Genomic DNA, 113,023 nt, shown 5'->3' on the forward strand with positions numbered 1-113,023 from the left:
CCGTGCTGCGCACCTCCAACATCCTGGTCGGCGCGCTCGGCGTGCTCGAGCGGCGCGCCGAGGCAACCACGGTGGCCGAACGGGCACTCGCGCTCGGCACCAGCGCGTTCGGCGCCAACGACGTCCGCCTCTCGGACACGCTGGCAGCACTCGGCGGACTGGCGCGCGACAAGGAGAACTACCAGGAGGCGGCCGGCTATTTCGAGCGCGTGCTCGCGAACTTGCGGGCCGCCAATGCGCCGCCTGTCGATCTCGCCAACGCGATGGACAATCTCGGCGACACCTATGGACGGCTTGGACGTTTCGATGACGGCGAGCGTCTGCTGAAGCAGGCGATCGATCTGCTCGATCGCAGCTACGGGCAGAACGCTCAGGCCGCGCCGAATTACGACGAGATCTTCAACAACCTCGGCAGCCTCTACAAGGATGCCGGCCGCTTCGCCGAGGCGGAAGCCGCGATGCGGCGATCACTGGCGATCGTGCGGGCGCGCAGTGGCGAGGATCACCCCAACACCGCGGCGACCATGGGCAACCTCGCGATCGTGCTCGAGCAGGAGGGGCGTTACACCGAGGCCGAAAAGCTCTACCAGCGCGTCCTGGAGGTCTATGAGAAGGTCTATGGCCCGAACCATCCGACCACGGCGATCGGCCTCTACAATCTCGCCGACGTCTATGTCGATCAGGGCAAGGTCGAGGCCGCGGTGGGATTGCAGCAGCGCGTGCTTGCGATCTACGAGAAGAGCGCCGGCGCCGACAGCCCCGATGTCGGGCGCGCCCTGAACAATCTCGCCAACAGCTATGCGAGCCTCGGGCGCTATGACGAGGCGATCGATCTGTTTCGGCGCGCGCTCGCGATCATGGAGCACAAGTTCGGTCAGGGCAGCGGGCCGACCGCAGTGGCGGCGGAGTCGCTGGGGCGCGGTCTGACCGATGCCGGACATCTCGACGAGGCCGCGCAATATCTCGGCCAGGCGCTCGAGATCAACCGGCGCATGCTCGGCGAGACCCATCCCGAGCTCATCAAGTCGCTTGGCAATCTCGGCTTTCTCGAGCTGAAGCGGGACCACGCGGTCGAAGCGCGACGCCTGTTCGATCAGGCGCTCCGGATCGCGCAGGACCGGTTGGGGCCGCGCCATCACGACACCGTCGCGGCCATCGTTCACCTCGGCAATCTCGACACGCATGAGGGAAAATGGGCCGATGCATTGGTGCGGTTGAGACAGGCATCGGCCGTGTTCAACACCGAGCGCAATCCGCAATTCACCCGCTTCGTCGAGCTTGATCCGCTCCTGATCGAGGCGATCTGGCGCGTCACGGACGGCCATCCGGACGATGCGGCGAAGGATGAGGCATTTGGCGCCCTCCAACGGGCCCACGAGACCAAGGCAGGCGCGGCGCTGGCGCAGATGGCGGCGCGATTTGGCGCCGGCAATGACGCCATCGCGGTGCTGCTGCGGCGCCAGCAGGACCTGAAGGCGAGCCTCGAGGCGCTCGACAAGCGTGTCACGACCGAGCTTGGCCAGCCTGAGGGCAAGCGCAACGATGCGCTGATCGGCAGCCTCCGCGCGGAATTGGCGCGGACGCAGAAATCCTATGACGACGTCACGGCGCAGCTCGAGCGCGGCTTCCCGGCCTATGCCGAATTGTCGAGCCCGCAGCCGCTGTCGATCGCGCAGGCGCGAGAGCTGTTGAAGCCGGACGAAGCGCTGGTGGCGTTCATCGCATGGTATAACGAGGTCTTCGCCGTCGCGGTGACGCGCGAGACGAGCGCGCTGCGGAAGATCGCGCTCAACAGCAAGCAGATCAGCGACCGGGTGGCGCATCTGCGGACCAGCCTTGCCAACCCGGAGACGCGCGCGACGTTCGATCTCGACGCTTCGTTTGATCTCTATAGTGCGCTGTTCGGTCCGATCAGCGCAGACATCGCCGGCAAGCCGAAGCTGCTGGTGGTCCCGGCCGATGCGCTGACCAGCCTGCCGTTCCACGTGCTGGTGACGAAGAAGCCCGATCCCGCATTGGCTGCCGATGAGCGCTACCGGCAGGCGGCCTGGCTGCTCAACGAGCGCGCGATCACGGTGCTGCCGTCGGTGCCCAGTCTGCGCGCATTGCGCCGCCTGGCCAGGGAATCGCATGCGACGAAGCCGTTCATCGGATTTGGCGATCCGGTGTTCCAGCGCACATCCCCGGACAAGCCGGCGGGCACCGGGCGCAACGTGCGGCCGTATCAGGACTACTATCAGGGCTCCACCGTCGATCTCGAACGCCTGCGCACAGGCCTGCCTGCGCTGCCGGAGACCGCGGGCGAGCTTCAGGCCGTGGCGCGTGCGCTCGGCGCTTCGCCGCAGGACGACGTCAAGCTCGGCCCGGCCGCCACGGTTACCAATGTCGGCACGCTGCCGCTGGATCAGTACCGCGTCGTCGATTTCGCTACCCACGGCCTTGTCGCCGGCGAGGTCAACGGCCTCAGTGAGCCTGCGCTGGTGCTGACACTGCCGGACCGGCCGACCAGCGAAGACGACGGCCTGCTCACCGCAAGCCGGATCGCCAAGCTCAAGCTCGACGCGGATTGGGCGGTGCTGTCCGCCTGCAACACGGCCGCCGGCGACAAACCCGGCGCGGAAGGCCTGTCGGGCCTCGCGCGCGCGTTCTTCTATGCCGGCGCGCGGGCGCTGCTGGTCTCGCACTGGCCGGTCGATTCCGATGCGGCCGTGCGGCTGACCACGGGCGCGTTCTCCGAGCTGACCGCGCATCCCGGCATCGGCCGCGCCGAAGCGCTGCGGCGGTCGATGAAAGCGCTGATCGCCGATCGCTCGTCGCCACGGAACGCCGATCCGGCCGTCTGGGCGCCGTTCGTGCTGGTCGGCGAGGGCGGTTGACGGCGGCCGAAGAAAGCCGAAACTGGCCCGCAAAAGAAGAAGTGGTTCCGGGAGGAATTTGAGATGCGGTTGATCCTCATCGCGACGATGGCGGTTCTCATGGTCGGACAGGCGGCAGCCAGGGACGTGTTGTCGGGCGCGAGCCTCTATGACGATGTGGCGCGCTACGCCTCCTTCGGCCTGCATCGCTTCGGCACGCCCGGCGATCGCGCCACCGCCGACTGGATCGCCACTGAGCTTGGCGCCGCCGGCTTCGCGATCAAATTCCAGCCCGTCGTGCTCGGCCGGCAATATGTTGTTGAGCGAGCGACCGCGGACGCCGCCGGCACGACGGTCGAGGCGACGCCGTTCTGGTGGCCGCCGGAGGACAAGGCCAGCTTCCAGCTGTCCGCGCCGCTTGCGCGCGATGGCGACGTCGCTGGCAAAATCCTCATGGTCGATCTGCCCTTTGATCGCGGCGCCTATCTCGGTCCCGGCCATCGCGCGGCGATCGCGGAAGCGGCAGCGAAGAAGCCGGCTGCGATTTTGCTGATGATCGGCAACCCCGCCGACGATCGTTTTGCCTACAACGTCACACAGGAGGATGCGCCCTGGCCGGTGCCGGTGATGGTGGTCGGCGCCAGGGCACGCGGCACATTCGAACGCGCGCTTGCCTCAGGCGCGCCGGCGACGTTCGACGTCGCCGGTCACTACGAGCGCAACGTCGCCGGCCGCAACGTCATCGCCGAGATCGGCGCCGGCCGCGCGCCGACCGTCGTCGTCTCCACGCCGATGACGGGCTGGTACAGCTGCGTCTGCGAGCGCGGCCCTGGCATCGCCAATTTCCTCGCGCTGGCGCGCACGGCGGCCGCGGAAAAATGGCCGGCGCATTTCGTCTTCATCGCCACCGCCGGTCACGAGATCGGGCATGGCGGCATGGAGCTGTTCTTGAAAGATGGCGCGCCGGCGCCAAAGGAGACGCTGGCCTGGATTCATTTCGGCTCGTCGAACGCCTGCTACGCCTTTGCGGAAGGCACCCGCACCGAGCGGCCCGAGCAGGAGCGCTATCTCGTGCTGAGCAAATCAGCCGTCAAGCTGACCGACGAGGCCTTTGCCAAGGTCGACGCAAAGCGACTGGTGACGGAGAAGCAGGCGGTCGGTGAGCTCCGCGACGTGCATGCGGCGGGCTACGCCAACTTCCTCGGCATGGCCGGCCGCCATCAAACTTTCCACACGCCGGCGGACGATCTCGGTGCGACTGGGCCCGAAATCCTCGAGCCGGTCGCCCGCGCCTTCGTCGATGCTGCGCGAAAGATCGTCGAACGCGGCGACGCCGCGTTCAGATAAGCATGATGGAGTTAAGTTCGATCGGCTGTCCAGGTGTCACCTCTCCCTTCGGGAGAGGTGTTCGGAGTTCTTGGCCGGCATCGATTTAACCTAACCAAAATTCCGCGTTTAGCCTCAGTTCTGATAGTAGTAATTGCGCGGCTGATAATACTGCCGGGGCTGCTGCTGATAGTAGCCCTGCTGGCCATAGCCCTGGTCGTAAGAGGGCTGCGGTTGCGGCAGCTGCTGGTAGACCTGCGTGCCATAGGGGCGGTTGATCGGGCGTGGTGCCGGATAGCGCGCGCCGGTGTCGCTGCCGTCGGCCGGATAGATGTAATTGTCGTCCTGCGGCATGTAGCGGCGGGCGGGCTGGACCGGCGGCGTCAGGTTCACGGGATCGCCAGTGGTGGCGTACTGCTCCTCGCCCGGCTGCTGCGCGCGGGCGACGGCATTGGCGTTGCGGCCGCGTGGATTGCGCGCGAGCGCCACCTGTGCCGAGCCGGTCAGCGTCACCGTGGTGTTGAGCACGCCCTGCTCCTGCACCAGCGCGTAGAGCGTCGAGGCATTCTGGCGCGACAGCCGCACGCAGCCATGCGACGCCGGCGTGCCGAGCCGGCCGACGGAGTCGGTGCCGTGGATGGCGTGCCCGACCTTGGTGAAGAAGATCGAGTGCGGCATCGGCGCATCGTCGAATTCCTTGGAGAAGTGATCCTCTTCCATGCGGAAGGCGCGGAACGAACCGGCCGGTGTCTCGCGCGAGGGGATGCCGGTCGAGACCGGCCAGTGATAGCGCGTGACGCCGTCGACCACGACGGTCATCTGCTGATTGTCCTTGTCGACGGTAATGTCGACCTTGGCCTGCGCGGTGCCCGCGCTCAAAAGCATCAAGGAGGTGAACGCAATGAAAAAGGAACGCATCTGACTTTTGGCCTCCGGCCTGTTCACGCTCAAGCATGATCCGGAAAAGTGTGGAGCGGTTTTCCGAAAAGATCAGGCTCAAGCAAGTACGCCGCGGCTCTCCGTCGCCCGGCTTGCACTATGCTCGCAATCCGGCTTTCGTTCCAGCGGCCTGCCGGCCCATCGTTAACGTGATGCCGGGCGTAAGCAAGGCCGCCTGCTGCCGCGCATGTCCCGGCGGCGCTGACATTTTCGCGAGCGGGGCGCCCGTTCACGCAGCCGACAATTCGACACAAAGGCGCAACCATTTGGCCGTCCCGGGCGTTGAGTGTTACCTGCCTCGACAGGCGGCTTTCGCCGCCGTTTACCCTTGGGACTGAAGATGAACAAAGCCCGTGTTACCGCCGCCGCCCTGTCGGCCGGCTTGCCCGTCCGCCTGCTGTTCGCAGCCGCCGCCATCCTTCTTGCCCTGGCTTGCGTGCCGCAACCTGGCCACGCCCAGGGCATCGTCCGCGGTGCCCAGGAAGGCTCGTACGAAGGCAACCGCATTGCCGGACCCGTAGGTGGCGCGGTCGGCGGCGTCGTCGGCGCCGGTGTCGGTGGCGCCGTTGGTGCCGTCGACGGCATCCTGGGCATTCCCTATCACGGCCACCGTCATTGCCGCGGCTATTACGACGGCTACCACCACTTCCGCTGCTACCGGTGAACCCGCCACCGAATTACGGTGACAGTGCTGGACTGCACCCCTGAAGTGAGACACGGCAATTCCCGTGACAGTGCAGTTGCCTCCCGTACTTGCCCGGAGGCTGGATATCAGCAGGGCTTCCGCGCGCCGCCTGCGGCGATTGGCGGTCGCCGCTTCCGAATGGCCACGATGGCATAATGCCACTGTTTTGCCCGACGAGTCAAAAGATGTTCGTAAAATTCGAAATTGGTGCGGGCCTTGGATCGCGCCCGGCTGACGGCATGTCTGGCCGCGAAAACCACCCCGCGCCGCAGATGCTGCGGTGCTTGCCTGTTTGCTTCTGATTTGCGCGACGCGGCAATGACTTGACGGAGCGGGCCCTGTGCCGGCCGGTAGCCGTGGTTCTACTGTGCATGGGGTTGTTTTTCATTTTTTTGCAGAGAGCCGTCCGTCGCCCGGATTTCGCTTCCGCCTTCGCTCTCTGAGCTACGGCGGACAAGTCGCTCCATCCGGGCGACGCTGTCCGTCAATTCTTTAGCCGATACCCCGTCTTGAAAATCCACCAGATCACGGCGAGGCAGATCACCAGGAACGCCAGCGTCATGCCGATGCTGACGGACACGCTGACATCGGCGATCTCGTAAAAGCTCCAGCGGAAGCCCGAGATCAGATAGACGACCGGATTGAGCAGCGCCACATTGCGCCAGGTCGGCGGCAGCATGTCGATCGAATAGAAGCTGCCGCCGAGGAAGGTCAGCGGCGTCACCACCAGCATCGGGATCATCTGGAGCTTCTCGAAACCATCGGCCCAGATGCCGATGATGAAGCCGAACAGGCTGAAGGTAAGAGCTGTCAGCACCAGGAAGGTCAGCATCCAGACCGGATGATGGATCTGGAGCGGCACGAACAGCCCAGCGGTGGCGAGAATGATCAGGCCGAGGACGATCGACTTGGTCGCGGCGGCGCCGACATAGCCGAGCACGATCTCGAAATAGGAAATCGGTGCCGACAGGATCTCGTAGATCGTGCCGGTGAATTTCGGGAAGTAGATGCCGAAGGACGCGTTGGCGATGCTCTGCGTCAGCACCGAGAGCATGATCAGGCCCGGCACGATGAAGGTGCCGTAGCTGACGCCCTCGACCTGGCTGATGCGCGACCCGATCGCGGCGCCAAACACCACGAAATAGAGCGAGGTCGAGACCACCGGCGAGACGATGCTTTGCAGCAGCGTGCGCCAGGTGCGCGCCATTTCGAACAGATAGATGGCGCGGATGGCGCGGTGGTTCATGACGTCCTCACGAGATCGACGAAGATGTCCTCGAGCGACGATTGCGTCGTGTCGAGATCGTTGAAGCGGATGCCGGCGTTGCGCAGGTCGCTGAGCAGGCTGGTGATGCCGGTGCGCTCGCCCTTGGTGTCGTAGTCGTAGATCAGTGTCGCGCCGCTGTCGCAGAGGTCGAGCTCGTAATGGCTGAGGCTCTCCGGCAGCGCGCCGAGCTTGCCCTGCAAGTGCAGCGTCAGCCGCTTCTTGCCGAGCTTCTGCATCAACGTCGCCTTGTCCTCGATCAGCACGATCTCGCCCTTGTTGATGACGCCGATGCGGTCGGCCATCTCCTCGGCTTCCTCGATGTAATGCGTGGTGAGGATGATGGTGACGCCGGACTGTTGAAGCGTGCGCACCACCTCCCACATGCCCTTGCGCAGTTCGACGTCGACGCCGGCGGTCGGCTCGTCCAGGAACAGGATCTGCGGCTCGTGCGACAGCGCCTTTGCGATCATCACGCGGCGCTTCATGCCGCCGGAGAGCGTGATGATCTTGCTGTCCTTCTTGTCCCAGAGCGAGAGATCCTTCAGCACCTTCTCGATATGGGCCGGGTTCTTCGGCTTGCCGAACAGGCCGCGGGAGAAGCTCACGGTGGCCCACACGCTCTCGAAGGCGTCGGTGTGCAATTCCTGCGGCACGAGGCCGATCAGCGAGCGCGCCTTGCGGTAGGAGGCCTGGATATCCTCCCCGCCGACCAGGACCTTGCCCTCGCTCGGGTTGGCGATGCCGCAGATGATCGAGATCAGCGTGGTCTTGCCGGCCCCGTTGGGGCCGAGCAGCGCAAAGATCTCGCCGCGCTGGATGTCGAGATTGACGTTCTTGAGCGCCTTGAAGCCGGACCCATAGGTCTTCGACAGATTGGCGACGGAGATGATGGAGGACATGGTGGCCGGTGGGGATGGGGAGGGGACGCGCAGGTGCCCGCGCCCTGGCGGGCGGGGACCGCGGAGCCCTGAAATAGGAACGCCCTTGCCCGGTCGCAATTGGCGAGAGAAAAATCGTCTCAAAACAGGCACTTCAGGGGCCAGTTCCGGGCAACTGTTGCGCGATGGTCACGGGTTGCGGCTAAGATTGTCGCTCACGCGGCTCTTTGTTGCGTCTGCGAGCAGGCCGTGGCTACGATTCCGGCCAATCGCGAAGCGTTTGTTCCCAGGGAAAAGATCGATGAGACCGAACGGCCGTCACACCGCCGGCGCCAGCCAATTGTCCACTCTCCGGGTTTGGGCGACCTGCCTGCTCCTGCTGTCAGCTGTCGCCATCAGCCCGGGCCCCGCCAAGGCGGCGCCGAGCCAAGCGGCCGCGACGACCCATGTCTACCTGCTGCGCGGCGTGCTCAACATCTTCTCGCTCGGGCTCGACACCATCGGCGCCCGGCTCGAGGCGCAGGGCATCCCGGTGACGGTCGCGAACTTCGTGTCCTGGTCCTCGCTCGCCGATGAAGCCGCGACCGCCTACAGGGCTGGCCGCCTCAAGACCATCATCCTGGTTGGCCATTCCTCTGGTGCGACCGCGCTGCCCGACATGATCGCCAAGCTCAACCAGCTCGGCGTTCCCGTGAAGCTCGCGATCGGCCTCGATTCCGTGTTCAAGACCAGGCTGTCGACCGGAGCCGAGCGCTACATCAACATCTATATCGGCGACGGGCCCGGGGAGCCGGTGCGGGCTGCCTCCGGTCTGCGCGGCAGGCTCGACAATGTCGACGTGCGCGGCAGCGGCGTCGGCCACATCACCATCGACAAGAATGAGGCGATCCAGCGCCGCGTCATCGCCGAGATCGACGCCGCGATCGCACGTTCGCGCGGTCCGGCACCGGTTGCCGAACCCGGCGCGCTGCGGCCTGCGCGCGCGGCGGCAGCGACCGCGCCGGGGCGCTGAGCCGTTCCGGTCTCCGTCTCGTTACGCGAGGAAGGCGCGAATGCTCTTCGCGATTTCCCGCGCATGCGTCTCCAGCGCGAAATGGCCGGTGTCGAAGAATTTGACCACGGCGTTCGGATTGTCGCGTTTGAACGCTTCGGCGCCCGGCGGGATGAAGAACGGATCGTTCTTGCCCCACACCGCGAGGAACGGCGGCTTGACTGATGAAGCATGGAGCAGGGCGAACGCGGATCGGCGTTTGGCCGGCGAGAGAGATGACCACGACTCGATCCTCGAGCCCGGCTTCTGGATGACGGCCCTGGTCGCATTTCTGCCGACAGTGGCGGGTTGCCTCTATCTCTTCCTGACCCAGGGCTGAGGCCTGCATCGCGATGCATTCACGATATGCGGTGACGTGGTCCGCGACCTTGACGCTGTTGCTCGCGGGATGCGCGTCGAATGTCAATCTTCCGCCCGTCTATCAGCCTTCGCGCCCGCCCAGCGCCAAGGCCGTGCAGGAAGGCGTCAAGAAGGGCGCCACCGAGGCCAAGCTGACCGGCGGCCTCGAAATATCTGTCGTGCGTCACACCGACCACGGACCGGGATCGTATTTCGTTTGCCTGAAGCAGACGGGCTCGACGGCGGCCGGACGGCCAGTCTATTCGGTCTTCTTCGACAATGATGACTACAAGGGAATCCAGAGTTCCGTGCTAACCGATGCGTGCGAAGCCGAACCATCGCTTCCGTTCAAATGAGGCCTCGATGCCCGTCGCCGGCCCGGTTCCGTGCCCCAAAATCCACCCAATCGGTGGTCACTAAGCCCGGCGGGGGAGGCCACTGCCTCCTGTGGTGGGACTGCGGGACTTGATGATTGATCCAAGGCGAGTTGTGGTGCTGGCAGCGGTCGTGCTGCTCGCCTTGATTTCCGGCATGGCTGCGGCTTCGCCCGCCAAGCCGAAGCCGGCGGCGGTCCCGGCGGTTGTGCCGCCACCTCCGCCGGCCGAGCCGCTGCCGCCACCGAAAATCTACCTGTTTCGTGGCGCGATGGGGCCGTTCTTCTCGACCGGCATGGACCGGCTCGGCGACAAGCTGACGGCGGCCGGTTTTTCGGCCGACGTCTACGAATTTACGATCTGCCGATGGATCGGCGATCGTGCCATCGCGAGCTACAAGGAGACGCCGGCGCCGATCGTATTGATCGGCCATTCCATGGGCGGGCTGTGCTCGGTCCTGATCTCCGAGATGGCGGCCAAGGAGAATGTCCCGATCAGCCTCGTCATCACCATCGATCCCGCGCATGCGACCGATGACGTGCCGCTCAATGTCGAGCGCTTCATCAACATCTTCCTCTCCGACAGCGTGCTCGGTGGCGGCAATGTGGTGGCGGTGCCGGGCTTCCGCGGCCATTATGCGAGCTATGACCTCAAGGAGAACTCGCGGGTTTCCCACATCAACATCGAGAAGTCCGACGACATCCATCGCCAGATTCTTGACATGGTGACGCAGTTGCCGCGCATTCAGCCGCAGGCCCAAGGCGATATCGTGCCGCTGCGCTATCTCGTGCCGGCGGACACGCTGGTCGAATTGTGGGATAGCGGCGTGCGGTTGTCGGTCCGCCGCGGCGACACCATGGCGAGCATCGCTGCCGCCAATCGCGTGCCGCTGTGGGCACTCGCGCAGAGCAACTCGCTGGCCGAGAACGCGACGCTCACTCCGGGCCAGTCCATCATCGTTCCGCGGCACCTGACACCGCCGGAGCCGGCCGCGGCCATGGCGACGCCGGCAACGCCGAGCCGGCGCTAGACTCTCGGGAGCAAGAGGCTTGGAATGCTCCGCCGACAGTACCCTTCCGAGTGCTGTCGGGCTTAGCCCGTCATCCGCGCATCTGCTGCCGAGGCAGCCGTCTTGGTGGTGAGTTCGCCAATGACGATCGCGCCGTGGCGGTTGCTCGGCTCGCCGGGCGATAGGGCGCGGACAGAAGCATCAGAAACAGTGCTCTTTCGGCAGCATATTTGGCTGCGGGTCGACCGTTTTCCAATCCGTCCATGACGAGGCGCCCTTCCGTCGTGCATAGACGCCAACGCCACGCCCTTCGGCCGCATTTCTTCAAGAACACTTCGAAAGTCGGGAATTCGTCGGGCATTAGATTGGCCTTGGCTGTATGCTACCGGCGGCGGAGTTGCGTTCCTGATCGTCCCGACTTGAGCTTGGAAGCTCAACGGGAACGTCGAGGCAGCGATGTTCTCCAACGCCGACCGTTCCTCCGCCAGCCGCCGCTCAATGAAATGCCGCTCGAACTCCGTCAGCTCGGTCTTGAGCAACCGGTGGTAACGGCTGATGTTGTTGCGGTGCGCACGCAACAGGGCCAGGTTTTCGTCCATCATCGTGATCATCCGTTTGAACAGTCGGTCTGCTAGGCTGCGAGCCCGGCACGTGAGGTCGATTTCAAGCGCGCAGGCTTGCCGCCGGGGGGTCCCTTCGGGTGGTGGTCCAACGTGGCGAGCGCGTCGAGAATCTCGTCGATGGTTACGATTCTGTTCGAACCGGGCAGTTCTCTGAGCGCCGGATTTGACGCAACGCTGGCCGCGTCCGAAGCCCAGGACGCGAGGATTGCACGCTTCTCGGCGATCGAAATCGTCGGATCCTGGACGACATCGCGGGGATGATCATAGACAGAGCCAGGATGCAATATCGCATTGAGGTCGATAACGTTGTCGGCATCGTGGATCATGAGAGGTCCTCCTTCTCCTTTCGTTAGAAGCCTCTGGATTGAGTTCGGGTCGCAGTCGCAGGCAGGTAGCTCCCGCCCGGGCACCGGGCGGGAAGCACTAGCCTCCGACAGGCGAGAATTTACGCGGCGGCTTTGCCTTCGAGCTGATGCACATTGCCGCTCAATGCGCCGTTGATGGCGATTCGCCGCGGCTTCATGGCCTCGGGGATTTCCCGGACCAGCTCAATCTTCAGCAGACCGTTCTCGAACGCGGCGCCCTTCACCTGAACATAGTCAGCGAGGTTGAATTGCCGCTTGAAGGGCCGTGCGGAAATGCCGTGATAGAGATATTCGCGTTCGGCCTTGTCCGCCTTGTTGCCCTCGACGATGACCGCATTCTGCTCGGCAGTCACCGAGATCTCGTCGGGTGAAAAGCCGGCAACGGCAAGCGAAATCTGATAACGATCCTCGCTGACGCGTTCGATGTTGTAGGGGGGATAGTTGTCCTCGCCAGCACGCTGCGCTGTTTCAGCGAGGTCAAAGAGGCGGTCGAAGCCAATGGTCGAGCGCCACAGGGGGGAGAAGTCGTAAGTGCGCATAGCCAGATCCTCCAAAGAGCAAAATGGATACAGCGACACCGGACACGACCGGTGCCCGTCTCAGCTGTCCCCAACCCTTCAGGCGTCGGGGACACCACCTCTCGGCGGCAGCAAAAAAATAAAAAAACACGGTTTTGGTTTCAAGAGGGGAGCCGAAAATTTTTTAGAGCCTGCCTGGCTTGGTCCAGGAGGGGACCGCCTCCTCGTCCCGCTTGAGAGGTGACTCGGCGCGCACCCGCCTATCACCATCTCAGCGCGAGCGATGCTCATCGGGTTCCCGTAGGAGCGGAGATGAGATGAACTACACGTTCGACCCGTGGATCGCGTCGATCACGGCGTCGGTTACTTCCTTCGTCGTCGCCTTGCCGCCCACATCGGGCGTCAGCACGCCGGCCGCGCAAACGCGTTCGACCGCCTTCATCAACCGCGCGGCGGCGTCCTTCTCGCCGAGATGCTCGAGCATCTGCACGCCGGTCCAGAACGTCGCCACCGGGTTCGCGATGCCCTTGCCGGTGATGTCGAAGGCCGACCCATGGATCGGCTCGAACATCGAGGGGAAGCGGCGCTGCGGATCGATGTTGCCGGTCGGCGCCACGCCGAGGCTTCCCGCGAGCACGCCGGCGAGATCGGAGAGGATGTCGGCGTGGAGGTTGGTCGCAACGATGGTGTCGAGGCTCTTTGGATGCAGCGTCATCCGCACCGTCATGGCGTCGACCAGCATCTTGTCCCAGGTGACGTCGGGGAATTCGGTCGCGACTTCGGCTGCGATCTCGTCCCACATCACCATGCCATGGCGCTGCGCGTTCGACTTGGTCACCACGGTCAGGAATTTGCGCGGGCGCGACTGCGCGAGCTGGAACGCATAGCGCATGATGCGCGTCACGCCGACGCGGGTGAACACGGCGACCTCGGTGCCGACCTCTTCCGGCAGGCCCCTGTGGGCGCGTCCGCCCATGCCGGCATATTCGCCTTCGGAATTCTCGCGCACGATCACCCAGTCGAGATCGCCGACGCCGACATTGCGCAGCGGCGAAGAGACACCCGGCAAGATCTTGGTCGGCCGCACGTTGGCGTATTGGTCAAAGCCTTGGCAGATCGGCAGGCGCAAGCCCCATAGCGTGATGTGGTCGGGCACGTCGGGCGCCCCGACCGCACCGAAATAGATCGCGTCGAACTTCTTCAGCTCAGAAAGGCCGTCCGCCGGCATCATCACGCCGTGCTTCTTGTAATAGTCCGAGCCCCAGTCGAAGGTCTTGATGGCAAAGGCGATGTCGCCGCTGCGCTTGGCGAGCGCCTCCAGCACGCGAACGCCGGCCGAGATCACCTCGGGGCCGATGCCGTCGGCTGGGATTGCTGCAATCGAATGGGTGCGCATGGGAAAGCTCCGTTTGAAAGTTCAGTGGGACTGCGGGACGGGTTCGACGGGCGCGGTCTGCGCCCGCGACAATAGCAGGGTCAAGACCGCGGAGAGAACGAGCAGGCCGCTGACGAAATAGAGCCCGCCGACAAAACTGCCGGTCTGGTCCTTGATCCAGCCGATCATGGCGGGACCGACGAAGCCGCCGAGATTGCCGATCGAATTGATGGTGGCGATGCCGGCCGCAGCCGCCGGGCCCGAGAGGAATAGCGTCGGCATGCTCCACAGCGGCGGTTTTGCCGAAGAGATGCCGATATTCACGAGCGTCAGTGCGACCAGCACCGCGACGACACCAGCTGCGAGGCCGGCATAGGCGAGCCCGGCCGCGGCGACCAGGCAGGCCCACACGACATGCCAGGTGCGCTCGCCGGTGCGGTCCGAGTGCCGCGCCCACAGCACCATGGCGACGACGGCCGCCGTTGCCGGCAACGCATTGAGGAAGCCGACCTGGAGCGTCGATAGTCCAAATTGCTTGATGATCTGCGGCGCCCAGACGCCGAGCGTGTAGAGACCGGCCGAGGTGCCGAAATAGATCAGCGACAGCGCGAGCACGCGCGGATCAGCGAGCCCGCGCCAGATGCTGTGGCTCGCGGTCGCGGCCTTGCTGGTGGTCTCGTCATTCATGGTCTCGACCAGCCAGCGGCGCTCGTCATCGGCGAGCCACTTTGCTTTCTCCGGCCGGTCGGTGAGGAACGCCAGCACCACGAAGCCTAGCAGCACGGCCGGCAGCGCTTCCAGCGCGAACAGCCACTGCCAGCCCTTGATGCCGGCGAGGCCGTCCATCTCCAGCAGCGCGCCTGAGACCGGAGAACCCAGCACGGTCGAGAGTGGGGCGGCTGCCATGAACAGCGCGGTCACGGCAGCGCGCTGGCGCGCCGGGAACCAGTAGGAGAGATAGAGGATGATGCCGGGAAAGAAGCCGGCTTCAGCGACACCAAGCAGGAAGCGCAGGATGTAGAAGCTGGTCGGCCCTTGCACGAACGCCATCGTGGCCGAGACGAGACCCCAACTGATCATCACCCGTGCGATCCAGATCCGCGCGCCGACCTTGTGCAGGATGATGTTGGAGGGCACCTCGAACAGGAAGTAGCCCCAGAAGAAGATGCCGGCGCCAAAACCGTAGACGGTCGGCGACAGGCCGATGTCCTTGTTCATCGTCAGCGAGGCGAAGCCGATATTGACGCGGTCGATGAAGGCCACGAAGTAGAGCAGCATGATGAAAGGAACGATGCGCCAGGTGATCTTGCGCAGCACGCGCGTCTGAATCTCGCTCGCCACTCTGCCCCCCCTGAAACCCAATTTTCGTTGTCTGGCGGCGAGCCTAGGCGGAGACGGGAGGCGGACTCAATTGGCGCTGGTTTATACAAAAAAATGATATAATCGTCGCGAGACGAGAGGATTTGCGAATGGAATTGCATCAACTTCGATGCTTCGTGGCGGCGGCCGAGCAGCTGCATTTCGGCCGTGCTGCGCAGCATCTCCAGATGCTGCCGTCCGCGCTCGGCCGCCAGATCAGGCTGCTGGAGGAGGATCTGGGAACGCGGCTGTTCGCGCGTACGACCCGCGCGGTGTCGCTGACCGACGACGGCACGACGCTGCTGCGCGATGCCCGCGCCATCCTCGCCAGGGTCGAGGCGGTCGAGAGCAACTTGCGCAACCGCTCCCGCGCAGGCGTCGCGCGACGGCTCCGGGTCGGTGCGATCGACAGCGCGGCGGCCGGCCTGTTGCCGCCGCTCTTGCGTGACTTCCGCGCAAAACATCCCGAGGTCGCGGTCCAGCTTCTTGAGGACAAGACCGTCCGGCTGCTGCCAAAAATCCTGACCGGCGCGCTTGATCTTGCCTTCGTCCGCCCGCCCGACCGGCCGGACAAGCGGCTCGAATTTCGCCCTCTGCTTCAGGAGACCGCGATCGTAGCCTTTCCGCAACGCCACGCACTCGCGGCGCGAAAATCCATCACGCTGGCCGATATCGCCGACGAGCCCATGCTGGTGCCGGATCGCCGCTCGCGACCGCACAGCCACGACCTCACGGTCAAACTGTTCGAGCAGGCTGGGCTGACGCCGCTCATCGTGCAGGTCGCCGACGAGAAGCAGACCATCATCCATCTGGTCGCAACCAAGCTCGGGGTTGCCATCGTGCCGCGCTGGACCACGCGGATGGCCGTCTCCGGCGTGCGCTTCGTGTCGCTCCGACTGAGGCAGAGCGGCCCGGTCGGCCGGTTGCCGCTGGCGGCGGCCTGGCTGCGCGGCTCGCGGGATCCCGCCCGCGATGCCATGCTGGCGGTGCTGGAGGCGCGCCTGCGCAGCTATGCGCGAGAGGCGTGAGGCGCTATGACATCGGCTTGGCAAGAAAGTGGGATGCGATGACTGCACAGAAAGCTTCGAACGATTTGAGGGTGGCCATCGCAGGACTGGGCTCGATCGGCAGCAAGATCGCGACCGCCCTGGATCAGGGCATCGAGGGGTTGGTACTCTCCGCCGTGGCCGTGCGCGATCCCGCCAAGCATCGGGCATTCCTCAACGGCCTGCGTCGTGCGCCACAGGTGTTGCCGATCGATCGGCTCGGCGACGCCGCCGATATCGTGGTCGAGTGCGCGCCGAGCAGCCAGCTGCGTGCGATCGTCGAGCCTGCGGTGAAACGCAGGAAGTCCGCGGTCGTCGTTAGCGTCGGCGGCCTGCTCGACAATTTTGATCTGGTCGATCTCGCCCGGGCCAATGGCGGCCGCATCATTGTGCCGACTGGCGCGCTGATCGGGCTCGACGCGGTCAATGCGGCTGCGGTCGGTACCATTCATTCGGTAAAGATGGTGACGCGCAAGCCGATCGACGGGCTGAAGGGTGCGCCGTTCATCGTTCAGAACAACATCGACATCGACAATCTGCGCGAACCGCTAAAACTGTTCGAGGGCAGCGCGCGTGAAGCGGCGAAGGGCTTTCCGGCGAACGTCAACGTCGCGGTCGCGCTGTCGCTGGCGGGCATCGGGCCCGATCGCACCCACATGCAGGTTTGGGCCGACCCGACCGTGACGCGCAACGTGCATCGCATCGAGGTCGAGGCGGATTCGGCACGATTCTCGATGGGCATCGAGAACATCCCATCCGAAAATCCCAAGACCGGGATCATCACCGCACTGTCCGTGATCGCGCTGCTTCGCAAGCAGCGCGCCACGCTGTGTGTGGGGACGTAACTCTTAGGCCCCCGTCACGCGCCAGATCACGTTGCCGACGTCGTCGGCCATCAGCAGCGACTTCTTGTCGGGGCCGATCACGACACCGACCGGGCGGCCGTAGGATTCCTTCTCGTCGGGTGCCAGGAAGCCCGACAGGATGTCGCGACCGGGGCCGGAGGGCTTGCCGTTCTCGAACGGGATGAACACCAGCTTGTAGCCGGAGAGCTTGCTGCGATTCCACGAGCCGTGCTGGCCGATCACCATGCCGTCTGGGAAGCCCGGCAGCGTGCCTGATGGCATCCAGCACAGGCCGAGCGAGGCGGTGTGGCCGCCGAGCGCGTAGTCCGGCGTCAGTGCCTTGGCGACCATCGCCGCATCCTGCGGCACGCGGTCGTCGACCGTCTTGCCCCAGTAGCAATAGGGCCAGCCATAGAAGCCGCCGTCGCGCACCGAGGTCAGATAATCCGGCGGAGTCTCGTCGCCGAGACCGTCACGCTCGTTGACGACGGTCCAGAGCACGTTCGTATTCGGCTCCCAGGCGAGGCCAACCGGATTGCGCAGGCCCGCACCAAAAATGCGATGCGTGCCGGCTGCGAGATCGAGCTCGTAGACGGCGGCGCGGCCTTCCTCGACCTCCATGCCCATTTCAGCGATGTTGCTGAGCGAGCCCACGCCGGCATAGAGCTTCTTGCCATCGGGGCTCGCGAGCAGGCTGCGCGTCCAATGGCCGCTCGGCTTGAACGTGGTGAGCCGCTTGCCCGGCGCGACGATATTGTCCGCGCCCGCGACATAGGGAAACGCCATCACGCCATCGGTGTTGCCGACATAGAAGGTGTCGCCGACCAGCGCCATGCCGAACGGCTGGTTCAGATTCTCCATGAACGCGCCGCGCACCTCGGCAACGCCGTCGCCGTCCTTGTCCCGCAACAGCGTGATGCGGTTGGCGGACACGCCGAGCGCCGCGGCGCGCCGCATGGTTGCCTGCATCGCATAGTGGAACACCGTGCGCGGGGGGCCGGCGACCTGCGTCGCTTCGGCGATCAGCACGTCGCCGTTGGGCAGCACCTCGATCCAGCGCGGATGGTCGAGGTTGGTCGCGAAGGCGTTGACCTTGAGCCCGGGCGCGACGGTCGGCTTCTGCCCTTCGCTCCAGCCGCGCGCCGTCGGCATTTTCAAGGTCGGGATCGCGCCTTGCGGCTTCGCCTCGGGAATAGACGGGGCTTCGCCCCAGGCAGGTGCGGGCTCGGTCCCCGACAGTTTTCGCCATTGCAGCGCGATGCCACCGAGGACCGCGACGAACTGCGCGAAGATGCTGGAAAAGGTCATGAGAAGCCCCTGTCGAACCCTGAAGCACAGTCTAATGCCGGATCACCCAAAACCCCGCGCGGGCTCAGGCCTGATCGTCGACCTCTCCAGATCCACGATGGATGTCGTCGTGCCTCGTTGCGCGCGCATCCAACTGGGTGGCGGTAAAAAGGTCAACCTGTGCAGGACTGGATCGGGACGTTTATGACGCAGATGGCAGCACGCTGAATTTGCATGGCAAGGATGCGACCGTGCGCGCGCAAGACTCTCGGTGTCGTCCCGGCGAAGGCCGGGACCCATACCGCGGGATCCATCGGTTTGCAGTCGGTCGGAGTACCGAACGACTATCTTCGCCAAACCACTCCCCGGGGTTATGGGTCCCGGCCTTCGCCGGGACGACACCGAGGGATGTGGCGACTCGTTACCTCACCGCGGCGACAGGAACGGAATGATCATCGGCACGCGGCGGCAATAGGCACCGTAGGCGTCTTCGCCGAGCTCCTTCGACAGGAACACCTCTTCCATCCGGCCTTTCTGCCACATGCCGAGCGAGATCAGGATCGCGCCGAGGATCGCGGTCACGGTGCCGACCGCGATGCCGGTGACGAGCATGCCGGCGATCAGGCCGGTGTAGATCGGATGGCGCACGATACCGTACGGGCCGGTGTCGATGACGCGGTGGTCTTCCTTGTGGGTGATGGTGTTGGACCAGAATTGTCCGAGATGCAGCCGGCCCCACCAGGTGAAGGAGATGCCGGCGAGCACGATCAGGGCTGCGATGTAGACACCGGTGTTGCCGAATACCCAGAGCGGCTTCTCGCCGAGCACTTCCGCGGTCCACGGCGTGAACAGGATGCCGCCGACCAGGATCGGCAGGCGATAGCGGGTCGAGTCCAGCGTCATCACCTGCTTCTGGGTGCGGCCCTGCCAGAACGAGGCACCGACCCAGCTGGCGAGCCAGGCGAGCCAGATCAAGGCGAGCAGTTGCGTCGGCCAGGTCGTGGTCCAGCCACCCCAGGCGACAGAGAGAAGCTTGCTGAAATCAAATGACATGCGGAAAGGTTCTTTGGGTTGGGGGAGCAGATCAGCTCGCGCGCGACGACAGCGCGTGATGCTCGATGGCGCCGGAGGCAGGCAGCCCGCCGCGGGCGAGCAGATGGGTGATGGTTTCGCGCAAGACCGGCTCGATCGGGCGCGGCGAATAACCGAGCTCGGTACGCGCCTTGCCGATCGAGAGGTCGCTTGCGGCCAGCGCAATGCGCACGCCCTCGGCGGTGCCGTTGGGCGGCCGCCGCGTGACGTGATCGGAGATGTACTCGAGCATGGTCGCCGACAACTCGGCGATCCTGCCCGGCACGACCACCGGAAACTGCCGGCGGCCGCTCATCGCGGACATCATGCGCAGGATCCGGCCGAGCGGCACGCAGTCGCCGCCCAGGATGTAGCGCTGGCCGATGCGGCCGCGCTCCATGGTCAGCACCAGGCCCATGGCGACGTCGCGGACATCGACGAGGTTGACCAGGAAGTTGAGATGCGGCTGCACCTTCTTCTGGAGGAAGTACCAGAGCATCGCGGTCGGCGGCGTCAGATTATGGTCGGCCGGACCGATCGGCATGGTCGGCGTGCCGATCACGAGCGGGAAGCCCGCGGCTGCGGCCTTTGCGGCGTGATGCTCGGCGAGCGACTTCGACCGCGTGTAGGCGCCAGGCATCGCATCGGCCGGCTGAAGCGCCTCTTCGGCGGCAGCGCCGTTGAGGTTCGAATAGGCGAACAGGATCGATTCCGTCGAGCAGTGCAGGAAGCGCGACACGCCGCGCGTCATCGCGGCGGCGAGAACGACCTCGGTACCGCGGAAATTGACGTCGTGGAAGGCGTGCTTGTTTGCGACCCACATCCCGGGCAGGCCGGCGAGGTGATAGACCTGATCGACCCCGGCGATCGCGGCATCGACTGCGGCGCAATCCAGCACCGACCCCTGCACAAACTCAACGTCTGTGTTGGCAGCGGCCGGCGGCCGGACATCGAGGACACGTACCCGCTGCCCACGGGCGCGGAGCGCTTCGACGAGATGCTGTCCGATGAAACCACTGCCACCGGTAACCAGTACGAGAGCCATGAAGAAGGTTTGCTGTTCCGCTTCTGGAAGCTATCGGGTTGAAAGGGAATTGGCCGGAAGAGGCGCGAGAATCGCGGCAAGGTCGCGACGAAAACCCAGTGCAATGTATAATTTTGCCATGACGAACATCGGTCCAAGCAGGAAATGCGTGGGATGGTCGACCATCGACGGCTGCCGCTCCTCAAACACCTTGTGGCCGACGATCTGCGACGCGACGCCAACTCCGATCAGCACCGCAAAAATCGACCACATCATGGCGATCGAGACCCGATTGCCGATTGCCGTTGCGACCGAAAGCAGCACGATCATGGCCGCGAGGATGCCGAGGCCGACCCCGGCGTCCAGCATCAGCCAGTAAACCAGCACCGGCAGGGCTAAAATCACCGCCAGGCTCACCTCGATCCCGAACACCGGGAAATGGACCAGCGTCAGCGGCAGCGTCGCACCGGTGAAGAGCAGAAGAATGCCGACCACATGCATCGCGCAGTTCCAGGGATCGCGGTGGTATTCGACATAATCGGCCAGTTGGCGTTGAAAATAGCCAGCCATCTTGGTCTCTTGCACACGGGGTCGGGGAAGGACGAATAGAGGCTATAGCACCGGATAGGGCAGTGCACAAACCGGCACGATTGTCGCGCAAAACCGCGCTGTCGCGCTGTGAGACAGGTCACAAAACGGTCAAGACTTCAAAGGGTTCCGCCACACGCTGAAGCGCGTGCGCTCAGTGTTTCTTGGCGGGTTTTTTCGCCGCAGGCCCGGCTGCGGCAGCGGGGCGCGCAGGCTCGTCCTCGGGCAATTTGGCAAAGGTCAGGATTTGCAACTGGCCGTTGACCGCCGAGGTCGGCTTGGCGCGGTCCAGGAACTGCTCCTCGCCAAGACCGATCGGCTGAAGCCGCTTGGTCGAGATCTTGAACGTGTTCACCAGCACGTCACGGATCGCGTCCGCCCGGCGCTGGCTCAGGATCGCGTTGGCTTCCCGCGTCTTCTGATTGGACTCGACATGGCCGACGATCAGGAAGGTGTAGGGCAGCAGCGAGGCATGAACCATTGCGTCCGCGATGCGGCCGACGGTCTGATAGGACTCCGGCTGGATGATCGGCGTGTCGGCGTCGAACTGGATCTGGGCGTTGAAGGCCGGCAGCTTGGCGAGGTCGGGCGCGATCAGCGGCCGGTTCACCGGACCCGGATCGTTCTTGATCCTGGCCTTGGCCCGCTCCATCACCTGCTGCTTCAACGCGGGGAGGTCAACCTCGGGCGCTTCCTCGAAATGATTGAGCTTGCCGACGATGTCGTCGCGGGTCGGCGCCGTCTGCGCGCCGGCGGCGCCCGCGAGCAGGGCCAGTCCCAGCGCGATGCCAATTCCAGCAGTGGTATGCTTGACGGCGCGCATCAGCGGTACCCCGCGTCGTCAACGGCCTTCAGGCAGTTGTTGCTGATGCCCTTGGGCGTCGAGATCAGGCAGGGGACCGACTTGCTGGTCTCCTTGGTCGAGCCGCCGCAGACCTTGACGATCTCGCGCTGGCAGGCGTTCGCCACGGTGACGCGCGCGGCGACGCGCTTCTGGATGGCGTCGAAGGCGGTCAAATAGTCGCTCTGGCATTGCTGTGACAGCACGTCCCGGTTGCGGGACAGGCATTCCTTCAGGCGGGTCGAGTCCGGATTGACGCCGCGGCAATTGGCGATGATTTCCGCACCGCAGCTTTTCGCCAGCATCCCGATCGACTCGCCAAAGCTCATCGTCTCCGCCGCCGCAAGCGACGGCATCCCCAATGCAAGCACGATCAGTGTGATGGAGCCCCGGACCATGGCTGCATCTGATACGGGGAAGTTCGCGGTGGTCAAGGGCTGTTCGGACCCGAACCGTCGAGAGTCCGACGAGTGCGGCGAACAGTCCTCACTCCTCGGCGTCGGCGCTGGGAGGAAATTCGATCAGGACGACCGTGTGGTTCCGGAGGCCGTCGGCAAATTCCGGGTCGGCCTTGAGCTGGTCCAATGTCCGCGGCGGAGGAAGCTCGCGGCCGTCCTCGGTCAGCTCCTTCGCATAGAATGCGATCGCCTCGGGCGCATTCTCCAGCGCCTCGTCGAAATCGTCGCCGCCGGAGACGCAGCCGGGCAGGTCGGGAAACCATAGGCCCACGGCATCGTCCGGGCCGGCATCCTCGATGATGGCGATGTAGTGAGGCATGGCGGGGCCGGTATCGCAGAGCTGATGTCGCAGGGCTGGTGTTCCCTGCGGTTGTGCCGCCGGGTTTGCTTCAATTATGACTACCTCATCCGCGGAGGTACGCAATTGAGCAAATTGACTCTGGCCGAAGGCGCCGGCTCGTTCCTGTTTCGGGATGAGGGCGCCGTCCCCTTGCCGCGTACGATTCGGGTCTTCTCGTTTTGCCCCCGATCGAGCAGCCGGCACACACGCGTCATCGTAGCGATGCATGGTGTTGATCGCGCTGCCGCCGCGTTTCGCGATCTTCTGGCGCCTCAGGCCGAACGTAATGGGCAGATCGTGCTGGTTCCGGAGTTCGATCCGGATCATTTCCCGGGCGTCCATGCGTACAATTTCGGCGGGGTGCGGCTGCCGCCGCCGGACAGCACGGTCTTGCCGCGCGATCATTGGAATTTCGGAGTGGTCGACCGGTTGTTTCATCATGTTCGACATGCGATCGGGTCCAGCCGGGGGACCTTCGGCCTGTTCGGCAACTCCGCGGGCGCCCAATTTGTCCTGCGCTATCTTGCGCTCAACGAGGCCGCTTGCGTTGATCTGGCGGTCGCTGCCAATTGCGGCGTCTACATGCTGCCGAACCTCACTGCAGAGTATCCGAGCGGCATGGGAGGGATTGGCCTCAGCGCAGACGATCTGCGCAGGTATCTAGGGCGTCCGCTTGTGATCCTGCTCGGTGATGCTGATAACGACCCTGCCGCCCCCGACTTGCCTCGCTGGGATGAGGCCATGGCTCAAGGGCCTCATCGTCTTGCGCGCGGCCTCTGGCATTTCGAGCATTGCACGAAACTGGCCAAAGGCCTTGGTATGGAGCTGGGCTGGCGACTCGAAATCGCGCTTGGTGCCGGGCATGTCGATCAGCGGATCTACGACCAGGGCGCCAACATCCTCAGCGACTGAGTCATGCGTGAGGGCCAGCTCACGCCCGCTGTACAAAACTGTCCACGACCTTCTTCTCGCCGGCCTTGTCGAAGGCGATGGTCAGCTTGTTGCCGTCGATCTTGGTGACGCGGCCGTAGCCGAACTTCTGGTGGAAGACGCGGTCGGAGAGTGCGAATTCCGAGGTCGTGCCGGTGGATTTGGCGACCAGCTCGCCCTCGATCGTCATCGGCCCGCGGCGGCGCGAGGAGAAGCTGCCGAAATCGGGCCCGGCCGACGAGGAGGACGAGAACGTCGAAGCCTCTTCCTCAAAGCCACTTCTGCCGCCGCCATTGCGACCAGCGCCGCGGTTGCGGTTGGCCTGCGCCCGCTGCCAGCCGGGTGTCGAATAGCTGGACCCGAACGCCTCCATGTCGTCGAAGCGCGAGGCGCCATAACCGCCGGTGCCGCCCCAGGCCGAGCCGCCCTTGGATTCCGTGATCTCGACATTGGCCGCCGGCAATTCGTCGAGGAAGCGCGACGGGATCGTGGTCGACCAGGTGCCATGGATCCGCCGGTTGGTGGCAAAATAGATTTTTGCGCGGCGCCTCGCGCGGGTGAGGCCGACATGGCCGAGGCGGCGCTCTTCCTCCAGCCCCGCGCGCCCCTGTTCGTCCAGCGTGCGCTGGCTCGGGAACAGGCCTTCCTCCCAGCCGGGCAGGAACACGTTGTCGAATTCGAGCCCCTTGGCCGAATGCAGCGTCATCAGCGACACCGCGTCGTCCTCGGCGCCACCGTCGCGGTCCATCACCAGTGAGATGTGCTCGAGGAAACCTTGCAGGTTCTCGAACTCCTCCATCGAGCGCACCAGCTCCTTGAGGTTTTCGAGACGGCCGGCGGCATCCGCCGAACGGTCCTTCTGCCACATCTCGGTATAGCCGCTTTCGTCGAGCACGATCTGGGCGAGATCGGTGTGCGCGGTGACTTCGCGCTGGGCGCGCCAGCGGTCGAATTGGGTGATGAGATCGCGCAGCGAGCCGCGCGCCTTCGGCTTCAGCTCGTCGGTCTCGACCACGGCGCGCGCCGCCTCGAACAGCGGAATGCGGCGCTTGCGGGCGTGGTCGTGCAGCATCTGCACGGTGGCGTCGCCAAGCCCGCGCTTCGGCGTGTTGACGATGCGCTCGAAGGCGAGGTCGTCGGCCGGTGAATTGATGACGCGCAGATATGCCAGCGCGTCGCGGATTTCGGCGCGCTCATAGAAGCGCGGGCCGCCGATCACGCGGTAGGGCAGGCCGAGCGTGACGAAGCGGTCTTCGAACTCGCGCATCTGGTAGGAGGCGCGCACGAGAATGGCGATCTCGTTAAGCTTGTCGCCCTGGCGCTGGATCTGCTCGATCTCCTCGCCGATGCCGCGGGCTTCCTCCTCCGAATCCCAGGAGCCGGTGACCGTGACCTTCTCGCCGTCCTGGTCCTCGGTGCGCAGCGTCTTGCCGAGCCGGCCTTCATTATGCGCGATCAGATGCGAGGCGGCGGCGAGGATATGGCCGGTCGAGCGGTAATTGCGCTCGAGACGGATCACCTTGGCGCCGGGGAAATCGTGGTCGAAGCGCAGGATGTTGTCGACCTCGGCGCCGCGCCAGCCATAGATCGACTGGTCGTCGTCGCCGACGCAGCAGATGTTTTTGCTTTTCTCCCTCTCCCCGTCTTTCACGGGGAGAGGGCTGGGGCGAGGGGCTGCTTCCACGAGCTCGGCTTGTGGAGAGTCCCCCTCACCCGCATCGCTCGGGCGCGCAATTGCGCTGCCTTGCGATGCGACCTCTCCCCGCAGGCGGGGAGAGGTGAGAGAGGACGGCGCCTGCGACAACAGCCGCAGCCAGAGATACTGCGCGACGTTGGTGTCTTGATATTCGTCGACCAGGATGAATTTGAAGCGCTGCTGGTACTGCCGCAGGATATCCGGGTGCTCGCGGAAAATGCGGATATTCTCCAGCAACAGGTCGCCGAAATCCGCGCCGTTCAAAATCTTCAGTCGCTCCTGGTAGCTCGCATAGAGCTTGCCGCCCTTGCCGTTGGCGAACATCGCGGCTTCGCCTGACGGCACCTGCGACGGCGTCAGGCCGCGGTTCTTCCAGCCGTCGATCAGGCCGGCCAGCATCCGCGCTGGCCAGCGCTTGTCGTCGATGTTCTCGGCTTGCAAAAGCTGCTTGAGCAGCCGCACCTGGTCGTCGACATCGAGCACGGTGAAATTCGACTTGAGCTGCGCCAGCTCCGCATGGAAACGCAGGATGCGGCCACCGATGGAATGGAAGGTGCCGAGCCACGGCATGCCTTCCACGGCGTGGCCGAGCATCTGGCCGAGCCGGTGCTTCATCTCGCGCGCGGCCTTGTTGGTGAAGGTCACCGACAGGATCTCGGCGGGGCGCGCGCGGCCCTGGCTCAGGATGTGGGCGATGCGCGTGGTGAGCACGCGGGTCTTGCCGGTGCCGGCGCCGGCCAAGACCAGAACCGGGCCGTCCAGCGTCTCCACTGCTTCGCGCTGCTCCGGATTGAGCCCGGTCAGATATTTCGGGCCCACCGAGGCGCGCGCACGCGCGGCAATGCCGCCGGCTGCGGGCTGGTGATCGGGGACACCTGTGATCTTGCTTGGCTCGGTCATGCGAATCATTTGCCTCACGATGGCACCGCGCCGTCGTGGGAGGGAGCCTTCTTAACAGGGATTGGTGGCTATATGGGGCGGCGGGGAGGGGTTTTCCACGTGCGCGGCGGGCCGAATTGTTCCCGCGGAAGCCGCGAATTTCCACGCCGCGCGTGTCGGAACCTTCGTTCCCACGTCGAGATTGTTTGTGCAAGTGAGGCGCGTCAGCCGCGCCGATCGCTACAGACACCGACACAGAGGGTTTTGACCATGTTGAGCTGGGTTGTAACGTTTCTGGTTATCGCATTGATCGCCGGTATCCTGGGCTTTGGCGGCATCGCCGGCGCGTCGATCGAAATCGCCAAGATCATCTTCTTCATCGCAATCGTGCTGTTCCTGGTCTCGGCCGTGGTCGGCCTCGCCCGCGGCCGCAGGATCTAGTGGCCTAACGTTTGGAGGGCATCGCCACGCTCCGGCCGATGCCCTCGGGTCGCGGCAGGGCGCTGTGAGCCTTGGCGATCTCGGCGATACGCGCCTGGATATCGGGTGGAAACGCCGCAACGCGCCGCGCTTTCATGTCCATGTGCAGCGACATGTTCTCGGAGGTCGCCGACAGCCAGCCTTCGGTGCCGTGCCTCAGCTCCTCGAACGTGTGCAGCCGCTTGTCGTCGGCCTCCAGCAGCCACACCAAAATCTGCACGGGATCGCCGAGATGGATCTCGCGCAGATACCGCACATGGCATTCGGCCGTGAAGGTCGAGCCGTGGCGTTCCTGCTTGTAGACCGGGCCGATCCCGAGCTCGAGCCAGAGCTCGTCGATCGCACGGTCGAACATCACGTTGTAATAGGCCATGTTGAGATGGCCGTTATAGTCGATCCATTGCGGCTCGATCTGCATGATCGACGAGCGGAACGGCTCGGCCTTGGGCGATGAGACGACGGTCTCCGGCATGTGTGCTTCCCCAGCTATGCGTCCGGTCGCTTGACTTGACCGGTGAGATGTCCTTTGCCACGGTTTCTTCTCGTCGGGAGGAATGTCCGTGGGTACGACCGTCACCAATAATCCGCCGCGCGTCGAGCCGAAAGCCCTCGCAAGCGCGCTGGAGCAGCTTGCCGCACGCTTCGGCAACCGCCTGATCACCTCGCAGGCCGTGCGCGAGCAGCACGGCCATACCACGACATGGATCGTCAACCAGCCGCCGGACGGTGTGGTGATGGCGCAGGAGACCGCCGACATCCAGGACGTGGTGCGGATCTGCGCCAAACAAGGCGTGCCCGTCATACCCTTCGGCACCGGCACCTCGCTCGAGGGCCAGGTCAATGCGCCCGCCGGCGGCATCTCGATCGATCTGCGCGACATGAACAAGGTGCTCGCGGTGCATGCCGAGGACCTCGACTGCGTGATCCAGCCCGGCGTCACCCGCAAGGCGCTGAACGAGCATCTGCGCGACCAGGGCCTGTTCTTCCCGATCGATCCCGGCGCCGATGCTTCGCTCGGCGGAATGGCCTCGACCCGCGCTTCGGGCACCAATGCGGTACGCTACGGCACCATGCGCGACAGCGTGCTGGCACTGAAGGTGGTGCGTGGCGACGGCGAGATCATCACGACCGGCACGCGCGCCAAGAAATCATCCGCCGGCTACGACCTGACGCATCTGTTCGTCGGCGCCGAAGGCACGCTCGGCATCATCTCCGAACTCACGATCCGCTTGCGCGGCATTCCCGAGACGATCGCGGCCGGCGCGGTGTCGTTCGAGACCGTGCACGGGGCGTGTCAGGCGGTGATCCTGGCGATCCAGACCGGCATTCCGGTAGCGCGTATCGAGCTCTTGAATGCCGCGCAGGTGAAGGCCTGCAATGCGTATTCAAAGCTGACGCTGCCAGAGACGCCGCTGCTCTTGATGGAATTCCACGGCAGCGAGATCGAGGTCGGAGAGCAGTCCAAGGCGTTCGGCGAGATCGCAAAGGATTGCGGCGGCGGCGATTTCTCTTGGACCACCAAGCCGGAGGATCGCACAAAACTGTGGCAGGCGCGGCACGATGCCTACTGGTCCGTGAAGGCGCTGCGGCCCGGCGATAGCGTCGGCGTGGTTGCGACCGACGTCTGCGTGCCGATCTCGCGGCTCGCCGAGTGCGTCGACGAAACCGAGGAAGATCTCAAGCGGCTCAACCTGTTGTCTCCGATCGTCGGCCATGTCGGCGACGGCAATTTCCACTGCTCGCTGGTCTGCGACACCAACGATGCCGACGAGATGGCGCGCGGCGAGGAGTTCATGCATCGCCTCGTGGAGCGCGCGCAGGCGATGGACGGCACCTGCACCGGCGAGCACGGCATCGGCCAGGGCAAGCAGAAATATCTCAAGGCGGAGCTCGGCCCCGAGGCACTCGACGCGATGCGTGCGCTGAAAAAGGCACTCGATCCGCAGAACATCTTCAACCCCGGCAAGATCGTGCCAGAGGTGTAGCGTCAGCCTGTTGCGGTGCGCCCGGCCGTGCGACGCGGCCGGCACGGGAACTTTCGGCAGGCTAGGCGGTTCCAATCCCAATATGATGATGCCTCACTGGTGCGGATCTACGGGAGCGTGAGATGTTGCGACCAGTCGTTGGAATTGCCGCGCTGGCTCTGGCTTGCCTGCTGGCGGGTGCAGCACTGGCTAAGGGCGGTCATGGCGGTGGCCACGGTGGTGGCCATGGTGGTGGCCATGGCGGCGGTCACGGTGGTGGACATCACGGCGGCGGCCATTTCGGTGGTCATGGCTTCGGTCACGCCCATGTCGGCGGCGGGCCTCACGGCGGGGGCCGGTTCGCAGCCGTCGCGCGGCATGGCGGTCCGAACTTCGGCCAGCTACGCAACGCAGCCGTGCGTCCCGCCAATCTCCGCAATGCTCTGAACATGCAGGCCAGTGCGTTTCGGAACGGCCGCTTGATCGGCAATCCCGCGGCGCGGGCCCAGATTGCGGCCGCGGCCGCGCTGGTTGGCTGGCACGGCGCAGGTGGCGGATGGTGGCAACATCCCGGCGGCTTCTACGGCTGGGTCGGACCGCTGTTCTGGCCGTTCGCCTATAACGATCTCTACGACTATGCCATCTGGGGCGACGGTCTGGGCTTCTGGGGCTACGGCTATCCGGACGTCTACGCCGGCATCTTTGGCCCCTATGGCTATGATGGTCTTGCGACCTACCTGCCGCAACGTTCCTCGGGACGACGTCAGGCAAGGGGCGTCCCGCTCGATCAGCTTTGCGGCAGCGACCGCCGCGAGATCACCGGCCTGCCGGTCGATCAGATTGCCGCTTCAGTGCAACCGACGGACGCGCAGGGCGCGGCCCTCGACGCGCTCGGCAATGCCTCGATCGAGGCGGCAGCGATCATCCGCGCGTCGTGCCCGACGCAAGTCGCGGCCACGGCGCCTGGCCGTTTGGCGGCGATGCAGCAGCGCGTCGAGGCGATGGTGCAGGCCGTCGAGCTGGTGCAACCGGCGCTCGACACATTCTATGGGGCGCTCGCCGACGAGCAGAAGGCCCGTTTCAACGCGCTGGCCGACGACCAGCGCCGCACCACAGCAGCCTCCGGCAACAATGCGTCGCTGGTGCAGAATTGTGCTGCGCCCGTTGGGCTCGATTGGCCGAGCGCCGAGATCGACGCTCGGCTCCATCCGAGCGAGTCCCAGCGTGGTGCTCTGCAAGTGCTTCAGGACACCAGCGCCAGGGTCAGGGATGCGCTCAAGGCAGCGTGCGAGCCCGGCGACGTGATGACGCCGCCGGCGCGCATGGCCGCGGTCCGCAAGCGGCTCGATACGATGCTGGACGGCGTCAAATCGGTGCGCGCTGCGCTCGAGGATTTCTACGCCACGCTGAACGACGAGCAAAAGGCCCAATTCGAGGCGATCGGGCCGCGTCGGATGTCCTAAACGTGCCGCAAGCCTAAGGCGTGGCGGAAAAAACCGCCTCGCCGATCGCACCGCAGTTCTCTATGCTGGGCAGAGCCGAAGCTCGACAATGCGGTGGCCGGAAGGCTGCGGGTGGCTGGGTGATGAAGTGGTTCGCAAGGCAGAAGCCGCGGGAGATCTGGGACGAAGCGATCGCATGGCCGCTCGGCGACATCGAAGCCGCCGAGCGCATCCGAATCATCTGCGAGACTGCGGCTTCCTGCGCCGCCGGCTCTGCGCGCAACGACAAGGGTGACAGCGAGCGCTACGAGTGCGCCGCAAAAGTCGCGATGGAAATCGCGATGAAGATGTCGGATGGATTGATGCGCGACGACGCGGTCCATCGCATCGTCGGTCTCTGCATGAAGGCGGGCGACCTCAAGACCGCGCAGATCCTGTTTCGCGCGATCCATGCCAGCTGGATCCGCGAGGCCTTGCAGCGGGATCATCCGACGCTCGTGCAATAACGACTCGTTGTCGCCACGAAGATGGTGCGCTCCCTCCTCGCTTGCGGGGGAGGGATCGGGAGAGGGTGTCTCCGCAAGCGGGAGAGGTGCACCGAGCCTGCGGCCAAATCCAACCTAATTTGCCAGCGTTCGCACCGCCTCGTCCACGCTGTGGAAGACGTGCTGCTTCGGCAGCGCGTCGAACAATCTGAAGCGCTCGAAGGCGTCCTGCGCGCGCACTGATTCCAGCCGTGCAAGCGCGACCGTCACGCCCTGTTCGCTGCACGCCTTGAACACGTCGAGCAAAATCTGCGCGGCGGTGAAGTCGATCTCGACCATGCCGCTCGCCTCCAGCACCAAAAGTTGCGGTGTGGCCGTCGTAAGCACCTTGGTCACGTCGCTGCGGAAGCCGGGCGCGTTGAGGAAGGACAGCGGCGCCTGGAGCCCGATCACGGCGACGCCGGCGATGCGCTCGCCGGCGATGTGCGGATGTGCCGGCCACCAGATCGTTGTGCCCGGCACGCGCTCGAACTCCACGAGGCGTGCGCGCGTGGTGCTCCAGATGCCGTGGAGCAGCGACAGCACGATGCCGAGAAACGCGCCCTGCTGGATCGGCAGCACGATGATCAATGCGGCGGTGGCGACGATCAGCAAAAATTCGCTGAAGGACTGGCGATAGATCGTGACGATCTGGTTCAGGCGGATGATGCGCAGGGCGACGAACAGCAGGATGCCGCCGAGTGCGGCGTCCGGTACGTGGCGCAACAACCCGGTCCCGAAAGCGAGCAGCAACAGCACGATGACTGCCGCGGCAAGGCCCGCGAGCTGCGATTGTCCGCCGGTCTCGGCGACGATGCCGGTCCGCGGCGGACTGGCATTGACGGGGAAGGCTCCGAACAGGCCGCCGAGTACGCTGCCGGCGCCGGCGCCGAGGAAGTCGCGGTCGACATCGGCAGGCTTGTCGGGATCGGACGGGAACGATCGTGTCGTGGCGGCGGTCTGCACCATCACCACGACAGTGATGACGAAGGCGAGCGGCACGAGGCGCACCCAGAGCTCCGGCGCAAGCACCGGCAGGGTCGGCCGCGGCAGCGTACCGGGCACGCTGCCTACGACGTTGACGCCCTTGCTCTCGAGGCCGAGCGCGATTGTGGCGAGCGTCGCGGCGACGAGCCCGATCAGCGCGCCCGGAATTTTTGCACTGATCTTCTCGGAGACGACGACCACGGCCAGCACACCGAAGCCGATGCAAAGCGTAACCGGATTGGTCCGGCCGAGCTCGGTTGCGAGCACGCCGATGCGACCGAGCGTCGGCCCGCTCGGCGATTCCAGCCCGAGCACGCCCGGCAATTGCGAGACGATGATGTGGACCGAGATGCCGGCGAGGAAGCCGACCATCACCGGCATCGACAACAGATTGGCGATGCCGCCGAGCCGAAACGCGCCGCCGGCCAGCATCATCGCGCCGACCATCAGCGCCAGCGCGATCGCCAGCTCCTGATAGTCGGGCGTACCGGCAGCGGCGAGCGCGGCAAGGCCACCGGCAAAGATCGGCGTGATCGTGGAGTCGGCGCCGCAGGACAGGAATCGGTTGCCGCCGAGCAAGGCAAAGCCAAGCGAACCCGCCATGAAGGCGAAGAAGCCGATCTGCGGCGCGAAGCCGCCGAGCCGCGCGGTCGCCATCTGCTCGGGGATCGCAATCGCCGCCAGCGTCAGGCCCGCGATGAGATCGCCGGGCAGAGCATAGGAGGCGAGCGATTGGAAGAGCGGCCATCCCCGCTTGGCTGATCCTTTGGCGTGTACGTCTTGCGGCATCGATGTGCCTCCGAAAAATCTGAGTCGGTCGATCAGACTACAGCATTTCCGGATTCGAAGGCGGCAGATGGCCCCATCAACAGAAATGTCCGCAAGCGAGGCTTGCGGACATTTCTTCGCATCGCTGTGCGACGGCCTCAGTATCCCCTGTGATAGCCTTCGCCGCCGTGGTTCATCTCGCCGCCGCCGCGGCCGCCGCCGCCCATGCCCATGCCGATGCCGATACCGATGCCGATCCCTTGCATGATCGCGCCGGGCGGCGGGCCGCGGTCCTGCGGTGGCGGCGCGTGCTCGACCACTTCGTCAGGCGGCGGCTTGCGCGATTTGGGCGGCGTGTCGACCACCTTGCGCTTCGGCGGCGTGTCGTCGACGCGCTTCTTGATGATCGGCGCGACTGTCGGGTTGATCGGCGTTGCCGGGGTCGTCGGCGTCGAGCACGGACATGTCGGCGCTAGCGCAACGGCGACCGGAGCAGGAACCGCAGCAGCCACGACAGGCAATACATAATTGCGGTTCTGCACGCGGAGCAGCAGCCGACGCGCGGTCGCAGCCAAGTCGCTGTTGTCCCAGTTCACCAGATAGGCCTCGTAGGAGGCGCGGGTGTTGATCGCCAATGCGCGATCCCATGCGAGCATCTGGCGCCGGCGCTCCAGCACCGTGCGCAGGCGCGGGGCGTAGACGGCTTGCGTGTACAGCTCGACGTAAGCCTGATACGCCGGCACCGTGTCGTCGGCGATCACGAGATCATAGGCGACCTTGGCGTCCTTGCCCTGCAATTCCTTGCGCCAGTCCTCGACGCTGCGCGTTGCGCTGGCGAGCGCCATCGAGTCCGCGCCCGAAGCAGGGGGCTGACCGCTGTTGCTCTCGGCGCCGAAGAACTTGAAGTCGGTCGTCAGCGACGAGCTTTCCCAGGGGATCTGGCGCCCGTCGGTCGACTGCGCCACCGAGATGCGGATGCGCTTGAACACTTCCTCGATCGGGATGTTCGGTTGCTTTGCGACCGAAAGCGCCGCGGTGGTGTAGGGGCTGTCGACGCCGGTGCCGTCCTCGGCTTCGGCGCCGGGCGAGGTCGAATAGGAGATGAAGGAGCCGGGCGCGCCGGCCTTGGTGTCGACGATCGCAAGGCCGTGGCCGGCACCGCTGAGCGCCGGGAAGGGATTGTTGCGGCAGGCGTCGAGCATGAAGATGCGTGCCCGCGTCGGCAGCGCGCCGAGCGTGTTGAGCATGTCGTTCAGCCGCACGCCTTGCAGAGGAATGTCGGCTTCGCGCTTGGGATCGAGATCGACCGGCACGAGATAGTTCTCGCCGTCGATCTGCAAGCCGTGGCCGGCATAGAACACCAGTGCGACGGTGTCGGCGCCGCTGGCGCTGACCTTGCCGGCGAAATCCGAGATCGCCTGGCGCATCGCGTTCTGGTCCAGGTTCGGTGCCGCGGTGACGTTGAAGCCGGCATTGCCGAGCATCTCGGCCATGCCCTTGGCGTCATTGGCGGCGTTGGGCAGCTCCGGCACGGTGCGATACGCGGATTGGCCGATCACGAGTGCAAGCCGCGCTTCGGCCGCGGCGTCTGTCGGCGTCATCATTTGCGTGAGCGCAAGGAGGCCGGAGGCAAGAATTAAACTACGAAAGACTGGACGGCGCATGGTGTCACCTCCATTCGGCAATATGCGCGAGGATGTCACCTTTTCTAGTCGTGCGCCATGACTCTGTCTGTGCGCTAGCTCACGCTGCCGCCTGCGACAAAATGGGGCAGGAGGTCTGCCTGAGCTGATGGCAGGTCGGTATGCCGTCAGAACAGTCCGCGGTCCCACGGTGGATCCGGCGAAAACTGTGCGGCGAGAAAATCGATGAAGGCGCGCACCTTGGCCGGCGGCCGGCGATCGGGCAGGTAGACCGCATGCACGGCAGACGACTGGATCTCCGGCTGGTCGAGCGGAAGCGCCACCAGCGTGCCGGCGCGCAGGTCATCGGCGATGATGAAGGTTGGCTGGCGTGCGAGGCCAAGGCCGGCGAGCGTCGCCGCACGCAGCGCATCGCCATTATTGGCGCGCAGATTGCCGGACACCTGGACGCGGATCTCGCCGTCCGCGCCGAACAGCCATTCCGCCGCGCTCGCCTGTTGCGAGAGCGTGTAGCCGAGACAATTGTGAGTGGCGAGATCGGCCACGCCGCGCGGCGTGCCGTGCTTGGCGAGATATGAAGGCGCGGCGCAGACGACCAGGCGGTTCGGCGCAAGCCTCCGCGCCACCATGCTGGAGTCGCGGAGCTTGCCGATGCGGATCGCGAGATCCCAGCCTTCTTCTGCAAGGTCGACGAGGCGATCGTTGAGCCCGAGCTCGATCGTGACCTCGGGATGGCGCTCCGAGAACTCCGCAATCAGCGGGGCGATCTGCCGAGTGCCGAACACCACGGGCACGTTGACTCGCAGCAATCCACGCGGCTCGGCGCGTTCGCGCGCAATCGCCGCGTCCGCGGTCTCCATGTCGGCAAGGATGCGTTCGGAGGATTCCAGATAGAGGCGGCCGGCCTCGGTGATCGACAGCCGCCGTGTGGTGCGGTGGAACAGCTTTGTGCCGAGCCGCGCCTCGAGCGCAGCGACATGCTTGGTCACCATGGTCTGCGACAGGCCCATCGCACGGCCCGCGCCGGACAGGCTTCCGCTCGTCGCCACTTTGGCGAAGACTTCCAGGCTGGTGAGGCGGTCGAGCAAGCAATTTCACTCCATCAGTGTGAGGTGTAATTCCAGAATAGCAGATTATCATCAAAACGAGGATAGATCATATTGCACTGCAAAGGAGACCATCATGATCGATTCCCGTACCGCCCCCTACGCCGCACTGGTGCTGCGCGTGACCCTGGGCGCGCTCTTCCTGGCCCATGCCAGCCTGAAGCTGTTCGTCTTCACCCCGGCCGGCACCGCAAAATTTTTCGGGAGCCTCGGCTTCCCGCCCGAACTGGCTTATCTCGTGATGACCGTGGAAGTGCTGAGCGGCATCGCGCTGATCCTCGGTGTCTGGACCCGCTATGCGGCGCTGGCCGGCATTCCGGTCCTGCTCGGCGCGATCTTCACCGTGCATGGTGCGGCCGGGTTCTTCTTCACCAATCCGAAGGGCGGCTGGGAATTCCCCGCCTTCTGGGCGATCGCGCTGGTTGCGCAGGCGCTGCTCGGCGATGGCGCTTTCGCGCTGCGCCCATCGCGCGATGTCGAGGCCGCGAGCGGCCAGTTGAGCGCCGCCGCTTCGCGCTGACATCAAGCATCGTTGAAACGCGAGAGCTGCGGGACCACGATCCCGCAGCTCTTTTTCGTTGCGCGCTGATGCGCCGGGCGCAGCCCAAGGTCCATCAATCTGCGTTCGGCATCGATCCATACCCGAATTGGATCGATCTGCGTCAATCTTGCCCAGCCCGCCCTTTGGCCGCGATGCGGCATCATCAAAATCATCCTCAAACATAGGCGTTCCGCGGCGCCTCTGACCGAGCGCTTGGCTCGCGCGCGTTCACCGCGCCGCCAGCCGCAACCCTTGCCTGCCCCGTCGCTTTGGCCATACAGTCCGCGCAACAGGCCGGCGGCAACGACCGCGGTCGCAAATAAAAATATCGGGGAGAGACCGCGCCATGACCATCGTGCCCGTCAGCCGTCGCACGTTCATCAAGTCGTCGACGGCGCTGACCGCCGGCCTCGTGCTCTCTCCCGCGATCATCGGCCGCGCCGAAGCGGCGACGCTGAAGCTGAAATGCTCCTCCTCGCTACCGAACGATCCGAAATACGCCAACGGCCGCGTCTACTACGACAACCTCGTCAAGAATTTGAAGGCGAATGGGCTCGGCGAGCAGGTCGAGGTCGCCTTCTTCCCGGACAACCAGTTAGGCCAGGAAATCGACGTCATCAATTCGGTGAAGCTTGGCGTCATCGACCTCATGGTGTCGGGCTCGTCGATCTCGGCCAATCTGGTGCCGCTGGTCGGCACCTTCGACCTCGGTTATCTCTTCGCGAGCTTCGAGCAGCAGACCAAGGCGTTTGACGCCGGCGCCGCCAAGCCGATCGAGGATGCGCTGCTCAAGGGCGGCAATATCCGCGTCATTGCCTGGGCCTATAATTTCGGCGCGCGCAGCGTGCTGGCGAAGAAGCCGGTGAAGACGCCGGAGGATCTCGCCGGCCTCAAGATCAGGACGCTGCCCAATCCCGTCATCACCGAATGCCTGCGCCTGATGGGCGCGGCGGCAACCCCGCTCGCTTTCGGCGAGATCTACACCGCGCTCCAGGCCGGCGTCCTTGACGGGCTCGAGCACGACGCGCCCACCATCCTCGCCAGCAAGTTCTTCGAGACCTCGAAGCACTATGCGATGACGCAGCACATCTTCTCGCCGCTCGCGATCTATTTCAGCGACATGACCTTCAACCGCATGGACCCGAAGCTGCGCGAGGGCTTCCTCGACGCGGCGAAGAAGGCGGCGGCCGATAGCCGCGTCCATGGACGGGCGGTCGAGAAGGAGGCGCTCGCAACGCTCGGCGAGAAGGGTGTGACGGTGATCGAATGCGATCGCGAGGCCTTCCGCAAGCGCGTCGCTCCGCAGACCGAGAATTTCATGAAGGCGCGGCCGGAATCCAAGCCCGTCATCGACATCATCCGCGCGACGCAAGCCTGAGATGGCCAAATCGGAAATGGCCGAGTCTCAAATGGCGATGACAGGCGCCATGTCGCTCTCCGGCGCCTGGCACGGGAGCGTCGCCCTGTTGCTTCGCGTGAGCGACGCCATCGCAGCCGTCCTTCTGGCTGCCGACCTCGTGGTGGTCTGCGGCTCCGTGTTGCTGCGTTACCTCTTCAACGCACCGGTCGAATGGTCCGATGACGTCGCGCGCGGATTGATGGTCGGCTCCGCCTTCTTCGGTGCGGCGAGTGCGCTCGCGCGCGGCGAGAATGTCGGCGTGTCCTTCTTCCGCGACCTGCTGCCATTGCGGCTGCGCACGCTGGTCGATGCCGCGAGCGCACTCCTGATCATGCTGATCTCCGCCTATGTTGCCTACAACGCGGTCAAGCTGGGCTCGCTCACGGCGGGACAGACCACGGGATCGGGCCTGCCGCTGGAGCTGACATTCTATCCGATGGGAATCGGCGCGCTGTTCATGACAGTGTTCGCGATCGATCATCTCTGCGCCCGGCCGCTTCCCGATATCGTCAAGGGCCTCGTTGCCATTGCCGTCGCGACCGGCCTTTATCTGGCCTGGGATTATGTGTCGCCGTCCTCGGTACCGTCGGCAGGCACGCTGATGCTGATCGGCTTCTTCGCAACGCTGTTCGGCGGCTTGCCGATCGGTTTTGCGCTGGCGCTCGCGGCGCTGATCTTCATCTGGGTCGAAGGCGCGCTGCCCGGCGTCATCTTCGCCCAGCAGATGGCGCGGGGCATCGACAATTTCGTGCTGCTGGCGATCCCGTTCTTCATCCTCGTCGGCTACCTGATGGAAGCCAACGGCATGTCGGTGCGTCTGATCGAGCTGTTGCAGCGCGCCGTGGGGCGCATGCGCGGCGGGCTCAATGTCGTGATGGTGGCCTCGATGGTGCTGTTCTCCGGCATCTCGGGCTCGAAGATGGCCGATGTCGCGGCCGTCGGCTCCGTGCTGATTCCGGCCGCGCGGCGTTCGAAGCAGAACCCCGGCGGTGCGGTGGCGCTGCTTGCCGCGTCCGCAGTGATGGCGGAAACCATTCCGCCCTGCATCAACCTGATCATCTTGGGCTTCGTCGCGAACTTGTCGATCGGCGGGCTCTTCATCGCAGGACTGCTGCCGGCGGCGCTGATGGCACTGGTGCTGATCGTGGTGTCGATCATCTTCGGCAAGCGCCCGGCTGATGCCGGGGAGATCGAGCCGCAGGTACCGGTTTCGGGCCTCTGGAGCGGCGCGATCGCCTCATTCGGCCTGATCTTCATGATCTTCTTCGGCTTCAAGAGCGGCTTTGCCACGGCGACCGAGATCTCCGCCTTCGCGGTGGCCTATGCGATTGTCGTCGGCAGCGTCGTGTTCCGCGAACTCAGCTTCAAGACGGCCGCGCACAGCTTTGTCCAGGCCGCGACGCGCGCGGGACTCGTGCTGTTCATCGTTGCCGCCGCGCAATCGCTCGCCTTCACGCTGACCTTGCAGCAGGTGCCGCATGCGGTCGGCGATTTCATGCTGGGGCTATCGAAGACCAGCGGCGTCTGGCTGTTCATCCTGCTCGCGATCGCAGTGCTGATCGTGATGGGCTCTGTGCTGGAGGGCGCCGCCGCGCTCATCATCTTCGGGCCGCTGCTTTTGCCGGTGGCAGTGCAGCTCGGTGTCGATCCTCTGCATTTCGGCGTCGTGCTCGTCATCGCGATGGGCATCGGCCTGTTCGCGCCGCCGCTCGGGCTCGGGCTTTACGGCGCCTGCCTGATCGGCAATGTGCCGATCGAGCAGACGGTGAAGCCGATCATGGGCTATCTCGGCCTGTTGTTCCTCTGCTTGCTCGTCATCGCCTTCGTGCCATGGCTGTCGACCGCGCTGCCGCGTGCGTTCGGCTACTAAGGGAGTATCATTGTGAAAGTCCTGCTGGCCCACACGCCCGAGATGCGCCGCAATTACTACGGCGATCGCAGCCTGAACGGCCTGCGGTCGATTGCGGATGTGATCCTGCACGAGGGCGGCCAGCCGCTGGACGCAGCCGGCCTCGTGCGCGCCGCGAAAGATGCCGACATCATCGTCGCCGATCGCATGACCGAAGGTCGCGGCGAGATCTTTCCGCAGCTGCCGCATCTTCGCGCCTTCGTCCGCTGCGCCGTCGACATCCGCAACATCGATGTCGAGGCCGCATCGCACGAAGGCGTGCTCGTGACCCGCGCCGGTCCCGGCTTCGTGCAGGCGGTCGCCGAGCTCGCACTCGGCTTCATGGTCGATCTCTCCCGCGGCGTGTCGCGGACGACGGCCGACTATCACGCCGGCCGCAGGCCCGAGGCGCGGATGGGCCGCCAGCTCGCCGGCAGCAAGATCGGCATCATCGGCTATGGCAGCATCGGGCGTCATCTCTCCGAGATCGCGAAGGTGTTGCGCATGGAGGTGCTGGTCTCAGATCCCTTCGCTGAAGTCAGCGACAGCGCGATCAGGCAGGTTGGTCTCGATGAACTTCTTGCCGCATCGGACTATGTTGTTTGCCTCGCCATCGCCAATGAGCAGACCGAGAAGCTGATCGGAGAGGCGGCACTCGGGCGCATGCAGAGGCACGCCGTGTTCCTCAATCTGTCTCGCGGCAATCTCGTCGACGAGGCTGCACTTGCCAGGGCGCTGCTCGGGAACCGCATCGCCGGCGCGGCCATGGATGTCGGGCGCGCGCCCGACCAGATGCCGACGCCGGAGCTGGCGAAGCTTCCGAACGTCATCGCCACGCCGCATGTCGGCGGGCTGACGCCGCAGGCGATCGAATATCAGTCGCTGGAGACCGTGCGGCAGGTCGACGCGATCATCAAGGGCGAGGCGCCGCAGGGCGCCGTCAACGCCGATCGCTGGACGCGCCGGCCGTGAACGGCGTTACAGACGATCAACCGCCTTGAACGTCCCGTCCTTCTGGATCACCGTCAAAAACACCTTCGGCGGCGTGTCGATGGCGCGGGCGCCGACGGTGATGATGTTGCCGCTGATGTCGAAGCGGCCGATGTCGTTGACCACACGCAGCAACCCCGCGCGCGTCGGATTGGGTCCGAGGCTTTCCAGCGCCGCCGCGGTGAGGCGGCCGGACAAATAGCCCTCGAGCGACACGAAATCCGGCGGCAGCGTCGGATCGAACGCCTTCTGCGCCGCCTGATAGTCGGCGACGACCTTGAGCGAGCGATCCCAGGGAAACGGCACGACCTGCGAGACGATGACGCCTTCGCCATCGGGGCCGAGCTCGTGGGCGAGCGCGTTGGCGCCGACGAAGGAGATGTTGACGAAGGTCGGGTAGGCGCCGCTGCGATGCGCGAGCTTGATGAATTCGGCGCAGGGCCCGTAGGTCCCGACCATGACGATGGCCTCGGGCTCGGCGCGCCTGATCATCCGCCAGGCCGAACCGACCGCGCGAGTGTTGCGCTCGAAGGTGCCTTCGGCGGCAAGCTCGAGGCCGCGTTTGGCCAGCGCGCTCTTCACGCCGGCAAGACCGTCGCGGCCGAAGGAGTCGTCCTGGTAGAAGATGCCGATGCGGGTGAAGTGGCGATCTTCCGTGAGGTGCTTGATCCACGCCTCGGCCTCCGCGCCATAGCTCGCGCGGATGTTGACGACGTTCGGAAGTTCGAGGTCGCGCAGGAATTCTGCGCCGCTGAACGGACCGATGAAAGGAACGTTGCGCGCGCTGGTGATCGGAATGGTCGCCATCGCGGTCGGGGTGCCCACCGCGCCGATCAGCGCGAACACCCTGTCGTCCTCGATCAACCGCAGCGTCTGCACCACCGAACGGTCGGGATCGTAGCCGTCGTCGCGGCTGATGAGTTGCAGCTTGCGGCCATGGATGCCGCCCTTCGCGTTGATCTCGGTGAAGGCCGCGACGATGCCCTGCCGCATGCGCTGCCCGAGCGCGGAGGACGGACCTTCGAGCGCCGCCGCCTGACCGAACAGGATCGCATCCTCGCTGACGCCGACCTCCTCGCCGCTGGCCGCGCGCGCGGCCATGGCCAGCAGCGTGACGGCGAGGGCGAGACGTATCGCTGATCGAAACGATTTCATCAGGCGGTCATGCCAGATCCAGGGGAGTGTCGAGCAAATGATATCCCAGCAGCCTGAATAGCTCGCTAACCGGCGACGCACCGGGCCCTCCGTACTATTCCGGGTAAAATCGGCAAATTATCTCCACCGCGCCCGATCGCGCGCGCAGTTCATTAACTAAGCCGTGCAATGCGGGAAAGCCGGGTTCCGAAATTGTGCAGTTCTTAACTGCGGTCCTTGTCCGATTGCCGCCCCGGCGGTTCAACCAGAAGTTCAGTCCGCCGCGGAGAGGGGACGACGGCTTTACGGATGGGCGATCGCGATCAGAATGATCAGGATCGGAAACGCGTGACCGGGGGGTGGCGCGCCGCGCCGTTGCTCGGGTTCTATCGTCCTGCGCTGGTCGCAGCCGGCGTCGGTCTCCTGTTTTCGCTCGCGGGCGCGGCCGCGGTGGCGCGCTGGGAAGACCGCGTCAACAGAATCGAGTTCGAGAGCGCGGCCGAGACCGAAGCCATCGTCATGCAGAACGGCATGAACGAATATATCAGCCGGCTCGTCGCGCTGCGCACCCTGTTCGAATCCGCCAACGAGGAAATCACCCGCAGCGAGTTCGAGACCTTCAGCGTAAGGCTGTTCGAGCGCCATCCGGGCATGCTGCGCATCGCCTGGTTGCCGCGCGTCAACCGCAAGGAACGCGCCGAATACGAGGCGGCCGCGGTCGCGGACGGCATCTCCAGCTATCGCATCAAGTCGCTCCAGGGCGAGGGTTTTGGAGTCGCGCCGCAGAGCGACGAATATTTTCCGGTGTTCTACTCGACCCAGCCGAAGACCTCGCCGGTCTACGGCATGGATTACGCGACCATTCCGGAACGACGCGTGGCCCTCGAGCGTGCGCGCGACAACGACCGGATCGCCGGCATTCGCACGCGCCTTTATCAGCAACGCGAGGACGGCCGGTTGCCCGATGTTCTCGTGGCCGTTCCAGTCTACGCCAAGGGCACGTCACGCGAGACGATCGCGGACCGGCGCCGCAATCTTGCAGGCTACGTCGTCGGCGTGTTCGACCTGCCGCTGCTGATGCAGGGCATCCGCGTCACGACCGGGGCAAACCCGGCGATCAGCGTCAACATCTATCCGCCCTTCACGGGGCAGATCATCAGCCTCGAAGAGGAACTGCCGGATTATTCGTCCGCCGCCACCGCGCCCCAGTCGATGCGCGACGTCGCGCGGGACCTGCACTGGTCCGGCCATCTCAGGATCGGGGATACCGACTGGCAGGTGCGCGCAATGCCGACGGCCGGAGGCCCGTTGGAGATGACCTATGACCGCGCGGTCGCGGTCATCACCGTCGGCATATTGCTGACGCTGTCGCTTGCGACCTACCTGATGCTCGCCAGCCGTAATTCGCGCCGGCTGTCGCTGGCCAATCGCCGCGTACTGGAGCTTGCGCAAACCGACATCCTGACTGGATTGCCGAACCGCGCCTTCTTCCTCGCCCGGCTCGACGAGCTCAACGGCGAGCTCCGGGATCGCGGATCGACCTTCTCGATCCAGATGCTCGATCTCGACCGCTTCAAGAACGTCAACGACTCGCTCGGCCATGGCGCCGGCGACGTGCTGCTGCGCCAGGTGGCGCAGCGGCTGAAATCCGCAGTGCGCGCCACCGATGTGCTGGCGCGCCTCGGCGGCGACGAATTCGCCATCATCCAGGAGGGCTGCGAGGATCAGCGGATCTGCTCGACCGAGCTCGCGGCGCGGATCGCCAAGCTCGTGGCCGAGCCGTTCCTCCTGCCTGGACACCGCGTCGAGATCGGTACCAGCATCGGCATTGCGATCGCGCCGGATCACGGCAGCGACCAGGAGCAACTCCTGAAGAAGGCCGACCTTGCGCTCTATCGCTCGAAATCGGCGGGCCGCAATTGCTTCACCATCTACGACGAGGCGATGTCGGCCGAGCTCGAGGCGCGCAACACGCTGGAAGGCGATCTGCGCGACGCCATCGCGCGCTGCCAGCTCGAGGTGCACTATCAGCCCTTCATGGATGCCAATAACGGTGCGCGGCGCGGCTTCGAGGCGCTGGTGCGCTGGCGGCATCCGGCCCGCGGCCTGATCCCGCCGGACCAGTTCATTGCGCTCGCCGAAGAGACCGGGCTGATCGTGCCGCTCGGCGAATTCGTGCTGCGGCGAGCCTGCGCCGACGCTGCCACCTGGCCCTCCGGGCTGATGGTGGCCGTGAACCTGTCGCCGATCCAGTTCAAGGAAGCCGATCTGTTCGACGTCATCTGCGCAGCGCTGAGGGATTCCGGCCTGGCGCCGCACCGGCTCGAGATCGAGATCACCGAGTCCGTCCTGTTGGAGCGCGGCGCCGAGAACCATGCCTTCATGGAGCGGCTGAAGCATCTCGGCATCGAGCTCGCGCTGGACGATTTCGGCACCGGCTATTCGTCGCTGAGCTATCTTACGGCGTTTCCGTTCGACAAGATCAAGATCGACAAGTCGTTCATCCGCAACCTCACGCACCAGCCGCGCTCTTCCGCCATCATTTCCTCGATCGTGACGCTGGCGCGCGGGCTCGACATGTCGGTCACCGCCGAGGGCGTCGAGACAAGCGAGGAGTATGAACGCCTGAAGGCGCTCGGCATCAATTTCGCGCAAGGTTATCTGTTCGGGCGTCCGCAGCCGGTCGGCCAGATCGACCTCGACGAGCCCGTTCAGTCTTCCCAGCGCGACGCCGCCTGAGCAAATAGGCATGCGCGAAAAGCGCTTGACCCAGGCGCCCCCGGATGGTCCGAAGGACCGTCCAGGGATGAAATACGAAAAGATGCGGCTTCCATTCTTCTATGGCTGGATCGTGGTCGCGGTGACCTTTGTCACCATGGCCATCGGCGTCAACGCGCGCACCGCCTTCTCATTGTTCTTTCCGCCGATCATCTCCGAGTTCGGCTGGGAGCGCGGCGTCACTGCCGGCGCCTTCTCGTTCGGTTTCGTTGCGTCGGCGATCGCGAGCCCGCTGATCGGCCGGCTGATGGATCGCGCCGGGCCGCGTGCGGTGATGGAACTCGGCGTCGTGCTGATGGGGGGCGGGCTGTTGCTGGCCCCGGTCACCAGTCAGCCCTGGCATCTCTATGTCACGATGGGCGTGATGGTCGGCGCCGGCTCCGTGTGTCTCGGCTATTCCGGCCAGTCGCTGTTCCTGCCGAACTGGTTCATCCGCACGCGCGGCTTTGCCATCGGCATCGCCTTCGCCGGTGTCGGCATCGGTTCGGTGACGTTGCTGCCCTGGGTGCAGCACATGATCGAGCAGACCAGCTGGCGCACCGCCTGCACCGCGATGGGCCTGATGATCCTGATCGTGCTCGCGCCGATCAATCTGTTCCTGCACAAGCGGCCCGAGGATATCGGCTTGCGGCCGGACGGTGATGCCGCACCCAGCGCGGGTGCCGCGAAGCCGGTCTCCAACATCGTCGATCCCGTGTGGGCCAGCACCGAATGGACGCTTCGGCGCGCGCTTGCGACGGCGCGGTTCTGGTGGATCGCACTCGGCTATTTCGGCGGCCTGTACATCTGGTACGCGGTGCAGGTGCACCAGACCAAATTCCTGCTCGACATCGGTTTCAGCCCGAGCGTCGCAGTGTGGGCGCTCGGCGCCGTCAGCCTGCTCGGCATTCCCGGCCAGATCTTCCTCGGTCACATCTCGGACCGGATCGGACGGGAATGGGTGTGGGCAATCAGCTGCGCCGGCTTTGCGATCTGCTTCGCGGCGCTGATCGCGCTGAAATACCAGCCCTCGCTCTGGCTGGTCTATCTGATGGTGTTCACGCAAGGCGCGCTCGGCTATGGCCTGACCTCGATCATGGGCGCGGTGGTGTTCGAGATTTTTGGCGGCAGGCACCAGGGCAGCATCTTCGGCATGATCATGCTCGCGGCATTGGCGGGTGGCGCTTCCGGTCCCTGGGTGACCGGCTTCCTCTACGATCGTGCCGGCGACTACACGCTCGCCTTCGCTATCGCCATGGTCATGAGCGGCCTGTCCGCGCTGTCGATCTGGCAGGCCTCGCCGCGCAAGGTGCGGGCGGTCGCCGGCCGGCTCCACAGGCTGAAGACTGGAACCCCCGCAGAATAAGTTCCAAACGGAGCAAGATACCTTCGCCGCCTTCGCGGAATGTTAAGCATGTCGCGTCTTGGCGGGACGCAAGCCGGTTGCAAGAACGTCTTGGACACCATCGGAGCGTTAACTTGGGGCCGATTGCCGCATCTTCCCGATGCATCCGGGTCCAACGATGTTCGCCTCCGATTGCCTAGTGACAGACAAGCCGGACGTGTTGCGCGCGGCGCTCGAATGCGCCGACGACGGCATCGTCATCGTCGACGATGCGCATCGCATCACGCATTTCAATTCGGCCGCGGAGCGGGTCTGGAACCTGGCGCGCGCTGATGCACTCGGGCAGGACGCCAGAATTCTCACGCTCAAATGCCTTCAGGCCGATCCGGTCGCAGACTTCCGCGACGAGATCAGCCTGGTGCGGCGCGACGGCAGCCGGATCAAGGCGCTGATCGCGCTGTCGTCAGCGACCATCGACGGCGCGACCCATCACATCGTGTTCGCCCGCGACGTCACTGCGGACGCCGAGCGCCGCGTTCGGATCGGGCTGCTCAACGCGGTCTCCGACCAGACCAATCGCGCGGTGATCATCACTGACGTCGAGCAGACCATCCGTTACGTCAACTCGGCCTTCACGACACTGTTCGGCTACACCAGCGAGGAAGCCGAGGGACGCCGCGCTGCCGAGCTCATTGCCGGTGGCCACACCAACCGCAGGGCGATTGCGAAGCTCGTCAAGCGCCTGATGAATGGCGGCCGCCGCGGCGAGGTCGAGACGATGGTCTACGACAAGAACGGCGAGGAGATCTGGGTCTGTGCGCGGCTCGACGCCTTCCGCGACAAGAAGGGCCGGCTCAAGCACATCTTCGCGCTGGTCGAGGACATCACTGAAACCAAGCAGCTGCGCTCGCTCCAGCAGCTCATCATGAGCGCGCTCGCCGACGAGGTACCGATCACCGAGATCGCCGACCGGCTGTGCCGCCGCGTCGAGGAGATCGCGCCCGATGTCGTCTGCTCGCTGCTGCATGTCGATGCCGCCGGCCTGGTCCATCCGCTTGGCGGGCCGAGCCTGCCGGAGGACTATTCCCGCGCGCTGGACGGCATCGCGATCGGTCCCGATGTCGGCTCCTGCGGCACCGCCGCCTTCTACGGCGAGCCGGTGCTGGCCGAGGATATCGACACCGATCCGCGCTGGCAGCCCTACAAGGCGCGTCCGCTCGAGGTCGGCTTGCGCGCCTGCTGGTCGACGCCGATCAAGGCCAAGGACGGCCGCGTCATCGCCACCTTCGCGTTCTATTTCCGCGAGCCGCGCGCACCGAGCAACTGGCACCGCCGCATCGTCGAGGCCTGCGTCAATCTCGGCGCCTTCGCGATCGAGCGCAAGGAAGCGCGCGCCGAGATCGCGCGGCTTGCCTATCACGACATCCTCACCGGCCTGCCGAACCGCGCGCAGCTGCGGCACCTGATCACCACCGCGATCGACGCCTGTCCGACCGGCAGCCACGTCGCGCTCGCCTTCCTCGACGTCGACCACTTCAAGGACGTCAACGACACGCTCGGCCATGCCGCCGGCGATGAGCTGCTGATCCAGCTGGCGCAGCGCCTGCGCGAGCAGATTGGCCCTGAGGATATGCTGGGCCGGCTCGGCGGCGACGAATTCGTCATCCTGCTGCCGCATCGCAACGCCGGGAGCGCCGAGCGTGCCGCCGCCAGGATCACGGAAGCGCTCGCGACACCGTTGCGGCTCGGCTCCAGGCACTTGCAGATGTCGGCCAGCATCGGCATCAGCCTTTATCCGGACCATGCCACCGACATCGACACGTTGATGCAGCAGGCCGATGCCGCGATGTACATGGCCAAGCAGGCGGGACGTTCGACTCATCGCATCTTCAGCGCCGAGATGAACGGGCTTACCGAGCAGCGGCTGGCGCTGATCGCAGCGCTGCGCCGTGCCATCGCGGAGGGCGCGCTCACGCTCAGCTACCAGCCGCAAATCCGCAGCGGCGACGGCGCCATCCACGGCGTCGAGGCGTTGGCGCGCTGGCACGATGCCGTGCTCGGCGAGGTCTCGCCGGCAAAGTTCATCCCGCTGGCCGAGGAGTGCGGCCTGATCGAGCAGATCGGCCTGTGGTCGGTGCGCGAGGCCTGCCGGCAGATGGCGAGCTGGCGCCGCGCCGGGCTCAACATCCCCTCCGTGTCGGTGAACCTGTCGCCGCTCAACTTCCGCAATGTCACCCTGGCCGCGCGGCTCAAGGACATCCTCGCCGAGCACGATCTGCCGCCGGACGCACTGATGCTCGAGATCACCGAAGGCACCTTCATGCAGGACGGCGCGACGGCGCTGGAGACCATGCATGCGATCCGCGAGCTCGGCGTCGGGCTCTCGGTCGACGATTTCGGCACCGGCTATTCCAGCCTCAGTCGGCTCGCCCATCTGCCGATCCGCGAATTGAAGATCGACCGCAGTTTTATGCGCGACATCGAGCGTGACCCTGGCGCCGTCGCGATCGCCACCGCCGTGGTGCGCGTCGGCCAGGGCCTCGGCCTGACCGTGGTCGCCGAAGGCGTCGAGACCGAGGGCCAGCGCAAGATGCTGGCCGAGCTCGGCTGCGATGTCGTGCAAGGCTTCCTCTACGCGCCCGCGCTGGCGCCGGTCGCGTTCGAGCGCTGGCTGATCGAGCATTGCGCCGAGCAGGCGCGGGCGATGCTGGGGCGGCTTGCGCCGGTCGATGCGGTTGCTGTGAAGCGGTCGGCTTAGGGCGCGTACTCCTGAACGCAATCAGCACGTAAGGGCTGCCATGTCCGATTTATCCTTGGGAGCAGACAAGGGCAGCCGGCGGTAATGCGTCAGCTAAGGGCTACGAGCAGGCCTCCGTGCTTTGCTCCGCAATAGTCTCGCTTTGATGCGCTGGGATGGTATCCCCAAGTTCAGTTGCCCCTTGAGCTGCTTTACCGGCAAATCTTCACCGGTGATCCAAGAATTGAAATCAACGTCCAACATGTCTTCTTCGAGTGCCGCAGCGTCGCCCCCAATACCTATCAAGAGCCGTCGCTTTCCTGGCTCGGTAACTATGGTATGCAGCGTTTGGGCATTACCGTAGTTGTGGAAGGCCGGCGAAGCTGAAAAGTTCAGCGCCTGGAACGTCTGTTCGGCACCAAGCCTTCGCGCGGCCCAGCCTTCCAGCGGCGGCAGCCGGCCGATCGAGTGCGCTACTCGGCGATTCAAGCGCTTCAATTGCGGCGACTGGAAATGATTGGTGCAAGCAAGCCAGTCGCCGCTGCGCACCGCGACTGCGCCGGCCCCCGCTTCAACTACCGCAGCGACGCCATCGGCATCGAGTATCGAATAGTTATACTGCATGGCGTGAGGCGTGCGACGCAGAAGGTCGATTGCCTCCGCCGTCGTCGCACAGCTGTCCAATACTCGCCTGACAAGCAACACGCTGTTGAGGCCGGGGGCTCGCGGCCGTGCCTTCACGAGATGTAGACCGATGGTCAGGCCGTGCTCGTTCATGCCGTCCAATCGCCCAGTCAACTGATGGCTGCCGCCTATACTGGCGTAGCTGCCGCGGACCTGGAGGAGCGCCAGGCGTCCCTCATACCCTCGCGGCCAGAAATCATAGTTGCGGCCATAAACACCACCACTCATGACTGCCGAGCAGCCACCTGTTGGCATCCTCATGCCCTCGTTGCCAAAATAAGTGACTGCATGCTCCATCGAGATGTTGAGCCCCTCGGCGATCCCGCCGATTTCCTCCCACAGTGCTGGTGCATAGGTCCTGAACGCACGTTCCTCTGTACGAATGTTTAGCCACCATGGCAGTTTCAACTGTTTCCGGAGAAATGCCTTGCCCTTGCGTGTGGCGGCAAATGCATCAGCTTGAGCACGGCCGACCTCGTAAGGAGTGCCGCGACATTGCACAAGGCTCACGCGGAGCGTCTTGGAAGTGTCCGCCATTGTGATGCTCAGTTGGATCGAAGGTGGGACGGGTGGGCTACTACCTCTACAGCGTAGAGCCAAGCGGTCGCAACTCGATTTGCACGCACTACGTGTGCTTTCGCGACAGCTGACCAAGAGTTCGCTTCGGGTCAAAAGACGAAATGACGGAGTTGGCTGCTTAGGTCTGCTTCGTCCCAGGAAGCGGACATCCCGCACAAGTGGGGACATGCGCCAGGCGCCCTCACTCCTCCGCCAGCCCCGTCCGCCGCCGCAAATCCGTGATCGCCCGCAAGAAGCTATCCGCCGGCGTCGTCTCCGGATCGATCAGCCGGTGCAGGCGAAAGCCGTCTTCCAGCGCCAGCACGACGGACGCCATCCAGGGCGGGTTCAGCGTCTCGCCCTTCGCCTTGTCTTTCAGCGTCGCCTCGACGATGTCGGCGATCAGCTTGCGCCGCGCGCGCAGGCGTTTTGCCAGTTCCGGGCGGCGTTTCTCGGCGCGCGCGACGAACAGGATCATCTCCATGTGCAGGAGAGGGGAGCGGCCGAGCGGATCCTGCTTGCTGCGATCCATCGCCTTCAGCGCCGCGATGAAATCGTCGAGATTGTCGTGCTGCGCGAGGATGTCCATGTTGCGCCGGATCGACTGATCGACATGGTCCTCGATCATGGCGATGATCAGCTCGTCCTTGCTCTTGAAGTTCGAATAGAACGCGCCGCGGCTGAAGCCGGCGGCTGCCGCGATCGCCTCGATGCTGGCGCCGCCGATGCCGTCTTGCTCGAACACGCGCGCGGCCGCCTCGAACAACTTGTCGCGCGTATCGTCCCTGGTCGGCCTGGTTCTCACTCTTGACATCGGCGCAGGTTAGGGCAGAATGCAACTCAATACAATAATGTATCGAGTTGAGTAATCGACTTGAATAACTAAGTTGAATGATCCTGGGGATGGTTACGCCGGGCATCGGGGCTGCCTTGCGTATGCGTGTCATGCGGCAACCGATGTGAGGTCACCATGAACGAGCAAGTGCAGCCGACCAACAGCGATCCGCTGTTCAACCCGCTCTCGCCGGACTACATCCGCAATCCCTATCCGCATTACGACCGGCTGCGCACGATTGATCCGATTCACGAGACGCCGTTCGGCCAGTTCGTCGCCAGCCGCCACGCCGATGTCAGCCTCGTGATGCGCGACAAGCGCTTTGGCAAGGATTTCGTCGAGCGCTCCAAGCGCCGCTACAGCGCCGAGATCATGAACGAGCCGGTGTTCCGCAGCATGAGCCATTGGATGCTGCAATCCGATCCGCCGGATCACACCCGCCTGCGCGGGCTCGTCGTAAAAGCCTTCACCGCCCGCCGGGTCGAGGACATGCGGCCGCGCATCCAGGAGATCGTCGACCAGGCCATCGATGCCGTGATCGATCGCGGCCACATGGACCTGATCGAGGACTTCGCCTTCCGCCTGCCCGTCACTGTGATCTGCGAGATGCTCGGCATCCCCGAGGACCATCGCGAGGTCTTCTACAAGAGCTCGCGCGATGGCGGCCGCCTGCTCGATCCCGTGCCGATGACGCCGGAGGAGATCGCCAGGGGCAACGCCGCCAACATGATGGCGCAGATGTACTTTCAGCAGCTGTTCGAGCTGCGCCGCCGCAATCCCGCCGACGATCTCATCACCCAGCTGGTGCAGGCCGAGGAAGACGGCAACAAGCTCAGCAACGAGGAGCTGACCGCCAACATCATCCTCTTATTCGGGGCCGGCCACGAGACCACCGTCAATCTGATCGGCAACGGCCTGTTGGCTCTGCATCGCAATCCGGACCAGCTTGCGCTCCTGAAGGCACGGCCGGAGCTGATGGTCAACGCGGTCGAGGAATTTTTGCGCTACGATTCTTCGGTGCAGATGACCGGTCGCGTCGCGCTCGAGGACATCGAGGATCTCGGCGGCAAGAAAATCCCCAAGGGCGAGACGGTGCTGTGCCTGCTCGGCTCGGCCAATCGCGACCCGGCGGTCTATCCCGACAGGCCCGACCGGCTCGACATCACCCGGCCAAATGTCAGGCCGCTGTCGTTCGGCGGCGGCATCCATTTCTGCCTGGGTGCCCAATTGGCGCGCATCGAGGCCGAGATCGCCATCGCCACACTGTTGCGGCGACTGCCGGATTTGCGGATCGACGACGTCGAGAACCCGGAATGGCGGTCGACCTTCGTGCTGCGCGGCGTGAAGCGCCTGCCGGCGAGCTGGTGAGGCCGTTAACCTCCGCGCGCAACAGTCGCTGTGACTTCGCCATACTTCCCCCTATATAAGGGGCTGTTCCGGCGCGCCTGAGGCCCTCAGGCCTGGCCCGGGCCGGTTTGGCCGAGGGGAGACCCGTGCAGACGACGCTGCTCGGATTGGCGATTGCCTTCATCTTAGCGCTTTTGGCCGCGTTGATCGGGCCTTACTTCATCGACTGGAACCAGTTCAGGCCCCAGTTCGAGGCGGAGGCGAGCCGGATTATCGGCGTGCCGGTGCGGGTGGCGGGCGAGCTGGACGCGCGGCTGCTGCCGGCGCCAACCCTGCGGCTGCGTTCCGTCACCTTCGGCGGCAACAATGATCTCGGCCGCCTGCGCGCCGACAAGCTCGACGTCGAGTTCAGCCTGGGCTCGCTGATGCGCGGCGAATGGCGCGCCACCGAGCTTTCGGTCAACGGCATGGCTGTCGATCTCGGCCTCGACGCCAGGGGGCGGGTCGATCTGCCGTCCACCGCGAGCGGCACCTTCAATCTGGCTTCGCTCGCGATCGAGCGGCTGAACCTCACCGGCCGCATTGCGCTCCATGATGCCGCCAGCCGCTCGACGCTGGAACTCACCGACATCGCCTTCTCCGGCGACGTGCGCTCGCTCGCCGGCTCAGTGCGCGGCGATGGCAGTTTCATCGCGTCCGGCACGCGCTATCCGTTCCGCATCTCCTCCGGCCCGAGCGCCGATGGCAGCGCCACCCGTCTCCATCTCAATATCGATCCCGGCGAGCGCGGCATTCTCGCCGATCTCGAAGGCGTGCTCGCCTTCGACAACCGCCTGCCGAAATTCGATGGCGCGCTGACGCTGGCCGCGCCTGCGACGAAGAAGCCGGGCGAGGCGGGACCGACGCCATGGAAGCTCACGACGAAGCTCAAGGCCGATCCGGCCGGCGCGAAGTTCGAGCAGGTCGATGCGAGCTTCGGTCCTGAAGACACCGCGCTGAAGGTCGGCGGCGTCGGCGACATCAGGTTCGGCGCGTCGCCTCTGCTGCGCGCGGTGCTGTCGGCGCGACAGGTCGATGCCGACAAGCTCGCCGGCAAGGACGATGCCGAGCCGCTGCGCATCCTGCCGGCGCTGCGGGCGGGCCTCGCCGCAATCCCGCAGGCGCCGATTCCGGCGCAGATCGAGTTCAACTCCGACCAGATCATGCTGGGCGGCCGTCCGCTCCAGAACATCACGACGGAGCTGACGACCGACGGCCGGTCATGGACATTCCAGCGGCTCGAGCTGCGCGCGCCCGGCATGACGCAGCTGTCGCTGAACGGTGCTGCTCCAGGCTCCGACAGTTTCAGCGGCCGCCTCAGCGTCGAATCCTCCGACCCCGATACGCTGGTGGCCTGGCTCCAGGGCCGCAGCGAGGTCAACCGCCGCAGCACCAGGCCGTTGCGGTTGGCCGGCGACGTGACGATCGCCGCCAATCATTTCGCCATCGACAAGCTCAAGGCCGATATCGAGGGCGGCGCCGTCGAAGGACGGATCGCCTTTGTCCAGACTGGCGCGAGCAATGGCTCGCGGATCGACACCGAGCTGAAAGCCGACCGTCTCGACCTCGATGCCGCCGCAAGTTTTGTGCGCGCGCTCGCGGGCCCGCAGGGGGAATGGCCGGAGGAAGCGAGATTGTCGCTCGACGTTGGCCGGGCGATCTCTGCGGGCCAGGAGTTGCAGGCCTTCGTGGTCCGGCTCAACTACGATGCGAAGAACATCGTGCTCGATCAGCTGAAGTTCGGTCAGGTTGGCGGCCTGTCGATCGATGGCGGCGGCAATCTCGACAGGAGCAATTGGCAGGGACGGCTGGTGCTGGACCTGACGGCGGCTTCGCTGCGGCCGATGGCGCCCCTGGTCGAGGCCGTCTCGCCTACGCTCGTCCCGCGCCTGCTCGCGATCGATTCCGACGCAGGACCTTCCGCTGCGAGCCTGGTCCTCGACCTCGGCAACGACAAGAAAGGCGACGGCGACCGCCGTTCCGCCGTCGCGCAGTTCGATTTCGCTACACCGCGGGCGAGAGGGTATGTCCAGGCCGCAGCGACGCCGTCACTGTCCGCCCTTCGCAATTTCGATGTCGCATCCCTCGCGGGTGGCGAATTCACTGTGGATACGAGGATGTCGTTCGAGCGGAGCAGCGCTCTGCTGGCCCTGCTCGGTCTGGATCGTGTGGTTGCCGCGGGTGACGGCGGTGCGCGCCTCGAAGGTCGGCTGAGCGGAACGTGGCGGCAGCCATTGCAGCTCAATGCGAAGCTCGCCGGCGGCGGGCTCGATGCTGACGCGCAAGGCAGCGTCGACCTGTCGGCGTCGGAGCCGAAGGCCAGCGTGAACCTGCGCGCGCGCAACGTCAATCTGGCGCCGCTGTTCGGGACCGGCCCGGCCGGCAAATCCGTTCAGAACATCAGCCTGGCTTCGCGCCTCACGCTGTCGGGCAACAAGCTCACCTTCGACGATCTCGACAGCAATGCATCCGGCTCGCATCTGCGCGGGCATCTCGCCATGACCCTGGATCAGGAGAAGAGCGTCGACGGCGAGGTCGGCCTCGATTCGCTCGATCTTGTGCCCGCGCTCGCAGTGGCGCTGGGCGCAGCCGGACAAGACAGTAGCGAGCCGTTGAGCGCGGGGCTCATCGCTGGCTGGCGCGGGCGGATCGCCTTTCAGGCGTTGCGCGGCAGCCTGCCCGGCGGCATCGAGCTTCGTCCCTTCAGCGGCACGATCAGGAATGACGGCCAGTCGCTCGCGCTCGACACGCTCAAGGGCGGCGTCGGCGGCGGCGAGATGACCGCAAGCCTCGATGCGCGCAATGGCGCCAATGGCCTGGCGCTGAATGCGCGTCTCGATCTCGCCAATGTCGATGCGACGACGCTGCGCTACCGTGATCTCGCGCTGCCGAAGGGGCGCGCCTCCGTGCAGATGGCGCTGACGAGCCAGGGCCGCAGCGTCGCGGCCTTGACCGGTGCACTCGCCGGCAACGGCACGGTGACGCTCGACTCCGCCGAGATTGGCGGTCTCAATCCGCGCGCCTTCGAGATCGCCATCCGCGCCAGCGACGGCGGGCAGGTCGCCGACGACAACCGGCTGCGGCAGCTGGTCGAGCCCGCTTTGTCGGCAGCTCCCATTGCGGTTGCGTCGGTGCAGGTCCCGTTCACGATCCGCGATGGACGGCTGCGCGTCGGCGCCACGCCGCTCGAGGCCAAGAACGCCCGCGCCATCGTCTCCGGCGGTTACGACATTCCCGCCGACCAGGCCGACATCCGCGCCAGTCTGACGCCGATCATGACCGGGCTGTCCGGCGCACCGCCAGAGATCCAGCTGTTTGCGGCGGGTCCGCCCGACAGGCTCAGCCGGACCGTCGATCTCACGCCACTGTCGTCGTGGCTCGCGGTGCGCACCATCGATCGCGAGACGCGTCGGCTCGATGCCATCGAGCGCGGCGAGCCGCCGCCGGCGACCGCCGCGCTGCCGACGCTGGTCTCGCCCGATCCCGTGCCCGAGCCGTCGCTGACCGATGTGCCGGTGCCGGGCCGCGACCCGCGTCGGGCGCCGCCGAAGCCCAGAGTTGAACCCAAGGTCGCGCCGACGCCGAAAGCGCCGCAGGCCGCCCCGGCCGCGCCGAGCCCGCCGCTTGCTAGCCAGCAGATCGCGCCGCTGCCGCCGCCGATCGAGGTCCGGCCGGCCCCCGGCCCGCCGCCGCCTCGACCCAAGCCGAAGCCGCCATTGGTGCTGACGCCGTCTAATCCTTGACGGACGGTGCCCTGCCGCAAGGCGCGGTGTTCACCTCTCCCGCTTGCGGGAGAGGTCGGCGCAAAGCGCCGGGTGAGGGCTCTTTCCACTTGGGGATTGTCCCTTTGTGGAGGCGCCCTCTCCCCAACCTTCTCCCGCAAGCTGGAGAGGGAGCGCACCTCCGCCTTGCCCGCCGGTAGACGCATTCCCTCGCATTTGAATGAATTTTTGTCGGCAAAACTGAGCTGCCGATTTTACTGGATTCTCGCGTTTGTTCCCTAGTCTCGGCTTTCAGAGGAATCCGCGTCCTGCCGGTCGAGGCAGGATAGCCGGCCAAGGACTGGGCCAAGAATTGGGGTTACCGAGATGAACGGGGCAAAATCGCTTCTGCAGGATCTGGACGACGCGATCGCGCGCGGCACCGACGAGAGCCGGACGCGGGCGTTGTGGCATGCGACCGACCTTCTGATCACCGGTCGCTATGTCGACGACGAGATCAGCATGTTCGGCGAGGTCATCGGCCGGCTTGCCGACGAGATCGAGATGGAGGCGCGGGCGCAGCTCTCCGAATTGATGGCGGCGTGCGATCACGCTCCGCTCAACGTCATCGAGAAGCTCGCCCTCGACGACGAGATCGAGGTCGCAGGCCCGGTGCTGCGTGACTCCACCCGGCTCGACGAGAAGGTGCTGGTCGAAAGCGCCATGACCAAGGGCCAGTCGCATCTGCTCGCGATCTCCCAGCGCAAATCGATCGGCGAAGCCGTGACCGACGTGCTGGTCAAGCGCGGCGACCAGGAGGTCGTGACTTCGGTTGCGAAGAACGAGGGCGCGCGTTTCTCCGGCTCCGGCCTGCTGCACATGGTCCGGCGCGCCGAGGGCGATTCGATCCTCGCCGAGCAGATCGGCCTGCGCAAGGACGTGCCGCGGCACGTCTTCCAGCAGCTCATCTCCAAGGCGTCGGAGGACGTCCGCCGCCGGCTCGAGACCGAGCGGCCGGAGATGATGGCGCAGATCCAGAGCTCGGTGACCGATGTCACCGGCGATCTCCAGTCCAAGTTCGGCCCGTCCTCGCGCAGCTATTTCGTCGCCAAGCGCGTGGTGACGACGCAGTATCGCCAGGGCAACCTCAACCAAGATTCGATCGCCAATTACGCCCGCCAGCATCGCTTCGACGAGGTGCAGATCGGCCTGTCGCTGCTGTCCGCGCTGCCGGTCGACGTGATCGAGCGCGCGCTGATGGACCGCAACCGCGAGATGCTGCTGGTGCTGTGCAAGGCGCTCGCCTTCTCCTGGGACACGACGATGTCGCTGTTGTTCCTCGGCGCCAAGGATCATCTGATCACGGCGCGCGAGCTCCACGACAACGAGCGCGATTTCGGCCGGCTCAAGGTCGAGACGTCGCGCAGCATCCTGAAGTTCTACCAGTCGCGCAAGAACAGCGCGGGTGCCGATGCAGCTGCGGGCCGTCAGCCCGAGCTTCAGGTCCACTGAGCGGAAAGCGAGAGAGGAGTATTGGCAATGTTGCCTCAATTCGGCACCGCAGTTCGCAAGACCAAGAGCCTCAACGCCGAGGCGAGTGGATCGGCTCCGGACAAGGCCTCCGTCGATGCCGCCTGGCTCGTGCTGGAAGCCGCCAACGATCTCGGCGACCACGCCGCGGTCGAAGCCTGCCGCCGCGTCATCGACGCCGAGCTGAACGGCACGGTCGCCGGCAGCTCGGATCTCGATCTCGTGCTGGGGTATTTCCGCTAAGCTTCGGAGCCTGATGCCCATTCTCCGGCCGTCAGGCGACCGGTATTGGCAAGGCCAGGACGCCACCTGGCTTGTCGCACCTCGCCAAGACGGCGAGGTGCCGGCCCCACTTCTACCTTTGCGATAATTCATGACATGATGTAGCCTGCACTTGCAGGCGCCGTGAGGCGCCGGCGGGCAATGGGGTCTGGAGCGGTCGCGAGGGGGCGGCATGCCTTCTTTGTGAACCGTTTCACGCGGACGGACGTGCTTGCGGGTTATTCTGCATGCGCTCGGGACGCGGCCCTTCGCGGGCTGCCGTTGTCGTTTGTTTGAACATTGTCATTTGCTCGAAGATGATTGGAAGGCTTCCGGTGCGGGGCGCAGCTGCATCAGGGGTGCATGATCGCCGATTGCCTGCGCGGCGAACGCATTGACGTCATTGTTGACCAGTGCCGGACGCGAGGCCGCGTTGATTGATCGCGGCGGCGGCCGGCTGGAAGTGCCGATTCAGAGTTGCCGTATTGAGAGCTTCACAGCCATTGGAGCCGAATATGAAATTTAATGTACGCGTAGCATTGCTTGCCATCGCGGCCGTTCTCGGCGTTTTCATTTGCGCTGCAGCCGACGACAAGCCGACGCCGGCCAATCCCGTCCACCTGCAACAGGGCTGGACTACCGACACCGCTGACCGCTGGCATTTCATCTCGCAGGGGACGGCGCTGGTCCCCTATGAATGGTTTCTCGCGCTCGAGCAGCCGGGGCAGCCGCCGGGACAAACCGAGCTGATCAGGGCGCCTGCGAATTTGCAGCGGCTGGGCTTCCTCACAGAGCCCGTCAGCGCGACCAACCCGGACGGTCTCGGCGTCGGTCTCTACAGCACGCCGGTCGATATTCAGGACGGCCGGCATGCGTGCTGGAAGGGCAAATGGCTCGGCCTGGGCTGCGCGGGTTGCCACACCGGGCAAGTCAGCTATCGCGGCCAGCAGATCCGCATCGAGGGCGGCCCGTCCCATATTGATATCGATACGTTCGTCGAACAGCTCGTCGGGTCCATCACCGACGTCCTCACGGATAGGCAGGGGGCCAAGCAGCGCTTCCTGGCGCGGGTGAAGGCTTCGCCCGCTGATCTCAGCACCGGGCTGCCATGTTTTGGCGAAGTTTTGCAGGCCGCGGACAAGTTCAACCAGATCGTAGGTGCGAACTCGGGCGATACGGCGAACGGTGCGGGCCGGCTGGACGCGCATGGCGCCGGCCTGAATCAGCTTCTTGCGGGCCCCTTCAGGCTGATGAGCGACAAGACGGACATCGGTGAGACCAGGAACTACGCGCACCTGACAGCGCCGGTCAGATATCCGGCGCTGTGGGACACGCCGCGCTTCAGCTGGGTACTGTACAACGGCTCCATCCGTCAGCCGCTGACGCGCAGCCTTGTCGAAGCGCTCGGTGTGCTGGCGCCGATCAAGCACGATGCTACGATGATCACACCCGACGTGACCCACGGGATTCAGATGGAGAATGTGGTGTGGGGACAGCGGGCGCTGATGGATCTGCGCTCGCCGCGCTGGCCGGAATCGATCCTGGGTGCGCCTGACCAGAAGCAGGTGGCACGCGGCGGGCTCGTTTATGCGAGCGCCTGCGCCGATTGCCACGATGCCGCTCCCGCCGTGGCGCCTCCCGGGGCCTGCGACGAGATCCAGATCCCGCTGGTCGATCTCGACAAGATCGGCACTGACCCCGAGCAGGCGACGACGTTCAACAGCCGCAAGATTGCGCTGTCGAAGATCGGAGGCCCGGACTCCATGTCCAACTACAAGGCCGCAGAAGCTCTCACCGGCATCATTGCCGACCAATGGATTGCGAAATCCAAGGGCAATGCGGCGGCTGCGGCCGAGATCAACTGCGGCCGTCCAAACCGGTACAGGGGCCCGCTCGCGTACCGGGCAAGGCCGCTGAACGGGATCTGGGCGATGGCGCCGTATCTGCACAACGGCTCCGTGCCGTCGCTGTATGACCTCCTCGTTTTGCCGGGCCAGCGGCCGAAGACGTTCTATGTCGGCAATTGGGAGTTCGACCCGGCAAAGGTCGGATATCAGATGTCGAGCCGGACGCCTGGCGCATTCCTGTTCGACACCTCCGTGCGCGGCAATTCGAACGCCGGGCACATTTATGGAACGGATCTGAGCGAGGACGACCGCAGGGCGCTGATCGAGTATCTCAAGACACTGTGAGGCAAGACGCCGTGAGCCTGCCGCTCAATCCTTGCGGCAGGTGAAGCAGTAATAGGGGCATTCGCCGTTCGCAAACGACGTATGGAGCTGCGTGCCTGGAATGCCCGCGAACTCGTGCGACACGCCGCGCAGGAGCCGCGGCACGATCTCGGCTGCGAGCGCGGTCCGCCGCGCGCCGTCGAGCTCGAGGGCGCGCGCCACATTGGCCGTGATGTCGTCCTCCTTGACGAGGCGCAGGCGCGACTGCTGGAGGGACTCTCGCGGAAACACGTCCTTGGACCGGTCCTCGAAGCAGGCCATCAGGAATTCGCCGCCGGGCCTGAGCACGCGGTGGACCTCATCGAGGAAGCGCACCATGTCGCCATAATGCTGCGCGCTCTCGACATTGATCACCGCATCGAAACTGTCGTTCTCGAACGGCAGGCTGAGCGCATTGCCGACGCGGAAGGCGAGGTTGCCCTGATCGGCATAGCGGGCCTGGCTAAATCGGATCGCCGGCTTGCAGATGTCGAGCCCGGTGTAGCTCGCAGGCTGGAGATAGCGCGCGACGTAGGATGCGCCGCCGCCGCGGCCGCATCCGACCTCCAGCACGTCCTTCCCGGCGATCGCACTCCCCGACACCGTGTGGTGATAGAGCTGGATCGCATAGCGATCGGGCTCGTCCGCCTCTTGCAGGTCAACCTGGTCGCCGTTCAGCGAGGCGTAGCCGTAATTGAGGAATCGGATGGCCGCGCCCCTGTCGAGATTGCTCACCAGGGAGTACCAGGCGTTGGTGAAGAGGTGGCGGGCGGCGCGCGAATAGAACAGTTTTACGACAGCCGAGTGAACGGGGCTTGTCTCGGTTGGATACAGATCCTGCTTCACGAGGAATACTCTCACGCGAAAATGGGGAACGCTTCCACCATCAAGGATGGGCCAAGGCCTTCAATGCGTCAAATGGCTTTCGATGCGTCAACAATGACGACGTGTGCCTAGCGCGATTGACTTCATTCGGACGGAAGATATACTTTAGGTTTAGTACAATAATGCTGGACCGCGGGTGATGACTGGGCAGGTTGCTGCCTGGTTGGAGAAGGTCGGCCTCCCTCAATATCTGAAGTCCTTTTCCGACCACGGCATTGATTTCGACATTCTTTCCGAGATTACCGATCGCGACCTCGCAAGCATGGGTGTCGTGCTCGGGCATCGCCGCAAGCTGCTGCGCTCGATTGCCGAGCTGGACGTGCCGGAGCCGCGTCTTGCCGCACCCAAGGTCGACACGGGGGCCGAGCGCCGTCAGCTCACGATCATGTTCTGCGATCTGGTCGGCTCGACCGCATTGTCGCAGCGCTTCGATCCCGAGGAGATGCGCGAGATCCTTCAGGCCTATCGCGAGGCCGCGACCGCCGTCATCGCCCGCTATGACGGCATCGTCTCGCGCTTGGTGGGCGACGGAATTCTGTCGTATTTCGGCTATCCGTCCGCCCATGAGGACGATGCCGAACGCGCGGTGCGCGCAGGGCTCGAGACCATCGCCGCCGTTCAGGCCATCAAGGCGCAGCCGGATCTCCAGCTGGAGGTACGCATCGGGATTGCGACCGGGCTCGTCGTCGTCGGCGATCTCATCGCAAAGGGCGCGTCGAGCCGGCTCGAGGTGATCGGCGAAACGCCCAACCTCGCGGCAAGGATGCAGACATTCGCCGATCCCGGCTCCGTCATCATCGCGTCCTCGACGCGGCGGCTGCTCGGCAATCTGTTCCAGCTGCGCCAGCTCGGAACGCGCTCGATCAAGGGCTTCAGCGAGCCCATCGAGGTCTGGGCGGTGGATGCTGCGTCCGCGCTCTCGAGCCGCTTCGAAGCCTACCACTCCCAGGGTCTCGTCGGGTTCGTCGGCCGCGAGCAGGAGCTGGATCGGCTTGCGGAGTGCAAGCAGCGGGCCTGGCGCGGCCAGGGCCAGGTCGTGCTGATTTCGGGCGAGCCGGGTATCGGCAAGTCGCGGCTCGCGGCGCATTTCCTCAGCGAGCGGGTCGCAGCCGAGCCGCACATCCGCTTGCGCTATCAGTGCTCGCCGCATCACCGCGCCAGCGCGCTTTACCCGGTCATCACGCAGCTTCAGCGGGCCGCGAAGCTCGGGCCGGGCGATACCAATCCGCAGCGGCTGCGCAAGCTCGAAGCCTTGCTCGGACGGACCAATCTGAAGACGCCAACGCTGGTGCCGCTGTTTGCGGATCTGCTGTCGATCCCGACCGACGGACGCTATCTGCCACTCGCATGGACGCCGCAGCAGCTGCGCCGCAATACGCTGGCGGCGCTGATCCAGCGTCTCCAGCGTCTGAGCACCGAGGCGCCGGTGTTCTGCATCGTCGAAGATCTGCATTGGGCGGATGCGACCTCGCTCGAGCTGCTCGAGCTCGCGGTCAGGCTTGCCGACCAGCTTCGCGTCCTGCTGGTCCTGACATTCCGGGACGAGTTCACGCTGCCGTGGATGGGCCCGGCGAACATGACGACGCTGGAGCTCGGACGGCTCAAGGAGACCGATGTCGAGCGCATGATCACCGATGTGGTCGGAAGCCGCTCGGTCCCGTCCGAGCTCGTCACGCAAATCGCGGCGCGGACCGACGGCATCCCGTTGTTCGTCGAGGAGTTGACGCGTACCGTGCTAGAGATGGGCATCCTCGAAAAGACCGATGGCGGCCGTTACAGGATCGGCGGCAGCCTGCCGCGCCTTTCGATACCCTCGACGCTGCAGGATTCGCTGATGGCACGGCTCGACCGGCTCGGCCCGGCCAAGGAAGTCGCGCAAGTGTGCGCCGTGATCGGCCGCGAGTTCTCCGATGTGCTGCTGCGCGCCATCGCCGACAAGGACGATGCCGAGCTCGATGCCCAGCTCGCCCAGCTCGAACGCGCCGAACTGATCTTCCGCAGCCGCTCCGCACCCGAAGGGGTCTATACGTTCAAGCACGCTCTGGTGCAGGACACCGCTTACGAGAGCCTGCTCAAGAGCAGCCGGCGCAGATTGCACGAGCGGATCGCCGCAGCGCTCCAGGACCAGTTTCCGGACATTGCGGCGGCATCGCCCGAAATCGCCGCGCATCATCTCACCCAGGCGGGCCTGGTCGAGGACGCCGTGGAATGGTGGGGCAAGGCCGGCGACCGCGCGCTGCGCCGCTCGGCCTATCACGAAGCCATCGCGCATCTGACCAAGGCGATCGGCCTCGCCGAGGGTTTGAGCGAAAGCCCGGCCGGGCAGAGCCGGCGGCTGCAAGTGCAGATCGCCTATGGCAACGCGCTGATCGCGACGCGCGGATATGGCGCGCCGGAGACGTCGGTCGCCTTCACGCGGGCGCGGGAGCTTGCATCCAGGCTCAAGGGCGCTCCCGAGCGGTTCGCCGCGACCTACGGCCTCTGGGTCGGAAGCCTCGTTCGCAGCGAGCTCGGATCGATGCAGGAGCTGGCGCGGGCCTTCCTGCACGATACGGGCGATCGACCAGACTCACCGGAGGCGGGGATCGCCCATCGCGTCGGCGGCATGACGCGCTGGTTCGAGGGCAATTTCGTCGATGCCAAGCAGCATCTCGAGCAGGCGCTGACCATCTACCGCTACGAGCACGACAAGAATCTCGCCTTCCTGTACGGGCATGATTACGGCATCGCGGCGGCGATCTACCTCGCGCTGGTGCTCTGGCCGCTCGGCGAGGTCGATCGCGCCGAGCAATTGGCACAGGAGTCGATCCGGCGCGCCGCGGACAGCGGCCATGTCGCGACGATGGTCTACGCGCATTTCCACAAGATCGTTCTCGAGGCGGTTCGCGGCAGCCCCGAGCGGGCCAAGCCGCATGTCGATGCCGTCATCGAGCTCAGCCGCGAGCACGGCCTGCTGCTCTACACGCGGGCGGGCAAATTCTGGAACGGCTGGATCCGCTGCCATCTGGGCGATCGCGCGGTCGGGCTCCAGGCGATGCAGGACTCGATCGGACTGCCGCTGGTTGGCAAGATGGCGACCGGGCTCTACGTGCCCCTGACCTGGGCGTTGCTTGCGGAGGCCAAGGCCGGCGAGGGGCAGTTCGACGACGCGCTCGCGATCCTCGACGAGCAGCTCGTCGAGGTGGAGCGCACCGGCCAGGAATGGTTCACCACCGAGATCCACCGCCGGCGCGGCGAGCTGATGCTGCGCAAGGATCCGCGAGATATTGTCGCAGCCGAGGCCGCCTTCACGCTCGCCCTCGAGACCGCGCGCCGGCAGCAGGCGGCCACGTTCGAGCTGCGGGCCGCGCTCTCGCTCGGCAGATTGTATCTCGCCAGCGGAACGGGCGAGCAGGCGCGCGCGGTGCTCGCGCCCATCGTGGGCAAGTTCACCAGCACACAGGAGCTGCCGGAAATTTTCGAGGCACGCGAGGCCCTGGACCGTTCGATCAAGACAAGCCCATGCAATTGAACAGGTTCCTGTATTTCGCCGATTACGTCATCTATCCCCTGGCAAGCGCCGGGCTGGTTGCGGTCTCGTTGCTCAAGACCGATCCGCTGCGCTGGGAACAGGCGGCGATCGGCTTCGTGTGCGGTCTGGCGCTATGGAGTCTCGCCGAGTACGTCATCCATCGCTTCGCCCTGCACGGTCCGGCTTTTCTTGCAGCCTTGCACGACGTGCACCATACCGATCCGCGCGCGCTGGTCGGCTCGCCGCTCTGGCTGAGTCTGGGCTCGATCTTCCTCGGATCGCTGCTGCCGATCTGGCTCGCGATCGGCTTTGCGACGGCGTGCGCGGTGACGGCGGGGCTGATGATGGGCTACATCTATTTCGGTCTGCTTCACCACGTCGTTCATCACCACCACATCAAGCGCGGCACCTATCTGTGGCGATTGAAGCGCCGTCACGCCCTGCATCATTACGGCAAGACGCCGTGCAATTTCGGCGTGGTCACCAGCCTGTGGGATCACGTGTTCGGGACGTTCCGCCCGGAGTGAGCGGCGCAATCGTCAGCTCAGCCGCAATTCCAGATCGCGCCGATCGGCGTTCGCGTCCAGCACGGGCCGAAGCTGCCGCCATTGTAGCGGGGGCCGCCAAAGCCGGGCCGGCCGAAATAGTGCCAGTCGCCGTTCCAGCCGTAATAATAGGGCACCGGGTCGATATACCAGTTGCGCCGGTTGTCGCGCGCGTAGCGTCGCAGGCCGTTCTTCTGCATGTAGAGCGGCTGGCTGTTGCTCAGCGGCTGCCGATAGCCCGGCAGGAAGCCGTAGCCATGCCAGCTTTGCTTGGGCTTCTTGTCGACCGCCGCAGCCGGCGCGAAGACCGGCAGCAGCGACACGATGACAGCAATGAATAGACACATCAGGCGGGACATGAATCGACCATAGACAGCCGATGCCGTGAAAGCCATTCAAATCCGAGTGCAACGGCGCGGCCGGGCCATGCCCGGCCGTGCTGTTGTTTCACGTTTAAGCGTTCGCGCCGCCATCGACGGTCAGCGTCGAGCCGGTGATGTACTTCGCCTTGGTGCTCGCCAGGAACGCAACCGCATTGGCGATGTCCTCGGCCGCGCCATAGCGGCCCAATGCCATGAACTGCTTCAGGGTGTCCGCGGTCGGGCCGTGGGCGGGGTTCATGTCGGTATCGATCGAGCCCGGCGCCACCAAATTGACCGTGATGTCCTTGGGGCCGACCTCGCGCGCGAGCGCCTTCGTGAACGCGATCAGCGCTGATTTCGAGGCCGCGTAGACGCCGAGCACCGGCGCGGGCACGCGGTCGGCGAAGTAGCTGCCGATGGTGATGATGCGGCCGCCCTTGCCCAAGTGGGCCAGCGCGGCCTTGCTCGCGACGATCGGGGAGCGCACGTTGACGTTCAAGAGCGCATCGATGTCGGCAAGCGACATGTCCTTGACGCCGGCCAGTCGCAGAATTCCGGCATTGTTGACCAGAATATCGAGCCCGCCGAGCGCGGCGACGGTCTTCTCGACCGAGGCCTGGACGGCGGCGACATCGGCGCTGTCGGCCTGGATCGCCACGGCCTTCCGCCCCGTCGCCTTGATGGCGTCGACGACCTCAGCGGCGCTGTCCGCGGACTTTTCATAGGTGATCGCGACATCGGCGCCTTCCGCGGCCAGCGCCTTTGCAATGGCCGCGCCGATCCCTCTGCTTGCGCCCGTCACCAGGGCCCGTTTTCCTGCCAGTGTCATCATGCTCTCCTATTTTGTAATGATCGACACAGAATAGATAGAGCCTTGATCGACGGGGTCAAGTGAATTATGTGTTGATCATTACAGAAATGGGCGCCAAGGAGACGCAATGGCGGGACGGCCACGGGAATTTGATCGCGAGGCGGCGCTCGAGGCCGCCATGGTCCTGTTCTGGCGCAAGGGCTATGCGTCCGCCTCGATGAACGATCTGTGCGACGCCATGGGCGTCCGCTCGCCGAGCCTTTATGCGGCTTTCGAAAGCAAGGAAGCGCTCTATCTCGCCGCGATCGAGCACTACGTGCTGACCCAGGGGCAACCGGTTTGGGACAGGCTCGCGGACGGCGCGACCGCGCGTGCCGGCATCGGGAATTTGCTGGTCGCCGCGGCCGAGACCCTGCCGAAATCCCGGACGGCCCCCGCCGGCTGCATGGCCGTGCTGGGCGCCGTCAGCGACGAATGGCCGCCGACCATCGCCCGAATGGTCAAGAAGCTCCGGCTCGACATGCTCGGCAATCTGCGCGCGCGGCTGGAGGCTGCGATCGCCAATGGCGAGCTGCCGGCCGCAACCGACATCGATGCGCTCAGCCGATTCTATCTCAGCGTCTTCCAGGGCATGGCCATCCAGGCCAAGGACGGCGCCACGCCGGCGGAGCTGAAAGGCGCCGTCGCAGCGGCGATGGCGGCGTGGCCGGGTGAGGGTGAGCGGTAGCGAGGCGACGGAGTAACGCGGCGGATGACAGGCATCGACGCGAGGTGTGCGATCAGTTCACGCTTGCCAGGAAGCCAGCAAGAATTGTCCGGCTCTGGCTGAGCGTCTCGATACGTTCGTCGATCTGGCCGACCTGCTGAGCGAGGATTCTTCGCAGCTCGTTGCACGGCCTGAAAGCCGGATCGCAGTTCTGCACGCACGGGAGTAGCCGCTGGATCGTTTCGAGCGTCATCCCGGCGGAACCAAGCATTTTGATCCGCCGCACGGTTTCCTCGTCGGCCGGCCCATAGTCGCGATAGCCGGAGCCGGACCGCTGGGGCGCAAGCAGTCCTTCGCCCTCGTAGTAGCGAAGCATTCGGACGCTGACGCCGGTCCGCCGGGAGAGTTCGCCAATCTTCATCTGAAAAACCTCTTGACCCTGACAGCGCTGTCAGACCTTACAGATTGTGCTCATCCAGGTGAATACCGCTTGCGAAGGAGCAAACATGAAAACCTTCCATTTGAATGGCGATGCAGGTGCTGGCGGCCTTGTGCGAGCCGAAGTCAGCAAACCCGAACCCGCCAATGGTGAAGTTCGCATCCGGGTCGAAGCGGCAAGTCTGAACTACCGCGACCTCCTGATCCTCGATCGGGTGGGCCAGGGTGGGCTCAACGGCCGCGTGCCGCTCTCCGACGGCGCGGGCGTCGTCGATGCCATCGGCTCGGACGTCCAGCAATGGCGGCCCGGCGACCGCGTTGCCGCATCGTTCTTTCGCGACTGGGTCTCGGGGCCGTTCAAGGCCAGCTATGTTGCGTCAGCGCTCGGTGGCAACACGATGGACGGAATGCTCGCGGAGTATGTCGTGCTGCCGGCAACGGCGCTCGTCTCCGTGCCGGCGCACCTCACCTCGGTCGAAGCCGCGACCTTGCCCTGTGCCGGTGTCACGGCCTGGCACGGCCTCATCGCACGTGCCGGGATGGGCAAAGGCGACACACTGCTGGTCCAGGGGACAGGCGGCGTCGCGCTGTTCGGCCTTCAGCTCGCAGCGGCGCTGGGGGCGCGCGCGATTGTGATATCTTCGTCGGATGAGAAACTCGACCGTGCCAAGGCGATGGGCGCCTCGATCCTCATCAACTACCGTGACACGCCTGACTGGGATGTCGCCCTGATGCAAGCGACGGACGGCAAAGGTGCCAGCCATATCCTCGAACTCGGCGGCCCCGGCACCTATGATCGATCGCTGCGATCGGTCGCGTCGGGTGGCAAGATTGTTCAGATTGGTGTTTTGACCGGGTTCGGCCCGAAGCCCGACCTCGCGCGCCTTCAATGGGAGAATGCCGACATCATCGGTGTCACCGTCGGATCGGTCGAACATTTCACCACGATGAATCGCGTCTTGACCGAACACACGATCCACCCGGTCGTCGATCGGGTCTACGGTTTCGACGAGGCACCCGCAGCGTATGCTCACCTGCGGACCGGCTCGCACTTCGGCAAGGTCGTTGTCGAGTTCTAGCGGACGGGATGGGTTTCGCATCCGCTCGACCCATCTTGCAAGCATGCACGATCTCAAAACAGAGCGGCGTTGAGGGCCTGTCCGTAGATCATTGCCGCGACCAGCGAGATCAGCAAGCCCGCGCCCGAGAAGATCGCGAGGACTTTTAGCGTTTCGACGTCGACATTGGTTCCCGTCGCGCGGGTTATTGCTCTTGCCAGTGCAGCCATCATCGCCAGCTCCGAAGCAGGCCGCGCGGAGGCGAGGCCTGCTTCATCATCTAGCGTCGTTTGGCGCATTCGCGTGTGAAGCAGATTACAGGTGGTCCAGTAGCTGCCATGCGGGTGCTGGTGGGCACGCTTCGCTTTGCCCACCCTACGCTGTGCGGCATGGCCGGCTCTGAAACCAGCCGGTGACGCTCACGGGATCTCAAGATGCGCGATGCGCCGTCGCACGCAGCTGTGAACGAACGAGCCCCGAACGCACGTAACGGCAGCTGCTTGCACCCGTACAGCCCTTGGCGAACGTGCTCGTTCGCAAGCTGACGCATGTGCAATCCGGGGAGAAACGGTCACATGAGAGAGTTCTACGTCGCTGAGACCGGTGGTGGTTCCTATCGTCCGCTCGCCATTCTCCGCTGGGTCATGGTGGTCATCTTCGTCTCGTTCGGGATGCAGAAATTCACGCCGCAATCGGCACAGGGCATCGCCCAGTTCATCGGCAACAGTCCGTTCATCTCCTGGCTGTCGATATTCGGCCTGAGGGGAGAGGCCTATGTCCTCGGTGTCACTGAATTCGTGATTGCGGCACTGCTCGTGGCAGGCAGCTTCAGCCCAATCCTGTCCGCGCTCGGCTCGTTCATGGGCGTGGTGACCTTCGCGATCACCTGGTCGTTCTTTTTCACGACGCCGGGCGTCGTCACATGGAGCCTGTCATCCGATCCGATGGCGTGGAATCTCGCCGGCGAGTTTCTGTTCAAGGATGTCGTCCTGCTCTGTGTGTGCGTCGTGCTGTTCCTCGCCTCTCTGCCGCAATCGGTGGTTCGGCTGCGCACCGGCTGAGGCCGTAGGATGGGTAGAGCGGAAGCGAAACCCATCATGGCTTCCGAGCGTGTCGAGGCGTGATGGGTTTCGCTTCCGCTCTACCCATCCTACAGACTTGCGGCTCTCACTGTCGGATGCGGTAAATCACGACATCCTCGCCGTGATGAATCGTGCTCTTTTCGAGGACGTAGTTCGCTTTCTCCAGCACGCGGCGCGACGCGCGGTGCCCGACGAACACCAGGCCGATGAGCGACGGCAACGCGAGCTGCGACAGCCCGATCTGCGTCAGCGCGATCGCGATCTCGCTGGCAAGCCCCTGGCCCCAGAATTCCCGCTTGAACGTGTAAGCGATCTCGATCTCGTCGATGCCGTCGACGAGGATGTGCCGGATGCCCGCCCGTCCGGCAAACGCGCCATCGCGCGTTCGCAGCGCCCACAGTCCGAAACCGTGCCGGTCCCAATGCGCGATGTTGACGGCGAGGTAAGCCTTCGTCGCCTCCGGCGCACGCACGCCGCCGAGATAGCGGGACACTTCGGGATCGAGGTGGAGCGCGACGAGGTCGGCGAGGTGATCGTCACGCAATCGCTCGGCGATCAGCCTGTCGGTGGAGAAACGGTCCATGGACACTGATAGCCGCTCTTAAGGCCTATCGTCGATCCCTTCGCGATGCGAAACCGCACGACATCAGCACCGGTTGGACCGTTTGGACTCCGTGTCCGGCCCAAATTCTGACTTGACCGTGTTGAGCGCCGCGGCCAGCTCGTCGATATGATAAGGTTTCGGCAAAATCTGGATACCCGCCAGTTCGGCTTCGTGAACCGCGGCCTCGGAGTATCCGCTGGTCAGAAGGACGGGGATGTCGCTTCGTCTTCTTTTGATCTCATGCGCCAACTCGACCCCATTCATGCCGCCCGGCATCATGATGTCGGAAAAGATCAGGTCGACGGCGCGGCCATCGGCCAAGGCACCGAGCGCGGCGGCACCGCTCGCAGCACGTGTGACCTCGTAGCCGAGCTGACCAAGCATCTCGCTCACCAGTGCCGCAACCTCGTCATCGTCCTCCACGAGAAGGATTCTGCCATGATTGTCCTTTTTGGGCCGCACCATGTTGAGATCGATGAGGTGCCGCTCCTTGGGCGGCACGCGGTGGGACCGCGGCAGGTAAAGCTCGATGCTGGTGCCTTGGCCGACTTCCGATCGAATGCGGACCATTCCCCGCGACTGCGTCGCAAATCCGTGGACCTGGGCAAGGCCGAGCCCCGACCCTTTTCCGACTTCCTTCGTCGTGAAAAACGGTTCGAAAACGCGCGACAAAATCTCCGGTCCCATGCCCACGCCGGTATCGACGACGGACAGGCGCACATAGTCGCCAACGATCTGCTCGTCATTCAAATCGGGGAGATTTTCTCCTCGCACGACAATCGTGCCGCCATTGGGCATGGCGTCCCTGGCGTTGACCGCCAGGTTGAGAACCACGAGTTCGAGCTCGCCGGGATCGACCTCCACCGGCCAGAGCGTGTCCGGAAAATCGAACTCGACGTGGACGTCGCCCCTCAAGCTTCGATCGAGCAGCTCGCGCATGCCGCCCATCTGCAAGGCGACGTCGACGGGCTCGGGCCGGAGCGTCTGCCGGCGCGAGAACGCAAGAAGCTGCCTGGTCAGGCTGGCGCCGCGCTGGGCGGCCTGGACCATCCCGTCCATCAAGCGGCGACGGCGGGCAGGGTCTGTCTGACGGTCAAGCATGTCCAGCCCGCCGGAAATAACCATCAGCAGATTGTTGAAGTCATGCGCCACTCCGCCGGTCAACTGGCCGATGGCCTCGATCTTCTGAGCCTGGCGGAGCGCCTCCTCGATCCGGGCGCGCTCGTTCATTTCGAGGCGTAACTGCTCATTGGCATCCTCCAGCGCGCGCGTGCGCTCGACGACCAGTCTTTCGAGTTGTTGGGCCGTCTGCTCGCGCGCCTCAAGCAATGCCCGGATCTCGTATTGACGCCCTCGGGCCCGCATGGCCGATTGAATGGCGCTTGTCAGCGTTATCGGCTGGACTGGCCGTTCGAGCAGCGAGACGTTTCGGAGAAGCGCGACAATGCCGCGGCGCCATGCGACGACGGCGGGATGCTCGCGATGACTGGTGAGAATGACGAAAGGGAGGTCGGACCATGGCGGCTGATTCGCGATCCATTGCGCCAGCGGCGCCGTATCCTTCCCAAACAGACCTTCTTCGGCAAGGAAAACCGCCCCTACGCCCGCGGTCATCTCGTCGAGAAGTTGGGGAAGGCTTCGGCAGTTGATCGCTTCGAGGCTCGAGCCGCGGAAGAGCTCCGCGGCAGCCTGTCCGTCGCGTCCTATCGGAGCAAAGACGAGAACATGATGATCTCGCCTGGCGCTCATCCGGCCGATCCTTCCGGCATTGCCTTGCCAGTGTAACTCGGATTGCCCGAAAAGATGCCGCTGAACTCCTTGAGCGGAGGACCCAACCTGATGCCGGCGCTGCTGAGGCGAAACTCGCGGATGGTGTGCTCGTGTTGACCGCTGCGCTTCTTGACCACCGACAAGGCACGCCGCACCGTGCCGCCCACCTCGAAATATCGCAGCATGATCACGGCATCGCTCAGATAGCTGATGTCGAGCGGCGTATCCATTGGCCCGACTAGCCCATGCTGGGCGAGAACCAGGATGGTCAGCACCCCTTGCTGCGCAAGATAGCTCAGGAGCTCGTGCATCTGCAGGATGAGAAAGCGTTCGTCCGGCATGGCATTGAGGTAGCCGTTCAGACTGTCGATGATGACGATGCGCGCATTGTCGCATTCGACGCTTCTTCTCACGTTTGCAGCGAACTCGCCCGGTGACAGTTCGGCCGGATCGATCTGTTGAAAGCGGATGTGGCCGGACTCGATATACTTTTCGAGAGGCAATCCAAGCGTTTTGGCGCGGGCTTCGACCGTGCCGCGGCCTTCGTCGAAGGCGAAAAAGACTGCGTGTTCGCCGCGCTCGGCTGCCGCTATCGCATAAGTCAATGCAAGGGATGACTTACCGACGCCGGCGGCGCCTATGAGGAGCGCGTTGGTGCCGCGCTCGAGGCCGCCTCCGAGGAGTTGATCCAGTTCAGTATTGCCGCTAGGAGTGCATTCGCCGCGAAAAGGCTTGTGATGCTCGGCGGCGACCAGCCGTGGAAAGATATGCAGGCCGCCTTCTTCGATCGTAAAATCATGGAAGCCGCCGCGAAACTTGATGCCGCGCATCTTTATCACGCGGAGCCGTCGTCGCTCCGCGCCGTAATCGATGGCGAGTTGTTCGAGCATCACCACGCCATGTGCAATCGAATGCAGTTGCAGGTCGTCCTGGGACGAAGAGAGATCGTCGAGAAGCACGACCGTACACTTGCGGTTGGTGAAGAAGTGTTTCAGAGCCAGGACCTGGCGTCTGTAACGCAGCGGGTTCTGGGCAAGGAGGCGCAGTTCGGACAGGCTGTCGAGCACGACCCGGGCGGGATTGATGCGCTCGACCTCCTTGAAAACCAGGTTTGTCGTTTCGTTCAGCTCCATCTCGGCGGGATGGAACACCGTGAGCTCGCGGTCCGGATCGAGCGTCGTCTCCGGTGGCACCAGTTCAAAGATGTCGACACCCTCGAGCGACCAGCCGTGCCGTTTTGCGACGAGATCCAGCTCGCGCTTGGTTTCGGACAGGGAAATGTAGAGCCCACGTTCGCCACTCCGGACACCCCGCAGCAGGAACTGGAGCGCCATCGTGGTCTTGCCGGTGCCGGGCCTGCCTTCGTACAGGTACATCCGATTGGCATCGAAGCCCCCTCCGAGGATGTTATCGAGCCCTTCGCTGCCCGTCGAAACTCTCGGCAAATCTTTGGACTCACCGTCTTGAGCGGCGCTGGCTTTGCTGATCATCGAACTTCCTGACGCTTTCACCCCAAAAGGGCGTCATCGGTTTGGTCCCAAATCTGATGGCCAAGGCTTCGGGCCGAAACGGGATGTTGGTAAAGGAACTCGAAGGAAGGCCCCGAGTTCCACTGCGGGAAGAGGGGCGTGGCGCACGGGCCTCAGTCCTCGGCGTCTACCGCGCCGACGAACCGCTGCGGGGGAGTGCCGCCCGCTGCTGAATTTCCGATATTGCCATTATGCCGGTGTTTTGCCCGACGGGTCAACCGGCGCGGAGCGCAGTTGCGCAGGTTGGGTCGAACGGAAGCGAAATCCTTCGCCACGGGCGCGTGCCGGGAAATGATGGGATTCGCTTCCGTTCTACCCATCCTGCGCGCTACGTCTGTTTCCTCGTGACGCATCAACAACTTTGCCGCCGTCACCGACTACGCGCCCGCCAACCCCCGTCTACTGTGCATGGGGTTGTTTTCGCAGTTTTGGTTCGAGCGAGGCTAACCGGCTCCAAGTGCCACCGCGACATTGTACGTCACGAGGCTCGCCAGATACGCCAGCACCAGCATGTACAGGAACGTCACCGCCATCCAGGTCCAGCTGCCGGTCTCGCGCCGGATCACGGCGAGCGTGGAGGCGCATTGCGGGGCGAAGATGTACCAGGCGAGCAGCGACAGCGCGGTCGCCAGCGACCACTTCGTTGCCAGAACCTGGCCGATCTGCTCGGCCGCTTCCTTGCCGCCTTCGATCGCATAGACGGTGCCGAGCGCAGCGACCGCGACCTCGCGCGCCGCCATGCCCGGGATCAGCGCGACCGCGATCTGCCAGTTGAAGCCGACGGGGCCAAGCAGCGGCTCGATCGCCTTGCCGATGATGGCGGCCAGGCTGAAGTCGATCGCAGGCTCGGTCGCGCCTGCCGGCGGCTGCGGGAACGAGGCCAGAAACCAGATCAGCACCATCATCGAGAAGATCGTGGTGCCGGCGCGCTGGAGGAACATTTTTGCGCGGGTGAAGATACCGATCGCGATCGATTTCAGCCGCGGCATCTTGTAGTCCGGCAGCTCCAGCATGAAGGGTGCCGGCGCAAAGTCGCGCAGCATGAAGAACTTGATGAGGAACGAGACGGCCAGCGCGCTGGTGATGCCGGTGGCGTAGAGGCCGAACATCACGAGGCCTTGCAGGTTGATGAAGCCCCAGACGTCCCTGGCCGGAATGAAGGCGGAGATGATCAGCGTGTAGACCGGAATGCGCGCCGAGCAGGTCATCAGCGGCGCGATCAGGATCGTGGTCAGCCGGTCGCGCTTGTTGTCGATCACGCGCGTCGCCATGATGCCGGGAATGGCGCAGGCAAAGCTCGACAACAGCGGAATGAAGGCGCGGCCGTGCAGCCCCGCCCCGCCCATGATGCGGTCCATCAGGAACGCCGCGCGCGCCATGTAGCCGAAATCTTCCAGGAGCAGGATGAACAGGAAGATGATGATGATCTGCGGCAGGAACACGATGACGCTGCCGACGCCGGAGATCACGCCGTTCTGGAGGAAGCTCTGCAACAGGCCGGCGGGCAGGGTGGCGTGCACGAACTCGCCGAGCGCATCGAAGCCCGATTGGAGCAGCTCCATCAGCGGCTGCGCCCAGGCGAACACCGCCTGGAACATCACGAACAGGATGGCCGCGAGCACGATCAGCCCGCCGACCGGATGCAGCACCACGGCATCGATCCGCGCGGTCCAGGTGTCGGGGCGAGCGGGCAGGCTGACGCAGTCGGCGATGATGCGGTCGGCCTCGCGCTGGGTCGCGCGCAATTCGGAGACGCTGAGCGCGCGCCAGCTGTTCTCGGCCGGCTCGGCCGCGAGCTTGGCCGAGATCTCGTCGGTCAGCGCCAACAGATCGGCCGTGCCGCCCTTGCGCACCGCAATCGAGGTGACCACGGGCACGCCGAGCTCCTTGGCGAGCCTAACGACGTCGACCGAGACGCCGCGGCGGCTTGCGATGTCGAACATGTTGAGCACCAGCACGATCGGCCGGCCGGTGCGCTTCAGCTCCAGCAGCAGGCGGATGGTCAGGCGCAGATTGGTCGCATCGGCCACGCACAGCACGAGATCGGGCAGGGCTTCGCCGGAGGCCTTGCCGAGCACGAAGTCGCGGGTGATCTCCTCGTCCGGGCTGCGGCCGCGCAGCGAATAGGTGCCGGGCAGGTCGACCACCGAGACCTGGCGTCCCTGCGGGGTGACGAAAAAACCTTCCTTGCGCTCGACGGTGACGCCCGGATAGTTCGCGACCTTCTGCCGGCTGCCGGTCAGCGCGTTGAACAGCGAGGTCTTGCCGCTGTTTGGCGTGCCCACCAGGGCGAGATGCAGCAGAGGAGCTTCCATGGATCAGTTATCCGGGTCGCGATTCTCAGGCGACGATGATGGCCATGGCTTCGCGACGGCGGACCGCGATCGTGATGTTGTCGACACGGACGGCGATCGGGTCGCGCCCGACCAGCCCCTCGTGCAGGACCTCGACCCGGGCGCCCTCGACGAAGCCGAGCTCGATCAGCCGGCTCTCGAGCTCGATGTCCGAGAGCGCCGAGCCCGTGTGCCTGGTGGACAGATGCTGAATGACGCCGGTGTAGCCGCGCAGGGCGAGACCCAGCGGCATTTCGGGGCGCGTCGTCTTGGTGTTGGTCATGCCCTGTATTTTCAACGCAGGGCATGGAGGTCAAGCACGAGCGCGCGTCGAAGCTGCACCTTAGAGTGATTTTAAAGTGCAGATGCCGAAAGCGTGAGGTCAGCGCGGGCTGCGGCTACTGGGCCGGGACCTTGTCCGGCTGCGGCGCCATGGCGCGGCTCTTGAAGTAGTCCAGCACGAACAGCCGGATCGCGGAGGACAGATTGCCTTGCTGGCGGTTGCTGTCGATCTCGCCGACGAGCTCGGACAGCGTCATGTTGCGCAGGCCCGAAATCTCCTTCATGCCGTTCCAGAACGCCTCTTCCAGGCTCACGCTGGTCTTGTGGCCGGCGACCACGATCGATCGTTTCACGACCGGCGATTTCATGGCTGCTCCTCGCGATCGATCCGATGCTGGTCCAGATGCTCCTTCGCCTGGTCCGCCTGCTTCTCCTCCGCCGATCGCTCGGCCTTCGTGCGGCCGAACTTCGCCCGGTTGGCGTCCGCCTGCTTCGCCGAGGTTTCTCGCTCGGCGCGCTTCCTGAAACGATTCAGGTTGATGACGTTCCCCATGCCGTGTCTCCATCACCCGATCCTCCCCGGGCAGGATGAAACATTCAGAAACAACGCGCCGCGTTGCGCCTCACAAGACTTGATTGTCATTTTGCTCGTCCTCGTCAATCGGCCTGTCCGGCCATCAAACGATGAATTTCGCCCCGCCAAGGGCAGAAGAGTTTGCGTAACACGCAAACCGTCCGCAACATTGACGGTAATCAAATCCTGTCCTTTAAGCCTTATAATAATGAGCCTCGGGGCTCCGTATCATTACGGATGACTATCGGAATTCGGAATTCATCCGGGCCGCGTCATCTTCTCCGGCTGCACCAGACGGTCGAACTCTTCGCCTGAGACGAAGCCCAGCCGCAGTGCCTCTTCCTTCAGCGTGGTGCCGTTGGCATGCGCGGTCTTCGCCACCTTCGCCGCATTGTCGTAGCCGATCTTCGGCGCCAGCGCCGTCACCAGCATCAGCGAGCGCTCCATCAGCTCCTTGATGTGCTTTTCATTGGCGCGGATGCCGCTGACGCAATGCTCGGTGAAGGAGCGTGCAGCGTCAGCCAGGAGGCGGATCGAGTGCAGCATGTTGTAGGCGAGCACGGGCTTGTAGACGTTGAGCTCGAAATGCCCCTGGCTGCCGGCGACCGTGATAGTCGTGTGATTGCCGAACACCTGGCAGCATACCATCGTCATCGCCTCGCACTGCGTCGGATTGACCTTGCCCGGCATGATCGATGAGCCCGGCTCGTTCTCCGGCAGGACCAGTTCGCCAAGGCCCGAGCGCGGGCCCGAGCCGAGCAGACGGATGTCGTTGGCGATCTTGAACAGGCCCGTCGCCACCGAATTGATGGCGCCATGCGCCAGCACGTAAGCGTCGTTGGAGGCCAGCGCCTCGAATTTGTTGGCGGCGCTGGTGAACGGCAGCTTGGTGATGCCTGCGACCTGCTTGGCGAACAGTTTTGCGAAGCGAGGGCTCGAGTTGAGGCCGGTGCCGACGGCGGTGCCGCCCTGTGCCAGCGGATAGAGATCCTTTACCGCGACCTTCAGTCGCGCGATGCCGCTTTCGACCTGGGCGGCATAGCCCGAAAATTCCTGGCCGAGCGTCAGCGGCGTCGCGTCCTGGGTGTGGGTGCGGCCGATCTTCACGATCTTGGCGAACTCCTTCTCCTTCTGCCGCAGCGCGCGGTGCAACTCGCCAAGGGCAGGCACGAGATCGGCATTGATGCGGCTTGCGGCGGCGATATGCATCGCGGTGGGAAAGGAGTCGTTCGACGACTGACTCATGTTGACGTGATCGTTCGGATGTACCGGCTTCTTGGCGCCGAGCTCGCCGCCGAGGAGTTCATTGGCGCGGTTGGCGATCACCTCGTTGAGGTTCATGTTGCTCTGGGTGCCCGAGCCGGTCTGCCACACCACCAGCGGAAAATGGTCATCCAGCTTGCCCTCGATCACCTCGCGCGCAGCACGGATGATCGCATTGGCGCGGCGCTGGTCGAGCAGGCCGAGTTCGAGGTTGGACTGTGCGGCCGCGAGCTTGACGATGCCGAGTGCGTGCACGAGGGAGATCGGCATGCGGTCGATGCCGATGCGAAAGTTCTGGCGCGAGCGCTCGGTCTGCGCCCCCCAATAGCGATCGGCTGGCACTTCGATCGGACCGAAACTGTCGGTCTCGGTGCGGGTCGCGGGGGTGGCGGTCTTCAAGCGGGCAATTTTGGCCATGGCACATCCATTCTGCCGCACGAAACGCCGCGCGGCTTTCTCATGTGCACTTTTATATAGGCAGTTTGGCCGGGCGCGACGCTCTCGCAGCCAACCTTGATCATTTCTTGCGGAAACGATCGAGCCGCACGACTTCGGCGCCGCCCTGGTTCGGCGGGGTCGGCTCGTCCGCGGTCTCCGCCGGTTCACTGGCCGGCGCGGGCACTGCGATAGCCGAGGGGGTAGGGGCGGCCGGCAACGTCTCGGGTCCGACCTCTGCGACATCGGAGGTGTCGAACTCAAGGCCGAATTTCACCGACGGATCGAGGAAGCGATTGATCGCGCTGAACGGGACGATCAGCCGCTCCGGAATGCCGCCAAAGGACAGGCCGACCTCGAAACGGTCCTCGAGCACAGTCAGGTCCCAGAACTGGTGCTGGAGGATGATCGTCATCTCTTCCGGATATTGCGCCAGCAGCCGCGGCGAGATCTTCACGCCGTCGGCCTTCGAGACGAACGTGATGAAGAAATGATGCTCGCCCGGCAGTCCATGGGACGCGGCGTCGGTCAGCACCTTGCGCAGCACGCCGCGCAGCGCGTCGCGGGCCAGCACATCGTATCGGATATGATCGGTCGCCATGGTGGTCCTGTTGCATTCCAGGAGACGGGCCCTGCCGGCCCGACTCGCCAAGCCGCAATAGTACCGCGCCTGACGGGTCAGCAGGAGTCCCCGCCGGGAAGGAAATAAATGTAAGTGGAGGCTTCTGTTGCCAGGTGCCTCCGAACCCCGCCTAACGGAGCTTAACCCGTTAGGACTTTAAGATGGTCTTTCAAACTGCGTTACGCAGCCTGAGCAACCGGAGCAAAGTTGTCGTTGGCAACTATTGCAGTAGCCCGATAACGGCGGAACAATACCGGGAAAAAGTACGCCCTTTACGCCCTCGTCGATCCTATTTCGCCCCCGCCAAAGCCCGCTCTGGGAAGTGCTCGCTGGTGGGCTTTGGTGGAGGCGCCGGGTACCGCCCCCGGGTCCGAATGGTTTATTGCGACGACCGTTTATTTCCATAGCCGGCGAACCGGCAGACCCAATATAGGGGGCAAAGGTTTAGAAAGACAGGGGTTTGGCGCGGTTCCCTTTGGATAGGTTCGGGACGGGCCTCGGTACGATCTTGGCGGCGCGGCGACCGGCGTTCTAAGGTCCTGACATGTCCCCGGATTCAGCACCGGCCGTCCAAGAACTGGATCAAGAGCCGGACCTTCCCGCCGCCCACGCCTCTCCGCCCGGCCTCGTCGCGCTGTTCCTGGCCTTCGCCAGGATGTCGCTGGCCGGCTTTGGCGGGGTTCTGGTGTTCGCCCGTCACGCCATCGTCGATCAGCACCGCTGGATGACGGCCGACGAGTTCAACGAGACCTTTGCGCTTTGTCATTTCCTGCCCGGGCCCAACATCGTCAATCTGTCGATGGTGTTCGGATCGCGGCTGCGCGGGATCGCCGGCGGCGTCGCTGCCTTTGCCGGACTGCTGCTGCCGCCGACGCTGATCATGACCGTGCTCGCGATCATCTATGCCCGTTTCGGCGATGTCGATGTGCTGCGCCGCGTCCTCGCGGGCGTCTCCTGCGCCGCCGTCGGCCTCCTCATCGCGGTGGTCTTCCGCATGATGACGCCGCTGCTCAAGCGGATGGACGCCGTCGCGCTGATCCTGATGCTCGGTGTGTTCGCAGCCATCGGTGTGTTTCGTTGGCCGCTCCAGGCGGTTCTGCTGGTCGCGGTCCCCGTCAGCGTCGGCGTGACTTACCTGCTGCGGCGGAAGGTAGCAGCATGAGCAGCCAGAGCCCGATCTGGGCGCTGATCTCCACCTTTGGTCTGATGTCGCTGTTCGCGGTCGGCGGCGCCGCGGCCGCGGTGCCCGAGATGCACCGCATCGCGGTCGAGGTGCATCGCTGGATGACCGACAAGCAGTTCGCCGACGCCTATGCGATCGCGCAGCTCTCGCCGGGTCCGAACGTCCTGATCGTCACGCTCATCGGCTATGCCGTTGCCGGCATTCCCGGCGCGCTGGCCGCTACGCTCGCAATGTGCCTGCCGACAGCGCTGCTTGCCTATTATGTCAGCCGGCTCCTGAGCCGGCCGGGCCAGTCGCGCTGGCCCGGCCTGATCCAGGCTGCACTGGTTCCGCTCTCGATCGGATTGATGGCTGCCAGCGCCCTGATCCTGGCCCGATCGACCGATCGCAACATTGCTGCACTGCTTCTGACCGCGACGGTCGCGGTGATCGCCTCGGTCTCGCGCGCCAATCCGCTGTGGCTTCTGCTCGCAGGGGGCCTGTTGGGTTTTGCTGGCATTGTGTGATGAAAATCGCTAGGCAATGATCCGGGCCGGGGATCCCTTCCAGCCGATTAGAACAACAGTGCTCGTGACTTACGGGGTCGCGGAGGAGACATGCATGGCCGATACGATGGGCCACTCGGCGACAGCCACAAGAAACACCTCAGTGGCGCTCGGCTTCTGCCTGTTGGCCCTCGCGCCGCAGATCTTCGAATTGATCTGGTCGATTGGGACCATCTTTGGCTGGGGAGCCGGGCGCGGTCCGGCCACCGTCGTGGTCAGCCATGCGACCGCGCTGCTCGCGGGCGCGCCAGCTGCGCTGCTCGGGGCGATCGGCGGTGGTGATACCAAGAAGGCGTCATCCGATGTGCTGCTGGCGCTGATCTATTCCTATCCGCTGTTCGCGGTGGCGATCGTCACGCTGTTCATGACCATCAGGTCTGGCCAGGACTATATCGGCGGCGTCATCCTGATGGCGCTCGCCTTGTTCGCGCTGTGGGCCTCGAGCGATTTGCAGGGCATGCGCGGCTTCTCCTTCGGCGCCGGCACCGCGCCGCGGATGTTCGGTGGGCTCCTGGTCGCTCTGTCCGCCGGCATCGCGTTGACGGGCCTTTTGACCGAGGGGCCGGCGCTTGCGCATTATTCCTGGCGCGGGCCGCTGTTCGTCATGCTCTCGATCCTGTTTTTCGCGCTCGCGATCCGTCCGCTCGGGCTCGTCGTCTCGGCCTTCGCGAGCTTTATGATCGCAGCGCTGGGCTCGCATGAGACGCGCTGGGTAGAGGCGGCCATCGTCGGCGCCTGCCTGACGATCGGCTGTGCGCTGCTCTTCCCCTACGTGCTCGGATTGCCGATGCCGATGTTCCCGCGTTTCCTGGCTCAGTGAGGCTGTCATGGAGCTCTTTGCCAACCTCGCTCACGGTTTCGTCGTCGCCTTCTCTCCGATCAACCTCCTGATGTGCCTGATCGGCGCGCTGGTGGGCACGCTGGTCGGCGTGCTGCCGGGCATCGGCACCATCGCCACTGTCGCGATGCTGCTGCCGATTACCTTCGGACTGCCGCCAGTCGGCGCGCTGATCATGCTCGCCGGCATCTATTACGGAGCCCAGTATGGCGGCTCGACCACGTCGATCCTGGTCAATATTCCAGGCGAAGCGACCTCGGTGGTCACCGCCATCGACGGCCATGCCATGGCCAAGCAGGGCCGTGCCGGTCCGGCGCTGGCGATCGCCGCGATCGGTTCGTTCTTCGCCGGCTGCGTCGCGACCGTACTGATCGCGGTGCTTGGCGCGCCGCTGACAAAACTCGCGCTGGCGTTCGGCCCGGCCGAATATTTCTCGCTGATGGTGCTCGGCCTGATCTTCGCGGTCGTGCTGGCCAAGGGCTCGGTGCTGAAGGCGATCGCGATGATCGTGTTCGGCCTGCTGCTGTCGATGGTCGGCTCTGACATCGAGACCGGCGCCTCGCGCATGGCCTTCAACATTCCGGAGCTTGCCGACGGGCTCGGCTTCGCGACGGTGGCGATGGGCGTGTTCGGCTTCGCCGAGATCATCCGCAATCTCGACGCCGGCGCCGAGATGAACCGTGATCTCGTGCAGCAGAAGATCACCGGCCTGATGCCGACCAGGAAGGACCTGATCGACTCGGCGCCCGCGATCCTGCGCGGCACCGCGCTCGGATCGATCCTCGGCATCCTGCCCGGCGGCGGCGCGGTGATCGCGTCGTTTGCGGCCTACACGCTCGAGAAGAAGCTCGCCAAGAACCCATCGCGGTTCGGCCGCGGTGCGATCGAGGGCGTGGCGGCGCCGGAGAGCGCCAACAACGCAGCCGCGCAGACCTCCTTCATCCCGCTGCTCACGCTCGGCATCCCGCCGAACGCGGTGATGGCGCTGATGGTGGGTGCGATGACCATTCACGGCATCGTGCCGGGCCCCCAGGTGATGCAGAAGCAGCCCGACCTCGTCTGGGGCATGATCGCCTCGATGTGGATCGGCAATCTGATGCTGATCATCATCAACCTGCCGCTGGTCGGAATCTGGGTGCGGCTGTTGCGCGTGCCGTACCGGCTGATGTTCCCCTCGATCGTGATCTTCTGCGCGATCGGCATCTATTCGGTGAACAATGCGCCGGTCGACGTCATCCTCGCCGGCGTGTTCGGCTTGGTCGGCTACTGGCTGATCAAGCACGATTTCGAGCCGGCGCCGCTGTTGCTCGGCATGGTGCTCGGACCGCTGATGGAAGAGAACCTGCGCCGTGCGCTGTTGATCTCGCGTGGCGACTGGAGCGTATTCCTGACGCGTCCGCTCTCGGCGGCGCTGCTCGCGATCGCGGCGTTCCTGCTGGTGCTCACGCTGCTGCCGATGCTGCGCGCCAAACGCGACGAGGTGTTCACCGAATCCGAGAACTGATCGCGCTACGCCCGCCTGCGTCGGCATGCGCGGGGCGGCAACTTAGCGAACACATTCAAGCCGGTAGACAAGGGGCGGGACGCAAGTTCCGCCCCTTGTCGTTTGCATCGGGAATGCTCAGTTTTCAGGGTATAATCCCCGTGGACCGCGAATCGACGCTGTCGCAGCACGGGGGTGGCCGCTAAGTTCGCCGCCTTCCCAAAGGCTCTATCGCACATGCACCAGTATCAGGACCTGCTCGAGCGGATTCTCTCAGACGGCGCCGAGAAGACCGACCGGACCGGCACCGGCACGCTGTCGGTGTTCGGCCATCAGATGCGCTTCAACCTGTCCGCCGGCTTCCCGATGCTGACCACCAAGCGGCTGCCGCTGAAGGCGATCGTGCATGAGCTGCTGTGGTTCCTGAAGGGCGACACCAACATCAAATATCTCAGGGACAACGGCGTCACCATCTGGGACGAGTGGGCCGACGCCAACGGCGATCTCGGCCCGGTCTATGGCCATCAGTGGCGCTCCTGGCCCGCGCCTGACGGCCGCAGCATCGACCAGATTTCCAACGTCGTCGACATGATCAAGCGCAATCCGGACTCGCGCCGCCTGATCGTCTCGGCCTGGAATCCGGCCGAGGTCGACAAGATGGCGCTGCCGCCGTGCCACTGCCTGTTCCAGTTCTATGTTGCCAACGGCAAACTGTCTTGCCAGCTCTACCAGCGCTCGGCCGACGTGTTCCTCGGCGTTCCCTTCAACATCGCCTCCTACGCGCTGCTCACCATGATGGTGGCGCAGGTCACGGGACGGAAGCCCGGCGACTTCGTGCATTCGTTCGGCGACACCCATCTCTATTCCAATCATCTGGAGCAGGCGCGGCTTCAGCTCACACGCGCGCCGCGCGCGCTGCCGGTGATGCGGATCAATCCCGACGTGAAGGACATCTTCTCCTTCCGCTACGAGGACTTTGAGCTCGTCGGCTACGATCCGCACCCGCACATCAAGGCGGAAGTCGCGGTCTAGCGCCGATGTCTCAGAAGATACGTCGCGCGAATCCTGACGAGGCCGGACTCGTTCTGTCCTTCATCCGCGAGCTCGCTGAGTATGAGAAGCTGTCGCACGAGGTTGAGGCGACGGAGGCGATGATCGCTGACGCCTTGTTCGGCGACGATCCGCGACTGTTTTGCGCGATCGCCGAATGGAACGGCGAGCCGGTCGGCTTTGCGGTATGGTTCCTCAATTTCTCCACTTTCAGCGGCCGCCACGGCATCTATCTCGAAGATTTGTATGTGCGGCCGTCGCATCGCGGCAAAGGTCTCGGCAAGGCGCTGCTGGCCTATCTGGCGAAGGAATGCGTGGCGAACGGCTGGTCGCGCCTGCAATGGTCGGTGCTCGACTGGAACGCGCCGTCGATCGCCTTCTACAAGTCGCTCGGTGCGGTCATGATGGACGACTGGACGGTGTGCCGGGTCAACGGCTCCGCATTGGCGCGGCTCGCGGAGAAAGCGCCCTGATGGAGATCGTCTTCGTCGTTGCGATCGCGGAGAACGGTGTCATCGGCGCTGGTGGCGCGATTCCGTGGCGGCTGAAATCCGACATGCAGCGCTTCAAGGCGCTCACCATCGGCAAGCCTGTGATCATGGGCCGCAAGACCTTTGAATCCTTGCCCGGGCGCCGGCCGCTGCCCGGGCGCACCAACATCGTGATCACGCGCGATGCGGACTATCGCGCCACCGGCGCCATCGTCACGACATCGGCTGCGGATGCCGCCGCGGTTGCGCGCGGCGACGCTCTGCGGCGTTCGGCCGCCGAGATCGCAGTGATCGGCGGTGCCGAGATCTACCGGCAATGGCTCGATCATGCCGATCGCCTCGAGATCACGGAAGTGCATGCGCGGCCCGACGGCGAGACGCATTTCGAGATCGACAGGGCCGCCTGGGACGAAATGAGCCGCATCCGTCATCCGGCTGGCCCCGACGACAGCGCTGACTTCTCCTATGTGACATATCGTCGGCGGCGGTCCCATTAACTGCATTCGCCAATGTTTACATTGACTTTTCCGCGCCCGAGCATAGCTCGTGGGACGGTCATGGCTGCGTTGTAAGGGACCTGCCGGTCCCCTATAAAGCCGGACCGGACAATGCGGGCCGGCCAAGTTCTAGTCCCGGTCTGCCGAGGAGAGCGTCGAATGCCGTGGAAGAATCAGGGCGGTGGCCCGTGGGGCTCGGGTCCGAAGGGACCATGGGGCACAGGTCCGCAACCGGTCGGGCCGAGGCCGCCGGATCTGGAAGACCTTCTGCGGCGCGGCCAGGACCGGCTTCAGCAGATCATGCCCGGCGGCTATTTCTCCGGCGTCGGCATCACGCTGATCCTGCTCGTCATCGTTGCGCTCTGGCTGCTGTCGGGCTTCTTCAGGGTGCAGTCTGAAGAGCAGGGCGTCGTGCTGCGCTTCGGCAAGCACGTGCGCACCGTCGATCCCGGGCTGAACTATCATCTGCCCTATCCGATCGAGACGGTGCTGCTGCCTAAGGCGCTGCGCGTGTCCACCATTTCCATCGGCATGACGCTGATCGACGATCCCGCGCGGCGCGGCCGCTCCATCCGTGACGTGCCGGAAGAGAGCCTGATGCTGACCGGCGACGAGAACATCGTCGACGTCGATTTCACCGTGCTGTGGCGCATCAAGCCGAACGGCGTCGGCAACTTCCTGTTCAACATCCAGAACCCCGAGGGCACCGTGAAGGCGGTTGCCGAAAGCGCGATGCGCGAGGTGATCGGTCGTTCCAACATCCAGCCGATCCTGACCGGCGCGCGGACGCAGACCGAGACCACCGTGCAGGAGTTGATGCAGAAGACGCTCGACGGCTACGGTTCGGGCATCCTCATCACCCAGGTGCAGATGCAGAAGGTTGACCCGCCGGGTGACGTGATCGCTGCGTTCCGCGACGTCCAGGCGGCGCGCGCTAATCTCGAGCAGCTGCAAAACGAAGCGCAGACCTACGCCAACAAGATCGTTCCGGAAGCGCGCGGCCGCGCTGCGCAAATCGTGCAGGCCGCCGAGGGCTACAAGGAGCAGGCGGTCGCCGAGGCCAAGGGCCAGAGCGCGCGCTTCCTGAAAGTGTACGAGGAATACAAGAAGGCGCCCGACGTGACGCGTGAACGGATCTACCTGGAGACCATGGAGCGCGTGCTCGGCGGCTCGGACAAGCTGATCTATGACGGAGGCTCCTCGGGCCAGAGCATCGTGCCCTATCTGCCGCTCAACGAACTCTCGGCCAAGCGGCCCGCGACGACCGGCCAGCAGTCGAGCGGAGGCACGCGATGAGGTCTCCGGTTACAGGCATCGTCGCGCTGCTTGCAGCGCTCCTGGTCGTGATCGTCGCCTACATGTCGCTGTTCACGGTGCAGCAGACCGAGCAGACCATCGTGCTGCAATTCGGCAAGCCGGTGGACGTCGTCACCGACCCCGGGTTGCACTTCAAGGCGCCCTGGAATTCCGTGATCAACATCGACAAGCGGATCCTCGACCTCGAGAACCCGTCGCAGGAAGTGATTGCTTCCGACCAGAAGCGGCTCGTGGTCGACGCCTTTGCGCGCTACCGCATCAAGGACGCGCTACGCTTCTATCAGAGCGTGGGCTCGATCCAGGCTGCGAACCTCCAGCTCACCTCGCTCTTGAACGCGGCGTTGCGCCGCGTGCTCGGCGAGGTCAACTTCATCACCGTGGTGCGTGACGACCGCGAGAAGCTGATGGGACGCATCCGCGAGCAGCTCGACAAGGAAGCCGACGGCTACGGCATCGAGGTCGTCGACGTCCGGATCCGCCGCGCCGACCTGCCGGAGCAGAACAGCCAGGCGGTCTACCAGCGCATGCAGACGGAACGTCAGCGCGAGGCGGCCGAGTTCCGCGCGCAGGGTGGCCAGAAGGCGCAGGAGATCCGCTCCAAGGCCGATCGCGAGGCGACGGTCATCATCGCCGAAGCGAACTCGACCGCCGAGCAGACGCGCGGCGTGGGTGATGCCGAGCGCAACCGCCTGTTCGCGGAAGCCTACGGCAAGGACGCTGACTTCTTCGCGTTCTACCGGTCGATGACGGCCTATGAGAACGGACTGAAGGCGAACGATACCCGCTTCCTGCTGCGGCCGGACTCGGATTTCTTCCGATATTTCGGTAATCCGTCGGGCAAGACCTCTGCTGGCGCCGAGACGCCGGCGAAGCCATAAACAACGGGCGGCGCTTCCGCCGCCCTTTTCAAGACAAGAACGGCACAAGGGGAGGTTCCAATCCGATGAGGTCCATAGCGTTCGCCGACTTCCTCATCGGCCTGGGCGTCCTGTTCGTGCTGGAAGGCTTGATGTTCGCGGCAAGTCCGGCCTGGATGCGCAAGGCCATGAAGAGCGCCATCGCCACGCCGGACAACGTCCTGCGTGCGGTGGGGATCGGTTCGGCGGTTGCTGGATTGATCCTGATCTGGGTGATGCGACGTCCGATTTGAGCGCTGCGCCAACGTCAAAGTGAAGGCGAAGGGCCGGTTTTCGCCCTATTATCCAGGTCTTGAGGCCCGTTAAGCTCCGTGCTTGCGCCGTCCCCCCGTTCGAGCGCAGTCTTGGGTCGAATCTTGCGTTGAACCTTGGGGCCGAATCTTTTTCTGGAGATCACAATGACCGCTGCCACCATTGCCCCGACCCGCTTGCGCCCGATTGGGTTGCGACTTGGCGTGCGATTTGGGCTGGCCGCGCTCGCCATCGGCGCTTTCAGCGCGTTCGGCGCGCCGGCTCAAGCGCGCGGACCGGAGGGCATCGCCGACGTCGCCGAGAAGGTGATCGACGCCGTCGTCAACATCTCGACTTCGCAGACCGTCGAGGCCAAGGGCGGCGGCAGCAACACCATGCCGCAATTGCCGCCCGGCTCGCCGTTCGAGGAATTCTTCGACGACTTCTTCAAGAACCGCAAAGGCCCCGGCGGCGGCAGCAAGGGCGGCGACAACGGCGGCGGCCCGCCGCGCAAGGCCAACTCGCTCGGAAGCGGCTTCATCATCGACACCTCCGGGGTCGTCGTCACCAACAACCACGTCATCGCTGATGCCGACGAGATCAACGTGATCCTCAACGACGGCACCAAGATCAAGGCCGAGCTGGTCGGCGTCGACAAGAAGACCGACTTGGCCGTGCTGAAATTCAAGCCGCCGAAGCCGCTGATCGCTGTGAAGTTCGGCGATTCCGACAAGCTGCGGCTCGGCGACTGGGTGGTCGCGATCGGCAACCCCTTCAGCCTCGGCGGCACGGTGACGGCCGGCATCGTCTCGGCCAAGAATCGCGATATCTCCTCGGGTCCCTATGACAGCTACATCCAGACCGACGCCGCCATCAACCGCGGCAATTCCGGCGGTCCGCTGTTCAACCTCGACGGCGACGTCGTCGGCGTCAACACTCTGATCATCTCGCCCTCCGGGGGCTCGATCGGCATCGGCTTCGCCGTGCCGTCGAAGACGGTGGCGGGTGTCGTCGACCAGCTCCGCCAGTTCGGCGAACTGCGCCGCGGCTGGCTGGGCGTGCGCATCCAGAGCGTCACCGACGAGATCGCCGAGAGCCTCAACATCAAGCCGCCGCGGGGCGCGCTGGTGGCCGGCGTCGACGACAAGGGCCCGGCGAAGCCCGCCGGCATCGAGCCCGGGGACGTCGTCGTCAAGTTCGACGGCAAGGACGTCAAGGACCCGAAGGATCTGTCCCGCGTCGTCGCCGACACGGCGGTCGGCAAGGAGGTTGACGTCGTCATCATCCGCAAGGGCGAGGAGCAGACCAAGAAAGTCACGCTCGGCCGCCTCCAGGATCCCGACAAGGTGCAGGCCGCGGTGAAGACCGACGAGCCGCCGCCCGAGAAGCCGGTGACGCAGAAGTCGCTCGGCCTCGATCTCGCTGTGCTGAACAAGGATCTGCGTACGCGCTACAAGATCAAGGACAGCGTCAAGGGCGTGGTCGTCACCAATGTCGACGCCAATTCGGATGCCGCCGAGAAGCGGCTCTCCGCAGGCGACGTCATCGTCGAGGTGGCGCAGGAAGCGGTCTCGAGCGGCGCCGACATCCAGAAGCGGGTCGATCAGCTCAAGAAGGACGGCAAGAAGTCGGTGCTGCTGCTGGTGTCCAACGGCGACGGCGAGCTGCGGTTTGTTGCGCTGAGCGTGCAGTAGTCACGGAACGATCCCGTAAGGGTGGGCAAAGCGGAAGCGTGCCCACCATCTTTCCGCCATCGCAGCAAGAGTGGTGGGCACGGCGCAAGTGCGCCTTTGCCCACCCTACGGTAGCTGGGCGTGCAGCGAGAGATTAGGCCTCCGCGAACTCATCGCGCCGATACCCCTGCGCATAGAGCAGCGCGGTGAGATCGCCGTGGTCGATCCGCGCAGCTGCCGCAGCGGCCACGGCCGGCTTGGCGTGATACGCCACGCCCAGTCCCGCCGCCTGGATCATCGCCAGATCGTTCGCGCCGTCGCCGACGACGACCGAGTCGATGTCGTCGAGATCGAACGACTCCATCAGATCCACCAGCGTTGCGAGCTTGGCCGCGCGGCCCAAAATGGGCTCCTTCACCTCGCCGGTGAACTTGCCGTCGCGCACGACGAGCTCGTTGGCGCGGTTCTCCTGGAAGCCGATCTTCGCGGCGATCGCGCGCGTGAACAGCGTAAAGCCGCCGGAGACCAGGCAGGTATAGGCGCCGTGGGCGCGCATGGTCGCGACCAGCTCACGGCCGCCCGGGGTCAGCGTGATGCGCTTGGCCAACACCTCGTCGACGACGCTGGCGGGAAGGTCCTTCAAGAGCGCGACGCGTTCGCGCAGCGCCGGCTCGAACTCGATCTCGCCGCGCATTGCGCGCTCGGTGATGGCGGCCACATGGGTCTTCATTCCGACGAGATCGGCGAGCTCGTCGATGCATTCCTGGCCGATCATGGTGGAATCCATGTCGGCGAGAAAAAGCTTCTTGCGCCGGACGCCAGCAGGCTGCACCACGATGTCGATCGGCAGGTCGCCGCGAAGCTCGCGCAACCGCTGTTCGATGGCGTGGCGGTCGCCTTCGAGGTTACTGTCGGCGCCGAAAGGAATGTCGACCGCAACCCCGTCGAATAGCCAATGCGCCGGTGCGGCCGAGGGCAGCACGGCACGGGCGCCGTCGACGATGGTAGAGTCGAGCGCGGGATTGTCGGGGTTGCAGATCAGCGTGGCGACGAGGGACATCTGAGGTTTTCGTGAGCAAGGGGCATTCAACCAAGGCCGTGCTTATCGCAGGCCCGACCGCCAGCGGCAAGTCGGCGCTGGCGCTGGAGCTCGCGCTCGCCACCGGCGGCGTCGTGATCAATGCCGATTCCATGCAGGTCTATCGCGACCTCCACATTATCACAGCGCGCCCCACCCGGGCCGAGGAGGCCCGCGCCCCTCATCGTCTCTATGGCCATGTCGATGCCGCCGTGAACTTTTCCGCCGGTGCCTGGGTGAGCGATGCGGCGAAGGCGCTCGCGGAAGCACAAGCGCAGGGACAGATGCCGATCTTCATCGGCGGCACAGGACTATATTTCAAGGCACTGACGGCGGGGCTCTCCGTGGTGTCGCCGATCCCCGCAGAGGTGCGCGAGGGCGTCCGCGCGCGGCTGGAACAGAACGGCGTCGAGGCACTGCACGCTGAACTCGCGCGCCGCGATCCGCGCGCGGCCGAGCGATTGAATCTGCGCGACCGCAGCCGGATCGCGCGCGCTCTCGAAGTGGTCGAGGCGACCGGGCGATCGCTGCTCGACTGGCACCACGAGGGCCAGCCGCCGCTGTTGCCGAAGGACAGTTTTCGCGCGGTGTTTCTCGCCCCCGAGCGTGACGAGCTCTATGCCCGCATCGATGCCCGTTTCGACGCCATGTTAGGTGCCGGTGCACTGAAGGAGGTCGAGCGGCTCGCCGCGCGCGGCCTCGACCCGCTGCTGCCGGCCATGAAGGCCCACGGCGTGCCGGCGCTGGTCCGCCATCTGCGCGGTGAACTCGGCCTGGAGGAAGCCGCAAGGGTTGGCCGGGCCGACACCCGCCACTACGCCAAGCGCCAGTTCACCTGGTTCCGGCACCAGCTGCCGGAATTCGAGTGGGTGAAGCCGGTGGAAGCGAGGGGCTGGCTCGCAGCCGCGGCGAATGCGGCGCGGGACCCCGGCTGACGCGCTTTTATGCTTGGGTTCCCAATTTTACCTCTCGCCGGAACCTGGGAACACCGCTACACTGCCAAAATCACGCGGGAATGGCCGCATTGCCTTGACATCCGGGCTTTGACCGCTATGTTTCGCGCAACCTTTGGGAAGCCGAGCGCCTGCCATGCGTAACATTATTACCAAACTCCTTATCGCCGTCGTACCCAGGCACACCGCCGGGGGTGGCTAACTGCCATCCACATGACAGGCGGTGTGCATGGGCCCTCTTCGGGGCCTTTTTTATTTCCCGAACCCGACACGAACAAAATCGCTGGTAACAGCGCATCCGGAGCAAGCCAATGAGTGACAAGAGCCACGATCCGAACCAGATGACCGGCGCCGCGATGATCGTTCGTGCGCTCATCGATCACGGCGTGACCGATATTTTCGGCTATCCCGGCGGCGCGGTGCTTCCGATCTATGACGAGATTTTTCAGCAGAGCGAGGTCCAGCATATCCTGGTCCGCCACGAGCAGGGCGCGGGCCACGCTGCCGAAGGCTATGCGCGCTCGACCGGCAAGCCCGGCGTCGCGCTGGTGACCTCCGGCCCCGGCGCCACCAACATGGTGACGCCGCTGACCGACGCGCTGATGGACTCGATCCCGCTGGTCTGCATTTCCGGCCAGGTGCCGACGCACCTGATCGGCAACGACGCGTTCCAGGAATGCGACACGGTCGGCATCACGCGCCCCTGCACCAAGCACAATTGGCTGGTGCGTGATGTCAACGATCTCGCAAAAGTCCTGCACGAAGCCTTCTACGTTGCGACAACGGGCCGTCCGGGCCCGGTGCTCGTCGACGTGCCGAAGGACGTGCAGTTTGCGACCGGCACCTATCATCCGCCGCGCAAGTCCGACGTGCACCGCTCCTACGCACCGCGCGTGAAGGGCGATGCGACGCAGATCCGCAAAGCCGTCTCGCTGCTCGCGAATGCCAAGCGTCCGGTGATCTACAGTGGTGGCGGCGTGATCAACTCCGGCCCCGAGGCGACCAAGCTGCTGCGCGAGCTGGTCGAGGTCACCGGTTTTCCGATCACCTCGACGCTGATGGGGCTGGGCGCATATCCGGCGTCGGGCAAGAACTGGCTCGGCATGCTCGGCATGCACGGCACCTACGAGGCCAACATGACCATGCATGATTGCGACGTCATGCTGTGCGTCGGCGCGCGCTTCGACGACCGCATCACCGGGCGCGTCGATGCGTTCTCGCCGGGCTCGAAGAAGATCCACATCGACATCGATCCATCCTCGATCAACAAGAACATCCGCGTCGACGTGCCGATCATCGGCGATTGCGGCAACATCCTCGGCGACATCCTCCAGGTATTCAAGGCGGAGGCGAAGAAGCCCGACGTCAAGGCGTGGTGGCAGCAGATCGCGCAGTGGCGTGCGCGCAACTCGCTCTATTACAAGAAGAGCAACGACGTCATCCTGCCGCAGCACGCGATCCAGAGCCTGTTCGAGGCGACGCGCGGCAAGGACACCTACATCACGACCGAGGTCGGTCAGCACCAGATGTGGGCGGCGCAGTTCTACGGTTTCGAGGAGCCGCATCGCTGGATGACGTCGGGTGGTCTCGGCACCATGGGCTATGGCCTGCCGGCCGCGATCGGCGTGCAGGTCGCCCATCCCGACAGCCTCGTCATCGATATCGCGGGCGACGCCTCGGTGCAGATGACGATGCAGGAGATGTCGACGGCGGTTCAGTACGAATTGCCGATCAAGATCTTCATCCTCAACAACCAGTACATGGGCATGGTGCGGCAGTGGCAGCAGCTGCTCCACGGCAACCGCCTGTCGCATTCCTACTCGGAGGCGCTGCCGGATTTCGTCAAGCTTGCGGAAGCCTATGGCGGCGTCGGCCTCCAGGTGCACAAGCCGGCCGATCTCGAGGGCGCGATCAAGGAGATGATCTCGGTCAAGCGCCCGGTGCTGTTCGACTGCCGCGTCGCGGCGCTGGAGAATTGCTTCCCGATGATCCCCTCCGGCAAGGCGCACAACGAGATGCTGTTGCCGGAGCAGGCCAACGACGAGGCGACCGCAAAAGCGTTCGCCGGCGGCAAGGCGCTGGTGTGATACCATGTTCGACTTGAAGGAGCTCGAACGGGCACATGCGATCGTGGGGGAGGCGGTGCCGGCAACGCCGGCACGCGGCTGGCCGCTGCTCGCCGCGCGACTCGGCACCGAAATCGTGGTCAAGCACGAGAACCACACGCCGATCGGCGCCTTCAAGGTGCGTGGCGGGCTGGTCTATCTCGAGCGGCTGAAGCGCGAGCGGCCTAACGTTTCCGGCATCATCTCGGCGACGCGCGGCAATCACGGCCAGAGCCTGGCCTTTGCCGCTGGTCGACACGGCGTGCCCGCGGTGATCTACGTGCCGCGCGGTAATTCGGTCGAGAAGAACCGGGCGATGAAGGCGTTTGGCGCCGAGCTGGTCGAGCACGGCGAGGACTTTCAGGCTGCGCGTGAGGAAGCCGAGCGTCGCGCGCAGTTCGCAGGTCTCCATATGGTGCCGTCGTTCCATCCGGATCTGGTGCTGGGCGTTGCGACCTACGCGCTCGAGCTGTTCGGGTCCGCGCCCGATCTCGACGTTCTCTATGTGCCGATCGGGCAGGGCTCCGGCATCTGCGGCTGCATCATGGCGCGCGACCTGCTTGGCCTGAAGACCGAGATCGTCGGCGTGCAATCGACCGAAGCTCCGTCCTACGCGCTGTCGTTTGCGGCGGGCAAGATCGTGGCGACCGAGACCAGCAACACGCTCGCCGACGGCATGGCGACGCGAATTCCCGATGCGGATGCGTTTGCGCTGATCCGCAAGGGCGCCTCGCGCATCGTGCAGGTGACCGACGACGAGGTCGCTGCCGCGATCCGCGCCTATTGGACCGACACGCACAATCTCGCCGAAGGCGCCGGTGCTGCCGCACTCGCCGCGGCGTTGCAGGAAAAGAGCAAGCTGAAGGGCAGGCGCGTCGGTCTCGTGTTGTCCGGCGGCAATATCGATTTCGATCTGTTCCGCCGTTGGGTCGGGACGGACGCGCCAGCGATGGCGTGACGGAGACAAGAGGGGACGATCATGAACCAGCCCGCATCCGCCTATTTCATCGAGGATCGCCACGATCCCAACGAAACGCACACGCTCGCGGTGCTGGTGCAAAACGAGCCCGGCGTGCTCGCGCGCGTCATCGGCCTGTTCTCGGGCCGTGGCTACAACATCGAGAGCCTCACGGTCTCGGAGACCGAAGCCCAGAAGCACCTGTCGCGCATCACCATCGTCACCACGGGCACGCCGATGGTGATCGAGCAGATCAAGCACCAGCTCGACCGCATGATCCCGGTCTATCAGGTCGTCGACATGACGCAGACCAAGCGCTCGATCGAGCGCGAGCTCGCCATGGTGAAGGTGCGCGGGCAGGGCGAGCACCGCGTCGAGGCGTTGCGGCTCGCGGATGCGTTCCGCGCCCGCGTGATCGACGCCACCACCGAGAGCTTCGTGTTCGAGATCACGGGCAATACCGACAAAATCAACCAGTTTATCGACCTGATGCGACCGCTCGGCCTTGTCGAGGTGTCGCGCACCGGCGTGGCCGCGATCGGTCGCGGGCCTGAAGGGATGTGAGCCATGCTGGCGCGCGACTGGTACTATAACGAGCGGAACCGGATGGGCATCGAGCCCGCGGTTGCGTCGATCTACGACGCCCATGACGATGCCGATCTGCGGGCGCGCGCCGCGCTGAAAATGCTGGGGGTCCAGCGCGGCTGGCGCATCGCCGATATCGGCTGCGGCAACGGCGTGCTGGCGACCGAAGCCGCGCTGATGGGCGCCGAGGTCGACGCCATCGACATCTCCCCGGCGATGCTGGCGCTCGCCGAGATCTACGCCCGCGACCGCAAGGCGCCCGTGCGCACGCAATCGGCCGGCCTGCTCAGCTTCTCCTACCGGCCCGAGTCCTACGATCTGATCGTCAGCGAGTTCACGCTGCATCATCTCCCGGATTTCTGGAAGGTCGTGGCGATGTCGCGGATCTTCCGTGCGCTGAAGCCGGGCGCGAGCTTCTATCTGCGCGACATCGTCTATGCTTCCATGCCCGACGCGGTCGAGCGCGACGTCGAGCAATGGGCCGACTACCAGATCAAGAACCACGATTTCTCGCGCGAGAACGTGGTGACGCACATGCGCGACGAATATTCCACCTTCGGCTGGGTGATGGAGCGGATGCTGATCGATGTCGGCTTCACGCTGGTCTCGGCCGATTACCACGCGCCGATGCACGGCACTTATCTCTTGCGCAAACCGAAAGCCGGCGAGCAGGGCTGAAGCCGTGAGAGCAAACTGCAACGACGACGTAGCTGCGCTCCCTCCCCCGCCTGCGGGGGAGGGCTGGGGAGAGGGTGTCTCCACAATCGAGAACCCCCAAGAGGACAAAGCCCTCACCCGGCGCTTCGCGCCGACCTCTCCCGCCAGCGGGAGAGGTTAGGGAGTTTGGGATGAAGCCGGCCGACATCCTCATCGCCCTCATGGTGGCGATCATCTGGGGGCTTGCCTTCGTGGCGAGCCGGATCGCGCTCGACGAGTTTTCGCCGGAGCTGATGACGGCGATGCGCTTCACTATCGCTGCCGTGCCGTGCCTGTTCATTCCCAAGCCGAAGGTCGCCTGGTCGTTCCTGATCGCGATCAGTTTTACGCTGTTTCTCGGCCAGTTCCTCAGTCAGGCCTACGGCATCGCTCATGGCGTGCCGGTCGGGCTGACCAGCGTCGTGGTGCAGAGCCAGGCGTTGTTCACGATCGGCTTTGCCGCGCTCGCCTTCGGCGAACGCCCGACGCCTGCCCAGACGCTGGGGATCGTCGTCGCGGCGGCTGGCCTCCTGATGATCTGCGGCACTGTCGGTTATGATTTCAGCATCACGGCGTTCGCGGTGCTGATGATCTCGCCGATCAGCTTTGCGATCGGCAACCTGCTGCTGCGCGGCGCGCGCGGCGTGCCGATGTTCGATCTGTTCGCCTGGCTGTGCCTTGCGACCGCGGTGCCGTTGTTTGCGCTGACGCTGGTCCTCAACGGCCCCGCGCCGACCTGGCAGTCGCTGATCCACATGTCGCTGACGGGCCTGATCTGCCTGCTGATGATCGGCGCCATCTCAACCAGCATCGCCTATTGGCTATGGGGCCGGCTGCTGCGCGATTATCCCGCAGCGCAAGTCGTGCCGTTTGCGCTGCTGGTGCCGTTCGTCGGCTCGGCCGCCTCCAGTATCGTGTTCGGCGAACGGTTCGGGCCGTTGCGGCTCGCCGGCATGTTGTCCGTGATCGGCGGCATCGCGGTGATGGTGCTGGCGCGGCGTCCGCAGCCGCTCGCGAAGACGGCGTGAGGCGAATATGGCCAACTCACTCTTCTATGCGTTCCTCGCCTTCATGGTGGTGATGTACTTCACCCCCGGGCCGAACAACATCATGCTGCTGGCCTCGGGCCTGACCTACGGCTTCCGGCGCACCATCCCCCACATCGCCGGCATCGTCATCGGCTTCGCCTTCATGGTCGCCGCGGTGGGGCTGGGGCTTGGCACCGTGTTCCTGGCCTATCCGATCCTCCAGACCATCCTGAAATATGCGGGTGCGGCCTATTTGATTTACCTCTCCGCCGTGATCGCTTTCTCCGGCCCGGCCAAGCCGGGCGAGGCGGATGGTCGTGGTCCCATGACCTTCTGGGGCGCGGCCATGTTCCAGTGGATCAACGCAAAAGGCTGGGTAATCGTGATCGGCACCATCACCGCCTATACGGCGATTGCCCGGTTTCCGATCAACATTGTGATCCAGACCCTGATCAGTCTGCTCGTGGGCACGGTCTCGACCGTGCTCTGGGCGTTCTTCGGCACTGCACTACGGCCGGTGCTGACCTCCGAGCGGCTGGTCCGCGCCTTCAATATCCTGATGGCGATCCTGCTGCTCGCCTCCCTCTACCCCGTTTTCATGGATGCATGATGTCGCGGATTTCCATGCAGAAACGGGTTTCCCTCAGGGGCCGAAATGCTCTAGACAGCCCCCGAAATCCGCAAATTTCACCCCTTCGGACACCGACTATCGGCCGATTCTGGCCCTGAACGAGGAAACGACTATGCGTGTTTATTACGATCGCGACGCCGACCTGAACCTGATCAAGGGCAAGAAGGTCGCCATCGTCGGCTATGGCAGCCAGGGCCACGCCCATGCGCTCAACCTGAAGGACTCCGGCGTCAAGGAGGTGGCGATCGCGCTGCGCAAGGACTCCGGCTCGGTCAAGAAGGCGGAAGCTGCCGGCTTCAAGGTGATGGAAGTTGCTGACGCCGCCAAATGGGCCGACCTCGTCATGATGCTGACCCCGGACGAGCTCCAGGGCGACATCTATCGCGAGCACCTACACGACAACATGAAGAAGGGTGCCGCCCTCGTGTTCGCGCACGGCCTCAACGTCCACTTCAACTTGCTCGACCCGCGCGCCGACCTCGACGTGCTGATGATCGCGCCGAAGGGCCCCGGCCACACCGTGCGCTCGGAATATCAGCGCGGCGGCGGCGTGCCCTGCCTGATCGCGATCGCCAAGGACGTCTCGGGCAACGCCCATGACCTTGGCCTGTCCTATGCCTCTGCTGTTGGCGGCGGCCGCGCCGGCATCATCGAGACCACGTTCAAGGAAGAGTGCGAGACCGATCTGTTCGGCGAGCAGGTGGTGCTCTGCGGCGGTCTGGTCGAGCTGATCAAGGGCGGTTATGAGACCCTGGTCGAGGCCGGCTACGCCCCGGAGATGGCCTATTTCGAGTGCCTGCACGAAGTGAAGCTGATCGTCGACCTGATCTATGAAGGCGGCATCGCCAACATGAACTACTCGATCTCCAACACCGCCGAGTATGGCGAGTACGTCACCGGTCCGCGCATCGTCACCGCCGAGACCAAGGCCGAGATGAAGCGCGTTCTCGCCGATATCCAGGGCGGCAAGTTCGCCCGCGACTGGATGCTCGAGAACAAGGTCAACCAGACCTCGTTCAAGGCGACGCGCGCCAAGCTCGCCCAGCACCCGATCGAGGAAGTCGGCGCGAAACTCCGCGACATGATGCCCTGGATCAAGAAGGGCGCGCTGGTCGACAAGAGCAAGAACTAAGTCGCCATTCTCTTGACGTGGCGCGTCGCTGACGCGCTACGTTCGGGACGCGAGAGCGAAAACAAAGAGCTTCGCTGGCCAAACCAAATCTTAAACCTTCGCGACTATATCTGAGCGGGACCGCAAACAGCGGTCTCGCTCTTTCCTTCTCGCGCGAAGCATTGCTGCTTCATTCAAATTCTTCACGAGTTGAAGTGCTCCCTGAGCATCAAGAACTGACGCTTAAACCACATTCTTGAGCTCACGTCGTTTTCCAGAATTTTTTCACATCCTACGACCGCCAAAAGCGCTGTGTCCTCAGAGTCTAGGATTCGGCTCTTCATCCGCACTCTGATCTCGCAATCGATCGCATTTTTTGACGTTCGTGCACTGCTTCATCTTAAGAGCCGACATCTGATGCGCCTTTCTTGCAGCGCGCCAAGGTCTCGAAAAGGCCTATCGGTGCGCGGCTTGAGAACCGGGCGGCATTGCGCTGGCGCGGCCTCCTCCTACATTGATCGCGGGGCACAAAAGGGGGGGAATGACTATGAAATCTGTCGTCGTCACTGGCGCGTCCACCGGCATCGGCTGGGCCATTGCGAAATTTTTGATCGGGCGCGGCTATCGCGTCTTCGGCAGCGTCCGCAAGCGGACCGACGCCGACCGGCTGAAAGGTGAGTTCGGCGAGAACTTCACGCCGCTGCTGTTCGACGTCACCGATGAGGCCGCGGTGCTGGCTGCCGCGCGCCAGGTGCGCGAGGCGCTTGCCGGCGAGACGCTGGCGGGCCTCGTCAACAATGCCGGCATCGCAGTCGCGGGTCCAGTGCTCGAATTGTCGGCCGATGACTTCCGTCGCCAGATGGACATCAACGTCATCGGCCCGGTGATCGCGACGCAGGCCTTCGGGCCGCTGCTCGGCGCGGACCCGTCGCTGAAGGGGCCGAAGGGGCGGATCGTGATGATCAGCTCGGTCGCGGGCAAAAACGGCAATCCGCTGTCGGCGCCTTACTGCACCTCCAAGCACGCCGTCGAGGGCCTCTCGGAGAGCCTGCGCCGCGAGCTGATGCTGTTCGGCATCGACGTCATCATCGTCGCGCCCGGCGCGGTAAAGACGCCGATCTGGAGCAAGGCCGAGGAGATCGATCTGACCGTCTACAAGAATTCGCCCTACCTCCCGGCGCTCAACAAGGTCATGGCGTTCATGATGAGCCTCGGCGCGACCGGCCTGCCGGCCGAGCGGATTGCCGAGGTCGTGTTCGAGGCCCTTACGGCAGCAAGTCCCAAGGTGCGCTACCAGATCACGCCGGACTGGTTGCGGCATTTCATGACCACGGCGCTGCCCAAGCGCACGGTCGACCGCATCATCGCCAAGCGGCTCGGGCTGTTGCCCCAGGGCTGACGCCGGCGTTCAGCCCGCCGCGGCCGTCCGTCTGCGCGGATGGGCGGCCATCGCCATCATCCGCAGCGCCATTACAGCGAGCAGCGGAATGAGGAACGCGGCGTAGGCCGGCAGCGTCGGCACGCGTTTGCCGAACGACACCATGAACTGGAACCAGAGATAATAGCCGCCGACGAGGTGGAGCGCGCGCCAGGCGCGGGGTCCCAGCAGCGCGACGGTGCGGTCGAACGAGGTCGCGCTCATGGCGATGATGACGGCGTAGCCGATGCCGCCGAAGATGTAGGAGGCGGGCGAGGTCGCCTCGGCAAAGCCGGCCGGGTCCAATTTCGCGAACACGACGATCGCAACCGCATGAATGGTATGCGAGGCCGCAAAGCTCAGGCCCAGATAGCGGCGGTTGCGACGCTGCCAGCGCGTCCAGGCATTGGGCCAGAGCCGCGCTAGCGCGGCGGCACCGAAAGCGAGGCAGAACAGCAGCAGCGAGCTCCGCGCCGTGAAGCGGATCACCATCCGCACGCCCTCGACCTCGAACTGCCGCATCGAGGCGATCCACAGGCTGAGCGCGATCAGGCTCACGGCGAGGACGGCAAGCAGCCGCCAGCCCTCGAACCAGCTTTGACGTTCGGACATGGTTATTGCCCCATTATGTAATCATCGATTACATTTCGAGTCGGTATCGCCGTCAACAGTGTAATCGCCGCTTACATTCACGTTCGGGTGATGCTAGAAGGCGCCGTGCCCGCCCGTCAGACCTCCAAACCCCCCGCCCGTCGCCAGACAGCCGCAGCGCGGCCCTATCATCACGGCGACCTCCGCCGCGTGCTGATCGATGCTGCGCTGCAACTGGCGGCCGAGGGCGCCGAGGTCTCCGTGCGCGAGGCCGCGCGTCGCGCGGCGGTGTCACCGGGGGCGCCGTTCCGGCACTTCCCCAACCGCGACGCGCTGATGGCGGCAGTGGCCGAGGAGGCGCAGCGGCGCTTTCGTGTCGTGATCGAGGCCGTACTGGCAGAAGCGCCGCCAGCCGACCCGCTGGCGCGCTTCCGCGCCTTTGGCCTGGCTTATCTGCGCTGGGCGATGCGCAACCCCGCGCATTTCGAGATCATCTCGACGGGGCGCTATTTCGTCCATGGCAGCTCGGCCGAGCTCACCCGCGACAATGCCGAGCTGGTCGCTCTGACCGAGCGGATGCTGGCTGACGCGGCCGAGCAGGGCCTGTTGCGATCAACCGATCTCAAACGCATCCTGATCGCCGGCCGCGCGCTGATCTACGGTTTTGCCCGGATGAATCTCGATGGCCATTTCCCGCGCTGGGGTGTGCGGGAGGGTGAGATCGAGTGGATGGCGGAAGGCGTGATCGATCTGTTCATCGCCGGGATCAGCAAGCGCTAGAGGGGGCGGCCGGTCTGAAATTCCGTCGGATCGGCATTGGCGGGCGATGCCACGCCGCATACACTCGCGGCATATTTTTCACCTCGGTATTTTGATGCGTACGGCGAAGATGGATCGACGCACATTTCTTCTCGTGACCGGCTCCGTGCCGATCTGGACGACCCGGGCGCTCGCGCAGGCCGCGCGGCCGGCCATCGGATTCCTTGCCAGCGGTTCGCCGGCGACTTTCGTCACGGTGGTGACCGGCTTCCTTGAGGGTCTCAAGGCCGCCGGGCTTGTTGAGGGCAGCAACGTCGCCATCGAATATCGTTGGGCGCAGGGGCAGTTCAATCGGCTGCCCGAGCTCGCGGACGAGCTTGCTCAAAAGCAGGTCAGCGTAATCGTCACGATGGGCGGCAACGTGGCCGCGCTTGCGGCCAAGCGGGCGACGTCTGCCATTCCGATCGTTTTCCTCACCGGGGACGATCCGGTGTCCACCGGGCTGGTCGAAAGCCTGAACCGGCCCGGCGGCAATGTCACGGGCGTGACCTGGCTCGCCGGCGAGCTCGGCGCCAAGAATCTGGAGCTCGTCAGCGAATTGGTGCCGGCTGCGACGACGATCGGCGTGCTGGTGAATCCGAATCGCCCGACCGCTGACGCCCAGCTCGCAAGCGCAAAGGACGCAGCCAAGGCGATCGGCAAGACGCTGCTCGTGCTCAAGGCCAGCCAAAGGGACGATATCGACCAGGCCTTCGCCGAGATCGCGCAGATGCGGGTCGAGGCGCTGTTCGTCACGGTCGATCCGATCTTCATCGTCAATCGCGTCCAGATCATCGAGGCGGCTGCAAAGCAGCGGTTGCCGACCCTGTACTTTCAGCGGGAGTTCGTCGATCTGGGCGGGCTCATGAGCTATGGCGCCAGCGCGCACGATGCGTCACGTCTCGTCGGCGGCTATGCGGCCCGTATCGTCAAAGGTGCCAAGCCGGCGGATCTCCCCGTTCAGCGTTCGACCAAGGTCGAGACAATCGTCAATCTCAGGACCGCGCGATCCCTCGGCGTGACAATTCCACCGGCCTTGCTGGCTCGTGCCGACGAAGTCATCGAATAGGCGGGCGCCGGCGCGAGAGCTCCGTCGTGCCGGTCGGGGGCCGGAAGCAGGCCTTGCCTGGACGCGGGGCGCGCCAGGGCGGCGTGCGGCTCTTCGTCACCCGCTAACATTAAGCGAAGGTCGCATCGTCTCACGCGTTGCCTGTCCGTGACCGTTCCATTACAGTTTTATGACACGGTGCAGCCGGCTGCGCCGGACGCCCTGGCCGTCTCGAGGCCGGCCAGACGGCTTGGCATCACCGCGCCGGACCGTGTTCAGCGTGTCGTCAATGGCGTCCGCGCCCAATCCAGGTCCTTCTGCCACGACCGCCGTCCTGGCGAACGTCGCCGCGCTTGGCGTTTGGCGGCTGCTTGCGGTTGCTGCACCGCATCTCGCGGCGCTTGCCTTGATGTATGAGACCGAGACCGACTTCGGCTCGCGGCTCTCCTTCGCGCTCGCCTGGGGCATCCTCAACTTCTTCTGGATCGCCTTGCTGCGGCGGCCGGCGCTGTCGGGCGCGCTGTCGCTGACCATGGTGGTCGTGCTGGTGCTGCTGTCGCGGCTCAAGCACGACGTCGTGCAGATGACGGTGAACTTCATCGATCTGATGATGATCGACCGCGATACTGTCGCGTTCCTGTTCACGATCTTCCCGAACCTGCGCTGGTCGGTGATCGGCGCCGGCCTTCTCACGCTGCCGCTGATGTACGCGCTGTGGTGGCTCGATCCGTTCCGCATCCGCCGCCTGCCGGCGCTCGCCTCCATGCTCGCCTGTCTCGCCGGATTGGTCGGCTATTCGATCGGCCATCCCGATGAAGCCTGGCGTGGCTATTACGACGACGGCTATCTCTCAAAGTTCTTCCGCTCCGGCGTCACCGCGGTCTCCGACTTCGTGCAGTACGGCTTCATGGAGGCGGCGGCTTCGACCAATGAACGGCTCAACATGCCGCTGGTCGATGCCTGCCATCCCGCCGGGCGCCGGCCGAACATCATCATGATCCATGATGAATCGAGTTTTGATATCCGTGCTGCGCAGGGCATCAAGGTGCCGCAGGGTTACGGCAGCCACTTTGAGTCCTGGGACGGCAAGGAGCGCAGCTTCCTCGCCGAGAGCAATGGCGGGCCGAGCTGGTTCACCGAATACAACGTGCTCGCTGGCCTCTCATCGCGCTCGTTCGGCCGCTTCGCCTATTTTGTGACGCGCATCGCCTCAGGCAGGGTTGAGCGTGGCCTGCCGCTCAGCCTGCGCCGCTGCGGCTACGACACCATGTCGCTCTATCCCGCCTATGGCGGTTTCATGGGCGCGCGCAGCTTCCAGATTACGACCGGTGTCGAGCGCTTCCTCGATTCCAAAGATCTTGGCGCCAAGGACGTCGAGCCGGACAGCTTCTTTTACGACAAGGCGCTTCGCTTGATGGGTGAGCGCACGCCGAACAAGCCGCTCTTCACCTTCATCTATCTCGGCGCCAATCATTTCCCCTGGGAGACGCGCTTCCGCCCCGATCTGATGCCGAATTGGCGCGCACCGGGCAATGTGCCGTCGATCGATGAATATCTGCGCCGGCAGGCGATGAGCGCAGAGCAGTACAAGACCTTCATCGCCGGGCTGAAGAAGAATTTCCCCGGCGAGCCATTCCTGATCGTGCGCTATGGCGACCATCAGCCGGAGTTTGCGCCGAACCTGCTCGAGCCGGGCCTTGATGAGGGCGCCATCGGCAAGAAGCTCGACGCTTACGATCCGCGGCTCTACGCGACCTATTACGCGATCGACGCCGTCAATTTCGAGCCGGTCAAGAGCGACGCCGTGATGGACACGATCGACGGCCCCTATCTGCCGCTGGTAATCCAGGAAGCCGCCGGCATTCCGCTCGATCCGTCCTTCGCCGAGCAGAAGGAGATCATGCTCCGCTGCAACGGCCTGTTCTACGCCTGCAAGGACGGCGCCGAGGCGAGGCGGCTGAATCGGCTGCTGATCGACGCGGGGATGATCCGAGGGCTGTAGTGCTCTGGCTACTTTTGCCAGGACGACACCGAACAAATGGCACGGACTTACCGCCCGCCCACCTTCTCCCACAGCCACTTCGCCACCGCATCCGGCGATGAATTCGCATCATTGCCGGCCGCACGCAAATTCGCCTCGCGCATCGTCGTGATATCGATCTTGCCGAGGAGCGGCTTGAGTGCGCTCTGCAATCGTTCGTCGCCGGCACGCTTCGGTGCGAGCAGCAGGATCGCGTCGTAGGGTGGGATCGCCTGTTTGGGATCGTCGAGCGCGACAAGATCGTATTTCGCGATCAGGCCGTCGCTGGTGTAGCCGGCGATGACGTCGACCTCGCCGCTGGCGACGGCCGCGTACATGAAATCCGGCTGCATCTGGCGCTGCGCGCGGAATTGGAGGCCATAGGCCTTTTGCAGCGCCGCCCATTCCGGCCGTGAGAAGAATTCGTAGTCGCCGGCAATCGACAGCGTTGACGTATGCGCGGCGAGATCGGCGATGGTGCGGATGCCGAGCGCTTCGGCGCGCTTCCTGGGCATCACCAGCGCATAGGCATTCTCAAAACCGAGCTCGCCGAGCAGGGTGATGTTGTCTCTTGCGAGCGCCGCCTTCAGCTCAGCGAGCAGCTCCGCGCGCGGCTTGATGTCGGTGCGACGCAGCTGGTTGGCCCAGAGCGTGCCGGAATAGTCGACATAGAGATCGATGTCGCCCGCCTTCAGCGCCTCGAAGATCACGCTGGAGCCGAGGCCCGATCGCGCGGTCGCGGAGAGGCCGGCGGCCTGGAGGCGATCCCTGATCAGGGACGACAGCACGTATTGTTCGGCGAAGGTTTTCGCGCCGACCACGTAGCCCGATGAGGAGCGTCCCATCGACGGCACCAGCGTCGCGGCGACGAGTGCGAAAATTCCGGCCGCGCCGAGCCCGGTGCGCAAGCGGCTGCGTCGGCGCAGCCCGGTCTCGATCAGGCCGAGCAGCTGATCCACCGCGAGCGCGAGCAGGGCCGAGGCAAAGCAGCCGAACAGCACGAACACCCAGTTCTGGGTCTGGAGCCCGGCGAAGATGTAATTGCCGAGACTGGTCTGCCCGATCGGCGTCGACAGCGTCGCGGTACCGATCACCCATACCGCGGCGGTGCGGATGCCGGCCATCATCACCGGCAGCGCCAGCGGCAGCTCGACCATCACCAGCGACTGCCGCGCGGTCATGCCGACACCCTTGGCGGCCTCGATCAGCGCCGGGTCGATGCCGTTCAGCCCAGTGATGCCGTTGCGCAGCACCGGCAGCATCGAATAGAGCGCCAGCGCCAGCATTGCGGGCAGGAAGCCGAATGCGGAGAAGGAGACGCCGAACCATTTCAGCGCCACGGAGGCAGCGAGCAGCAGCAGCGGATAGAACAGCGCGAGCAGCGCCAGCCCCGGCACGGTCTGCACGATGCTCGCGAGCGCGAGCAGGAGGCCCCGCGATGCCGGGCGGTTACGCGTGATGATCGCCAGCGGCAGGCTGACGATCAGCCCCAGCGCGAGCGCGGCAAGGCTCACCCGCACGTGGTTGCCGAGATAATCGGGCAGATGCGACAGCGCCTCGCCCCAGCGCGGATCTGCCATCATGCGGCACCGCTCTGCGGCAGCAGCGCGTTCAGCCGCTCGACCTGGCGCCGCGGGGTGCGCAACAGCTCCAGCACATAGGCGTCGCTGCTGCCGGACAGCTGTGCCGGTGTGCCCTGTGCCAGCAGCTGTCCTCCGCGCATCACCGCGATGCGGTCGGCGAGCAGGATCGCTTCCGTCATGTCGTGGGTGATCATCACGGTGGTGAGGCCGAGCTTGCGGTGCAGCTCGCGAAAATCCTCGCCCAGCGCATCGCGGGTGAGGGGATCGAGCGCGCCGAACGGCTCGTCCATCAGCACGATGCGCGGCTTTGCTGCGAGCGCCCGTGCCACGCCGACGCGCTGGCGTTGTCCGCCGGAAAGCGCCTCGGGCAGACGGTCGCGATGCGCGGTCCGGTCGAGCTGCACGAGCTCCAGCAGCTCGTCGACGCGCGCGGCGATGTCGTCTGCAGGAAGCCCCAGCAGCTTTGGCGTGATCCCGATATTGTCGGCGACGCTCAAATGCGGAAACAGCCCGCCGCTCTGGAAGACGTAGCCGATCCGGCGCCGCAGCGCGACCGGATCGACGTTTTGTACGTCCTCGCTATTGACCGTGATCGTGCCGGCATCGGCCTCGATCAGCCGGTTGGCGAGCCGCAGCAGCGTCGTCTTGCCCGAACCCGAACCGCCGACGATGGCCAGAAACTCGCCCTCGGCAACGTCGAGCGACACATCGTCCACGGCCTTGAGGGAGCCGAAGCTTTTGGTGACGCGGGCATAGCCAATCATCGGTCTGGACGGCATCGGACTCGCGCTCGGTTCGCTTGCCCTCCAGGGAGGGTGGGGTGACGAGACCCATGCGTAGCACGCTTGGCCGGTTGATTGAACTTGGCCGCGCGAGCGGCTAAGGCATCGATCCGGGTTTGGAGGAAACACATGACAACGTCCACGGCAGTGGCGCTGGAAGATGCCAAGGTTGCGTTCCGGCTGGGGGACGGGCGGGTCTACACGGCGGTGGAAAAGGCCCATCTCGAGGTCGCGCAGGGCGAGTTCGTCGCCATCGTCGGCCCGACCGGCTGCGGGAAATCGACGCTGCTCAATGTCGCGGCGGGCCTGCTGAAGCCTGTCGCCGGCAGCGTCAAGATCTTTGACCGGCCGCTCGCGGAGCTGAACCGGGACGCCGGCTATCTGTTCCAGGCCGACGCGCTGTTCCCCTGGAAGACAGCGCTCGACAATGTCGCGATCGGGCTCGAGATCAAGGGCACTCCGCGCGCCGAGGCGCTGCCGCGCGCGCAGAAATGGCTGACCTCGGTCGGCCTCGGCGCCTTCGCAAACCGCTATCCGCACATGCTCTCCGGCGGCCAGCGCAAGCGCGTGGCGTTGGCGCAGGTCTTGATCCGCGATCCAAAAATCCTGCTGATGGACGAGCCGTTCGGGCCGCTCGATGCGCAGACGCGCCAGGTGATGGGCAATCTGCTGCTCGATCTCTGGAACGCCGATCGCAAGGCCGTGCTGTTCGTGACCCATGATCTGGAAGAGGCGATCGCGCTGGCGGACCGCGTCGTGATCATGTCGGCGGGGCCGTCCTCGCGCATCATCGGCGACTGGCGTGTAACGTTGCCGCGCCCGCGCGACATTTTCGAGGTCCGGCTGGACAAGGATTTCCACGCGCTCCATCGCGAAATCTGGAGCGTGCTCAAGGACGAGGTGATGAAGGGTTACGCGCAGTCCACGCAAGCTGCGGAGGCGGTCTGATGTCGCGCGTGACGTTGCTGTCGCTACAATTGCTGGTCGCCGCCGTCTGCCTCGTGCTGTGGCAAACGCTCTCGACCGTGCCCGTGTTCGGAAAAATCCTGCTGCCGCCGTTCTTCTTCTCCAACCCGGTCGACGTGTTCGAGCAGATCGTCAAATGGTTCGTCTCCGGCGTGATCTGGAAGCATCTCTGGATCACGCTCGTGGAATCGATCCTGGCCTTCGCGATCGGGTCGCTTGGGGGCGTCCTGATCGGCTTCTGGTTCGCGCGCCAGCCGCTGGTCGCCGCGGTGTTCGACCCCTACGTGAAGATGGTCAACGCGCTACCGCGCGTCGTGCTGGCGCCGATCTTCGCGCTGTGGCTCGGGCTTGGCATCTGGTCCAAGGTCGCGCTCGGCGTGACGCTGGTGTTCTTCATCGTGTTCTTCAACGTTTATCAGGGCGTCAAGGAAGTCAGCCGCACCGTGCTCGACAATGGCCGCATGCTCGGCATGAGCGAACGGCAATTGATGCAGCACGTCTACTGGCCCTCCGCACTGTCGTGGATGTTCTCCTCGCTGCACACTTCTGTCGGCTTCGCGGTGGTCGGCGCCGTCGTCGGCGAATATCTGGGCTCGGCCGCGGGCCTCGGCTATCTGATCCAGCAGGCCGAGGGCGTGTTCGATGTTGCCGGCGTGTTCGCCGGCATGTTCGTGCTGTCGGCGTTCGTGATCCTGATCGATTTCGGCGTGACGCTCGTGGAGCGGCGCCTCCTGGTGTGGCGGCCGACCGTGGATGGGCGCGGCTAGTCGTATCCGTTAGTCGCCTTCTCAAGCCAGTCCCGCTGCATTATGGTGCCGCCAGCCGAACGGAGGAAACCAATGAAGAACACGATTGCCAGGCTCGCCGGCGCGCTGCTTGCACTGACGCTCACCACTGGTCTTGCCGCTGCCCAAAGCAAGGTCACGATCGCCGTCGGCGGCGGCGCCTGCCTGTGCTACCTGCCGACAGTGCTGGCAAAACAGCTCGGCGAATACGACAAGGCCGGTCTCAATGTCGAGCTGGTCGACCTCAAGGGCGGCTCGGACGCGCTCAAGGCCGTGCTGGGCGGCAGCGCCGACGTCGTCTCCGGCTATTTCGACCATTGCGTCAACCTCGCCGCCAAGAAGCAGGAGCTTCAGGCTTTCGTAGTCTATGACCGCTATCCCGGCCTGGTGCTGGTGGTCGCGCCCTCGCACACCGCCGACATCAAGTCGGTCAAGGACCTCGCCGGCAAGAAGGTCGGCGTCAGCGCGCCGGGCTCATCGACCGACTTCTTCCTGAAATATCTCTTGAAGAAGAACGGGCTCGATCCGGCCGGCACCGCCGTGATCGGCGTCGGCCTCGGCGCGACCGCAGTGGCCGCGATGGAGCAAGGCCAGATCGACGCCGCCGTGATGCTCGATCCGTCCGTTACCGTGCTCCAGGGCAGCCATCCGGATCTGCGCATCCTCAGCGACACCCGCACGCAAAAGGACACGCTCGAACAGTTCGGCGGCGAATATCCGGGCGGCGCGCTGTACTCGACCGCGGCCTGGGTAGCCGGTCACGAGAAGGAGACGCAGGCGCTCACCAATGCGATGCTGTCGACGCTCGCCTGGATCCATTCGCACTCGCCCGAGGAGATCATGGCGAAGATGCCCGACGAGATGGTCGGCAAGAACAAGGATCTCTATCTCGCCGCCCTGAAGAACACGATCCCGATGTTCTCGGAAACCGGCAAGATGGACCCGAAGGGTGCTGACGCCGTGCTCGCCGTGTTCAGCGTCGGCTCGCCCGAGGTGGCCAATGCCAAGATCGACGTCAGCAAGACCTTCACCAACAGATTCGTCGACCAGGCCAAGAAGACCACGGGGAGCGCCAAATAGCTGACGCGATCGCGCGGTAAGCAGACGTCATGACGTCACCGGTCATTCATCGCGTCACGACGCTTGATCTTGCCGTCCGCCCGCTCGCCTGGCCGTTCGCGGAGGAGCGGCGGGCCGAGATCGCCGCACATTTCGCCGAGAAGCAGCGGGAGCGGCCGAAGATGTGGAACGGCCGCATCCTGCTCGGGCGCGACCCGGTGTTCTCTGGTGGCCATTTCGCAGCGAGCTATTTCGAGATCGATTTCGCGAGCTTCCTCGCCTGGCGCGACTGGGGCTTTCCCGATACCGCCGTGTTCAACGGTTTCGGCATGGGCGCGTTGCGCGCCTCCGACGGCGCCTTCGTGATGGGCGAGATGGGGCAGCACACGTCCAATGCAGGCCGCATCTATTTTCCGTCCGGCACGCCCGATCTCGACGACGTCAGGGACGGCATGCTCGACATTCCCGGCAACGTGGTCCGCGAGATCGCCGAGGAGACAGGCCTGACCATGGCCGACTACGTCGCGGAGCCGGACTGGCACTGCGTCGCGACCGGTCGCTCGATTGCAATGATGCAGATCCTCAACCTGGATATGCCGGGCGAAGAGGCGCGCGCCCGGATCGAGGCCAATCTGGCGGAGCAGTCCGAGCCCGAGCTGTCGGCCATTCATCTGGTGCGCGGGATGGACGATCTGACGCCGACCATGCCGCGCTTTGTCACGGCCTTTATCGCGCAGCAGTTCGCATCGCGCTGACGCGCGAGGCTTGACATCGCTTCGCGCAGCCCATGTGATGGGCGGAAAAGCAAAAGCAATAAACTGCAATGCACAATCGTCCAGGGAGGTTTAGATGCGCCTGCGCATGGCTGCCCGCTTGGTACGTGGGCTGTTGATCGCGATTGCGGCAATGGGCTTGGCGGCGTCCGCCCAGGGCCAGGAGAAGAAGATCAAGATCGGTGTGATCTTCGACCTGACCGGCCCGCTCGCGGGCGGCGGCTCCGAGCTCGAATATCTCGGCACCAAGATCATCCTCGACCAGTTCAGCAAGACCGGTGTCGAGGGTTACAAGGTCGAGGCGGTCTACGCCGATGCGCAGAGCAAGCCCGACGTCGCCATCAACGAATCCGTCCGCCTGCTCGAGCAGGAAAAGGTCGACATGGTGCTCGGCTTCTTCTCCTCGGCGCAATGCGTGCCGGTCGCTGCCCGCGTCGAGCAGCTCAAGAAGTTCATGTGGATCACGACCTGCATCTCGTCAGCGGTGCTTGCCGACAAGAACTACAAATACGTCTTCCGCCCGCAGGCGAGCGGCGACCAGTTCGGCATGATGACGATGGATTTCATCGCGCAAAACAGCAAGGCGAAGTTCGGCAAGGAGCCGAGCGAGCTGCGCGTCGCCATCATCCACGAGGACGGCGCCTATGGCGTCGACGTCGCCAAAGGCAACGAGGCCGGCGCCAAGAAGGCCGGCTTCAATATCGTGCTGAAAGAAGGCTATTCGGCGACTGCGCCGGATCTCTCCGCGCTGGTCACCAAGCTGAAGCGCGCCAAGCCCGACGTGGTTTTCCACACCGGCTACAATCCCGACATCACGCTGTTGCTGCGCCAGGCCCGCGAGCAGGGCCTGAAGTTTGCGGCCCTGGTCGGCCATGGTGCGGGCTACGGCGTCTATGAGAAGCTGAAGGAAGGTCTTGGCACCGATGCCAATTACCTCTTCGACACCGATCCGATCTCGATCTGGCTCGCCAACCAGAAGACCATGGACCCGAAGCTTGCGCCGATCATCAAGATGGTCGGCGAGGAGTTCGACAAGATCAGGCCGGGCGTTGCCATCCGTTCGGCCCATGTCGGCATCGGCGCGTCCAACACCTATGTGTTCATGAATGACGTGCTGCCGCGCGCGATCAAAAAGTATGGCGGCATCGATCCCGAGGCGCTGCGCAAGGCTGCGCTCGAGACCGACATCCCCGAAGGCGGCACCATGCTCGGCTTCGGCGTCAAGTTCTACGGCGAGGGCACGCCGATGGCGGGCCAGAACGAACGATCGTTCCCGGTGGTGATCCAGTATATCGACGACAAATCCTCGGTGGTGTGGCCCAAGAGCCAGGCGCAGCGCGAAGCCGTGCTGCCGCTGCCGAAGGGCACCACCTACAGCAACCAGTAGCGGCGGAGCGGGGCGTGCTGGAGGTCAGCGGGCTGGTGAAGCGGTTCGGCGGCTTCATCGCCGTCAACAATGTGTCGTTCAAAGTCGATCAGGGCGAGATCCTCGGCCTGATCGGCCCGAACGGCTCGGGCAAGAGCACGATCTTCAACATGCTGTCTGGCACGCTGGCGCCAAGCTCCGGATCGATCCTGTTCGCCGGGCGCGAGATCGCCGGCCTCGCGCCGCACCGGATCATCAACAGTGGCATCGGCCGCACCTTTCAGATTCCGCGCCCTTTCCGCCGCCTCACCATCTTCGAGAACGTCGCGCTCGCCGGCTACTACGGCCAGGGCCGCCACAGCCGCATCAAGGCCGAGGAGGCGGCCGAGCGCTCGCTCGCGATGGTCGGCCTGCCGACCGATCGCCACGCCAGCGTCGACGGCCTAGGTGCGGCCGGACTGAAGAAGCTTGAACTTGCGAAAGCGCTCGCCACCGCGCCAAAGCTGCTGCTTGCCGACGAGAGCCTCGGCGGTCTCGACGAGGCCGAGATGGACCAGGCGGCCGACATGCTGCGCAACATCCGCGACGAGCTCGGCATCACCATCATCTGGGTCGAGCACATCATGGGTGTGCTGATGCGGGTGGTCGACCGCGTCATGGTGCTCGACCACGGCGAGAAAATCTCGGAAGGTCTGCCGAGCGCGGTCGCCGGCGATCCGCGCGTCATCGAGGTCTATCTCGGCACCGATGCCGAGACCACGCAGGCCGCGGCCGCCGAAGCGCGCCGCCGCGCCGGAGGCTAGCCGATGCTGGAGTTGCGATCCGTCAACGCCGGCTATGGCACGTTCCAGGCGCTGTTCGACGTCAATCTCGACGTGCAGGCAGGAGAAGCGGTCGGCGTCATCGGCCCGAACGGTGCCGGCAAGACCACGCTGATGCGCGTCATCTCCGGGCTGATCCGCCCGTCGCGCGGGTCGATCAGGATGGAGGGCGTCGACGTCCTGGCGACGCCCGCGCACAAGATCGTCAGTCTCGGGATTGCGCATGTGCCGGAGAACCGGCGGCTGTTTCCGCAGCTCACGGTCGACGACAATCTCAAGATGGGCGCCTTCATGAAGGAGGCGCGCGGCCACTACGCCGAGCGGCTGGAGGTGGTGTTCGACCTGTTTCCACGTTTGAAGGAGCGCCGCCATCAGATGGCCGGCACCATGTCCGGCGGCGAGCAGCAGATGTGCGCGATCGGCCGCGCGCTGATGTCCAATCCGAAGCTGCTGCTGCTCGACGAGCCCTCGGCGGGGCTGGCGCCGGTGGTGGTGCAGCAGGTGTTCGAGCTCGTGAAGCGGATCCGCGCCAGCGGGCTGACGGTGCTGATCGTCGAGCAGAACGTGCAGCAGGTGCTGCGCGTGGTCGATCGCGCCTATCTGATCGAGGCCGGCACGATCAGGGCATCCGGTACGTCGGCAGAGATGCTGGCGAGCACCACGGTCAAGGAAGCATATCTCGGGGTGTGAGGGGCATGCAGGCATTTTTGGACATTTTCGACATCTATCTGCTGGAGGCCGTGATCAACGGCATCCTGCTCGGCGGCGTGCTGGCGCTGCTCGCGCTCGGGCTCAATTTGATCTTCGGCGTCATCGACGTCACCTGGATCTGCTACGCTGAACTCGTCATGATTGGCATGTACGCGATGTATTTCCTGGTGCAGTATTACGGCATCAGCTATTTCATCGCCGCACCGCTGACGATCGTCCTGGTCGCAATCCTCGGCGCTCTCCTGCATTACCTCGTGATCGCGCCGCTGCTCACCGCGCCGCCGATCAACCAGCTGCTCGCGACCGGCGGCGTCTTGTTCGTGCTGCAAAGCTTTGCCACCGTCGCTTTCGGCATCGACTTCCGCAACCTCGGCATCCGCCTCCCGGTGCTCGCCTTCGGCGACATGAATTTCAGCTACGCGCGACTTCTGTCTTTTTTGGCGGCCCTGGTCGGCATGGTCGCGGTCTATCTGTTCATGACGCGCACCTTCACCGGCACCGCGATCCGCGCCATCTCGCAGGACCGCCAGATCATGGCGCTGATGGGTGTCGACACGAAGAGGATCTATCTCATCACCTCCGCGCTCGGCGGCGCGCTGGCTGGCCTCGCCGCCTGCCTGCTGGTGCTGCAATATGACGTGCATCCCTTCGTCGGCCTTTCGTTCGGGCCGATCACCTTCCTGATCTGCGTGCTCGGGGGCCTCGGCAATTTCATCGGCGGCTTCATCGCCGCCTTTGTGTTCGCCGAGATCATCTCGCTCGGCGGCCTGTTCTCCGATCTCGAATGGGGCTACGTGCTCGCCTTCGCCTTCTTCATCGTCATGATGTTCATCCGGCCCGCGGGCCTGCTCGCGAGGCGCCGATGATGAGGCAGGGGCGGTTTGTCGCGTGGGGGATCGGATTGGCGGCGCTGGTCGCGCTGCCTTTCGTCTATCGGGAGCCCTATCATCTGCACATTCTGGTGCTGATCCTGATCTGGTCGTTCGCCTACACCTCGTGGTCGATGATGGGACGGTTCGGCCTGATCTCGCTCGGCCACGGAGGCTTCATGGGGATCGGCGCCTATGTCACCGCGCTCTTGTGGAATCATCTCGGCCTGTCGCCCTGGATCGGCATTCCCATCGGCATGGTGGCGGCCGGCGCGCTGGCGCTGATCGTCGGCTATCCCTGTTTCCGCTTCCGCATCACCGGACATTATTTCGTGCTGGTGACGCTGGCGCTGTCCGGCATCGTGCTCCAGATCATCACCGCGACGCGCGACTATACCGGCGGCTCGCTCGGCTAC

At 64.7% G+C, this 113,023-nt stretch carries 106 protein-coding genes and 1 other RNA gene (2 of these 107 running past the window's edge); 63 read left to right on the top strand and 44 right to left on the bottom strand.

What is annotated here, in order from left to right; translation table 11 throughout:
• On the top strand, positions 1-2,876 hold the 3' portion of the coding sequence (locus IC761_RS09115) for a CHAT domain-containing tetratricopeptide repeat protein (protein WP_195802921.1). The gene continues 322 nt to the left of window position 1, outside the view; the window shows 2,876 of its 3,198 coding nt (coding positions 323-3,198); its start codon lies beyond the left edge, outside the window; the stop codon is at positions 2,874-2,876.
• A gap of 63 nt (positions 2,877-2,939) precedes the next feature.
• The gene (locus tag IC761_RS09120) at positions 2,940-4,202 is read left to right on the top strand and encodes a hypothetical protein (protein WP_195802922.1); all 1,263 of its coding nucleotides are present in this window, start codon (positions 2,940-2,942) and stop codon (positions 4,200-4,202) included.
• 114 nt (positions 4,203-4,316) lie between these two features.
• Here the strand turns inward: IC761_RS09120 and IC761_RS09125 are convergent, their stop codons facing one another.
• Complete coding sequence (locus IC761_RS09125; RefSeq protein WP_195802923.1) at positions 4,317-5,099, bottom strand: L,D-transpeptidase; 783 nt, start codon at positions 5,097-5,099, stop codon at positions 4,317-4,319.
• A 361-nt stretch (positions 5,100-5,460) separates the two neighbouring features.
• Between IC761_RS09125 and IC761_RS09130 the strand changes: the two genes are divergently transcribed.
• Entirely contained in the window at positions 5,461-5,784 is a 324-nt protein-coding gene (locus IC761_RS09130; protein ID WP_195802924.1) for a hypothetical protein, read from the top strand.
• 505 nt (positions 5,785-6,289) lie between these two features.
• On the opposite strand, the gene IC761_RS09135 is transcribed toward IC761_RS09130, so the two are convergent.
• Together IC761_RS09135 and IC761_RS09140 are read right to left on the bottom strand one after the other, a co-directional pair.
• Complete coding sequence (locus tag IC761_RS09135) at positions 6,290-7,051, bottom strand: ABC transporter permease (RefSeq protein WP_195802925.1); 762 nt, start codon at positions 7,049-7,051, stop codon at positions 6,290-6,292.
• On the bottom strand, positions 7,048-7,971 hold the full coding sequence (locus tag IC761_RS09140; RefSeq protein WP_195802926.1) for an ABC transporter ATP-binding protein: 924 nt from the start codon (positions 7,969-7,971) through the stop codon (positions 7,048-7,050). The genes IC761_RS09135 and IC761_RS09140 overlap by 4 nt, the downstream gene beginning before the upstream one ends.
• A 280-nt stretch (positions 7,972-8,251) precedes the next feature.
• On the opposite strand from IC761_RS09140, the gene IC761_RS09145 reads away from it, so the two are divergent.
• The gene (locus tag IC761_RS09145) at positions 8,252-8,962 is read left to right on the top strand and encodes a hypothetical protein (RefSeq protein WP_195802927.1); all 711 of its coding nucleotides are present in this window, start codon (positions 8,252-8,254) and stop codon (positions 8,960-8,962) included.
• Positions 8,963-8,983: 21 nt separating this feature from the next.
• Here the strand turns inward: IC761_RS09145 and IC761_RS35810 are convergent, their stop codons facing one another.
• Positions 8,984-9,181 (bottom strand): alpha/beta fold hydrolase, encoded by a 198-nt coding sequence (locus tag IC761_RS35810; RefSeq protein ID WP_438265135.1) that lies wholly within the window; start codon positions 9,179-9,181, stop codon positions 8,984-8,986.
• On the opposite strand from IC761_RS35810, the gene IC761_RS09150 reads away from it, so the two are divergent.
• The 3 genes from IC761_RS09150 (at position 9,090) to IC761_RS09160 (ending at position 10,744) form a co-directional block, all read left to right on the top strand.
• Positions 9,090-9,320: a hypothetical protein gene (locus IC761_RS09150; RefSeq protein ID WP_246791555.1), complete on the top strand. Its 231-nt coding sequence runs from the start codon at positions 9,090-9,092 to the stop codon at positions 9,318-9,320. The two genes, IC761_RS35810 and IC761_RS09150, sit on opposite strands and share 92 nt — an antisense overlap.
• A 31-nt stretch (positions 9,321-9,351) precedes the next feature.
• Positions 9,352-9,696, top strand: coding sequence for a hypothetical protein (locus IC761_RS09155; RefSeq protein ID WP_246791473.1), 345 nt, complete (start codon positions 9,352-9,354; stop codon positions 9,694-9,696).
• Positions 9,697-9,808: 112 nt separating this feature from the next.
• A complete protein-coding gene (locus IC761_RS09160; RefSeq protein ID WP_195804600.1) occupies positions 9,809-10,744 on the top strand; it encodes a LysM peptidoglycan-binding domain-containing protein in 936 nt (311 codons plus the stop codon).
• A gap of 62 nt (positions 10,745-10,806) precedes the next feature.
• On the opposite strand, the gene IC761_RS35815 is transcribed toward IC761_RS09160, so the two are convergent.
• The 5 genes from IC761_RS35815 to IC761_RS09185 all read right to left on the bottom strand — a co-directional run bounded on the left by IC761_RS35815 (position 10,807) and on the right by IC761_RS09185 (position 14,945).
• Complete coding sequence (locus IC761_RS35815; protein ID WP_246791606.1) at positions 10,807-11,325, bottom strand: hypothetical protein; 519 nt, start codon at positions 11,323-11,325, stop codon at positions 10,807-10,809.
• A gap of 29 nt (positions 11,326-11,354) precedes the next feature.
• Positions 11,355-11,672, bottom strand: a complete 318-nt coding sequence (locus IC761_RS09170) for a hypothetical protein (protein WP_195802929.1) — start codon at positions 11,670-11,672, stop codon at positions 11,355-11,357.
• 119 nt (positions 11,673-11,791) lie between these two features.
• Entirely contained in the window at positions 11,792-12,250 is a 459-nt protein-coding gene (hspD, locus tag IC761_RS09175; protein ID WP_195804601.1) for a small heat shock protein HspD, read from the bottom strand.
• A 301-nt stretch (positions 12,251-12,551) separates the two neighbouring features.
• Positions 12,552-13,625: a tartrate dehydrogenase gene (locus tag IC761_RS09180; RefSeq protein WP_195802930.1), complete on the bottom strand. Its 1,074-nt coding sequence runs from the start codon at positions 13,623-13,625 to the stop codon at positions 12,552-12,554.
• Between the two features lie 21 nt (positions 13,626-13,646).
• On the bottom strand, positions 13,647-14,945 hold the full coding sequence (locus IC761_RS09185) for an MFS transporter (protein ID WP_195802931.1): 1,299 nt from the start codon (positions 14,943-14,945) through the stop codon (positions 13,647-13,649).
• Positions 14,946-15,073: 128 nt separating this feature from the next.
• Here IC761_RS09185 and IC761_RS09190 point away from each other — a divergent pair, with 128 nt between their 5' ends.
• On the top strand, positions 15,074-15,991 hold the full coding sequence (locus tag IC761_RS09190) for a LysR family transcriptional regulator (RefSeq protein ID WP_195802932.1): 918 nt from the start codon (positions 15,074-15,076) through the stop codon (positions 15,989-15,991).
• Positions 15,992-16,029: 38 nt separating this feature from the next.
• Positions 16,030-16,854: an aspartate dehydrogenase gene (locus tag IC761_RS09195; RefSeq protein WP_195802933.1), complete on the top strand. Its 825-nt coding sequence runs from the start codon at positions 16,030-16,032 to the stop codon at positions 16,852-16,854.
• Between the two features lie 3 nt (positions 16,855-16,857).
• Here IC761_RS09195 and IC761_RS09200 read toward each other — a convergent pair whose 3' ends face one another.
• From IC761_RS09200 to IC761_RS09230, 7 genes are all read right to left on the bottom strand, one after another.
• Positions 16,858-18,162, bottom strand: coding sequence for a PQQ-dependent sugar dehydrogenase (locus tag IC761_RS09200; protein WP_195802934.1), 1,305 nt, complete (start codon positions 18,160-18,162; stop codon positions 16,858-16,860).
• A gap of 405 nt (positions 18,163-18,567) precedes the next feature.
• Positions 18,568-19,194, bottom strand: a complete 627-nt coding sequence (locus IC761_RS09205) for a methyltransferase family protein (protein WP_195802935.1) — start codon at positions 19,192-19,194, stop codon at positions 18,568-18,570.
• A 31-nt stretch (positions 19,195-19,225) separates the two neighbouring features.
• On the bottom strand, positions 19,226-20,257 hold the full coding sequence (locus tag IC761_RS09210; RefSeq protein ID WP_195802936.1) for an NAD-dependent epimerase/dehydratase family protein: 1,032 nt from the start codon (positions 20,255-20,257) through the stop codon (positions 19,226-19,228).
• Positions 20,258-20,287: 30 nt separating this feature from the next.
• Positions 20,288-20,806, bottom strand: a complete 519-nt coding sequence (locus tag IC761_RS09215; RefSeq protein WP_195802937.1) for an Mpo1 family 2-hydroxy fatty acid dioxygenase — start codon at positions 20,804-20,806, stop codon at positions 20,288-20,290.
• 172 nt (positions 20,807-20,978) lie between these two features.
• A complete protein-coding gene (locus tag IC761_RS09220) occupies positions 20,979-21,647 on the bottom strand; it encodes an OmpA family protein (protein ID WP_195802938.1) in 669 nt (222 codons plus the stop codon).
• Positions 21,647-22,063 carry a hypothetical protein gene (locus tag IC761_RS09225; RefSeq protein ID WP_195802939.1) on the bottom strand — a complete coding sequence of 139 codons (417 nt, stop codon included), beginning with the start codon at positions 22,061-22,063 and terminating at the stop codon, positions 21,647-21,649. The genes IC761_RS09220 and IC761_RS09225 overlap by 1 nt, the downstream gene beginning before the upstream one ends.
• An 88-nt stretch (positions 22,064-22,151) precedes the next feature.
• Entirely contained in the window at positions 22,152-22,442 is a 291-nt protein-coding gene (locus IC761_RS09230; protein WP_195804602.1) for a type II toxin-antitoxin system HicB family antitoxin, read from the bottom strand.
• Positions 22,443-22,760: 318 nt separating this feature from the next.
• Between IC761_RS09230 and IC761_RS09235 the strand changes: the two genes are divergently transcribed.
• Positions 22,761-23,375, top strand: a complete 615-nt coding sequence (locus IC761_RS09235) for a hypothetical protein (protein WP_195802940.1) — start codon at positions 22,761-22,763, stop codon at positions 23,373-23,375.
• Positions 23,376-23,394: 19 nt separating this feature from the next.
• Here IC761_RS09235 and IC761_RS09240 read toward each other — a convergent pair whose 3' ends face one another.
• The gene (locus tag IC761_RS09240) at positions 23,395-25,998 is read right to left on the bottom strand and encodes an ATP-dependent helicase (protein WP_195802941.1); all 2,604 of its coding nucleotides are present in this window, start codon (positions 25,996-25,998) and stop codon (positions 23,395-23,397) included.
• 240 nt (positions 25,999-26,238) lie between these two features.
• Between IC761_RS09240 and IC761_RS09245 the strand changes: the two genes are divergently transcribed.
• Positions 26,239-26,409 (top strand): DUF1328 domain-containing protein, encoded by a 171-nt coding sequence (locus IC761_RS09245; protein ID WP_129272547.1) that lies wholly within the window; start codon positions 26,239-26,241, stop codon positions 26,407-26,409.
• Positions 26,410-26,413: 4 nt separating this feature from the next.
• On the opposite strand, the gene IC761_RS09250 is transcribed toward IC761_RS09245, so the two are convergent.
• A complete protein-coding gene (locus IC761_RS09250; RefSeq protein ID WP_195802942.1) occupies positions 26,414-26,920 on the bottom strand; it encodes a thioesterase family protein in 507 nt (168 codons plus the stop codon).
• 88 nt (positions 26,921-27,008) lie between these two features.
• Between IC761_RS09250 and IC761_RS09255 the strand changes: the two genes are divergently transcribed.
• From IC761_RS09255 to IC761_RS09265, 3 genes are all read left to right on the top strand, one after another.
• Positions 27,009-28,433 (top strand): FAD-binding oxidoreductase, encoded by a 1,425-nt coding sequence (locus IC761_RS09255; RefSeq protein WP_195802943.1) that lies wholly within the window; start codon positions 27,009-27,011, stop codon positions 28,431-28,433.
• A 122-nt stretch (positions 28,434-28,555) separates the two neighbouring features.
• Complete coding sequence (locus tag IC761_RS09260; protein ID WP_195802944.1) at positions 28,556-29,875, top strand: Spy/CpxP family protein refolding chaperone; 1,320 nt, start codon at positions 28,556-28,558, stop codon at positions 29,873-29,875.
• 122 nt (positions 29,876-29,997) lie between these two features.
• On the top strand, positions 29,998-30,360 hold the full coding sequence (locus IC761_RS09265; RefSeq protein ID WP_195802945.1) for a hypothetical protein: 363 nt from the start codon (positions 29,998-30,000) through the stop codon (positions 30,358-30,360).
• Between the two features lie 114 nt (positions 30,361-30,474).
• Here IC761_RS09265 and IC761_RS09270 read toward each other — a convergent pair whose 3' ends face one another.
• From IC761_RS09270 to IC761_RS09280, 3 genes are all read right to left on the bottom strand, one after another.
• Positions 30,475-32,154 (bottom strand): SulP family inorganic anion transporter, encoded by a 1,680-nt coding sequence (locus tag IC761_RS09270; protein ID WP_195802946.1) that lies wholly within the window; start codon positions 32,152-32,154, stop codon positions 30,475-30,477.
• 137 nt (positions 32,155-32,291) lie between these two features.
• Positions 32,292-33,797, bottom strand: coding sequence for a caspase family protein (locus tag IC761_RS09275; protein ID WP_195802947.1), 1,506 nt, complete (start codon positions 33,795-33,797; stop codon positions 32,292-32,294).
• A 146-nt stretch (positions 33,798-33,943) separates the two neighbouring features.
• Positions 33,944-34,864, bottom strand: a complete 921-nt coding sequence (locus IC761_RS09280) for a LysR family transcriptional regulator (RefSeq protein WP_195802948.1) — start codon at positions 34,862-34,864, stop codon at positions 33,944-33,946.
• A gap of 94 nt (positions 34,865-34,958) precedes the next feature.
• On the opposite strand from IC761_RS09280, the gene IC761_RS09285 reads away from it, so the two are divergent.
• Positions 34,959-35,402 (top strand): DoxX family protein, encoded by a 444-nt coding sequence (locus tag IC761_RS09285; protein WP_195802949.1) that lies wholly within the window; start codon positions 34,959-34,961, stop codon positions 35,400-35,402.
• Between the two features lie 2 nt (positions 35,403-35,404).
• On the opposite strand, the gene IC761_RS09290 is transcribed toward IC761_RS09285, so the two are convergent.
• Positions 35,405-35,587 (bottom strand): hypothetical protein, encoded by a 183-nt coding sequence (locus IC761_RS09290; protein ID WP_195802950.1) that lies wholly within the window; start codon positions 35,585-35,587, stop codon positions 35,405-35,407.
• A gap of 182 nt (positions 35,588-35,769) precedes the next feature.
• Here IC761_RS09290 and IC761_RS09295 point away from each other — a divergent pair, with 182 nt between their 5' ends.
• The 3 genes from IC761_RS09295 to IC761_RS09305 are packed head-to-tail and all read left to right on the top strand — an operon-like array spanning position 35,770 to position 39,682.
• Complete coding sequence (locus tag IC761_RS09295; RefSeq protein ID WP_195802951.1) at positions 35,770-36,801, top strand: TRAP transporter substrate-binding protein; 1,032 nt, start codon at positions 35,770-35,772, stop codon at positions 36,799-36,801.
• 37 nt (positions 36,802-36,838) lie between these two features.
• Positions 36,839-38,692 carry a TRAP transporter large permease gene (locus IC761_RS09300; protein ID WP_195804603.1) on the top strand — a complete coding sequence of 618 codons (1,854 nt, stop codon included), beginning with the start codon at positions 36,839-36,841 and terminating at the stop codon, positions 38,690-38,692.
• Positions 38,693-38,704: 12 nt separating this feature from the next.
• Positions 38,705-39,682 carry an NAD(P)-dependent oxidoreductase gene (locus IC761_RS09305; protein ID WP_195802952.1) on the top strand — a complete coding sequence of 326 codons (978 nt, stop codon included), beginning with the start codon at positions 38,705-38,707 and terminating at the stop codon, positions 39,680-39,682.
• 6 nt (positions 39,683-39,688) lie between these two features.
• On the opposite strand, the gene IC761_RS09310 is transcribed toward IC761_RS09305, so the two are convergent.
• A complete protein-coding gene (locus tag IC761_RS09310) occupies positions 39,689-40,855 on the bottom strand; it encodes an ABC transporter substrate-binding protein (protein ID WP_195802953.1) in 1,167 nt (388 codons plus the stop codon).
• 288 nt (positions 40,856-41,143) lie between these two features.
• On the opposite strand from IC761_RS09310, the gene IC761_RS09315 reads away from it, so the two are divergent.
• The 3 genes from IC761_RS09315 (at position 41,144) to IC761_RS09325 (ending at position 47,694) form a co-directional block, all read left to right on the top strand.
• Positions 41,144-43,573, top strand: a complete 2,430-nt coding sequence (locus IC761_RS09315) for a putative bifunctional diguanylate cyclase/phosphodiesterase (protein WP_195802954.1) — start codon at positions 41,144-41,146, stop codon at positions 43,571-43,573.
• An 82-nt stretch (positions 43,574-43,655) separates the two neighbouring features.
• A complete protein-coding gene (locus IC761_RS09320) occupies positions 43,656-44,957 on the top strand; it encodes an MFS transporter (RefSeq protein ID WP_195804604.1) in 1,302 nt (433 codons plus the stop codon).
• A gap of 157 nt (positions 44,958-45,114) precedes the next feature.
• A complete protein-coding gene (locus tag IC761_RS09325) occupies positions 45,115-47,694 on the top strand; it encodes an EAL domain-containing protein (protein ID WP_195802955.1) in 2,580 nt (859 codons plus the stop codon).
• Between the two features lie 93 nt (positions 47,695-47,787).
• Here the strand turns inward: IC761_RS09325 and IC761_RS09330 are convergent, their stop codons facing one another.
• Positions 47,788-48,894 carry a C45 family autoproteolytic acyltransferase/hydrolase gene (locus IC761_RS09330; RefSeq protein ID WP_195802956.1) on the bottom strand — a complete coding sequence of 369 codons (1,107 nt, stop codon included), beginning with the start codon at positions 48,892-48,894 and terminating at the stop codon, positions 47,788-47,790.
• A gap of 223 nt (positions 48,895-49,117) precedes the next feature.
• Complete coding sequence (locus tag IC761_RS09335; protein ID WP_195802957.1) at positions 49,118-49,729, bottom strand: TetR/AcrR family transcriptional regulator; 612 nt, start codon at positions 49,727-49,729, stop codon at positions 49,118-49,120.
• Between the two features lie 156 nt (positions 49,730-49,885).
• Between IC761_RS09335 and IC761_RS09340 the strand changes: the two genes are divergently transcribed.
• The 5 genes from IC761_RS09340 to IC761_RS09360 all read left to right on the top strand — a co-directional run bounded on the left by IC761_RS09340 (position 49,886) and on the right by IC761_RS09360 (position 58,820).
• Entirely contained in the window at positions 49,886-51,118 is a 1,233-nt protein-coding gene (locus IC761_RS09340) for a cytochrome P450 (protein ID WP_195802958.1), read from the top strand.
• A 125-nt stretch (positions 51,119-51,243) separates the two neighbouring features.
• The gene (locus IC761_RS09345) at positions 51,244-54,879 is read left to right on the top strand and encodes an AsmA family protein (protein ID WP_195802959.1); all 3,636 of its coding nucleotides are present in this window, start codon (positions 51,244-51,246) and stop codon (positions 54,877-54,879) included.
• Between the two features lie 345 nt (positions 54,880-55,224).
• Positions 55,225-56,349 carry a DUF2336 domain-containing protein gene (locus tag IC761_RS09350; protein ID WP_195802960.1) on the top strand — a complete coding sequence of 375 codons (1,125 nt, stop codon included), beginning with the start codon at positions 55,225-55,227 and terminating at the stop codon, positions 56,347-56,349.
• Between the two features lie 27 nt (positions 56,350-56,376).
• Complete coding sequence (locus IC761_RS09355; protein WP_195802961.1) at positions 56,377-56,610, top strand: hypothetical protein; 234 nt, start codon at positions 56,377-56,379, stop codon at positions 56,608-56,610.
• A 455-nt stretch (positions 56,611-57,065) separates the two neighbouring features.
• A complete protein-coding gene (locus IC761_RS09360; RefSeq protein ID WP_195802962.1) occupies positions 57,066-58,820 on the top strand; it encodes a di-heme-cytochrome C peroxidase in 1,755 nt (584 codons plus the stop codon).
• Between the two features lie 24 nt (positions 58,821-58,844).
• On the opposite strand, the gene IC761_RS09365 is transcribed toward IC761_RS09360, so the two are convergent.
• Positions 58,845-59,684: a class I SAM-dependent methyltransferase gene (locus IC761_RS09365; protein WP_210338526.1), complete on the bottom strand. Its 840-nt coding sequence runs from the start codon at positions 59,682-59,684 to the stop codon at positions 58,845-58,847.
• 178 nt (positions 59,685-59,862) lie between these two features.
• On the opposite strand from IC761_RS09365, the gene IC761_RS09370 reads away from it, so the two are divergent.
• The gene (locus tag IC761_RS09370) at positions 59,863-63,234 is read left to right on the top strand and encodes an AAA family ATPase (protein ID WP_195802963.1); all 3,372 of its coding nucleotides are present in this window, start codon (positions 59,863-59,865) and stop codon (positions 63,232-63,234) included.
• The gene (locus IC761_RS09375; RefSeq protein ID WP_195802964.1) at positions 63,225-63,761 is read left to right on the top strand and encodes a sterol desaturase family protein; all 537 of its coding nucleotides are present in this window, start codon (positions 63,225-63,227) and stop codon (positions 63,759-63,761) included. The genes IC761_RS09370 and IC761_RS09375 overlap by 10 nt, the downstream gene beginning before the upstream one ends.
• 17 nt (positions 63,762-63,778) lie before the next feature.
• On the opposite strand, the gene IC761_RS09380 is transcribed toward IC761_RS09375, so the two are convergent.
• The gene (locus tag IC761_RS09380; RefSeq protein WP_195802965.1) at positions 63,779-64,138 is read right to left on the bottom strand and encodes a hypothetical protein; all 360 of its coding nucleotides are present in this window, start codon (positions 64,136-64,138) and stop codon (positions 63,779-63,781) included.
• A 94-nt stretch (positions 64,139-64,232) separates the two neighbouring features.
• Positions 64,233-64,973 (bottom strand): 3-oxoacyl-ACP reductase family protein, encoded by a 741-nt coding sequence (locus IC761_RS09385; protein WP_195802966.1) that lies wholly within the window; start codon positions 64,971-64,973, stop codon positions 64,233-64,235.
• Positions 64,974-65,079: 106 nt separating this feature from the next.
• Between IC761_RS09385 and IC761_RS09390 the strand changes: the two genes are divergently transcribed.
• Positions 65,080-65,679 carry a TetR/AcrR family transcriptional regulator gene (locus tag IC761_RS09390; protein WP_195802967.1) on the top strand — a complete coding sequence of 200 codons (600 nt, stop codon included), beginning with the start codon at positions 65,080-65,082 and terminating at the stop codon, positions 65,677-65,679.
• A gap of 52 nt (positions 65,680-65,731) precedes the next feature.
• Here the strand turns inward: IC761_RS09390 and IC761_RS09395 are convergent, their stop codons facing one another.
• Entirely contained in the window at positions 65,732-66,079 is a 348-nt protein-coding gene (locus IC761_RS09395; RefSeq protein WP_195802968.1) for a MerR family transcriptional regulator, read from the bottom strand.
• A gap of 85 nt (positions 66,080-66,164) precedes the next feature.
• Here IC761_RS09395 and IC761_RS09400 point away from each other — a divergent pair, with 85 nt between their 5' ends.
• On the top strand, positions 66,165-67,175 hold the full coding sequence (locus IC761_RS09400) for a zinc-dependent alcohol dehydrogenase family protein (RefSeq protein WP_195802969.1): 1,011 nt from the start codon (positions 66,165-66,167) through the stop codon (positions 67,173-67,175).
• Positions 67,176-67,228: 53 nt separating this feature from the next.
• On the opposite strand, the gene IC761_RS09405 is transcribed toward IC761_RS09400, so the two are convergent.
• Positions 67,229-67,387, bottom strand: coding sequence for a hypothetical protein (locus IC761_RS09405; RefSeq protein ID WP_195802970.1), 159 nt, complete (start codon positions 67,385-67,387; stop codon positions 67,229-67,231).
• A gap of 342 nt (positions 67,388-67,729) precedes the next feature.
• Between IC761_RS09405 and IC761_RS09410 the strand changes: the two genes are divergently transcribed.
• On the top strand, positions 67,730-68,215 hold the full coding sequence (locus IC761_RS09410; RefSeq protein WP_195802971.1) for a DUF417 family protein: 486 nt from the start codon (positions 67,730-67,732) through the stop codon (positions 68,213-68,215).
• A 106-nt stretch (positions 68,216-68,321) separates the two neighbouring features.
• Here the strand turns inward: IC761_RS09410 and IC761_RS09415 are convergent, their stop codons facing one another.
• From IC761_RS09415 to ssrA, 10 genes are all read right to left on the bottom strand, one after another.
• Complete coding sequence (locus IC761_RS09415; protein ID WP_195804606.1) at positions 68,322-68,819, bottom strand: GNAT family N-acetyltransferase; 498 nt, start codon at positions 68,817-68,819, stop codon at positions 68,322-68,324.
• Between the two features lie 63 nt (positions 68,820-68,882).
• Complete coding sequence (locus tag IC761_RS09420) at positions 68,883-70,589, bottom strand: response regulator (protein ID WP_195802972.1); 1,707 nt, start codon at positions 70,587-70,589, stop codon at positions 68,883-68,885.
• Positions 70,586-72,100: an ATPase domain-containing protein gene (locus IC761_RS09425; RefSeq protein WP_195802973.1), complete on the bottom strand. Its 1,515-nt coding sequence runs from the start codon at positions 72,098-72,100 to the stop codon at positions 70,586-70,588. Before IC761_RS09425 ends, IC761_RS09420 begins: the two co-directional genes overlap by 4 nt.
• A 482-nt stretch (positions 72,101-72,582) precedes the next feature.
• On the bottom strand, positions 72,583-74,454 hold the full coding sequence (feoB, locus tag IC761_RS09430; RefSeq protein ID WP_195802974.1) for a ferrous iron transporter B: 1,872 nt from the start codon (positions 74,452-74,454) through the stop codon (positions 72,583-72,585).
• A gap of 25 nt (positions 74,455-74,479) precedes the next feature.
• Entirely contained in the window at positions 74,480-74,755 is a 276-nt protein-coding gene (locus IC761_RS09435; protein WP_195802975.1) for a FeoA family protein, read from the bottom strand.
• A 115-nt stretch (positions 74,756-74,870) separates the two neighbouring features.
• Complete coding sequence (locus IC761_RS09440; protein WP_195802976.1) at positions 74,871-75,122, bottom strand: ribbon-helix-helix domain-containing protein; 252 nt, start codon at positions 75,120-75,122, stop codon at positions 74,871-74,873.
• Complete coding sequence (locus IC761_RS09445) at positions 75,119-75,307, bottom strand: DUF4169 family protein (RefSeq protein ID WP_195802977.1); 189 nt, start codon at positions 75,305-75,307, stop codon at positions 75,119-75,121. The genes IC761_RS09440 and IC761_RS09445 overlap by 4 nt, the downstream gene beginning before the upstream one ends.
• Positions 75,308-75,586: 279 nt before the next feature.
• Positions 75,587-77,008: a class II fumarate hydratase gene (gene fumC, locus IC761_RS09450; protein WP_195802978.1), complete on the bottom strand. Its 1,422-nt coding sequence runs from the start codon at positions 77,006-77,008 to the stop codon at positions 75,587-75,589.
• A gap of 100 nt (positions 77,009-77,108) precedes the next feature.
• Positions 77,109-77,627, bottom strand: coding sequence for an SspB family protein (locus IC761_RS09455; RefSeq protein ID WP_195802979.1), 519 nt, complete (start codon positions 77,625-77,627; stop codon positions 77,109-77,111).
• 113 nt (positions 77,628-77,740) lie between these two features.
• Positions 77,741-78,107, bottom strand: a transfer-messenger RNA (tmRNA) gene (ssrA, locus tag IC761_RS09460).
• 85 nt (positions 78,108-78,192) lie between these two features.
• Between ssrA and IC761_RS09465 the strand changes: the two genes are divergently transcribed.
• The 11 genes from IC761_RS09465 to IC761_RS09515 all read left to right on the top strand — a co-directional run bounded on the left by IC761_RS09465 (position 78,193) and on the right by IC761_RS09515 (position 87,894).
• A complete protein-coding gene (locus tag IC761_RS09465; protein ID WP_195802980.1) occupies positions 78,193-78,810 on the top strand; it encodes a chromate transporter in 618 nt (205 codons plus the stop codon).
• On the top strand, positions 78,807-79,337 hold the full coding sequence (locus IC761_RS09470) for a chromate transporter (protein WP_195802981.1): 531 nt from the start codon (positions 78,807-78,809) through the stop codon (positions 79,335-79,337). The genes IC761_RS09465 and IC761_RS09470 overlap by 4 nt, the downstream gene beginning before the upstream one ends.
• Before the next feature lie 94 nt (positions 79,338-79,431).
• On the top strand, positions 79,432-80,196 hold the full coding sequence (locus IC761_RS09475) for a tripartite tricarboxylate transporter TctB family protein (RefSeq protein WP_195802982.1): 765 nt from the start codon (positions 79,432-79,434) through the stop codon (positions 80,194-80,196).
• Positions 80,197-80,203: 7 nt separating this feature from the next.
• Positions 80,204-81,718 (top strand): tripartite tricarboxylate transporter permease, encoded by a 1,515-nt coding sequence (locus IC761_RS09480; protein ID WP_195802983.1) that lies wholly within the window; start codon positions 80,204-80,206, stop codon positions 81,716-81,718.
• Between the two features lie 216 nt (positions 81,719-81,934).
• Positions 81,935-82,729 carry a thymidylate synthase gene (locus tag IC761_RS09485; protein ID WP_195802984.1) on the top strand — a complete coding sequence of 265 codons (795 nt, stop codon included), beginning with the start codon at positions 81,935-81,937 and terminating at the stop codon, positions 82,727-82,729.
• A gap of 5 nt (positions 82,730-82,734) precedes the next feature.
• Positions 82,735-83,220 carry a GNAT family N-acetyltransferase gene (locus tag IC761_RS09490; RefSeq protein ID WP_195802985.1) on the top strand — a complete coding sequence of 162 codons (486 nt, stop codon included), beginning with the start codon at positions 82,735-82,737 and terminating at the stop codon, positions 83,218-83,220.
• Positions 83,220-83,735, top strand: a complete 516-nt coding sequence (locus IC761_RS09495; RefSeq protein WP_195802986.1) for a dihydrofolate reductase — start codon at positions 83,220-83,222, stop codon at positions 83,733-83,735. Before IC761_RS09490 ends, IC761_RS09495 begins: the two co-directional genes overlap by 1 nt.
• 159 nt (positions 83,736-83,894) lie before the next feature.
• A complete protein-coding gene (gene hflK, locus IC761_RS09500; RefSeq protein ID WP_195802987.1) occupies positions 83,895-85,031 on the top strand; it encodes an FtsH protease activity modulator HflK in 1,137 nt (378 codons plus the stop codon).
• Positions 85,028-85,930: a protease modulator HflC gene (gene hflC / locus IC761_RS09505; RefSeq protein WP_195802988.1), complete on the top strand. Its 903-nt coding sequence runs from the start codon at positions 85,028-85,030 to the stop codon at positions 85,928-85,930. Before hflK ends, hflC begins: the two co-directional genes overlap by 4 nt.
• A gap of 65 nt (positions 85,931-85,995) precedes the next feature.
• On the top strand, positions 85,996-86,202 hold the full coding sequence (locus IC761_RS09510) for a DUF2065 domain-containing protein (RefSeq protein ID WP_195802989.1): 207 nt from the start codon (positions 85,996-85,998) through the stop codon (positions 86,200-86,202).
• A 165-nt stretch (positions 86,203-86,367) separates the two neighbouring features.
• Entirely contained in the window at positions 86,368-87,894 is a 1,527-nt protein-coding gene (locus tag IC761_RS09515) for a Do family serine endopeptidase (protein WP_195802990.1), read from the top strand.
• A 133-nt stretch (positions 87,895-88,027) separates the two neighbouring features.
• Here IC761_RS09515 and serB read toward each other — a convergent pair whose 3' ends face one another.
• Entirely contained in the window at positions 88,028-88,933 is a 906-nt protein-coding gene (gene serB, locus IC761_RS09520) for a phosphoserine phosphatase SerB (RefSeq protein ID WP_195802991.1), read from the bottom strand.
• A gap of 11 nt (positions 88,934-88,944) precedes the next feature.
• Between serB and miaA the strand changes: the two genes are divergently transcribed.
• The 9 genes from miaA to IC761_RS09565 all read left to right on the top strand — a co-directional run bounded on the left by miaA (position 88,945) and on the right by IC761_RS09565 (position 98,417).
• Positions 88,945-89,886, top strand: a complete 942-nt coding sequence (miaA, locus tag IC761_RS09525) for a tRNA (adenosine(37)-N6)-dimethylallyltransferase MiaA (protein ID WP_195802992.1) — start codon at positions 88,945-88,947, stop codon at positions 89,884-89,886.
• A gap of 329 nt (positions 89,887-90,215) precedes the next feature.
• Positions 90,216-91,991 carry an acetolactate synthase 3 large subunit gene (locus IC761_RS09530; protein ID WP_195802993.1) on the top strand — a complete coding sequence of 592 codons (1,776 nt, stop codon included), beginning with the start codon at positions 90,216-90,218 and terminating at the stop codon, positions 91,989-91,991.
• Positions 91,992-91,995: 4 nt separating this feature from the next.
• Complete coding sequence (locus tag IC761_RS09535) at positions 91,996-92,967, top strand: threonine dehydratase (RefSeq protein ID WP_195802994.1); 972 nt, start codon at positions 91,996-91,998, stop codon at positions 92,965-92,967.
• Positions 92,968-92,988: 21 nt separating this feature from the next.
• A complete protein-coding gene (gene ilvN, locus IC761_RS09540) occupies positions 92,989-93,531 on the top strand; it encodes an acetolactate synthase small subunit (protein ID WP_195802995.1) in 543 nt (180 codons plus the stop codon).
• 3 nt (positions 93,532-93,534) lie between these two features.
• Complete coding sequence (locus IC761_RS09545; RefSeq protein WP_195802996.1) at positions 93,535-94,230, top strand: class I SAM-dependent methyltransferase; 696 nt, start codon at positions 93,535-93,537, stop codon at positions 94,228-94,230.
• Positions 94,231-94,400: 170 nt separating this feature from the next.
• Positions 94,401-95,276: an EamA family transporter gene (locus IC761_RS09550; RefSeq protein ID WP_195802997.1), complete on the top strand. Its 876-nt coding sequence runs from the start codon at positions 94,401-94,403 to the stop codon at positions 95,274-95,276.
• Positions 95,277-95,283: 7 nt separating this feature from the next.
• Positions 95,284-95,886 (top strand): LysE family translocator, encoded by a 603-nt coding sequence (locus tag IC761_RS09555; RefSeq protein WP_195802998.1) that lies wholly within the window; start codon positions 95,284-95,286, stop codon positions 95,884-95,886.
• 133 nt (positions 95,887-96,019) lie between these two features.
• Entirely contained in the window at positions 96,020-97,039 is a 1,020-nt protein-coding gene (gene ilvC, locus IC761_RS09560; protein ID WP_148778509.1) for a ketol-acid reductoisomerase, read from the top strand.
• A gap of 526 nt (positions 97,040-97,565) precedes the next feature.
• On the top strand, positions 97,566-98,417 hold the full coding sequence (locus tag IC761_RS09565; protein ID WP_195804607.1) for an SDR family oxidoreductase: 852 nt from the start codon (positions 97,566-97,568) through the stop codon (positions 98,415-98,417).
• Positions 98,418-98,426: 9 nt separating this feature from the next.
• On the opposite strand, the gene IC761_RS09570 is transcribed toward IC761_RS09565, so the two are convergent.
• A complete protein-coding gene (locus IC761_RS09570) occupies positions 98,427-99,047 on the bottom strand; it encodes a ferric reductase-like transmembrane domain-containing protein (RefSeq protein ID WP_195802999.1) in 621 nt (206 codons plus the stop codon).
• A gap of 105 nt (positions 99,048-99,152) precedes the next feature.
• On the opposite strand from IC761_RS09570, the gene IC761_RS09575 reads away from it, so the two are divergent.
• The 3 genes from IC761_RS09575 (at position 99,153) to IC761_RS09585 (ending at position 102,874) form a co-directional block, all read left to right on the top strand.
• Positions 99,153-99,806 carry a TetR/AcrR family transcriptional regulator gene (locus IC761_RS09575; RefSeq protein WP_246791474.1) on the top strand — a complete coding sequence of 218 codons (654 nt, stop codon included), beginning with the start codon at positions 99,153-99,155 and terminating at the stop codon, positions 99,804-99,806.
• 109 nt (positions 99,807-99,915) lie between these two features.
• Positions 99,916-100,893 (top strand): ABC transporter substrate-binding protein, encoded by a 978-nt coding sequence (locus IC761_RS09580; RefSeq protein WP_195803001.1) that lies wholly within the window; start codon positions 99,916-99,918, stop codon positions 100,891-100,893.
• A gap of 268 nt (positions 100,894-101,161) precedes the next feature.
• Positions 101,162-102,874, top strand: a complete 1,713-nt coding sequence (locus tag IC761_RS09585) for a sulfatase-like hydrolase/transferase (RefSeq protein ID WP_195803002.1) — start codon at positions 101,162-101,164, stop codon at positions 102,872-102,874.
• Between the two features lie 47 nt (positions 102,875-102,921).
• Here IC761_RS09585 and IC761_RS09590 read toward each other — a convergent pair whose 3' ends face one another.
• Both IC761_RS09590 and IC761_RS09595 read right to left on the bottom strand, forming a co-directional pair.
• Positions 102,922-104,475 carry an ABC transporter permease/substrate-binding protein gene (locus IC761_RS09590; RefSeq protein WP_195803003.1) on the bottom strand — a complete coding sequence of 518 codons (1,554 nt, stop codon included), beginning with the start codon at positions 104,473-104,475 and terminating at the stop codon, positions 102,922-102,924.
• On the bottom strand, positions 104,472-105,254 hold the full coding sequence (locus IC761_RS09595) for an ATP-binding cassette domain-containing protein (protein WP_195803004.1): 783 nt from the start codon (positions 105,252-105,254) through the stop codon (positions 104,472-104,474). The genes IC761_RS09590 and IC761_RS09595 overlap by 4 nt, the downstream gene beginning before the upstream one ends.
• A gap of 132 nt (positions 105,255-105,386) precedes the next feature.
• On the opposite strand from IC761_RS09595, the gene IC761_RS09600 reads away from it, so the two are divergent.
• The 9 genes from IC761_RS09600 to IC761_RS09640 form a co-directional block, all read left to right on the top strand.
• Positions 105,387-106,205, top strand: a complete 819-nt coding sequence (locus tag IC761_RS09600) for an ABC transporter ATP-binding protein (RefSeq protein ID WP_195803005.1) — start codon at positions 105,387-105,389, stop codon at positions 106,203-106,205.
• A complete protein-coding gene (locus IC761_RS09605; RefSeq protein ID WP_195803006.1) occupies positions 106,205-106,990 on the top strand; it encodes an ABC transporter permease in 786 nt (261 codons plus the stop codon). Before IC761_RS09600 ends, IC761_RS09605 begins: the two co-directional genes overlap by 1 nt.
• Positions 106,991-107,062: 72 nt before the next feature.
• Positions 107,063-108,088 (top strand): ABC transporter substrate-binding protein, encoded by a 1,026-nt coding sequence (locus tag IC761_RS09610; RefSeq protein ID WP_195803007.1) that lies wholly within the window; start codon positions 107,063-107,065, stop codon positions 108,086-108,088.
• 29 nt (positions 108,089-108,117) lie between these two features.
• A complete protein-coding gene (locus IC761_RS09615) occupies positions 108,118-108,822 on the top strand; it encodes an NUDIX hydrolase (RefSeq protein WP_195803008.1) in 705 nt (234 codons plus the stop codon).
• Positions 108,823-108,916: 94 nt separating this feature from the next.
• The gene (locus IC761_RS09620) at positions 108,917-110,227 is read left to right on the top strand and encodes an ABC transporter substrate-binding protein (protein ID WP_195803009.1); all 1,311 of its coding nucleotides are present in this window, start codon (positions 108,917-108,919) and stop codon (positions 110,225-110,227) included.
• A 14-nt stretch (positions 110,228-110,241) separates the two neighbouring features.
• Positions 110,242-111,009 carry an ABC transporter ATP-binding protein gene (locus IC761_RS09625; RefSeq protein WP_195803010.1) on the top strand — a complete coding sequence of 256 codons (768 nt, stop codon included), beginning with the start codon at positions 110,242-110,244 and terminating at the stop codon, positions 111,007-111,009.
• A 3-nt stretch (positions 111,010-111,012) separates the two neighbouring features.
• Positions 111,013-111,717, top strand: a complete 705-nt coding sequence (locus IC761_RS09630; protein ID WP_195803011.1) for an ABC transporter ATP-binding protein — start codon at positions 111,013-111,015, stop codon at positions 111,715-111,717.
• 5 nt (positions 111,718-111,722) lie between these two features.
• Positions 111,723-112,604, top strand: a complete 882-nt coding sequence (locus IC761_RS09635) for a branched-chain amino acid ABC transporter permease (protein ID WP_195803012.1) — start codon at positions 111,723-111,725, stop codon at positions 112,602-112,604.
• Positions 112,601-113,023, top strand: partial view of a branched-chain amino acid ABC transporter permease gene (locus IC761_RS09640; protein WP_195803013.1) — the start only. It continues 597 nt past the right edge of the window; only the first 423 of its 1,020 coding nucleotides appear in the window; the start codon lies at positions 112,601-112,603; its stop codon lies beyond the right edge, outside the window. The genes IC761_RS09635 and IC761_RS09640 overlap by 4 nt, the downstream gene beginning before the upstream one ends.

Origin of the sequence: Bradyrhizobium commune (assembly GCF_015624505.1) — a bacterium.
GTDB lineage: Bacteria > Pseudomonadota > Alphaproteobacteria > Rhizobiales > Xanthobacteraceae > Bradyrhizobium > Bradyrhizobium commune.

Bases quoted from the DNA above. Each gene is read 5' to 3' on its own strand.
- IC761_RS09120 (WP_195802922.1), top strand. From the start codon at position 2,940: ATGCGGTTGATCCTCATCGCGACGATGGCGGTTCTCATGGTCGGACAG.
- IC761_RS09125 (WP_195802923.1), bottom strand. From the start codon at position 5,099: ATGCGTTCCTTTTTCATTGCGTTCACCTCCTTGATGCTTTTGAGCGCG.
- IC761_RS09130 (WP_195802924.1), top strand. From the start codon at position 5,461: ATGAACAAAGCCCGTGTTACCGCCGCCGCCCTGTCGGCCGGCTTGCCC.
- IC761_RS09135 (WP_195802925.1), bottom strand. From the start codon at position 7,051: ATGAACCACCGCGCCATCCGCGCCATCTATCTGTTCGAAATGGCGCGC.
- IC761_RS09140 (WP_195802926.1), bottom strand. From the start codon at position 7,971: ATGTCCTCCATCATCTCCGTCGCCAATCTGTCGAAGACCTATGGGTCC.
- IC761_RS09145 (WP_195802927.1), top strand. From the start codon at position 8,252: ATGAGACCGAACGGCCGTCACACCGCCGGCGCCAGCCAATTGTCCACT.
- IC761_RS09160 (WP_195804600.1), top strand. From the start codon at position 9,809: ATGATTGATCCAAGGCGAGTTGTGGTGCTGGCAGCGGTCGTGCTGCTC.
- IC761_RS35815 (WP_246791606.1), bottom strand. From the start codon at position 11,325: ATGATGGACGAAAACCTGGCCCTGTTGCGTGCGCACCGCAACAACATC.
- IC761_RS09170 (WP_195802929.1), bottom strand. From the start codon at position 11,672: ATGATCCACGATGCCGACAACGTTATCGACCTCAATGCGATATTGCAT.
- hspD (WP_195804601.1), bottom strand. From the start codon at position 12,250: ATGCGCACTTACGACTTCTCCCCCCTGTGGCGCTCGACCATTGGCTTC.
- IC761_RS09180 (WP_195802930.1), bottom strand. From the start codon at position 13,625: ATGCGCACCCATTCGATTGCAGCAATCCCAGCCGACGGCATCGGCCCC.
- IC761_RS09190 (WP_195802932.1), top strand. From the start codon at position 15,074: ATGGAATTGCATCAACTTCGATGCTTCGTGGCGGCGGCCGAGCAGCTG.
- IC761_RS09195 (WP_195802933.1), top strand. From the start codon at position 16,030: ATGACTGCACAGAAAGCTTCGAACGATTTGAGGGTGGCCATCGCAGGA.
- IC761_RS09200 (WP_195802934.1), bottom strand. From the start codon at position 18,162: ATGACCTTTTCCAGCATCTTCGCGCAGTTCGTCGCGGTCCTCGGTGGC.
- IC761_RS09205 (WP_195802935.1), bottom strand. From the start codon at position 19,194: ATGTCATTTGATTTCAGCAAGCTTCTCTCTGTCGCCTGGGGTGGCTGG.
- IC761_RS09210 (WP_195802936.1), bottom strand. From the start codon at position 20,257: ATGGCTCTCGTACTGGTTACCGGTGGCAGTGGTTTCATCGGACAGCAT.
- IC761_RS09215 (WP_195802937.1), bottom strand. From the start codon at position 20,806: ATGGCTGGCTATTTTCAACGCCAACTGGCCGATTATGTCGAATACCAC.
- IC761_RS09220 (WP_195802938.1), bottom strand. From the start codon at position 21,647: ATGCGCGCCGTCAAGCATACCACTGCTGGAATTGGCATCGCGCTGGGA.
- IC761_RS09225 (WP_195802939.1), bottom strand. From the start codon at position 22,063: ATGGTCCGGGGCTCCATCACACTGATCGTGCTTGCATTGGGGATGCCG.
- IC761_RS09230 (WP_195804602.1), bottom strand. From the start codon at position 22,442: ATGCCTCACTACATCGCCATCATCGAGGATGCCGGCCCGGACGATGCC.
- IC761_RS09240 (WP_195802941.1), bottom strand. From the start codon at position 25,998: ATGATTCGCATGACCGAGCCAAGCAAGATCACAGGTGTCCCCGATCAC.
- IC761_RS09245 (WP_129272547.1), top strand. From the start codon at position 26,239: ATGTTGAGCTGGGTTGTAACGTTTCTGGTTATCGCATTGATCGCCGGT.
- IC761_RS09250 (WP_195802942.1), bottom strand. From the start codon at position 26,920: ATGCCGGAGACCGTCGTCTCATCGCCCAAGGCCGAGCCGTTCCGCTCG.
- IC761_RS09260 (WP_195802944.1), top strand. From the start codon at position 28,556: ATGTTGCGACCAGTCGTTGGAATTGCCGCGCTGGCTCTGGCTTGCCTG.
- IC761_RS09265 (WP_195802945.1), top strand. From the start codon at position 29,998: ATGAAGTGGTTCGCAAGGCAGAAGCCGCGGGAGATCTGGGACGAAGCG.
- IC761_RS09270 (WP_195802946.1), bottom strand. From the start codon at position 32,154: ATGCCGCAAGACGTACACGCCAAAGGATCAGCCAAGCGGGGATGGCCG.
- IC761_RS09275 (WP_195802947.1), bottom strand. From the start codon at position 33,797: ATGCGCCGTCCAGTCTTTCGTAGTTTAATTCTTGCCTCCGGCCTCCTT.
- IC761_RS09285 (WP_195802949.1), top strand. From the start codon at position 34,959: ATGATCGATTCCCGTACCGCCCCCTACGCCGCACTGGTGCTGCGCGTG.
- IC761_RS09290 (WP_195802950.1), bottom strand. From the start codon at position 35,587: ATGATGCCGCATCGCGGCCAAAGGGCGGGCTGGGCAAGATTGACGCAG.
- IC761_RS09295 (WP_195802951.1), top strand. From the start codon at position 35,770: ATGACCATCGTGCCCGTCAGCCGTCGCACGTTCATCAAGTCGTCGACG.
- IC761_RS09300 (WP_195804603.1), top strand. From the start codon at position 36,839: ATGACAGGCGCCATGTCGCTCTCCGGCGCCTGGCACGGGAGCGTCGCC.
- IC761_RS09310 (WP_195802953.1), bottom strand. From the start codon at position 40,855: ATGAAATCGTTTCGATCAGCGATACGTCTCGCCCTCGCCGTCACGCTG.
- IC761_RS09315 (WP_195802954.1), top strand. From the start codon at position 41,144: ATGGGCGATCGCGATCAGAATGATCAGGATCGGAAACGCGTGACCGGG.
- IC761_RS09320 (WP_195804604.1), top strand. From the start codon at position 43,656: ATGCGGCTTCCATTCTTCTATGGCTGGATCGTGGTCGCGGTGACCTTT.
- IC761_RS09325 (WP_195802955.1), top strand. From the start codon at position 45,115: ATGTTCGCCTCCGATTGCCTAGTGACAGACAAGCCGGACGTGTTGCGC.
- IC761_RS09330 (WP_195802956.1), bottom strand. From the start codon at position 48,894: ATGGCGGACACTTCCAAGACGCTCCGCGTGAGCCTTGTGCAATGTCGC.
- IC761_RS09335 (WP_195802957.1), bottom strand. From the start codon at position 49,729: ATGTCAAGAGTGAGAACCAGGCCGACCAGGGACGATACGCGCGACAAG.
- IC761_RS09340 (WP_195802958.1), top strand. From the start codon at position 49,886: ATGAACGAGCAAGTGCAGCCGACCAACAGCGATCCGCTGTTCAACCCG.
- IC761_RS09350 (WP_195802960.1), top strand. From the start codon at position 55,225: ATGAACGGGGCAAAATCGCTTCTGCAGGATCTGGACGACGCGATCGCG.
- IC761_RS09355 (WP_195802961.1), top strand. From the start codon at position 56,377: ATGTTGCCTCAATTCGGCACCGCAGTTCGCAAGACCAAGAGCCTCAAC.
- IC761_RS09370 (WP_195802963.1), top strand. From the start codon at position 59,863: ATGACTGGGCAGGTTGCTGCCTGGTTGGAGAAGGTCGGCCTCCCTCAA.
- IC761_RS09375 (WP_195802964.1), top strand. From the start codon at position 63,225: ATGCAATTGAACAGGTTCCTGTATTTCGCCGATTACGTCATCTATCCC.
- IC761_RS09380 (WP_195802965.1), bottom strand. From the start codon at position 64,138: ATGTCCCGCCTGATGTGTCTATTCATTGCTGTCATCGTGTCGCTGCTG.
- IC761_RS09385 (WP_195802966.1), bottom strand. From the start codon at position 64,973: ATGATGACACTGGCAGGAAAACGGGCCCTGGTGACGGGCGCAAGCAGA.
- IC761_RS09390 (WP_195802967.1), top strand. From the start codon at position 65,080: ATGGCGGGACGGCCACGGGAATTTGATCGCGAGGCGGCGCTCGAGGCC.
- IC761_RS09395 (WP_195802968.1), bottom strand. From the start codon at position 66,079: ATGAAGATTGGCGAACTCTCCCGGCGGACCGGCGTCAGCGTCCGAATG.
- IC761_RS09400 (WP_195802969.1), top strand. From the start codon at position 66,165: ATGAAAACCTTCCATTTGAATGGCGATGCAGGTGCTGGCGGCCTTGTG.
- IC761_RS09405 (WP_195802970.1), bottom strand. From the start codon at position 67,387: ATGATGGCTGCACTGGCAAGAGCAATAACCCGCGCGACGGGAACCAAT.
- IC761_RS09410 (WP_195802971.1), top strand. From the start codon at position 67,730: ATGAGAGAGTTCTACGTCGCTGAGACCGGTGGTGGTTCCTATCGTCCG.
- IC761_RS09415 (WP_195804606.1), bottom strand. From the start codon at position 68,819: ATGGACCGTTTCTCCACCGACAGGCTGATCGCCGAGCGATTGCGTGAC.
- IC761_RS09420 (WP_195802972.1), bottom strand. From the start codon at position 70,589: ATGAGCGCCAGGCGAGATCATCATGTTCTCGTCTTTGCTCCGATAGGA.
- IC761_RS09425 (WP_195802973.1), bottom strand. From the start codon at position 72,100: ATGATCAGCAAAGCCAGCGCCGCTCAAGACGGTGAGTCCAAAGATTTG.
- feoB (WP_195802974.1), bottom strand. From the start codon at position 74,454: ATGGAAGCTCCTCTGCTGCATCTCGCCCTGGTGGGCACGCCAAACAGC.
- IC761_RS09435 (WP_195802975.1), bottom strand. From the start codon at position 74,755: ATGACCAACACCAAGACGACGCGCCCCGAAATGCCGCTGGGTCTCGCC.
- IC761_RS09440 (WP_195802976.1), bottom strand. From the start codon at position 75,122: ATGAAATCGCCGGTCGTGAAACGATCGATCGTGGTCGCCGGCCACAAG.
- IC761_RS09445 (WP_195802977.1), bottom strand. From the start codon at position 75,307: ATGGGGAACGTCATCAACCTGAATCGTTTCAGGAAGCGCGCCGAGCGA.
- fumC (WP_195802978.1), bottom strand. From the start codon at position 77,008: ATGGCCAAAATTGCCCGCTTGAAGACCGCCACCCCCGCGACCCGCACC.
- IC761_RS09455 (WP_195802979.1), bottom strand. From the start codon at position 77,627: ATGGCGACCGATCATATCCGATACGATGTGCTGGCCCGCGACGCGCTG.
- IC761_RS09465 (WP_195802980.1), top strand. From the start codon at position 78,193: ATGTCCCCGGATTCAGCACCGGCCGTCCAAGAACTGGATCAAGAGCCG.
- IC761_RS09470 (WP_195802981.1), top strand. From the start codon at position 78,807: ATGAGCAGCCAGAGCCCGATCTGGGCGCTGATCTCCACCTTTGGTCTG.
- IC761_RS09475 (WP_195802982.1), top strand. From the start codon at position 79,432: ATGGCCGATACGATGGGCCACTCGGCGACAGCCACAAGAAACACCTCA.
- IC761_RS09480 (WP_195802983.1), top strand. From the start codon at position 80,204: ATGGAGCTCTTTGCCAACCTCGCTCACGGTTTCGTCGTCGCCTTCTCT.
- IC761_RS09485 (WP_195802984.1), top strand. From the start codon at position 81,935: ATGCACCAGTATCAGGACCTGCTCGAGCGGATTCTCTCAGACGGCGCC.
- IC761_RS09490 (WP_195802985.1), top strand. From the start codon at position 82,735: ATGTCTCAGAAGATACGTCGCGCGAATCCTGACGAGGCCGGACTCGTT.
- IC761_RS09495 (WP_195802986.1), top strand. From the start codon at position 83,220: ATGGAGATCGTCTTCGTCGTTGCGATCGCGGAGAACGGTGTCATCGGC.
- hflK (WP_195802987.1), top strand. From the start codon at position 83,895: ATGCCGTGGAAGAATCAGGGCGGTGGCCCGTGGGGCTCGGGTCCGAAG.
- hflC (WP_195802988.1), top strand. From the start codon at position 85,028: ATGAGGTCTCCGGTTACAGGCATCGTCGCGCTGCTTGCAGCGCTCCTG.
- IC761_RS09510 (WP_195802989.1), top strand. From the start codon at position 85,996: ATGAGGTCCATAGCGTTCGCCGACTTCCTCATCGGCCTGGGCGTCCTG.
- IC761_RS09515 (WP_195802990.1), top strand. From the start codon at position 86,368: ATGACCGCTGCCACCATTGCCCCGACCCGCTTGCGCCCGATTGGGTTG.
- serB (WP_195802991.1), bottom strand. From the start codon at position 88,933: ATGTCCCTCGTCGCCACGCTGATCTGCAACCCCGACAATCCCGCGCTC.
- IC761_RS09530 (WP_195802993.1), top strand. From the start codon at position 90,216: ATGAGTGACAAGAGCCACGATCCGAACCAGATGACCGGCGCCGCGATG.
- IC761_RS09535 (WP_195802994.1), top strand. From the start codon at position 91,996: ATGTTCGACTTGAAGGAGCTCGAACGGGCACATGCGATCGTGGGGGAG.
- ilvN (WP_195802995.1), top strand. From the start codon at position 92,989: ATGAACCAGCCCGCATCCGCCTATTTCATCGAGGATCGCCACGATCCC.
- IC761_RS09545 (WP_195802996.1), top strand. From the start codon at position 93,535: ATGCTGGCGCGCGACTGGTACTATAACGAGCGGAACCGGATGGGCATC.
- IC761_RS09550 (WP_195802997.1), top strand. From the start codon at position 94,401: ATGAAGCCGGCCGACATCCTCATCGCCCTCATGGTGGCGATCATCTGG.
- IC761_RS09555 (WP_195802998.1), top strand. From the start codon at position 95,284: ATGGCCAACTCACTCTTCTATGCGTTCCTCGCCTTCATGGTGGTGATG.
- ilvC (WP_148778509.1), top strand. From the start codon at position 96,020: ATGCGTGTTTATTACGATCGCGACGCCGACCTGAACCTGATCAAGGGC.
- IC761_RS09565 (WP_195804607.1), top strand. From the start codon at position 97,566: ATGAAATCTGTCGTCGTCACTGGCGCGTCCACCGGCATCGGCTGGGCC.
- IC761_RS09570 (WP_195802999.1), bottom strand. From the start codon at position 99,047: ATGTCCGAACGTCAAAGCTGGTTCGAGGGCTGGCGGCTGCTTGCCGTC.
- IC761_RS09580 (WP_195803001.1), top strand. From the start codon at position 99,916: ATGGATCGACGCACATTTCTTCTCGTGACCGGCTCCGTGCCGATCTGG.
- IC761_RS09585 (WP_195803002.1), top strand. From the start codon at position 101,162: ATGGCGTCCGCGCCCAATCCAGGTCCTTCTGCCACGACCGCCGTCCTG.
- IC761_RS09590 (WP_195803003.1), bottom strand. From the start codon at position 104,475: ATGATGGCAGATCCGCGCTGGGGCGAGGCGCTGTCGCATCTGCCCGAT.
- IC761_RS09595 (WP_195803004.1), bottom strand. From the start codon at position 105,254: ATGCCGTCCAGACCGATGATTGGCTATGCCCGCGTCACCAAAAGCTTC.
- IC761_RS09600 (WP_195803005.1), top strand. From the start codon at position 105,387: ATGACAACGTCCACGGCAGTGGCGCTGGAAGATGCCAAGGTTGCGTTC.
- IC761_RS09605 (WP_195803006.1), top strand. From the start codon at position 106,205: ATGTCGCGCGTGACGTTGCTGTCGCTACAATTGCTGGTCGCCGCCGTC.
- IC761_RS09610 (WP_195803007.1), top strand. From the start codon at position 107,063: ATGAAGAACACGATTGCCAGGCTCGCCGGCGCGCTGCTTGCACTGACG.
- IC761_RS09615 (WP_195803008.1), top strand. From the start codon at position 108,118: ATGACGTCACCGGTCATTCATCGCGTCACGACGCTTGATCTTGCCGTC.
- IC761_RS09620 (WP_195803009.1), top strand. From the start codon at position 108,917: ATGCGCCTGCGCATGGCTGCCCGCTTGGTACGTGGGCTGTTGATCGCG.
- IC761_RS09630 (WP_195803011.1), top strand. From the start codon at position 111,013: ATGCTGGAGTTGCGATCCGTCAACGCCGGCTATGGCACGTTCCAGGCG.
- IC761_RS09635 (WP_195803012.1), top strand. From the start codon at position 111,723: ATGCAGGCATTTTTGGACATTTTCGACATCTATCTGCTGGAGGCCGTG.